The sequence below is a fragment of the Sagittula salina genome, from assembly GCF_017813235.1.
GTDB lineage: Bacteria > Pseudomonadota > Alphaproteobacteria > Rhodobacterales > Rhodobacteraceae > Sagittula > Sagittula salina.
On sequence record NZ_JAGISH010000004.1, the window covers coordinates 1 to 100736 of the forward strand.

Consider the following 100736-nt stretch of genomic DNA (forward strand, 5'->3'; position numbering starts at 1 on the left):
ATCATGCCCCCTGTGTTTGGGAGCTTGAATCATGCAGCCCGTGGAGCCTCAAGCACGTTTATGGGTCCTGACCCTAATGGACCAGAAACTGGCCGGCCTATAACGATGCGCCTAAGCGCCGTGGCTCGTGAACTGCAATCTGGTTTGACCCTGAGATGATCTGGGAGGCCGCGCCAACAGGTCGGCGTGGCCGCCAGCAGACCTACACCAACGCAGCCATCCAGACATGCCTTTCCATGAAATTGCTGTTCGGCATGGCATTGAGGCAGACGACGGGCTTCCTCGAAAGTTTACTGGGACTGGTTGGCCTGGTCTGGTCTGGACGGTGCCGGATTTCCGCACGCTGTCGCGCCGCCAGAAAACCCTCGTCGTGAACATACCCTATCGCGGCCAGGGTCCCCTGCACCTGTTGATCCCTTCCGTGACATCACTGCGTGATGCACTACCGGGCAGTGGACAGCACTGGCATCAAGGTCGAGGGTGAGGGCGAGTGGCACGCGCGCAAGCATGGCGGACCCAAACGGCGCGTCTGGCGCAAATCCATCTCGGGACAGACGAGCGAACGCTGGAAGTCCGAGCCATCGAAATCACCGGCAACCATATCGGCGACGGTGAGCGATGCAGCGCCACCGGTTCGAGCGCCTACGATACGCGCAAACGCCACGAGGCATTGTTGCGCAACTCACGCCTGAGGCATGATGGCCCCTTTCCCCGTCGGCGTCATGCCACGCGGACGATCTCGGCGGTGCCGAGCGCGTTGAAGCGATTGATAAGGGCGACCCGGATGTGGATTTCGGCGGTTTGGCGATCGGGATCCCGCGCGGAGATGCGCTCGCCGTAAGCCTTCAAGCAACGCATCTTGGCCTCCACGCGGCTGCGGGCGTGGTATCCGGTCCACCGCTTCCAAAATGCCCTGCCATAGTGTCGGGTAGCGCGCAGGGTTTCGTTTCGGGTGATTGCAGCTTGGCAGTCCGCTTTCCACAGGCGCCCATTCTTGCGGATCGGTATGATCGGATTGGCCCGGCGGTCAATAACGGCGGTGTAGCAACGGCGCGTGTCATAGGCGCCGTCAGCAGTCACGGTACTGATTTCCTCGCCGCCGGGGATCTGTTTGAGCAGATCCGGCAGCACGGGGCTGTCACCATCTTTGCTGGAGGTAAATTCCACAGCGCAGATGTCAGACGTGGCTGTGTCCATGGTTAAATGCACCTTACGCCACTGGCGTCGGCCTTGAATGCCATGCTTGCGCGCTTGCCATTCGCCGTCCCCGAGAAACTTGATCCCGGTGCAGTCCACTGCCCGGCAGTGATGTCACGAGAGGGGACGAGCAGGTTCAACGGCCCATGGGCGCGTCGGTAGGGGATCTGAACCGCCAGTTTTTTCTGCCGTCGGCACAGGGTCGTATAGTCCGGCACAGCCCAGTCCAGACCCGCCATCTTCAGCATGCTCGCCACCCTTCCTGTCGTCTGCCGGAGCGGCAACTTGAACAGAACCTTGATGGTCAGACAGAACTGGATCGCGGCATCCGAGAACAGCGCAAGACGACCGGGGCTGCCGTCATGCGGCGCGAGCCAAGTCATCTCCTTGTCCAACCAGATCAGCAGCGACCCGCGCTCGCGAAGCGCCGCTGTGTAGCTGGACCAGTTCGTAGTGCGGTAGCGGGCGGGTAATGGCTTTCTCATGCGGTCCGCCTAACCGCATCAATTCACGATGTGAATCCTCGATGGTCAGAGTTGTGTAACAACGCCACGCCACGACACCATCGCCGACCGAGGTGCGCATCTCGTCATCCCACCGTGCAAGAACACCAAGCCCTGGAAACAATCGACCGCGGGTGCAATTGCGCGCAACGTGGCGCTCCGCGCGTCGAAATACCTCGGTCCTGCCATCTGGCGAAACTGGAGCGGATACCACCGCCGAAGCCGCGTCGAGAGGAAGACGCATTGAATCCAAACTGCTGAACCAGCGCCTGATGGCGCGGGACATCGACCGACAGGTTGCAGAGGTTCAGGTCCGTATCGACGGCATGAACCGCTACTCCGCGCCTGGAATACCCGTCACAGAGGCCGTGGGATAAGACCGTCCGGGGAAAGGGGAAGTCCGCTCAGCAACGCCTTTGTGCAACAGGGTCCGGGCGATGGTCAGCTTGCACAGCAAATGGCGGCAGACCTGCCCGGTAAATGAAAACAATGGATCCTGTCCTAGGCGAAGTAATCGTAATTCAGCGCATTCAGCAGGAACTGTTCGTTGCCGTCGAGACCGTTGGCGGCTGAGTATTGCTGGTCCTGCCAGTCAAATCCGGCCGCAAGAACCGATCCTGTACCGTAATCCGCGCCGACGATCACAGTCTCTCCGGTGGGGCGTGTTGCCAGGATTTCGTAGCCGGCGTCGAGTCCTGAGAAGGTCTGGAAGAATTCCGTCGCCCCGCCCTGTGAGTAGCCCCCCCCGGCGATGCCATCGGACAGGCCCGCGTCGAGCCCCGCCTGCGTGAACACGATGGAGTCGGTGCCGACGTGATCGTAGACCGTGACCTCGCCCGTCAGCATGCCGGCCCCGGTATCGTCCGGACTGGAGGCACTCGCCCCCGGTGCGCCGCCGTCGAACACCCAGTCGGCCGCCGCCCACTCGGTGATCAGCAGCCCGCCGTCGGCGACCCAGTCCGTAAGCGCCTGATTGCCGTTGGCTCGGATCAGAATCGCGACATCAACCCCCTGAAGATCCGCCGCCGTAACGGACGCCGCTGCTGAGAGCCAGGTCGAGGAATGACCGTTGTCGTTGAGGAAGGTGTTGATCGCGCTGTTGTAGCCGATGGTGACGATATTGAAAGACGCCGGGCCGTCAGACACGCCCGCGATACCGACCTGCACCGTGCCGGTCTCCACCCCCCCGTTGCCGTCGGAGACGGTGTAGGTGAAGCTGTCGCTTGCCGCGTCGCCGGTGTCGAGTGCCTCGAACTGGCCCGAAGGATCGTAAGTCAGCGTACCGTCGCCGTTGTCCGTCACCGTGCCGAGGCTGCCGCTGTCGTCAAACCCCACGAAGCTGATCGTGTTGCCCTCCGCATCGGTGTCGTTGCCAAGAAGATCGGCGATCTGGATGACCACGGAGGTGTCCTCGTCGGTGGCCGCCAGGTCGGTCACGGCCACGGGGCCATCATTACGCCCGGTGACGGTGACGGTGATCGTCTCCACTCCGGAGACAGCGCCGTAGCGGTCGGTGGCTTGTACCGTGAGGGAGACCGCGCGGGTCTCGCCCGTGCCGAGATCCTGGAATCCGTTGCCCGGATCGAAGGTCAGCGTCGTGCCGGAAATCGATGCGGAGCCTTCGGCTGGTCCGGTGACGATGGTATAGCTGAGCGTGCTGCCGTCGTCGTCGCTGTCCACATCATCGCCGAGCGATGCAAGATCCAGCGTCCGCGCGCCATCGTCCTCTTCGGCTGCCAGTACTCCGGCACCGAGTGTCGGCGCGTCGTTTTCGCCGAACACGGTAATCGAAGCCGTGGCCGTGTCAGAGCCTCCATTGCCGTCCGTCACAACGAAGTCGAAGGTGTCGATCCGCTCTTCGCCCTCCGCCAGATCGTCATTGGCACCGCGCGCATCGTAGGTGACGTTGCCGTCCGCTTCGAGTGTCACAGCGGCCCCCTGAGTGCTGGTGGCGACGGAGAACAGGCTCGGCGCGCCGCCATCCACATCCGTCACTCCGGCGAGGAAGTCCGCCCCATCGAAAGTATAGACGGTTTCCTCGGAGAGACCGGCGCGTGTGATCCCGGCGTAGCCGATCTCCATCGTCGCGCCAATGTACCGCCCCCCGGAGGCGTCATAAGACCCGACCCGGAAATCGAGGGTAAACTCTCCCGCCTGGCCCAGCGCGACATCGACCTGCTGGGTGCCTGTCGCGCCGGTGAAGGGCGTCTGGTAATTGAACACAGTCTGGACGATCTGCCCCGTGCTCGCATCCCGGATATAGGCAGAACCGATCGCCTGATCGCCGCCGGACCTGAGGTTATAGGTGAAGCTGACCGTATCGCCCGCCGCGCCCGTGAAGGCGTCGCTGACAATCCGCGTGCCATAGCCCGTGCCGTAGGAACTGGTGTTGCCCGCCATCGTCAGCACCGCCACCGCATCGTCCCCGCCAAGGAGCCCACCGCTTCGGTCAATATACGCCGTTGCGCTTCCGGAGTAGTTTGTCAGGGTATTGTCCACCGTCCAGCCGGTGAAGTCCGGCGTCGCGTCGAAGCCGCCGTTGCCGAGGAAGTTGGCCTCGAGCGTGACGTCCTGTGCATCGGGCCCGTCGTTCGCCCCGTCGATGGTCAGCACCACCTCGGTGCTGCTTGCCTTGCCCAGCTGGTCGGTCGCCACCACCTGGAAGGTCTGGGTCAGCTCGGCGCCCGCCTGCAGGGCCTCGACCACCGCGGTCCCCTGGTTGAGCGTGTAGCTCCAGGCGCCCGTGGTCTCGTCCACGTCGAAGGTGCCGATGGCGTTCGACGCATCCCCCGAAAAGCTCACCACATCGCCGTCATCCACGTCGCTGGCGACGATCTGCCCCGAGGCGGTGGAAAGACCGGCGGTGGTGATGGCGCCCGAGGCCTCGGCGCCCTCTTCCTGAAGCGTGGCAGTGAGGTCGCTGCTGTCCCCGTCGATCACCGGGGCGTCGTTGGCGCCCTCGACCGTGACGGTGACCGTCGCCGGGTCCGAGACCGCGCCGTGGCGGTCCGTGGTGGTGTAGGTAAAGCTCACCTCTTCGGTCTCGCCCTCGGGCAGCGCGGCAAAGGCGCCGTCGGCGTCGAAGCTGAAGGTGCCGTCGCCATTGTTGGTGACCGTGCCTTTCGCCGGGCCGGTCACGATGGTGTAGGTCAGCGTGGTCGCGTCATCGTCGGAATCCACGTCGTCGCCGTCAAAGCTGCCCGTCACCTGTCCGCCGCTGCCGGCGCTTCCCTGGAACGTACTGTCGCCAAGGATTTCTACGTCCCAGGCATTGACGGGGCTGTCCGACAGGGGCCGCGAGACGAAGTCGACCGCTCCGTCGCCGTTCGTATCGCCGTCATTCAGATAGACCCGCGCCCCGGCAGAGTTGTTTCCGGCAACCACGACATCCACGTCGCCATCGAAATCGATGTCGCCGACCGCCAGGCCGTAACTGCTTGAACTCGAACCGTAGAGCTGTGGCGCGGCAAATTCGATCTGGCCGTCGCCGTTGGTATCGCCGAGCCCGCGGATCACGGCGAACCCGTTTTGGTTATCCACCGAGATGATGTCGAGGATGCCGTCCCCGTCGATGTCGGCCACTTCGCTTTCGAGGTTGTACCCGGAGGTTGGCAACTCCACGGTGGTGAAGACGGGGGCGCCGCTGCCGTCGTTACCCTGGTTGAGATAGACCACCTCGTTCTGGTTGTTCCAGCGGGACAGGACGAAATCCATGTCGCCATCCCCGTCGAGGTCGGCAGGAATGACACCGAGGCTGCTCTCGTCGTAGGCGTCTTCAAGCGCCACGTCGCGGAATTCCAGGACCCCGTCACCATTCGTATCGCCCAGGTTGAGAGAAATGACCGTCGGGCCGCTGCTCCAGCTTGCCCCGAGCACGTCGATCCGCCCGTCGCCGTTCATGTCGGCCATGGCGATGCCATAACTGGACCCGGTCGTGGCGCTGCTCCGGCTGTGTACGGAGAAATCATCCGCACGGCCGTTTCCGTTCAGGTCGCCCTGGTTGACGAACCAATGCATGGTCGCGCCCGAATAGGCCGCCGCATCGAGGTCGCCGTCGCCGTCGAGATCGCCGAGCGCCACGTCGTAGGTGCCAAAGCCGGACCCCAGGGCGGAGCCATGGAAATCGTCGTCTCCGTCGCCATCCGCGTCCCCCACGTTGGTCAGCACGTACAGGGGATAGCTGCCGTTCTGGAAAGCAAGGACGATGTCGATATCGCCGTCCCCGTCGATGTCACCGCTGTCGATCCCGTAGGAGGTTCCCGCCGGGGTCACCGGGGTGGAATTCGAGGCGCCGCTGTCGGCATAGCCATCACCGTCCGTATCGGCCGTGCCGAACAGGACCTTCATCGTCCCGCCATTGGCCGCGAAGGCCATCCCCATGACCGATCCGGTTCCGCCGCCCGTGGACCCGCCGAGCGAGGTCGTCACAGCCAGATCTCCAGCCGTCGGGTCATCGTTCTCGCCGGTCACCGTCACTTCCGCCGTGGCCGTGGCCGTTGCGCCCTGCGCGTCACTCACGGTGTAGCCGATGGTGGCGGTGGCTGTCTCGTCCAGCGCCAGCCCGTCAAAGTCCTGGCCCGGATCAAAAAAGACCTGTGCTCCGTCCGTCGTGACGCTGCCTCCGCCGCTCAGCGTGGCCCCGGTGACCGTCAGAGTGTCGCCTGTGTCCACGTCGGTATCGTTCGTCAGCACGTCGATCGCGATGGCGGCGTGTTCGGTCGTCGTCGCGACGTCCGCCTGGGCGACAGGCGTATCATTCGTGCCGGTCACGGTGATCGTCAGAGTGCTGGCAGCGCTAGCTCCCTTTTCGTCGGTGACCACGTAGGGGATCGTCAGAACCAGCGGTTCACCCTCGGCAAGCACGTCGTAAGACGGATGCGTCGGATCGAAGCTCCACCCGCCGTCGCTGGCAAAGCTGAATCCGTCAGGCGGCGTCCCGCCGGCGGCCAGAGCGAAGCTCAGCACCGCACCGGTGTCGGGATCGCTGTCATTGTCTCCGACATTTCCGAAAATTGTCGCGCCATCCTCGACGGCCGCCGCACTATCCGCCACTGCGGTGGGCGTGGTGTTGATGCCCACGATGGTCACGGTCAGCTGCTGAGCGACCACGGCACCATAGGCGTCGGCCACTTCCACCGTGAAGCTTTCGGAGATCTCGTCGCCAAGCGGCAGGCTGTAGACCGCCGCGAGCGACTGGTCCGCAATGTAGCTGTAGCTGCCATCCGCTGCCACCACGAGTTGCCCGAACTGGCCGGTCACCGGGTTCCCGGCGGGCATGCCTCCGGCACTGACCACCTGCAGCCCGTCATTGGCGTCGACATCGCTGTCATTGGCCAGGACGTTGCCGGTGATTGTGACGTCGGCGTTCTCCCGGCCCGAGTCGTCGGTCAGCTCCGGCGCATCATTGGTGCCGGTCAGGGTGAAGCTCACCACGTCCGAAGCGCTGGCGCCCTCCGGGTCGGTGGCGGTCACCGTGTAGGACCAGGTGATCGTCTCGCCCTCGGCCAGGAAGTCGAGGTCGAGGCCCGCAGTGGCATAGCTCCACGCAGTGTTGCCGGGCGCCGCCGCGCCGCTGGTGCCGGTCGCAAAGCCTGCCACGAGCGCCGCCGCGAGGCCCGCGGGCAGCGTGCCGCCAGACCAGGCGATGTCACCGTTCGCCGCGAAGCTCACGTCGAGCGTGTCGGTGGCGTCGAGGTCGTCGAAACTCACCACGCCGCTGTCCGACAAGTCCTGCGCCGAGGCATCCGCACCTTCGGTGAAGCCCGCCGCCGCCGTCGCCGCGACCGTCGGCGCGTCGTTGGTGCCATTGATCGTGATGGTTACATCCTGCGCCGCAAAGGCGCCTTCGTCGTCGGTCACGGTAATGGTGAACACCGCCGTGACCTGTTCGCCCGCCCCGAGGAAGTCGAGATCCGCCTCCGCGATGGCATAATCCCAGTTCACCACGCCGTCGTTGGTGTTGCCCGCCATGGCAGTGATCGAGAATGCGGCCTCGATTGCCGCCTGTCGCGCCGCCGTCATGGCAAGATTGCCGCCGCCCTGCGCCGTGGCCGTGACGGAAGCCACGGCGTGCGTCGCACTGGGACGGTCCGTCAGATCGAGGTCGGTGAAGGTGATGGTTCCGGCGTCGTTCAGCACGGCTCCCTCGGTGATATCACCCGCGACATCGACCGGTTGAACCGTCACGCCATCGTTGCTGCCAGTGACGCTCAGTGTAACAGTCGCGACGGCGCTGTCGAAGTCTGCGTCCGTGACGCGGTAGGTGAAAGCCTCGGTCGTGCTTTCCCCTGCGCCGAGGTAGTCGAAATCGCCGAGCGGATCGAAGCTGTACGTACCGTCCGCGTTGAAGGTCAGGCTACCCCGTGCCACGTCGTCCACGAGTTCGACGCTGCGGATCAGGTCAGGCACGCTGTCGTTGACGAGAACATCGCCGGAGGCGAAGCCGTTCTCGTCCAGCGTCGCGGCGTCATCGCCCAGCGTCACCGGCGCGTCGGCAGGGTCGATCGGCACGCCATCAAGGAGGACCGTCAACGCTTCGAAGCGTACCACCGTCAGGTCGAACGCGGTAAAGGCAAAGGGCGCGGGGTCGCCACTCGCCAGATGCGCGAGATAGGCGGCGATATCCGTCTGGACCTCGGGGCGGAACCAGTCATCCCGCGTCATGTCGAGCCGCAACGTATCGTGATCCGCGCCGCCGTCATAGAAGTCCTGCGCGCCGAGATTGGCCGTGGTCACGTAGATGCCCAGATCTTCTCCGGCACCGAGATCCAGCTGGTCGTTGCCCGTGTCACCTCTGACGCTGTCATCGCCACCCTGGCCAAAGATCGTGTCGTCACCCGCACCGCCGGTGATCGTGTCGCCCGCGCCGGTAACCTGGTCCACCATCGCGACGCCCGCGTCGAAGAGGATATCCGTCACCCAGATACCCGAGGAAGCCCACCCGTCCTGCGTGTGCTCCAGTTGAATTCGCGCAACGGGGCCCGCGATACGGACCTGCAGGTTGTATGTGTCAGACGAGGTTGCGCCGTACCCGCCTTGACTATCGGCCGTGTCGTCGATGCCGTCGCCAGTGCTATCGGAGATCGCCAGTCCACTGCCGCCCGTCAGCGCAGCCTCGACGGGATTTCCAGCAGCATCGAAAGCCAGCACACGGACCACGCCATCGCCATCTATGTCATTGACATTAAATGCGATATTGGAAACCTCCTCGGAGAAAGTCCAATCGAAGGTGCCTCGGCCACTTTGGCCGTTGGTTTCGGATTCCAGCGCCCCCTTGTCCTTTGCGGCGAGCGGGCCATCCGACAGACCGTCGGTGTTCAGCCGGGTGCGGCCATCCATGGACGATTTGTGACGTCCGTCATCGGCGGTGCGCGCATAGGTTACAGTTATCCCCTCGATCTCCTGCACCAGCGTGCCGTCCAAGTCGCGCGACGATAGGCCCTGCCAGCTGAACACCGCACTCTCGGGGGTGATGACCCCGGTGTCGCCGTAGATCAGGTCGTCGCCGTCCGCGCCATCGATGAGATCAGCGCCTGGCTCCAGTGGCACGCCAGCGTCGAAGGCGATGTCGGTTACCTTGATCTCGGAGTCGTGGCGTCCGTCCTGGGTATGAAGCAGCTCGATGCGCGCCACCGGGCCGTCGACCTGAACCTGCAGGTTATAGTCCCCCGAGGAGGGCGACGCGTAACCGCCCTGGCTGTCAGCGGTATCCGAAATGCCGTCGGCATCGCTGTCCGTCACGGTCAGCCGCGCGCCGCCGGTGAGCGTCACTTCAACCGGGTTGCCCGCCGCGTCATAGGCTCGCACCTCAACCACGCCGTCCCCGTCCAGATCATTCACGTTGAACTGGACCTTGGTGACCTCCTCGGAGAAGACCCATTCGAAGGCGCCGCGCCCGTCGCCCGCATAATTACGCGATTCCAGAGCGCCGCGGTTGTCCACATCGAGTCCGTCTGCGGAGATCCCGTCCAGATTGAGACGCGAATGGCGATCCATCGCGCTCGCGTGCCACCGGTTGTCCTCCGTACGGGCGTAAGTCACCGTCACGGACCCCGTGTCCTGCGTAAAGGTGCCATCCACATCCCGCGAGGAAGCGGCGTCCCAGCGAAATACTTCGCGCGGAACCGTCAGCCCGGCGCTGTCGCCCAGGATGACGTCGTCTCCGTCGGTGATCACGTCGCGCTGGCCATCCGTGTAGCCAAGCCCCATGACCTCGTCCCCGCCGAGCCCATCCACCACGCCATCGCGCTGGTCCGGTTCGTAACCGAAATCCAGATTCGTCACACGACTGCCCGGGGTTACGCTCAGCATCGCGCTCAGGCCGGTCGACTGATCCGCGTCGCTGTCAATGCGGTATCCGCCCTGGTCGCGCTCCACCAGCGGTCCAGTGTTCACGTCCGTCGGGACCTCTATGCGATAGTCGCCCGTGGGCAAGGTGAAACTATAGTTTCCCTGCGCGTCCGTGATCGTCTGAGCCACCACTGCCCCCGACAGATCGCGCGCGACGACAACCACGCCCTCGATCCCTTCCTCGAGACCAGGGCAATGCCCTCCCCCATCGCGCAGTTGCGTGGCGTCCCCATCGGAATCGACAAAGAGTGTGCCGGTAATCTCTCCTTCGTCCCTGACGAAATCGGTCTTGTACCGGCTGGCCTGCATCCCGCTCACGCTAGCGTCGCGTAGTTCAATCAGTTCGATCATCGCTATCGGCTTGGCTGCGAGCGCCACCTGATCGGTGTTATGGCGGGTTTCCGATGCGAGGTAGGTGTTGCCGTCAGTGTCCTGAAAAATGTTCGCGGAGTGCAATTCGGCGGTGGAGCCGTCCGTGTAAGTGATGGTTGCACGGTAGATGGCCACCGCATCGAAAACCTGTGGTGCACTCCCGTCTATGCTGAAGGCCTCTCGCTCGCGGCTCTGGTCATAGGAGTGGCCGACCCGGCCGACGGCAGACATTTCGGCGACGTCCTTCCAGAGGGGGACATCCAGACTTCCGAAGGTCAATCCGACTAATGCGTCGGCGTTTTCCGCAATTCTGTTCCCTTCAACGGAATCAATTACAGTTTGCGCACCAAGCGCAATGACAGAAAAATCTCTGGCCATATCGGCACCTCCGTTTGCGGAGAGCAGCCGAGCCCCAACCCTAAACTGACAGTCGATATTTGATTATCGGCTTTAATCCCACTCACGTCTCAAGCACGCAAATAGGTCAAAAAATAAATAGAGCTGAATCGTGCTACTCAATGTCCCAAGAAATACATTTGTATTGTCAACTACCACTAGGAAGCTAGCGAAGTGGATAGTCCATGTCACGAAGATTCTTAGGGTCAGGACTCATAGCCAGGAGATGACCGTGGCGGCGCGAGCGATAGCCGAGAGGAAGATCTTTGGGCATCTGTCGTATCGCATGGCTACCCGCCGCCGGTCCCAGAGTCTGCCGGGCAGTGCATTGCGAAGCCATGTGACGAAAGGGGCGGTTGCGCCGTTTTGGCGGCGCTTGTCATACTTCACCGGCGTCTTCCGCTGCTTCCGTCCCGGATGCAGGTCGGTCCGCCATTGCCGGCGCTCCTCGAAAGTCGCCGACCTCTCCAGCAACCACGAACATGCGCAGCGGCACCCCAGGCATTGCAGATCGCGTGGAGTTTTCGAAGGGCCTCCATCTGCCCGCACGGCCAGAACGGTCGCTCATAGCGCAAGTCTCCGCCGCGCCCGCATCACACATGTGCATAAAATGTTGAGAGATCCTGAGCCCAGCCGTGGCACAGCCCGCGCTGCCCCGCCCGCAAATAACGTCAACACCTTCCCCCTTGCGCCGACTCACCAAACCTGTCACACGGGGCAGGCTACAGTTACCCAGATCGTCTACCTGTCTCCCTTACCCGGCGACAGAGCATCGATTTTGCTCTGACCTACGCCGACCCGCAGCACTTCCGCGTGCGGACACACAAGGAGACACACGATGGCCACTGGCACCGTGAAATGGTTCAACACCACCAAAGGCTACGGCTTCATTCAACCCGACGCAGGCGGCAAGGACGTGTTCGTGCACATCTCTGCGGTCGAGCGCTCTGGCCTGACCGGTCTCGCAGACAACCAAAAGGTTGAGTACGAGATCCAGACCGGCCGTGACGGCAAGGAATCCGCAGGCAACATCGAGCTCGTCTGAGACTCTGTCGGGCGCACGCCCACCTCGCATTTTCGGGTGGTCCGATACGTCGGTCCACCCCTGCTCCCAAAGCGGAGCCAAGGCGCATCAGCGCCCGCGCACGTTCAAGACAACGTTAACGCAAACCATCTTGCTACGAATCAGCGAATTCGCGATAAGATGATCCTGCTAAAGTTACCACTATCGCCTTCCTGTCTGCCTACCCGGCGACGGAGCAACCGATACTGCTCTGACCTACGCCGGGCCGCTGCAATTCCGCGAGCGGCAAAAGACAGGAGCGCCCACGATGGCCACTGGCACCGTGAAATGGTTCAACACCACCAAAGGCTACGGCTTCATTCAACCCGACGCAGGCGGCAAGGACGTGTTCGTGCACATCTCTGCGGTCGAACGCTCTGGTTTGACCGGCCTGGCTGATAACCAGAAGGTCAGCTACGAACTACGCGAAGGTCGGGACGGCAAGCTGTCCGCCTCGGAACTCGAACTGCTCTAAACCGCAGATCACACCGGAAAATTCTGGACTGGGGCCCCTAAGGGCCCCTTTTTAATGCCTGGCCGTCAGAGGTTTCCAATCCGCCGACCCAGCGCCCAAACTGGGCAGGACACATCATGAGACATGGAAAATGCGGCCGCCGTCAGGGCACCCTGCGGAGGATTAGTGCTTGCCTCGCTTCCAGCCAGCGCGTTCAAATATATCCATGCTCAGAAACATTCCGCCGATCCTCTCGCCTGACATCCTTCACAGCCTGCGCGCCATGGGCCACGGCGACGTTATCGCCATCGTGGACGCAAATTTCCCCGCCTATTCCGTGGATTGCGCCCGCGTTCACCGGCTGGACGGCATCCCGGCGACCGCCGTGCTGGAGGCCGTCCTGACGCTCATGCCGCTCGATACATTCATCCCTGACCCCGCCTGCACCATGCAGGTGGTGGGCGATCCGCAAATCATTCCGAAGATTGTCGCAGAATTTCAATATGTTATTGACCGCATCAGCGACAACCCGGCAAAAATTACCAGTGAAGAAAGATTCGCTTTCTATGAACGGGCAAAAAGTAGCTTTGCCGTGATTCAAACCGGTGAAACAAGGCTTTACGGCAATATCCTGCTGACAAAGGGCATCATTCCGCCCGACTGAGGGCATTCGGGAATTCCCCACTGGCGGAACCATGGCGGCGAGCATTAGTTGACCTCATGAAGGAGGTGCCAGAATGGCTCGCAAAGCATCGAAACCCCGCCCGACACAACCCGGCGAAAAATCGACCAAAACATGGAAGTTTACGGATTGGGCCGCGCTCTAGAGACCGGCAAGATCCTGAATCACCGAGACAATGTCGTCCGCCCCCACGCCCTCTCGCAGTTTGGCGAAGAGGAAGGGACGCCCCCCACGCACCCGTGACGCGTCGCGCTCCATCACCTCGAGAGAGGCCCCGACGTGAGGGGCGAGATCGGTCTTGTTGATGACCAGCAGGTCCGACCGCCTGATCGCTGGCCCGCCCTTGCGGGGGATCTCCTCTCCGGCGGCAACATCAATGACATAAATCGTCAGATCAGCCAGTTCCGGAGAGAATGTCGCCGACAGGTTATCCCCGCCCGATTCGATCAGTACGACCTCCACCTCCGGGTGTCGCTCCACCATCTCCGCCACTGCTGCGAGGTTGATGGAGGCATCTTCCCGAATCGCGGTATGGGGGCAGCCGCCAGTTTCGACTCCAATAATCCGGTCCATCGGGAGAATTTGCATGCGCATCAACGCCTCGGCATCCTCCTGCGTGTAAATGTCGTTGGTAATGATCCCGATAGAATACCGGTCCTTCAGGCGCTCTGCGAGACGCGCGGTCAATGTCGTTTTCCCGGCGCCAACCGGCCCGCCGATTCCGATCCTGAGCGGTCCGTTCATTTTCGTCACGATTGAAACACCCTTGATTCCATTATCTCATGCCGCATTGCGGCGATATCCGACGCATAAGCGTTTGAGTAGACGTCCGTTTCGTCACACAATACGGCTCGCGCCGCGATCTCTGCACATAGTGGCGAGAGCCCCGCCACGATGGCTTGTGCAGCAGTTTGGCCCAACGGCATCAACCGTTGTCCGGCCGCCACAAGATTGGTGACCAGCCCCTGAAGGTAAAGCGCGATTACCGCCTCGACGTCCAGGGACAAAACCCTCGCGGCCTCCCCCAACGCCACCGGCAGCACGCATGCCTGCAGCTCCACTGTCCATATATCCGATGTGATCCGGGCAAAGGCTGCCCCCTGTTGCCGTGTCTCACGCAACCGCTCGGAAGACGCGGCAAAGGCCTCTGCCAAGGCCTCGACCTCCGTCAGCGGCCGCTCACCCCGCGCCGCGACTGCGATCCAGACCGCGTCGCCCCAGCCCGAACCTGTTTCCAGAACCGACCGGAGCCATGCCTCCAACCCTCGGGAATCGTGCACTTGCCCGTCGGCGCAGGCGGCTTCCAGTCCATGGGAAAAGGCAAAGGCCCCCAGGGGATAGGCGGGCGACAGCCATTGTGTGAGGATCAGCAGACGGAGATCAATGGGCATGCGCCGTCGCACCGTGTTCGTGGCTGTGCGTACGCCCGTGACCATAGGCCCCGCCCTCCGGTGTGAAGGGACGCTCCGATTCTGTGATCGCAGCGCCCAGGTGCTCCAACATGTGGCGAATAACCGGATCGCGACGGATCACGAGGTGGTCACCGCAGACCTGACAGGGTGTATGCCGATTGCCGATGTGCCACGCCAACCGTGGCAGGACGCCGCGCACTTCCAGCACCTCTTCAGGGGCCGCCCGGACTGCCACACGGCGCCCGTCGCCCAGCTCCAGCGCGTCACCGTCCTCTAGCGAGGTGGTCTTTTCCAGATCTACGACAAAGGCCAGCCCTGCCTTTGTCTCCAGCCGCTTGCGCCGCAGGAACCGCCCCTCGTAATCGAGCACCACCGCATCCATTTCCGCCTCGGCCCCGCCGGGCAGCAGCACCTGTGCCACCTCAAGATTACTCATTCCCATACCTCGATGTTGCCAAATCCATAGATGTTCGGCGCCTCCCGCCTTCTAGCCGCCGCCGGTGGGTCGACCGGGTTGACCACCAGACAACCCGATTCATGCCGCGAACGTGATCTTCCGAGCAGTATTCCCGCTCGACCTCCGTCCCAGCCAACTGGAAGCAATCACGCCCCGGTATGGGCAGAACCCGCCGCATAGCCATACCCGTCATTCCGTAACTTCATGTCCCCCGCTAGCCAGACGACGTCAGAACATGAAATAGCGCTGCGCCATGGGGAGTTCGTTGGCCGGTTCGCAGGTCAGCAATTCGCCGTCCGCCCGGACCTCGTAGGTTTCCGGGTTGACCTCGATCTGCGGCAGGGCGTCGTTCAGCCGGAGGTCGGCCTTGCCGATACCGCGGGTATTCTTCACCGCCACGGTTTGCTTCGCGAGGCCCAGCCGCGCGCGAACTCCCTCTGCCTGCGCCGCCTCCGAGACGAAAACCACGGCCGAGTTCTCCACACTGCGGCCATAGGCGCCGAACATCGGGCGCGAGTAGACCGGCTGTGGCGTCGGGATAGAGGCGTTGGGGTCACCCATCTGCGCCATGGCGATGGTGCCTGCAATCAGCACCATTTCCGGCTTAACGCCGAAGAACGCCGGGTTCCAAAGCACCAGATCGGCGCGCTTCCCCACCTCGATGGACCCGATTTCTTGCGAGAGCCCATGCGCAATGGCCGGGTTGATCGTGTATTTCGCGATGTAGCGTCGCACGCGGAAGTTGTCGTTGTCACCCACCTCCTCGGCCAGCCTGCCGCGCTGTTTCTTCATCTTGTCGGCGGTCTGCCAAGTGCGGATCAGAACCTCGCCTACGCGCCCCATCGCCTGACTGTCCGAGGCGATGATCGAAAACGCCCCCATGTCATGCAGGATATCCTCTGCGGCGATGGTCTCCCGCCGGATGCGGGATTCGGCAAAGGCCACGTCCTCGGGGATAGATTTATCAAGGTGATGGCAGACCATGAGCATGTCGAGATGCTCTTCGATGGTATTCACCGTGAAGGGCCGCGTCGGGTTGGTCGAGGACGGCAGGACAAAGCTTTCGCCGCAGATCTTGATGATGTCGGGGGCATGGCCGCCGCCCGCGCCCTCGGTGTGGAAGGCATGGATCGTCCGGCCCTTCATCGCCGCCACGGTGTTCTCGACAAAGCCGCTCTCGTTCAGCGTGTCGGTGTGGATCATCACCTGCACGTCCCAGGCATCCGCCACCGAAAGGCAGCAGTCGATGGCGGCGGGGGTGGTGCCCCAGTCTTCGTGCAGTTTCAGCGCACAGGCACCCGCCTTGATCTGTTCTTCCAGAGCCGCCGGCAGGGAGGCATTCCCCTTCCCCGCAAAGGCCAGATTCATCGGGAAGGCGTCCGCAGCCTGCAACATTCGCCCGATGTGCCAGGGGCCCGGCGTGCAGGTGGTGGCCAGTGTGCCATGTGCAGGCCCGGTGCCGCCGCCCAGCATGGTCGTCAGTCCGGAATGCAGCGCGTCCTCTATCTGCTGCGGGCAGATGAAGTGGATGTGGCTGTCGAAGCCCCCCGCCGTCAAGATGCGCCCCTCGCCCGCGATAGCCTCCGTCCCCGGCCCCACGACGATGTCGACGCCGGGCTGCGTGTCCGGGTTGCCCGCCTTGCCGATGGCCGCGATGCGCCCATCCCGCAGCCCCACGTCGGCCTTGTAAACGCCGGTCCAGTCGACAATCAGCGCGTTGGTGATCACCGTGTCGACGGCACCCTCGGCACGTGTGGCCTGGGCTTGCCCCATGCCGTCGCGGATCACCTTGCCGCCGCCGAACTTCACCTCCTCGCCGTAGCCGCCCGCCGCCTCTGCGGTCAGGTCGCGCTCGACCTCGATGATGAGGTCCGTGTCGGCCAGCCGCAGCCGGTCGCCGGTGGTGGGGCCGAACATGGCGGCATAATCGGAGCGCCGGATGCGTGCGGGCATGTGGGGGTCCTCTTCAGTGTTTCTTGAGCCCGCGGCTGGCCAGCCTGCGGGAATTGAATCGCGTGGCGCTGCGAAACGGCACCATGGCGGCCGAGGCGATGTCGGTCGGTGCCTTGCCGCGCAACATGGCCTCGGCGGCGTTGCCGTGCGCCCGCGTCATGGCGCGGCCTTTTTCGTCAACCATCTGCCATGCCTCTGTCGGCGGGATCGACCAGACCCCGGCGAACCCCATGAGCCGCATGGACATCACGCTCACCGCTTCCGCTGCCATGATCGCAACAGTTACGTTCAGGCTCACCAGTCCGGCCAGATAGTCCCAGTGGTTCACAGGTTTCACAGCGCACCCATGACCTTCTGGTTGAAGCCATAGACCTTTCGCGATCCGGACAGCGGGATCAGCGATACCTCACGCCGTTGCCCCGGTTCGAAGCGGACGGCCGTCCCGGCGGCGATATCAAGCCGCAGACCCCGCGCCGCCCCCCGGTCGAAATCCAGCGCCGGGTTTGTCTCTGCAAAATGGTAGTGGCTACCCACCTGCACCGGTCGGTCTCCGGTGTTGGCGACCATCAGCACGGTGATTTCGCGGCCCGGGTTCAGCTCCAGATCGCCCTCGGCCGGGATCAGTTCGCCGGGGATCATCGCTGTCTCCACGCGACCAGACCCGCCAGCGCCACCAGCACTCCGGCAAACGCCATCCAGCCCTCGGCACCATGGGGCTGCATATGCGCGCCCGCCTCGTGTGCCACGGCCTGCCCCGCGAGTGTCAGCCCGCCAAGGGCCAGAGTAACCGTCTTCATCGGGAAACCTTCCTGCTTCTTCTTGGTCCAAATACTCTCTGCGACGCCCGCAATGGGCGTCACCGGATGGGGTTGTGCACCGTCACAAGCTTCGTCCCGTCGGGAAAGGTCGCTTCTACCTGCACCTCGTGGATCATCTCCGAAATGCCTTCCATGCATTGCTCGCGCGTGACCACTTCGGCCCCCGCCATCATCAGGTCCGCCACGGAGCGCCCGTCACGCGCGCCCTCCACCACCGTGTCGGTAATCAGCGCGATTGCCTCCGGGTGGTTCAGCTTCACACCGCGCGCCAGCCGCTTGCGCGCGACCTCGGCGGCCATGGCCACCAGAAGCTTGTCCTTTTCGCGGGGGGTCAGGTTCATGTCTTACAGTCTCCAGGAAATCGGCAGCCCCTCGCCGGTCCGGTCTTCGCAAAGCCGGTCCAGCGCAGGCAAGAGGGTCTGGCGCAGGGCATAACCGTCACAGGCCAGCACCCGCGCCACCAGAACGTCCGGGCGCACCAGAGAAGCGCCCCCGGTCTCGGGCAGGAGCGCGCGCAGAGGGCGAAGCAGCCCCTCCGCCTCCGGTCCGACATACACGATGCAGGCCATCGCGCCCGCGCCCCCGCCCACCGCTGCCCGCGTCATCTGTGCCTGAAGGTCGCCCTCCATGCGCAGCGCGTCGAAATACAACGGAGCGCCGCCGCGCCAGATCTCGATCCGGTCGCGAAAACCGACGTCCCGCAGCACCTCGCCCATGGCGTGGCGACCGAAGATCACCGGCTCAACCAGCAGCATCCGCGCATCTGCCGCGAGGTCCGCGCGCAGCATGCGCTGCAAACGTGCGCCTTCGAACAGGATCAGTTCCTGCGGCAGCCAGTCGAACCGTGCGCCGGTCGCTGCCTCCAGCCGCGTTTCCACCCGCGCCCAACCGGACGCGGAGCGATAGGCGCGCTCGGCGGCCTGCGTGGTCAGCACCAGCCGCGACCCGGCCCCCGCCGTTCCGTGCAGCGATAACCTGTCGCCGCCGGTCAACCCGCCGGAAGTGTTGATGACAATGGCCTCCACGCCGTCGCGGCGGCGTGGGAACAGCGCCTTCATACAACCCTGCGTGCGAAACCCGTCGATCGCCGAGACCGTGCCGCGCGCCTTCGAGGAGAGCATCAGCGCCCCCATGGCACGCGGCTGGGCCGCGGCGGTCATCTCTGGTCTCTGGTGTAAAGTCACGCCTGTCCCCGTTGTCGTCCTGCCCAATTCCTAGACGTCCGTCGTCGGAGCGAACAACGATTCCCGGCAATTTCGGCCGAAATCGCGCTCAATTGCTCTTTAAATAGGCATATCGAGAAATTTACGCCCAATCTTTGGTCAAACACGGCAGGTGCGGGATTGCGCCCCTGCATCCGTTTGACCCGACGCCAGTCTCGGGACCGTGATGTGCCTGCCCGTCACGAAGCGTCGTCCGATGAACGACCCTCACGGGTGTGTGACGACCCCTCCGACCTCGACATCTTCGGGGCCGCCACACGGGATGCAACATAAGCTGCGGAGGAGGATCTATGCGCTTGTCAATTGTCTGGCAACAGCCCCTCCGCGAGGAGACAGCAATGACCCGATTCACCAAACTGCTCACCGGCGCTGCCACTGTCGCCCTTATGGCGGGCGCCGCGTCTGCCGAATGCGAGAAACCGATCAAGGTCGGCGTGCTGCACTCGCTGTCGGGCACCATGGCGATTTCCGAAACCACGCTGAAGGACACCATGGAAATGCTGGTGGCCGCGCAGAACGAAAAGGGCGGCCTGCTGGATTGCCAACTGGAGGCCGTCGTGGTCGACCCGGCCTCCGACTGGCCGCTGTTTGCAGAGAAGGCCCGCGAACTGCTGACCGTACATGAGGTCGACGTGATCTTTGGCAACTGGACATCGGTTTCACGCAAATCGGTTCTGCCGGTGATCGAGGAACTCAACGGCCTCCTGTTCTACCCCGTGCAGTACGAAGGCGAAGAGTCGTCGAAAAACGTCTTCTATACCGGCGCCGCGCCGAACCAGCAGGCGATCCCGGCGGTGGATTACTTCCTCGAAGAACTGGGCGTCGAAAAGTTCGCCCTGCTCGGCACCGACTATGTCTATCCGCGCACTACGAACAACATTCTGGAATCCTACCTGCAATCGAAGGGCATCGCGTCCGAGGACATCTTTGTGAACTACACGCCCTTTGGCCATTCCGACTGGGCGACCATCGTGTCGGACGTCGTGGCGCTGGGCGAAGACGGCAAGCAAGTCGGCGTGATCAGCACGATCAACGGCGACGCCAACATCGGGTTCTACAAGGAACTGGCGGCGGCCGGCGTTTCGGCTGACGACATTCCCGTCGTGGCCTTCTCGGTCGGCGAAGAAGAGCTGTCCGGCCTGGACACCTCGAACCTGGTCGGGCATCTGGCCGCGTGGAACTACTTCATGTCCGCCGACACCCCTGCCAACGCAGAGTTCATCGAACAGTGGCACGCCTTCATCGGTGACGACAAGCGCGTGACCAACGATCCCATGGAAGCGCATTACATCGGATTCAACATGTGGGTGAACGCCGTGACCGAGGCGGGCACCACCGATGTGGACGCCGTGCGCTCGGCGATGTGGGGTCAGGAATACCCGAACCTGACTGGCGGCACCGCCGTGATGGGTGTGAACCACCATCTGTCCAAGCCGGTCCTGATCGGTGAGATCCGCGCCGACGGGCAGTTCGACATCATCTCCTCGACCGATCCGGTTCCGGGCGATGCATGGACCGACTATCTGCCCGAATCCGCGGTGCTCGAGTCGGATTGGAAAGACCTGCAGTGCGGCATGTACAACACCGAGACCAAGAGCTGCGTGCAGATCAAGTCGAACTACTGACCCTTCCCGGCGGGCGGGGTTCGAGCCCTGTCCGCCGCGATGCCACCCTGCAGGGCGGGGCCGATGGCCCATCAGCACCGCATTCGCCCTGCCGGGTGATTGCCGACGCCTTACACCGCCCTGCACGCGACGACCTCTTTTCCACATACGGGCCCAGCCATGTTCCGAACCCTTCTCGCGGTTCTCCTTCTCTTTCTCGGATCGCCCTTCGCGGCCTCGGCCCAGAACAGCGCCGGGGGCGGTGACGGGAACGGTGACCTGCAAACGATCCTGCAGGCGCATCAATCCCTGATTGCCAAACCCTCCCGCTCCACTGTGGGGCCTGCGCTCGACGCGCTGAAAACCTCCGGCCTGCCCGGTGTGCCCGCCTTTCTGGAGGACTGGCAGGCCAAGAATGTCTGGTTCGATGACACGGGCCTGTTCTACGTGGTCCGGAATAAGCAGGTGACCGACGTCACCACCCGCGAACCGCTGGGCCTCGACCTCGCGGCGCTGTCGCAGGTGAAGCCCAACGGCGGCGTGCGCAAGGCCATCGCCGAGGCATTGGTGGACTTCCAGCTTTCCGATCCCGACATCGCCCGCCGCCGCGATGCCTTGAACGCCATCGCGCGCAATCTCGATCCATCGCAGGCTGGCCCGCTCGCGGCCTCCATTGACGGTGAACCCGATGCGGGCCTGAAGCTGCGCAAGGAACGCCTGCTGAACTACCTGACCGCCCGCTACGGTCAGTCCGAGAAGGACCGCGTCGCAGCCGTCCGCGACCTCGCGGGCGACCTTTCGGTCGATGGCCGCGCCGTGCTCAGCCAGATCCTCGCCACGAAAGCCCGCATTGCGCAGACCATCCCCGAGGATGCAAACCTCGCGCGGGTGCTGAAGCCCGGCACCGACCTCGCACCCGAAGCCGCCTATGCCATGATCGCCGAGGAAGCCGACCTGCCCCCGATCCTGACCCCCGCCGCGCTGAAGACCGCGCTGGAAACGCAGGTGCAGGACGGCAGGATCGCCGACGTGTCGATCAACGCGCTTGATACCGCTGAAATACGCGAGGCCACCTATGACCGCCTCGCCGCCGCCGGGCAGTTGCCGCCCCGCGCCACCCCCGGCGACATCGCGGCAACGCTCGCCGCCTACACCATCTTCGAAACCTACAACGAACCCTCCGCCGACATCACCGACGCCGCGCGCGCCACACAGGAGGCAGTGAATTCCCGCGTCGGCGCCAGCCAGGCCGCCGACCTCGCGCTCGATGCCATTTCACTGGCTTCCATCTACTTCCTCGCCGCCATCGGGCTTGCCATCACCTTTGGGGTGATGGGCGTGATCAACATGGCGCATGGCGAGTTCATCATGATGGGTGCCTATACCGGTTATGTCGTGCAGCAGGTGGTCCCGAATTACACCGTGTCGCTGATCGTCGCCCTTCCGCTGGCCTTTGCCGTCACCTTCGCCGCGGGCGTCGCGATGGAGCGCCTGGTCATCCGCCATCTCTACACCCGCCCGCTGGAAACGCTTCTGGCGACTTTCGGCATTTCCATTGCGCTGCAACAACTGGCCAAGAACATCTTCGGCACGCAGGCGCGTCCGCTGACGTCGCCGGGCTGGCTGGATGGCGCGTGGCAGATCAACGAGGTCATCGCCATCAGCTACATCCGCATTGCTATCTTTGTTCTGGCGCTCCTGTTTCTCGCGCTGCTGCTGTTCATCCTGAAACGCACACGTCTCGGGCTCGAAGTCCGCGCCGTGACGCAAAACCCCCGCATGGCGGCATCGATGGGGATCAACCCGGACAAGATCAAGATGATGACCTTCGGCCTCGGGTCCGGCATCGCGGGGATCGCGGGCGTGGCCATCGGGCTATATGCCAAGGTCACCTCCGAGATGGGCGCCGACTATATCGTGCAGAGCTTCATGACCGTGGTCGTGGGCGGTGTCGGCAACGTCTGGGGCACGCTGGCGGGCGCGACCATGATCGGCACCCTGCAAAAGGGCATCGAGTGGCTGAACCCCTCGAACACGCTGGCGGCGCAGACCTACATGATCCTCTTCATCATCCTGTTCATCCAGTTCCGGCCAAAGGGTATTGTCGCCCTCAAAGGCCGCGCAGCCGGAGACTGAGCCATGCATCTCGACATCATTCCCGCCCCCTTTCCCGCCTTCGAAGCATTGGTGGACACCCACGTGGCATTTTGTGACGGCACCGCGCCGGTCGAAAGCTGCCACCGCCTGCCGGTCTCTGCGCTGTTCGCGCCGGAGATCACCGTCTGGGGTGCCTTCGAAGACGGGGCGCTCATCGGCATTGGCGCGTTGAAGCAACTCTCCGCCGCCGACGGAGAGATCAAATCCATGCACACCCTGGCCACAGCGCGCGGCAAGGGTGCGGCAAGGGCGATCCTGTGCGCCATCATCGACACCGCCCGCCAGCGCGGCCTGACCGCGCTGTGGCTGGAAACCGGCGTCCACCCGGATTTCGCCGCCGCCCGCGCGCTCTACGCGGCGCATGAGTTTGTCGAGACCGTCCCCTTTGGCGATTACGTGCCAGACCCGCACAGCACCTTCATGACACTGGATCTGCGCGCCGCCGTCCCGGACGCCGAAACCGCCACGGAGACCCCGGCATGAACCGCTCCTTCCTCGCTCGCAACCCGTCGATCCTGTGGTTTCTCGCGCTCCTCGGTCTTTTCACCCTCGTCGTGACCGTATTGTCCGAAGGCCTCGGCGTCGGGATGATCTCCACCTCCTTCGTCAAGACTCTGGGCAAGACGCTGTGCCTTTGCCTGATCGCCGTCGCTATGGACGTGGTCTGGGGCTACTGCGGCATTCTCAGCCTTGGGCATTTCGCCTTCTTCGGGATCGGCGGATACGCCATCGGCATGTGGTTGATGTACGCCCGGACCGAAACCATTGTCGAACGCAGCCTGGCCAACCAGGTCATCCCCCCCACCCCGCAAGAAGTTTCCGACGCCATCGCATCGCAGATCTTCGGCGTGGTGGGGGCCTCCGAACTGCCGTCGCTCTGGGCCTTTGCCCACTCACTGCCGCTGCAACTCCTGATGGTCGTGCTGGTGCCCGGTCTGCTGGCGCTGGTCTTTGGCTGGCTGGCTTTCCGGTCGCGCGTCACCGGCGTCTATCTGTCGATCCTGACGCAGGCCATGACGCTGGCGCTCTCGCTCTACCTCTTCCAGAACGATAGCGGGCTGCGCGGCAACAACGGCTTGTCGGGCCTCCAGAACATCCCCGGCATGGGCGACGTTCCCCAAGGCGTGTTGTCCGTCTGGTTCCTCTGGGCCTCTGCGATGGCGCTTGCTGTGGGTTACGTGCTCTTCGCCTTCGTCACCTCCGGCAAGATGGGATCGGTGATCCGCGCGATCCGGGACGATGAAGCCCGCGTGCGTTTCCTCGGCTACCACGTCGAAAGCTACAAGCTCTTCGTCTTCACCCTCACAGCGATTGTCGCAGGAATCGCGGGCGCGCTCTACTACCCGCAGGCGGGCATCGTGAACCCGGCAGAAATCGCGCCGATCGCGTCGATCTACCTCGCTGTCTGGGTCGCAATCGGCGGGCGCGGGCGGCTCTACGGCGCGGTCATGGGCACCGTCTTCGTTACCCTGCTGTCGAGCTGGTTCACTGGCGGTGGCGCGCCCGATATCGACCTCGGTTTCTATCGCATCCAGTGGACCGACTGGTGGCTGGTGCTGCTGGGCCTGGCCTTTGTCGCGGTGACGCTTTTCGCCCCGCAGGGCCTCGGCGGGCTGGTCAACAAGCTGAAAGGCGCCCGTGCCAAGGAGGCAAAAGCATGAGCACCCTTCTCGAAATGTCTGGCGTTTCCGTTTCCTTCGACGGCTTCAAGGCGATCAACAACCTCTCGTTCCAGATCGGGGAGCCTGAGCTGCGCGCCATCATCGGGCCGAACGGCGCCGGGAAGACAACCTTCATGGACATCATCACCGGCAAGACGAAACCGGACGAAGGCCGCATCACATGGGGGGAGAAGAACATCTCCCTTCTTGGCAAATCCGAAAGCCAGATCGCCCGCGAAGGCATCGGCCGCAAGTTCCAGAAACCCACCGTCTTCGAGGCGCAGACCGTGCGCGAAAACCTCGCCATGGCGCTGAGGAACCCACGCGGTCCCTTCGACGTGCTCTTCTACAAGAAGACGCAGGAGGGCGCCGACCGCATCGAAGCCATAGCCGAACAGATCGGCCTGTCGGACGCCCTGCCTCGCCTCGCGGGCGAACTCAGCCACGGTCAGAAGCAATGGTTGGAAATCGGTATGCTGCTGGCGCAGGAACCGCGCCTGCTGCTGGTGGACGAACCCGCCGCCGGGATGACCCCTGCTGAGCGCGAAAAGACCACCGAGATGCTGGTGAACGCGGCAAAGACCCGCGCGGTCGTGGTCGTCGAGCATGACATGGAGTTCATCCGTCGCCTCGGCTGCCGCGTGACCGTGCTGTGCGAGGGCGCTGTGCTCGCCGAGGGCTCTATCGATCACGTGACCTCCGACCCGCAGGTGATCGACGTGTACCTCGGGCGCTGAAACCATGCCCCCCGTTTATCCGCCTTCCAAGTATTCAAAGGCCACGCCGCCCACGGGCGCGCGGCCAGACAGGACAGACCCATGCTCGCCATTCAGAACCTGACCCTGCACTACGGCCACAGCCAGATCCTGCACGACATCTCACTGACCGCGAAACCCGGGGCCGTGACCTGCCTGATGGGAACCAACGGCGTGGGCAAGACCTCCCTGCTGAAGGCGATTTCAGGAACGCATCCGCGTTCCGGCGGGACCATGCAGCTGGACGGCGCCGACGTGTCTGCCAACACGCCCGCACATGCGCGGGCTCGGGCGGGTGTCGGATATGTCCCGCAGGGTCGCGACATCTTTCCGTTGATGACCGTGCGAGAGAACCTTCAGACCGGCTATGCCTGCATACCGAAAGCGGACTGGACCATCCCCGACGAGGTCTTTGACCTGTTCCCGATCCTCAAGGACTTTTTGAACCGGCGCGGCGGTGACCTTTCGGGCGGCCAGCAACAGCAGCTTGCCATCGCGCGCGCCATGATCGCGCAACCGAAACTCCTGCTTCTCGACGAACCAACGGAGGGTATCCAGCCCAATATCATCAAGCAGATCGGCGAAGTCATTCGCTATCTGCGCTCGAAAGGCGACATGGCGATCATCCTCGTGGAGCAGTTCTTCGACTTCGCCTACGAACTGGGCGACCATTTCGTGGCACTCGAACGCGGCCGGGTCATCCACGACGCGCCAAAAGCACGGACCGCGCGCGAGGACCTGCTGGCCAAGGTGTCCGTCTGAGGGCCGCACCGGATCACGCCAGTCCCGGCAGAGGGGTCATTGGGGTAGCCAACTGCCGTAGAGCGGAAAGTCCGGCCCCAGAGGCAGGCTCACCGGCAGCGACGTCCGCGCCGACTGGTAGACCGCGCTGACGAATTCCAGCGACCGCCGGCCGTCGGCCAGGGTCACCGCGCGCGCGCCGTCGCCCGCCAGCGCCTCTGCCACTGCGCGAAAGAACCCGACAAACCCCACCTCCTCCGGGCCGACCGTTGCAAGGACGGCGTCCAGTTGGGCCTGTGTCGCCGGTGCCCGCGCGGTGAAGGTCCAGCCATGCGCGGCGGGCGCGTAGGGCGACAAACCCGTCTCCACGGTCACGCCCTCGAAGACCAGTCGCATCCGCGTCATGTCCGTGGCCCCACCCAGCGTCACCGAGGAGGTCAGCACCGCTCCGCTCTGCATCCGGAGCGAGAGCGCAGCGCAATCCTCCACATCGATATCGTTCACCCGCGTGGCCAGTTCAGCGTAGACCCGCGCCACCGGGCCAAGGAAGGCAGGCAGGTAGTCGTGGATGTGAATGGCATGGCCAAGGATCGCGCCGCCGCGCTCCCCCGCCCATGTACCGCGCCAGTCCACCGCGTAATAGGCCGCGTCACGGTTCCAGTGCGTCTCGATCGTACCGGCGTAAAGCTTGCCAACAAGGCCGGACTCCAGAACCGCCCGCAGCTGCGCCGTGCCGGGCCCGTAGCGGTACTGAAACACAGGGAAGACCCGCCGGCCCGATGCCTCTGCCGCCGCGATCAGCCGGTCCGCTTCTGCCAAGGAGGCCACCAGGGGCTTCTCGCAGATCACGTCCTTGCCCGCCGCCAGCGCCTTTTCACAGGCGGCCAGATGCAGGTGCGGCGGCAGGCAGATGTCGATCAGGTCGACATCGGAGGCCAGTACCGCGTCGAGACTCGAACAGACCGCCACGCCGCATGGCCCGGCCACAGCCTTCGCCCGCGCGACGTCGAGGTCGCAAAGGGTGACGACTTCGAACAACTCCGGCAACTGCTGGTAGGCGGCGAGGTGTTCGCGCCCGATGCCAGCCCCGATTATGGCGACCGTCGTCATTTCCCTTCCGCCTTCATCTGGGCGCGGATGGCGACGTCCATGGTGCGGAATGTGTGCTCTTGCGGCGCGGCCGTGTAGGTCCGGGCCTGAATGTCCTCTGTCAGCAAACGGAAATACGGCAGTTCGACGTTGCGGCAGTCGATGTAATCGTTCCGCAACCCATTGGTCAGGTACAGATTGTCCGTCCGGTGCGGCAGGCCGACATCGGTGTACTTGCGGCACTCGATGCTGCCCTCCGTGCCGAGGATGAACAGCCGCCCGTCGCCCCATGTGGGCAACCCGTCCGGCGTGAACCAGTCAAGCCGCAGGTAGCCATGCCCACAGTCGCCCACCAGCGTCATCTCCCCGAAATCCTGAAAACCCGGATTCTCGGGCATCGTCGTGTTTTCCACCAGAGCATGCGCCACCGTGACCTCTGTCGAGCCGGTGAAATGCAGGAACTGATCCACCTGATGCGATCCGATATCCGTGAGGATGCCGCCGTAGCGCTCGCGCCTGAAATACCAGTCGGGCCGGGTCTTCAGGTTCTGTTTGTGCGGCGCCAGCGTCACCACCTGCACCACGCGCCCCACCGCGCCATCGGCAACCAGCTGCGACGCCTTCACCGCCGAGCGGACCTCGAACCGTTCGGAGAAGTTCACAGACCAGATGCGTCCGGTACGCGTGACGCATTCCCGGACGGCGGCCAGCTGCTCCAGCGTGGTGCAGCCGGGCTTGTCCACCATGACGTCCTTGCCCGCCTCCATCGCCTCGATCGCCAGCGCGGCGCGGTCGGCGGGCACGGCGGAGATCAACACCATATCCGCATCCCCATCGAGGATCGCCCGGCGGTCCGGCACTTTGGTCACTTCGGGGAAGACGGAGTTGAACTTCTCCTCCGTGACGGCGGGGCCGTCCGTCCAGTACTGTGCGCAGGACGCGCCCTCGGCCTTCATACCCGCGAGCATCCCGAAGATATGCCCGTGGTCGATCCCGAGCACCGCCAGTTTCAAACTCATCTCATACGTCCTTCAGATCCACCGTCGTGCCCGATTGCCCCGACCGCTCCAGCGCCGCGATCAGGCGGTGCACCTCCAGCGCCGCGCGACCCGGCACCAGCGGCGCACGGTCGCCGCGCACCGCCTCCATGAAGTCTTCGATGACGAAGCGGTGCCAGTCGGAGGTGAAGGCCATCGGGTCCGCTCCCGCGCCGCTGGTCGCCGCCTGTCCGAATTCTTCGGCGCGCCCGTCCTGCCAGTGGACGCGCAGCACACCAGCCTCCAGGTGGGCGGAGCCTTCTGTGCAATGGAGCGTGATCGTCTCGCCCCGACCCGGAAAGCTCGCCGTGGTTGCAAAGAGCTGCCCCACCGCACCGCAGGCAAAACGCAGGCCGGCACAAACGAAATCCTCTGCCTCCATGTCGTGGAAGCCGGTGGTGGCCGTCATCGCGGTGACTGCGGCGACCGGCCCGCTGAGTGACAGCATCAGGTCCATGGTGTGGATCGCCTGAGAGATCATCACCCCGCCGCCATCACGCTGGTAACTGCCGCGTCCCGGTTCGTCGTAGTAGCCCTGGGAGCGCCACCAGGGCACGCTGACCTCCGCCGTCCTGAGCGGTCCGAGGCGATCGAGCACGCGGCGTAGCTCCGCCACCACCGGGCGCGCGCGGTGTTGCAGCATGATGCCCAGCGGCACCCCGGCCACCTCGCAGAGGTCCACCACCCCCGCCGCCGTCTCCAGCGTACGCTCCACCGGCTTTTCCATCAGGATCGGCTTGCCCGCGGCGGCCAGCGTTTCCACGATCTCGGCGCGGGCATTGGGCGGCGTCGTCAGGATGACGAAATCCACGTCCGACTGCGCGATTTCCTCCACCGAGGCCGCCGCGCTTGCGCCAAGGTCGGGCCAGTCGCGCAGGAACCCTGCCCGCGCGTCCTCGCTGCGGGCGTAGACAAGCGACAGCGTCAGGCCGTTACAGTTGCGGATCGCGTCGCCGTAGGTCTGCGACACCATGCCGAGGCCGATCAGGGCACATTTCATCGCGTTCTCTCCAGGGCTTTATCGTCCTCTCCGAAAAGGTGAAAGGCCTCGGTGGGGAAGCGCACACCCACCTCCTGCCCGCGCCTCAGGGGGATCTGGTGGGCGTGCTGCACGGTCAGTTTCTCGCCATTGGCAAAGGCGCCGTAGATGTAGGTCACGGCGCCCAGTTGTTCGTAGTTCTCCACCCGGATCACCTCGTCGCCATGCCCGACGTCGCCATGACCATGGAGGGAGACGCCCACCGCCTCTGGCCTTATGCCCAGCGTGACTTTTCCCGCGCCCGCGAAAGGCACATCGCGCACCAGCCCGCAGTCGGTGCGCAGCACGCCGTCGGCCAGCTGGCCGCGCAGGAAGTTCATCTGAGGCGCACCGATAAAGCCCGCGACGAACTTGTTGGCGGGATGGTTGTAGAGGTCGAGCGGCGCGCCGATCTGCTCGATCCGGCCACCCCTCAGAACCACTATACGGTCGGCCATGGTCATGGCTTCGATCTGGTCGTGGGTGACATAGATCATCGTGTTGCCGAGCTTGGCGTGGAGGTCGGAAATCTCCACCCGCATCTGCAACCGCAATTCGGCATCGAGGTTGGACAGGGGTTCATCGAACAGGAAGATCACCGGTTCTCGCACGATGGCGCGCCCGATTGCCACGCGCTGGCGCTGGCCGCCCGACAACTGGCCGGGACGGCGCGCCAGAAGGTGGTCTATCTGCAGCATCTTCGCCGCCGCCTCGATCCGCTGCGCGATCTCCGCCTTGGGCATGCGCAGGTTTTCCAGCCCGAAGGACAGGTTCTGCCGCACCGACATATGCGGATACAGGGCGTAGCTCTGGAACACCATGCTGAGGCCGCGCTCGGATGCGGGTACACCGTTCACCCGCCTGCCCTGCAGCAGGATGTCGCCGGAGGTTGGATCGTCGAGCCCCGCGATCAGTCGCAAAAGCGTGGATTTGCCGCAGCCCGATGGTCCGACGAAGACGACGAATTCGCCCTCTCCGATGGCGAGATCGATCCCGTGGATCACATCGACCGGGCCAAAGGATTTGCGGATCTGTCGAAGGTCGAGCGCATGGGTCATGTCAAATCAGTCATTTCAGGACGGTCATTTCAAACCTGTCGTGGCGATTCCGGTGGTGATGAAGCGTTGCAACCAGACGAAAACCAGCGTGATCGGGATCAGTGTAACCACCGTCATGGCGAGGATGTAGTGGAAGTCGGAATTGAACTCTCCGGCGAACTGGGTAAGCCCCAGTTGCAGTGTGTGCTTGCCCGGGTCGGAGATCAGCACGATCAACGGCCAGAGGAAATCGTTCCAGCGCCAGATCACCGACAGGATCGCCAGCACCGACAGCGCGGGCAGCGAGAGCGGGATGATGATGCGCCAGAAGATGCGCCATTCGCTGGCGGCATCCATGCGCGCGGCCTCCAGCAGTTCATCGGGGATTGTCAGCATGTATTGCCGGAGCAGAAAGACGCCGGTGGGCGTTGCGGCGGCGGGAATGATGACGCCCCAGAGCGACCCGAAGATGCCAAAGGACCAGACCACGAAGAACAGCGACACGAGGATGATGGAGGCTGGGATCAGCAGCGTTGCGACGATCAGCAGGGTAAAGGTCAGCCGTCCCCGGAAACGGTATTTCGACAGGGCAAAGGCCGCCATGGCGTTGATCAGCAGCGTGATCAGTGTGGCCGCCACCGTGACAAAGACGGAATTGCCGAGGTAGGTCAGGAAGTTGAAGGTCTCCTGCCCGTTCCGTTTCAGGATCGGGTCCAGATAGTTCTCTGTCGCTATGCGCAGTTCCTCGTGCGGGGCCAAAGCCTCTTTGGGCACCTGAAAGACTTGATCGGGAGCTTCCAGCGTGGCCACGTCGGTGATCTTGCGCGTGGGGCCCGCCTTGGTCACAAGGCGCTGCGTGCCATCTTCGGCGGTCCAGGACCACACGGGTTTTGACCGGCCATCGACCATCGTTTCCACCTGCGCGATGGGCAGCACGCGGGTGTCAAAGCTGTCCACCGCACGTTCGGACTTGATGGAGGAGAAGAGCGTCCAGAGCACAGGTACGAGGATGACCAGCACGCCCAGAACGAGGTAGCCGTAGGCCAGCACGTCCTGCAGGCCGATGCGCTCTGCCGTTTCGCGGTTGCCGCGGGTGCGGGAGAGGTAAGTGGCGAGACTCATTCCCGCCCCCCGGCGTGGCGGGGGCGGCATGGGTGAACGGCTCCGGCAGGGGTATCTCCGCCAAGTTGAAGCAGGGGCGCGGCACAAGGGGTCACAGGTCCGATTGCCTCCGTGTCAGCCAGAGTTGCAGGAAGGTGAAGACGGCGATGACCACCGCCATCAGGATCGACCCCGCCGCCGCCTGCCCGTAATCGGGCTTGTCGCTGGCAAAGGCGACCTCGTAGATGTTCTGCACCACCATAAAGGTTTCCCGCCCCGGGCCACCGCCGGTCAGCAGGTAAACCTCGTCGAATATCTGAAAGCTGCGGATCAGGCTGAGGACAACGACCACGGTCAGCGTCGGCATGACCAGCGGCAGCGTGATACGTCGGAAGGCCCGGAAAGGACTGGTGGCGTCCATTTTTGCCGCCTCATAGAGGTCTGCGGGGATCGCTTGCAGGCCCGCCAGCAAGATCAGCATGTAAAAGCCCATGTGCGACCAGCAGAAGACGAAGACCAGCCAGAAGAACGCCCAGCCGGTTTTCGGCGTCACCAGCCAGTTCACCGGGCGGTAGCGGTCAAAGGCAAACACGGCGTCGAACTGGATCGACAGCAGCAGGATGGCGGAAACGGCGGCGGCTGCATAGAGCGCGGGCCGCGCCGCGTGCCCCTGCGCCACGATCCAGAGGAGGAGAAGCCCCAGCCCCACCCCCAGCCAGCCGCTGCCGTCGCGGCCGATCAGGCTCAGCGGATTGGCCCAGGTGACAAGCGCCGCCAGCAGCGCGGCAAAGACAAAGCTCCATGCCAGCGGCGGCGCGTCAGGTCCAAGGCTGCGCAGGGTGACCACCATCAATACCACGGCAAGGATCACTGTCGCGGCGATGTCGAACCCGGCCAGTCCCGCAAGCGCCGTCATCGCCTCCGTCGTGTCGCCCAGGGCCGCGTTCAGTGCGCCCTTTCGGTGCAGCACCCAGTTCCAGATATTGGCGATCACCACCGGAGACAGCATCACCGGATAGAAGAACATCGCCCGCCAGAAGCCCCGCCCCCTGATGTTGCGGTTCACCACCAGCGCCGTCAGCAGCGCCGCGCCCACCATCACCGGGACCTGGATCGCCACGAACCACAGCGTATTGTACATGCCGGTCCAGAAATTGTACCCGGCATTGCTGCAGGTCTTTGGCACCAGCAGGTTTTCGCAATCGAACAGCCCGGCGTACTTGTCCCAGCCCACATAGGGCCGGTCGAAAAGCGCGATAGATGGCCCACCGGTCATCGAGACGTAGACGTTCAGGATCATCGGCGCAAAGGTGAACAGGCCGAAGATCAGCATATTGGGCAGCAAAAGCGCGTAGGGCACGCCACCGCGGCCAAAGACGCTCTGCGCCAGTTCCACCGGGAAACCCAGCAGGTCCATGAGAAATCGCGGCACCTGTGCCGCCGTGTAGCTGCGATGGCGCAGCAGCCAGACCGTGCCCCCCAGCCCCCACAGGAGCCCGAGCGCGGTCATGAGTATCCCGGCGGGTGTCATGCGCGTTCCTTCTCCGCTGGCGCGGGGCACAGGCCGGGCGTTCCCCGGACTGTGCCCGTGTGTGCCGTCAGCGGGCGTTGGTCTCCAGTTCTTCGCTGATCTTGTCCAGCGCCTCGTCCAGCGTCAATTCGTCGTTCATCGCGGCCGAAAGATACTGCACGGTGGCGTTGTACATGACGAAACCGAACTGCAACCCCTGCAAGTCATAGGCCTGTGGCGTCTGCTCGGCGGCGTCGGCTGCCATGGCGGTGAAAGCCTTCAGCGCCTCCGAGACCTGCGGCGCGGCGCCTGCCGTCTCGTAATCCAGCCCGTCCTTCTGCAGCGCGGCGTTGGCCGGGATGGCAAAGGTGCGGCTGTACCACTCGCGGGCCTGCTCCTCCTCGGCCATCCACGCGACAAAGCCCGCGGCCGCGGCCTCGGCTTCCGCGTCGCCCGACTTCAGCGCCACCAGCCCGGTGCCGCCCGGCATCACGCCGCAGCCCGCCGGGCCACAGGGCACCGGCACAACCGACCAGTCGAACTTGTCGCCGACATTGGCCTGCACGTTCGAGGTATTCCACGATCCGGACATGTAGAACGGCGTCTCCGAATTGAAGAACAGCTCGTTGCCATTCGCGTATTTCGACCCGGAAACTGCGGGCCAGATGTCCGGCGGCATCAGCCCGGAGTCGTGCCAGTCCAGCATCAACTGCGCAAAGGCCCGGTAGCCGTCATCGACCACCAAATGCCCTTCACCGTCAAAGTATTTCGCACCGTAGGACATGGCAGGCCCGGCAAAGCGGTGGCCGGAGCGGTCCATCACCATGCCGGCATAGGATCCGGTCGCTTCCATCACCGCGCGCGTGGCCTCTGCCCAGTCTTCCCATGTGGCGCCCGGTCCGGGCAGATCGACACCCGCCTCCTCGAACATGGTCAGGTTGACGTATGGGCCGGTAACGGTCATTTCCGTATGGAACCCGTAGATCCCCCCGTCGGTCCCCGCCCGATACCACGGCAGCACCGCGCCATAGGCGGCCTCCCAGGCGTCGGCATCCACCTGCGGCGTCAGGTCGACGTAATAGGGATGCATCCCTCCGAGGTTGGTGACAAAGGCGAGGTCTGGCCCGGTGCCCGCCTCCAGCTGCAGTGGCAACTGGTCGCGCAGCACGTCATAACCCACCGCGTTCAACGTGATGGTCACATCCGGGTGCTTTTCCTCGTAGCGCTCGGCGAACTCCTGAATGATGGCGGCCTTGCCATCCACGTCGGACAGCATCATGCCGAGATCGACAGCGCAGGCCGTCCCCCCGATCACCATCGTACCCATGGCCACCGTGGCCAGCAGCGCGGCCCTTGCGTTTGCACGCGTGCGAATCATGTATCTTCCTCCCGTTGCGCTGGGCCCGTACTCTTTGCGGACGGTGCCGGCAGCCTTTAGGCAAAGGCCGGAGCAGCGCCCATCCCTCACCAGGGTGAAGCGTATAGCTCCTCCCTCATTGATGCAACTTCCATACAAGTTGAGGCAGCGCGTTTCTTTCTCGGGGCGGTCCGCCCCCGGATCCGCCACATCCGGGTATGTCCGCGGAAAACCGCGAAAGGAAACGCTCCGTTTACCTGCATCGCGTAAGCCTCGGAGGCCACTCCAGGAATGCTCCATGAAACCCGGCCTGATTTCGAACAGCCTCGCGCATCTTTCCCTCGGCGACATGCTTGATAATGCCGCGCGCCTCGGGCTTCACGCGGTGGAACTGGTGGTCGGCGGGACGGGGCCAGTGCCGCATGTGGACCGGCAGAACCTGCTGGACGACCCCCGGTCCCGCGCGGACCTGTTGCGCAGCCTTGCAACGCGTGGCCTGACACTGGTCGCGCTGAATGCCATGGGCAACCCCCTGCACCCGCAGGAACGCCATCAGGGCGACGACCTCGTTGATGCGATTCGCCTGGCCGGTCTGCTTGGCGTGGAAACCGTGATAACCGCCTCCGGCCTGCCCGCCGGTAATCCCTCCGACACGACACCCAACTGGATCACCAACTCCTGGACGGTCGAACGTCAGCGCATCCTGCGTTACCAGTGGGAGGACGTGCTCCTGCCCTTCTGGACTGGCATCAGTGCCCTCGCGCGGGAAAATGGCGTCCGCGAGGTCTCGCTGACCCTTGGCGCCAACCAGAGTGTGCACAACGTCCCGACGCTCCTGCAATTGCGGGAGGCTGTCGGCCCAACCATCGGCGCCAACCTCGACACGTCGCAGCAGTTTCTCATGGGGGCCGACCCGATCCGGGTCGCCGCTGCGCTGGGTGACACCCTGCAGCATGTCCATGCAAAGGACGTGCTGCTGAACCCGCCCGTCCGCGACGTCGGATCGATCATCGATACCGGCGACCTCGCGGACATGGACGAACGCGCGTGGTCCTTCGTGACGCCCGGCTACGGCCACGACCGGGGCTGGTGGGCGCGGTTTTTCTATCAACTGGCCCTGCAGGGCTACGACGGGCCAATGGTTGTCGACCATCAGGACCTCGTGCTCGCGCCCCTCGACGCTCTGCGCAAGTCCGCCGCTCTGCTGCGTCATCACCTGCCCGCCGGGCCACAGGCCGACGTCACGACCCAAGCCCACGCCGCGCCCGGACTGTGACCCCCCGAACCATCCCACGGACGGGATGTGGTACCGCGACTATGGCAACCTCGGGGCCAGCCTGGCCTTTGGGCCAGCATCGGGCCAGCCTCGGGCCAGCATCGGGCCAGCCGCACAAATCGCCGGACGCCACGGAATTTTCTTGAACCTTCGCGCAGTGGCGTGCAACGCTTGGTATACCAGAACGCGGATGACACGCCCGGGCACGACCCGTTCAACTGGCGGCATCCAAGGGGAGGATCAATCGAACGCGGGCCGCGCACATGGCCCGGTCGGGTGTGGACTTACGCCCTGCGCCCTCTCCCCCTGATCGACGATTGCCCGGACCACGCCGCGTCCCTGCGGTGCCCCGGGTAGGGGAGGAACGACCATGAGCCTGCTCGACCTCAAGGGCATCACCAAAAGCTTCGGTGCGATCCACGCGCTCAACGGGGTCGACCTGAGCATCGCCCCGGGTGAGGCCGTCGGCCTGATGGGGGACAACGGCGCAGGGAAATCCACGCTGATGAAGATCATCGCCGGAAACTTCCCCCCGACGCGCGGCCAGATCCTTATCGAGGGCGAAGCCGTCCTGTTTCACAAGCCCATCGACGCCCGCAACAGCGGGATCGAAATCGTGTATCAGGACCTCGCACTCTGCGACAACCTGACGGCGGCGGCGAACGTCTTTCTCGGGCGAGAGGAACGCACCGGCATCTGGCCCTTCCGCAAGCTTGACCACGCGGCGATGACCAAACGCGCCGGCGAACTCTTCGCCGAGCTGAAGTCCGAAACCCGCCCCCGCGACCTCGTGCGGCAGATGTCCGGTGGCCAGCGGCAGGCGGTCGCCATTGCCCGCACCCGGCTGTCGGACCCGAAACTTGTCCTGATGGACGAACCCACCGCCGCGATCTCTGTCCGGCAGGTGGCCGAAGTTCTCAACCTAATCAAGCGCCTGAAGGACACCGGCCACGCCGTCATCCTCGTCAGCCACCGGATGCCGGACGTCTTCGACGTGTGCGACCGTGTGGCCGTCCTGCGGCGCGGCACCAAAGTGGCCGACAAGCCCATCACCCAGACCACCCCCGAAGAGGTCACCGGCCTCATCATCGGAGCGATCGAAGCAGCATGACCGACACCGCCCAGCAGCAAAGCCCCGCCCAGAAGGCCATGGACCACGCGGCCATCGACGACAGCATCACCTCCCGTCAGGAAATGACTGGCCTGGGTGCCATGTTGCGAACCCAGCCGTTCTGGGTCTTTGTGGCAATCCTCATGCTGGGGCTCGTCATGAGCTTCGTCTCCGACGCCTTCATGACCGAACGCAACATGTTCAACATTTCCCGCAACATGGCCTTCTTCGGCATCATGGCGCTGGGCATGTCGGCTGTGATCTGCACCGCCGGCATCGACCTGTCGGTTGGCTCGCTGCTGGGGCTTGCCGGCATCAACCTCGCGTTGGTGCTGCAGGCTGGCTGGAGCGTCGAGGTCGGTTTCCTCGCCTGCGTCGGTACGGCGATCATCGTCGGGCTCATCAACGGTATACTCATCGCATACCTGCGCCTCGCGCCATTCGTCGTGACGCTGGGGATGCTGGCCATGGCGCGCTCCATCGCCATGGTGATCTCCAACAACAAGATGGTCTACGAATTCGGCCCCGATCAGGACGTGTTCGAGAACATCGGCGGCGGCTCCATGATGGGCGTGCCGAACGTGGTCTGGGTGCTGACCGCCATGACGCTGATCTTCCTCTGGATCTGGCGCTATACCCAGTGGGGCCGCTGGGTCATCGCCATCGGTGGCAACCCGCAGGCGGCCAAACTGTCGGGCATTCCGGTCGAACGGGTCATCGTCTCCGTCTACGTTGTATGCTCCCTGTGTACAGGCATCGCCGCCTTCATGTTCATCGGCTACACGGGTTCCGCCACCAACGCGATGGGCGCCACCTACGAGTTGAACGTCATTTCTGCTACCGTCATCGGCGGGGCCAACCTGATGGGCGGCGTGGTCTATGCGCTGGGCGCGCCCATAGGCGCAGCACTGGTCGAGCTGATCCGCAATTCCCTGTTGCTCGCAGGGATTCCCGCGCTGTGGCAGCAATTCTTTGTCGGCCTGTTCCTCATCCTTGCGGTGCTTCTGGAACAGATCCGCAATCGGGGGGGCAAATAATCCCCCGAAAGACCCGAACTTCATGAACCATGGGAGGTAAAATCATGAAGAGACTGCTGACCACCGCCGCCATTCTGGGCGCGCTCACGACCCCGGCGCTGGCCGAGGACTACACCTTTGCCCTCGTGCCGAAGGCGATGAACAATCCCTTCTTCGACCTCGCCCGCGACGGGTGCAACAAGGCGCAGGAAGAGATCGACGGCGTGACCTGCGAATACATCGGCCCGGGCGAACACACCGAGCTTGAGCAGATCCAGATCGTGCAGGACCTGATTACCAAGGGCGTGGACGGAATCGCCGTGTCGCCCTCGAACGCGCCGGCCATGGCGAAGGTCCTGCGCGAGGCCGAAGCCGCGGGCATTCCCGTGCTGACCTGGGACGCCGATCTGCTGGACGAGGACAAGGGCCTGCGCGCGGCCTTTGTCGGCACCAACAACTACGACATCGGCGTGAACCTTGCCAAACTGGTGCAGGAGCGCAACCCCGATGGCGGAACCATCTGCCTGCAGACGGGCGGCGCCGCTGCGGCCAATCACAACGAGCGTCTGAAAGGTGCGCGTGATACGCTGGCCGGAAAGGACATGGGCACCGCGCCGGGCGATGCCCTGAACGGTGAAGGCGGTTGGACCGAGATCTCGGGCTGCCCGCTGATCACCAACGACGACGGCAACGTCGCCGTGCAGGGCATGACCGACATCCTCGCGGCGAACCCGGATCTCACCGCCTTCCTGTCCACCGGGGCCTTTACCCAGTGGTTCGACAACGCCTATCGTGGCGCCGCCGAACCCTACAAGGACAAGATGGCCGACGGTTCGCTGACCATCGTGGTGGCCGACACCCTGCCGATGCAGATCGCGCAGACGAAGGACGGTCTGGGCAACGGTCTGGTCGGCCAACGCCCCTTCGAAATGGGCTATCTCGCCATGAAGATGCTGAAGGATCTGAAGGACGGCGGTACTTTGCAGGACCCGACCTACACCGGTCTCGACGTCTGCTCGAACGACAACATCGACACCTGCGTCGAATAACCCCGCAGACATCACGGACGGCGGCGCATCAACGCGCCGCCGTTTCCTTTGAGGATACACAATGAGTACAGACGAAAGCCCGACAGTCGTGACGGTCGATTCCCACCAGCATTTCTGGCAGCCCGCCCGTGGCGACTATGGCTGGATGCCGCAGGACGATCCCGTCCTGTCCCGTCCCTACGGCCCCGCAGACCTGAAAGAAGCGTTGAACACATGCGGTATTCAACAGACCGTTCTGGTGCAGGCCGCACCCACGGTGGCCGAAACGGAGTACCTCCTCGGCATCGCCGACGCCACGCCGCATGTGGCCGGCGTCGTGGGCTGGATCGACTTCGAACAACCGTCGCAGCGTGCGATCCTCGAACGGCTCGCCCGGCACCCGAAGTTACTCGGCGTCCGTCCGATGATCCAGGACCTGCCCGACGACCGCTGGATGCTGCGGGACGACGTGCAATGGGCCTATCAGGCCTTGATCGACCTCGATCTGACCTTCGACTGCCTCGGTTTCCCGCGCCACATACCGCATTTCGCCACCCTGCTCGACCGTTACCCGCGCCTGCGCGCCGTGCTCGACCACTGCATGAAGCCGCAACTGCGCACGCCAGACAGCTTTGACGCGTGGCGCGACGGCATGGCCGAACTGGCGCAGACCCAGGCCTTCGTGAAGCTCTCCGGCCTGCTGACGGAGGCCGACACCGCCGTCGATGCCGATACCGTGCGCCGCTATGTCGACCACGTCATCGCGGCCTTCGGCCCCGAGCGCGTCATGTGGGGCTCGGACTGGCCCGTACTCCGCTTGCGCGCGGCATACGCCGACTGGCACGCCATGGCGCGCGCAATCACCGACCCACTGGACGCCGCCGACAAAGATGCCATCTTCGGCGAGACCGCGAAACGTTTCTACAGACTGGATTGACCATGGCCCTCTATTCCCTCGGCAACACCGACCTCGGCGTAACCGAACTCTGCTTCGGGGCCAGCGCCCTTGGCGACATGCCCGACACCTACGGCTACAGCGTCGACGAAGAGCGGGCGCGCGCCACCGTCCGCGCCATCTTCGACTCCGAGGTCAACTTTCTCGACACCTCGCGCAACTACGGCTTTGGCCGCTCTGAAGAACGCATTGGTCAGGTCATCGCGGAGCGCGGCGGCCTGCCGGAGGGCTTCGTGCTGTCGACCAAACTTGACCGCGACATGGAGACAGGCCGCTTCGACGCCGCCCGCGTACGTCAATCGGTCGAGGAAAGCCTGAAGGCCCTGAACCTCGACAGCATCCCGCTTCTGAACCTGCACGACCCGGAACATGCCCGCGACCTGTCGGAGATCACCGGCGAGGGCGGCGCGCTCGACGAACTCTTCAAGCTGAAGGAAGAGGGCATCGCTCAGGCCGTGGGTCTCGCCATGGGACGACTCGACATCATGGAGCCCATCGTACGCGACCGGCCCTTCGACGCGATCGTTTCGCACAACCGATACACATTGCTGAACCGCTCGGCCGATGCGCTTTTTGACTACTGCTACGACAGCGACATCGCCGTGCTGAACGCGGCCCCCTTTGCTGGCGGTGTGCTGGCAAAGGGCGCGGCTTCGATGAAGCAGATCACCTATCAGGAGGCCACCGATGAAGCGTTGGCCCCCGTCCGCGCCATCGAAGCCATCTGCGCCCGCTACGGCATAGCCCCCGGCGCCGCCGCGCTGGCCTTCTCGCTGCGCGACCCGCGCATCACCTCCACCGTGGTCGGCGTGTCAAAGCCGGAGCGCGTGCAGCAGACGCTCGACTGGGCCGCGACGACGATCCCGGCAGAGATGTGGGACGCACTCGGCGCGCTGCCCTTCGACACCGCCGACCCGGAGGCCAACCGCGACTACCGCCCCGGCTGATGCCCCCGGTTGACGCGGCGTTTGACAAGTTCCGCGAAGCCGTCAAAGCTTTGCCCGAGCCAACCCGGAGTCTGCCCATGAAACCCCTGCTGCCGATCGCTCTCGCACTCACCCTCGCCACCCCCGCCTTCGCACAGAATGAGTGCGCGGCGGGCAAGACCCTGCATGAGGGGCGCCTGACCATCGCCACCGGCAACCCGGCGTTTTACCCGTGGGTACTGGACGACAAACCTCAGTCGGGTCAGGGGTTCGAGGCCGCCGTGGCCTATGCGGTCGCCGCAAAGATGGGCTTCGAACCGGACACCGTGGACTGGACCCGCTCCAGCTTCGACCAGGCGATCCAGCCGGGGGAGAAGGACTTCGACTTCAACCTCCAGCAGTTCTCCATCACGCCGGAGCGGGAGGAGGTCGTGGATTTCTCGATCCCCTATTATTCCTCCGCCATGGCCGTGCTGACCACCAAAAGCGTCGTGGACGGGGGCGCCACGCCGACACTCGACAGCCTCAAGGGACTGATCTGGGGCGCCGATGCCAACACCACTGCGGTGAAAATGCTGGCCGACCTGATCGCCCCGGAAGCCGGGCCGATGCTGTATAACGACAACGTCGACGTGACGGCGGCGATGCAGGCGGGGCAGATCGACGCCGCGCTCTTTGACCTGCCGACAGCGCTGTACCTTTCGGCGGTGGTGGTGCCCGACGGCGCGATCCTCGGCCAGTTCCCCGCTGACCGGACAGAGACGCCGGACCAGTTCGGCCTGCTCATGGTGAACGACAGCCCGCTGAAGCCATGCGTCGACGCGGCCCTGCAGGAACTGATCGATGCGGGCACGCTCGCTGCGATCGAAAAGGAGTGGCTGGAGGAGGCAACCGGCGTTCCGGTCATCGAATGATGCACAGGGTATACCGGCGGGATGCCGCCTCAGGCCCCCCGGAGAAGCCGCGCGAGCCGCGCCATGCCTTCGTCGATCTGCGCCTCCGTTGCGCAGGAAAACGACAGGCGCAGCGTGTTGCGCCCCGATCCATCGGCAAAGAACGCGCTCCCCGGCACGAAAGCCACGCGCTCCGATTTCAGCGATTCTGCCAGCAGCGCCGCCGCGTCCACGCCGTCCGGGAGGTTCAACCAGACGAACATGCCGCCCTCGGGCTTCGTCCATGTCACCCCGTCCGGCATCTCCCGCGCCAGCGCCACGAGCATCCGGTCGCGTCGCGCGCCATAGACCGTTCGCAGCCCCGCCACATGCGCATCAAAGAGTCGCCGCGCCACGTGGTCGACCGCGATCTGGTTCAGCGTCGGCGAATGCAGGTCGGCGGCCTGCTTCAGCAGCACCAACCGCTCGATCACCGGCTTCGCCGCGCAAACCCAGCCGACACGCAGCCCCGGTGCCAGCGTCTTTGAGAACGAGCCACAGTAGATCACCCGCGCCGCGTCGATCCCGCCGCAGCGCGCCACATCAGTTGCCAGCATCGGCGGCACCTGTGCACCATCGTAGCGCAGCGCCTGGTAGGCGCCGTCCTCGATCACCGCAATACCCAGCGACTCCGCCATGTCCAGCAGCCGCATGCGCCCCGCGGCGTCCAGCGTTTCTCCGGTTGGGTTGGCGAAATCCGGCGACACGTACGCCATTTTCACCCGCCCGCCAGCCGCCTCCGCCTCTGCCTGCAAGGTGGCCGCATCGGCATTGCCCCATGGATCGAGGCGCGCGTATCGCGGTTCGCAGGCGTTGAACGCCCCCAGCGCGCCAAGATATGTGGGCCAGCCCACCAGTGCCGTATCTCCGGGCGTGATGAAGAGTTTCCCAAGGTAATCAAGCGCCTGCTGGGAACCGGAGGTGATGACGATGTTCTCGGCCGCGCAGGGCACGCCCAGGGTGCCCATGTGCCTGGAAAGCCATTGGCGCAGTGGCCCGTAGCCTTCGGAGACCGAATATTGCAGCGCTTGCCCCGCGCCGGGGCCGCTCATCGCCTCTGCCATCGCCTCGGCGAATTCCGCCTTGGGGAAAAGCGTCGGATCGGGGATTCCGCCGGCAAACGACAGGATGTCGGGCTGATCCAGCAGCTTCAGCAACTCGCGGATTTCCGAGGCCTTCATGCGCCCCATGCGCCGCGCCAGTACCGGGGTCCAGTCCATCCTCGTCCCTCCCTCTCCCTGACTTCAAGGGCTACGCGCGGCGAGAAAGGTCCGCAATTCTTACCTATCCTTTGTAACACGACGTGAAGCGTTTGACAGCGCCTCGATCGGCGGCGACAGTCGCGCGACGCAGACAGGTCAATGCACGCAATGCCCACCCGCCGAGAGCTTTATGACCGCGCCCAGCGCCGCCGCGCGAACCTGATCGCCACTCTGTCGACGGGCGCCGTGCTGCTGGCGCTGGTTCTTCTTGTGCCCCGTGCCCCCGGCTGGGAGGCGGTCCAGCGCGCGTTTTTCAACGCCGAGATCTTTGCCCGCACCTTCCCCGGTCTGCTGCAGGCCTTTGTGCTGGACGTCGCAATCTTTGCCTGGTGCGCGCCGTTGATCGCAGTGTTGTCGCTGGCGCTGGCCATCGCCCGTGACCTGCGCGCGCCCGCGTTCACGCCGCTGCGCCTTGCCGCCACCGCCTTTATCGACGTGTTCCGGGGGCTGCCGGTGATCCTCGTGATCTACCTCGTGGGCTTCGGCATTCCCGGCCTCGGCCTGCCGCGACCGTGGAACTCGCCCTACCTCTGGGGGTCACTCTCCCTGATCCTCGTCTACGCGGCCTATACAGCCGAAGTCATCCGCTCTGGCATCGACTCTATTCACACCAGCCAGCGCGCCGCAGCGCTCTCTCTGGGCCTGTCCGAGGCCGACACCATGCGCTACGTGATCCTGCCGCAGGCCATCCGCCGCGTGATCCCGGCCAACATGAACCTCTTCATCGCTCTGCAAAAGGACGTGGCCCTCCTGTCGTTCATCGGCCCGGTCGAAATCTTCCGTCAGGCGGGCGTCTACAAGTCGCTGATGGCAAACTTTACCCCCTATGTCGGGGCTGCGCTGATCTTCCTCGTCATCACCATCCCCGCCACCCGCTACGCCGACTATCTCATGGCCCGCCGGAAACATGACTGAAGCCCTGCTGGAAACGCGTGGATTGGTGAAACGCTATGGGCCGCACACCGTTCTGAACGGGATCGACCTGCATATCGCACCGGGCCAGATGACCTGCCTGGTCGGCGCGTCGGGATCCGGAAAATCGACGCTGCTGAAATGCCTCAACCTTCTGGAACCCATCGACGACGGGCAGATCCTGCTGGGCGAAGAGGACATTTCCGAACCCGGCCGCGATCCGCAGCCCCTGCGACAGCGCATCGGCATGGTCTTTCAGTCCTACAACCTCTTTCCCCATATGACCGCGCTGGAAAACGCCCTCCTCGCGCCGCGCCGCGTCCACCGCAAACCCCGCACGGAATTCCTGCCCGCGATCGAGGCGCTCTTTGAGCGTTTCGGGCTTTCTGCGCATATGCACCACTACCCTGACCAGCTTTCGGGCGGGCAGCAGCAGCGGGTGGCCATCGTGCGCGCGCTGGCGATGAAACCACAGGTCATGCTGTTTGATGAGATCACCTCCGCGCTCGACCCCGAACTGGTGGGCGAAGTCCTTGACGTGCTGCGCCAACTCCGCGCCGAGGGCATGACCATGATCCTCGCCACGCACGAAATGGCCTTTGCCCGCGAATTGGCGGATACGATCTGTTTCCTGGACGGTGGCCGCGTCATCGAACAGGCGCCGCCCGCCGCCTTCTTCACCGCCCCGGAACACGCGAGAACCCGCGCCTTCCTCGCCCGCGTGCTCTGACCATTTGCGACCGCCTGCCAGACACGCCCGACGCGGGTCTGCGGACAGCCTCAGCGGTGTGCCGTTAACGATTGTGCAACCAGTAGTTTGCGATCCGACTTGTTGACTAAACAATCCTTGAGGCCACAATCAAAGACATCTTGCCGCAAGGATGCAGACAATGAGCAGAATGGATCGCAGATTCGAAGACACCGGCATGGGATCACCGGGCCGCTTCCTGACCTTCCGCCTGGCGCGAGTGCAGGCAAAGCTTAACGCCCAGTCGAGCCGCATTCTGAGAGACCACGCCGGGATCACCCTGACGCAATGGCGCCTGCTGGCGCTGATCGGCAACGCGGGGCGCACCACCGCCGCCGTACTGTCGCGCGAAGTGGCCATGGACAAGGGCCTGATCTCCCGCAATATCAAGACGATGGTGAGCGACGGGTTGGTGCGCATCACGCTCGATCCTGACGACAACCGCGCCCAGCACCTCGAACTGAGCGAGGCCGGGAACAAGATGTTCACGGAAACCCTCCCTCGGATGCGGGCGCGGCAGGATGCGCTGCGGGCGCTGTTCGACATCGAGGAGGAAGAGGTCTTCAACCGCGTGCTCGACAAGCTCGACCGCATTGCCGATGACCGCGACCACGGTTGACGGATCGGGCCGGAAGCGGTCAGGTTTGAGATACCGACGGGACGGGGCACGACAGCCCCGTTGGCAATGTGTTCTGCGTCAGTCGAAGTAGAAGCCCAAGAGCAAAAGGACCCCCTCTCCGGCCCGCGTCTTGCACCGGACGGCTCACCCCTTGCAAGGCGGGGCCATTGCGATGCGAGTAACAAATCACGCGGGGCGGAAATCCTTGCAAAAACCATCACCATCCCGCATCACGATCTGACAGTACTCCCTGACAGGATCCGATGAGGCGCGCATGGCCGGTCGTCCCACCATCACCGATCTCGCGCGTGAGGCGCAGGTTTCTGTCGCGACCGTCGACCGGGTGCTGAACGGCCGCGCGCGCGTTCGCGAGGAAACCGCCCGCCGTGTCTACGAGGCCGCGCAGCGTATCGGCTATCATGCCGCCGCGCTGATCGGGCAGCGCATGATGGCCGACCTGCCGGAGATCCGCTTCGGCATCGTGTTTGCCAAGGAACGCCAACCCTTCTACCAGCACTTCCGCGAGGAGATGGAGGGCGCTATCGCCCGCGCCACCGGCATAAGGGGCCGGATGTTCGTGGAGTTCTCGCCCTCCCAGAGCCCCTCTGATTTCGCCGAACTGCTGGAAAAGGTCAGCCACCGCGCGGATGTGGTCGCCGCGACCGCCGTCAACCACATTCAGGTCACCGACACGGTGGCGCGCATTCAGGAACGCGGCGTGCCCTGCATGTCCCTGCTGAATGACTTTGCCCAGGGCGTGCGGAAGTCCTACATCGGAATCAATAACATGAAGGCAGGTCGCGTGGCCGCCCACATGCTGTCCAAGTCGATCCGCGAACCCGGCAAGATCGCCGTCTTTGTCGGCGGTTTCCGCTGGCACGGGCATGAGCTTCGCGAAACCGGCTTTCGGTCGTACTTTCGCGAATACGGCCCCGGCTACCGTATTCTGGACACGCTGGTGAACCTCGAAACCCGGCAGCTGACCTACGAGGCGACGCTGGAACTCCTGCAGCGGCATCCCGACTTGCGCGGTCTTTATTGCGCGGGCGGTGGCATGGAGGGCGCAATCGCCGCGCTCCGCGAGGCGCGCGCGCCCGGTGACGTCGCGCTGGTCGTGCACGAGTTCACCGCCGAGAGCCGTGCCGCCCTCGCTGACCGTTATGCGGAGATGGTGGTCGCCACGCCACTGCAACAACTTTGCGAGGCCTGCGTCGACCTCGCTACCAAAACGGTGCAGGGCGGCGCCCCGCTGACACCCGGCCAGCTATTCCTGCGGCCCGACCTGTACCTGCCCGAATCCGTCTGACAGCCGCCAAAGTCCTCATCTACGGCCCGGCCTGGCCTATCAGCCATGAGAGGAAACACTCTCACCCCGTTGACCGACGGCCCCGACCTCCGTCATTTCCGTCCGCGGAGGCGGTATCCGGGGGAGGGTGCCGCGGGAGATTCTTGCAAGGGCCTGACCATGACCAAACCCCTCGACGTCATCACGATCGGGCGCTCTTCGGTGGACCTTTACGGCGCGCAGGTGGGCGGCCGTCTCGAGGACATGGCGAGCTTCAACAAATACATCGGCGGATCGCCGACCAACATCGCGGCGGGCACCGCGCGGCTGGGGCTGAAATCCGCGCTCATCACCCGCGTCGGCGACGAACACATGGGCCGCTTCATCCGCGAGCAACTGGCCCGCGAGGGCGTCGACACGCGCGGCATCGTCACCGACAAGGAGCGCCTGACCGCGCTCGTCATCCTTGGCATCCGGGACCAGGAACAGTTCCCCCTGATCTTCTACCGAGAAAATTGCGCCGACATGGCGCTGGATGTCTCCGACATCGACGAGACCTTCATCACGCAGGCGCGCGCCGTTGTTGCCACCGGCACCCATCTCAGCCATCTCCGCACGGAGGCCGCCGTGCTGAAGGCGCTTGAAATCGCGCGCGCGGACGGGATGCAGACGGCGCTCGACATCGACTACCGGCCGAATCTCTGGGGGCTTTCGGGCCATGGCGATGGCGAAAACCGGTTTATCGCCTCCCAAAAGGTCACGGCTAAACTGCAGTCCACCCTGCACCTCTTCGATCTGATCGTCGGCACGGAAGAAGAATTCCACATCGCCGGTGGCACCACCGACACCATCGCCGCGCTGCGGGCGGTCCGCGCGGTATCGGACGCCACGCTGGTCTGCAAACGCGGTCCCATGGGCGCCGCAGCCTTCGAGGACGCGATCCCCGACAGCCTGGACGACGGTCAGACCGGGCCCGGCTTCCCCATCGAGGTCTTCAACGTGCTGGGCGCGGGCGACGGCTTCATGTCCGGGCTGCTGAAGGGCTGGCTTGACGGCGAGGACTGGCCCACCGCGCTGACCTACGCCAACGCCTGCGGCGCCTTCGCCGTCTCGCGCCACGGCTGCGCGCCCGCTTACCCGTCCTGGACAGAGTTGCAATTCTTTCTCGAACGCGGCGTGCAGGAGAAGGCCCTGCGCAAGGACCGTGCTCTGGAGCAGATCCACTGGTCGACCAACCGGCGCGGTGCCTGGCCGGACCTGCGCGTCTTTGCCTTCGACCACCGGATGCAGCTTGAGGAGCTCGAAGGCGCGACGCCGCAAAGGATCGATGCCTTCAAATCGCTTTGCCTCCAAGCCACCCAACAGGTCGCCGCCGGCCAGCCCGGCCATGGCATCCTCTGTGACGGGCGGCTTGGCCGTGACACGCTTTACAGGGCGGCAGGCACCGGCCTCTGGATCGGGCGCCCGGCGGAATGGCCCGGATCGCGCGCCCTGACGCTGGAACCGGAGATCGGCCCGGACTGCGGCGGGCTGGCCGAATGGCCGCTGGAGCACGTGGTGAAATGCCTGTGCTTCTACCATCCCGACGACACCGCAGAGATGAAGGCGCAGCAGGAGGAGACCGTTACCCGCCTCTTTCACGCGTGCCGCCGCAACACCCTTGAGTTTCTGCTTGAAGTCATCCCTTCGAAATGCGGTCCCGTGACCGACACGACCACGGCGGAGGTCATTCAGCGTTTCTACGACATCGGAGTCTATCCGGACTGGTGGAAGCTGGAACCGATGCAGAGCGTGGCCGGCTGGCAGGCCGCCTGCAACGCCATCGAGCGCAACGACATGTATACACGCGGCATCGTGGTGCTGGGGCTGGCCGCAAAAGAGGCCGCGCTGGCCCAAAGTTTCGCCGTGGCGGCCCGCTTCCCTCTGGTGAAGGGCTTTGCCGTGGGGCGCACGATCTTTGGCGCCGCCGCAAATGACTGGATGGCCGGCACGATGACCGACGCCGAGGCGGTCGCGCAAATGCGGGACACTTACGCCCGGCTGTGCAAGACATGGGATGAGGCACGGGCCGCCGCCACGCATGGCGCCAGGGCAACTGTGTGAGGGAGGACCCGATGGCAACGATCCGATTGACCGCCGCGCAGGCGATGGTGCGCTACCTGTCCAACCAGATGACCGAGGATCGCGGGCGTTTCCTCGAAGGCGCCTGGGCGATTTTCGGCCACGGCAACGTGGCGGGGCTGGGAGAGGCGCTGTATCACGCAGGCGACAGTTTCCCCACTTGGCGCGGCCACAACGAGCAGACCATGGCGCATACGGCCATCGCGTTTGCCAAGCAACTGCGGCGCAGGCGGGCGATGATGGTGACCTCCTCCATCGGGCCGGGCGCGCTGAACATGGTAACGGCCGCAGGGGTGGCGCATGTGAACCGCCTGCCGGTGCTGTTCGTGCCGGGCGATGTCTTTGCCAACCGTGGCCCCGACCCGGTCCTGCAACAGATCGAGGACTTCGAGGACGGCACGGTTTCGGTCAACGACTGCTTCCGGCCGGTCTCGCGCTACTTCGACCGCATTTCCCGCCCGGAACACCTGCTGACCGCTCTGCCCCGCGCCATGGCAACCCTGACCGATCCGGCGCAATGCGGACCCGTCACGCTGTCCTTCTGTCAGGACGTGCAGGCCGAAGCCTACGACTGGCCGGAGGCGTTCTTTGCGCCGAGGGTCTGGTATCAGCGCCGCATCCGCCCGGATCACGGCGAGTTGCATCGCGTGGCGCAGGCGATCAAGGCGGCCAAACACCCGCTGATCGTGGCCGGTGGCGGCGTGCATTACTCGGACGCCTGCGAAAACCTCCGCCACTTCGCCGAAGAGCACACCATCGCAGTGGTCGAAACGCAGGCCGGGAAATCCGCCCTGCCCTGGGATCACCCGCTGAACCTCGGCCCTGTCGGGGTGACGGGGGCGGAATGCGCCAATACCGCCTGCGCCGGGGCCGACCTCGTGTTGGGTGTCGGCACGCGGTTTCAGGATTTCACCACCGGTTCGTGGACCGTATTCAACAAGGATACGACGCTCGTCAGCCTCAATGTGAACGCCTACGATGCGGCAAAGCACGGCGCGCTGCCGCTGCAATCGGATGCCCGCTCCGGCCTGACCGAACTGGCGCTGGAGCTGTCCGGCTACGACGGCCACGCGCCGGACCCGGAGCTGAAAGCCGAATGGTTCGCCAAGGTCGACCCGCTGACAGATGCGCCATCGGACGGCAACGCCCTGCCGACCGATCAGCAGGTCATCGGGGCGGTGCAACGTGCCTCCGGTCCAGACACAGTGGTGATGTGCGCCGCAGGCACCATGCCCGGAGAGTTGCACAAGCTCTGGAAGGCCGCCCGCCCCGGCGCCTACCACATGGAATACGGTTTTTCCTGCATGGGCTACGAGATCGCCGGGGCCGTCGGCATCAAGATGGCCCAGCCCGACCGCGACGTGATCTGCATGCTGGGCGACGGGTCCTACATGATGGCCAATTCCGAGCTCGCCACGGCGGCGGCCATGGGCATCAGGATCACCCTCGTCATCACCGACAACCGTGGCTACGGCTGCATCAACCGGCTGCAAATGGGCTGCGGCGGGGCGGAGTTCAACAATCTGCTGGACCATTCGTCCGCGGCGGACACCAACATCGACTTCGCCGCGCACGCCGCCAGCATGGGCGCGGCGGCGGTGCACGTCGGCAGCATTGCCGAACTCGAGGACGCCCTGCACCGCGCCAAGGCGGCCACCGGCCCCTTTGTCGTGGTGATCGACACCGATCCCTACCCCAGCACCCCGCATGGCGGCCACTGGTGGGATGTTGCGGTGCCCGAAGTCGCCGAGCGCGCCGAAGTGAACGCGGCCCGCAAGGTTTATGAAACCGCGCTGGACCAGCGCAACCGAGGATCATGACGATGAGCGTCAAATTCGGCATTTCCCCCATCGCATGGCAGAACGACGACCTGCCCGACCTGACCGCCGCATTCAGCATGGAGCAATGCCTGCGCGAGGCGCGCGACATCGGCTACACCGGGATCGAGCGCGGCCGCCGGATGCCCGCCGACACCGAAGGTTTGAAAGCCTATCTGCGGAAATACGACATCGCGCTGTGTGGTGGCTGGTGTTCAGGCAACCTGCACGTCGCCTCCGTCAAGGACGAGATTGCCGCCATCACCCAGCAGGTCGACCAGTTCATCGCGCTGGACGCGCCCTGCCTTGTTTACGCGGAATGTTCGAACACCGTGCAGGGCATGGCCAATACGCCAGTGAATGACCGCCCGAAGCTTGGCCGCGACGCGGTGCTGGCCTACGCGCGCAAACTCTCCGAGGTCGCGCAGTGGATGCAGGATCGCGGGATGCAGATGGCCTATCACCATCACATGGGGTCGATGATCGAATCCGAGGATGACGTGAACTGGCTGATGGAGGGCTCGTCCGACGCTGTGAAACTTTGCTTCGACACCGGGCACCTGCTGTTTGGCGGCGGCGACGTGATGGCGACAATGGTTCGCTGGGCGCATCGGATTCACCACGTGCACTTCAAGGACATCCGCCCGGACGTTGTGCGGGACGTACGGGCGCATGATCGCTCTTTCCTCGATGCGGTGATCGCGGGCGCCTTCACCGTGCCAGGTGACGGCTGCATCGACTTCCAGGCCGTCACGGACAAGCTGAAGGCCATGGACTACGCCGGCTGGATCGTGGTCGAGGCCGAGCAGGACCCGGCCAAGGCCCCGCCCTACGCCTATAGCCAGAAGGGCTACCGCCATATTCTGGACGTCTGCGCGCAGGCCGGGCTGGCGGTGGACCACTGATGGCACGGCTGCTCGACGTTCAGCACCCGTGGTTCGTACCGCTCTGGCGGCGCATCGCAACCGTCGGCGCCTGCCTTGGCTGGGCCACTCTGGAGCTGTCACTCGGCAACAATGGCTGGGCTGCCATGCTGGGCCTGCTGGGGCTTTATTGCGCGCATCAGTTCTTTGTCGCCTTCGATCCGCCCCCGGATCAGCCCGAAGACCCGGAAGCCCCGCGAAACCATACCGAAAAGGACCCCGGATGACCCACCTTCTGCGCAAGCCCACCGGTACGACCGGACACGTGCACGCCATCACCGTCGACACCGCCAAAACCCCCGACAGCCCGGAGTGGGGCTACGTGGGCTTCGACCTCTGGCGGCTGGCTCCGGGAGAAGAGGCCTCCGGCACCACGGGCGACCGGGAGGTGATCCTAGTGCTGGTCGAGGGCAGGGCCCGGGTGGCGGGCGCGGACCGGGATTTCGGGGAGATGGGCGACCGTATGGACGTCTTCGAAAAGACCCCGCCGCACGCGGTCTACATTCCGCGCGGCGCGGCGTGGCACGCGGCGGCCACGACCGATTGTACACTGGCTGTATGCTCTGCCCCCGCCACCGCCGACTACCCGGCGACCAGGCTCGGCCCCGAGGGCATCGACATGGTGCAGCGCGGCAAGAATGCCAACACCCGCTACATCCACAATGTGGCGATGGAGGACCGGGATGTGGCCTCTTCCCTGCTGGTGACAGAAGTCTTCACCCCCGCCGGCAACTGGTCATCCTACCCGCCGCACCGTCATGACGAGAACGATTTTCCCGACATGACCTATCTCGAAGAGACCTATTACCACCGCCTGAACCCGGCACAGGGCTACGGGCACCAGCGGGTCTTTACCGAGGACGGATCGCTCGACGTGACCATGTCGGTATCCAGCCACGACGTGACGCTGGTGCCGAAGGGGCATCATCCCTGCGGCGCACCCTACGGATACGAGATGTATTACCTGAACGTCATGGCGGGTCCGATCCGCAAATGGCGGTTCCGCAACCACCCCGATCACGACTGGATCGCACAGCGCGACGCCTGAAACCTCGGGCCTGTGCACGCGGCGCACACCGGGGTCTGTCTGCCCCCGGACCCCCGAGAGGTATTTAAACCAGGAAGAAGCAGCAGCGTCAGGCGGGCGGTACCGTCTTGCCCGGGTTGAGGATGCCCTTCGGATCGAGCGCCTGCTTGATCGCGCGCATCATGTCGAGCGCGACCGGGTCCTTCCGGCGGGCCATGCTGGCCAGTTTCGAGGTGCCGATACCGTGTTCGGCGGAAAAGCTGCCGCCGAGCGTCAGCACGACGTCCTCCACCGCCTCCATCACCGGATCCCGCTGCGCGGAGTCTTCCAGCCAGACGACATAGTGCAGGTTGCCATCGCCAAGATGCGCCACGGTCATATCGCGGGCCTCGGCGGCGATGGCGCGGACACGGGCACCGGCCATGTCGAGAAAACGCGCCACACGGTCGAGCGGCACGGCCACGTCATTCACCACCGCCGGACGGTGCGAGAGAGAGATTTCTGCGGCGGCCTCGCGCCGGGCCCAGAAGGCGGCGCGCTGTGCGTCCGACCGGGCCACTGTGGCGTCGAGCACGAGGCCTTCTCCGTAGAGCTGCGCGAGTACGGCTTCGAGATAGCCGGTAAGCGGCACAGCCCCGTCTGGACCGGTGTCGGCATCGCGCGGCGCGGTGGCGGAAAGCTCAACCAGGATATTCACGTCGTACCCAGTGTCGAAGGGCGGGCGCGCGGCGGGGTCGAGCCGGGCGTGCGCCTCCATATAGGCGCGCGGCATGTACTCGAAGGCCTCCACCGCGCCGCCGGTCATCTGCTGCAGACGGTTCAGAAGCATGAGCGCACCGTCGAGCGTTTCGGTCGCCACCATCGCCGTGGCATGGGCGCGCGGCGCCGGCGTCAGTTTCAGCACCGCGCGGGTTATGACGGCCAGCGTCCCTTCGGAGCCGATCAACAGGTGGCGCAGGTCGTAACCGGTGTTGTTCTTGTGCAGTTCCGACATGAGGTCGACCACCCGCCCATCGGCCAGAACCGCCTCCAGCCCCAGTACGAGGTCGCGGGTATTGCCATACCGAAGCACGTTGGAGCCACCGGCATTGGTGGCAAGAAGGCCGCCGAGACGCGCGGAGCCCTTCGCCCCGAAGGTCATCGGGAAACACAGGTCGTACACAGCGGCGGCGGCGTGCAGGTCCGACAGGATCACACCGGCACCGACGCGGGCGACGCGGGCCTCGGGCCGGATCTCCTCGATCCTGTCGAGCCGGTCCAGCGAGAGCATCACCGCCCCCTCCCCCAGCGTGCCACCCGACAACCCGGTATGGCCGGAGACCGGCACCACCGGCACGCCTTCGGCATGGGCCAGCCGCATCACGGTGGAGACCGCGCCGGTGTCGCGCGGACGCACCACGCAGAGCGGGGTCCATTGGTACTGCCCCGTCCAGTCGCGCGACCAGGGAGCCATGTCCGCGCCGGTCAGAACCGCATTGCCCAGCGCGGCGCGCAGCGCCTCGATCACTGCGGCACCGCGAAGGTCAGCGATGCCCAGCGGCTGCTCCATGCCGGTCCGTCGCCCTGCACCGGCAATTCCAGCATGGTCACCGCGTCCAGCAGGTAGGCATGGCCCGGCGTCACGTCGACGACCGTCCGGCCCTCTGCGTCCGTGCGATAGAGGCGCACGTCGACCGTCCCATCGGGGGACTTGTCAAAGACCTCCACCTGCGCATCGCCGCGCGGGGCGCCCTCGTACAGCACCCGGATCGGAAAACCGTCCGAGAGGTCGTCGGTATAGGGGTTGGCCTCCGCGACGATCTCCGTCTCCAGCCCCACCTCCGCGTCCGATCCCCGTCCTTCGCCCAGCGCAACGAGGCTTTTGGCAAAGCGCGTGTACTGCTCGCGCACAATGTCGTGGTCCAGCCCGCGCCCGTCATGGGCCGCGCAGGCCCAGCCGATATCCTTGTGATCGCAGAACCGCTCGAACGTGGCGCGGTCCTTGTAGGTCAGCGTGTAATCCCGGGTCACATGCACCACCGTGGCAAGCCCCTCGCGGCCGACCACCATGTTCAGCGCGGGCATGTCGCCGGGGCGCCCCTGCACCGGGATCACCTCCCCTGCGACAATCACGTCGAAGCGGCGAAAGTTCGGTGGCACGTAGGCAGAGGATGCCCCCTTCAGCCGGTCGCCCACCTTCAGCCTCGCGACCACCGGCGTGTCGGGGGCAACGACATACGCCTCCGGCTCGATCCAGAATTCATGCGCCCGTACAGGCTGCAAACCCATCGCATAGAGCACAAGCGCCACCCAGCCCAACCGCATCGCGATCTCCCTCAACCGGTCTGAAGACGTTTTTCAAGGTCGCGGGCAAGGGTCTTCATCCGCTCCCGGAACCGGCGCTCCATCCCCCCCTTGGCAAGCTTCAGCGACTGCACCAGCAGCCGCGCCGAAAGCGTCGTCGGCACCATGTCCACCGTCACCCCGATCCGCGTGCGCGTCCGCGACAGAGCCACCACGTCGAGGATCATCCCCACCTGAAGCCCGCCGCTGGTGGAAGCAAAGACCATGCGGTCCGGCGGCTGGAACTCGGTCAGTTGGATATCCGCCTCGCGCGTCTTGCCGCGAAACCCGAAACTGGCGTGCCAGGTCATGCCTTCAGCCGCCCCCGTCGCCGGGCCGGAGGTCCGCTGCACGTCCGTCCCGCGGCGCAGCGCCTGCCGTTCGACGCTGTCGAAATCCGACAGCGCGGCGAACACCCGATCCAGCGGCGCCTCGACATCTTCGCGTGCGGTTAGTTGCATGGCCTGTTCCTTTTGTAGCCCTGCGGGGACTGCCCTTGTGAGAAGGACCATAGCCGAACGGCCCCGTCAATCCAACGGCTTAGGCAAGCCTGTCGGTCAGCCACGCATTCAGCAGGAAATGCGCGATGGCCCCCTTGCGCGCGGGCAGCACGTCCGTCCTCAGCCCGGCGGCGGAATCGGCGACCTCCTCGCGGGTCAGCCAGCGCGCATCCTCCAGTTCCGCCGGATCGATGCGGATCTCGTCGCTCTCCGCCGCGCCGTGGCAGCCGAACATCAGAGAAGACGGAAAGGCCCATGGCTGGCTGGCAAGATACCGCACGCGCCCCACCCGGATGCCGGATTCCTCCAGCACTTCGCGGCGCACGGCGGCCTCGATGGTCTCGCCCGGTTCGACAAAGCCCGCAAGACAGGAATACATGCCCTCCGGCCAGCCGGGAGAACGCCCCAGCAGGCAGCGGTTGCCATGGGTGATCAGCATGATGACCACCGGATCGGTACGCGGAAAATGCGGTGCACCGCAACGCGTGCAGTTCCGCTGCCAGCCGGATTGCGACACCTCCGAGGGCGCACCGCAGCGGGCACAGAAGCCATGCGTGGCGTGCCAGCCGTGGATTGCCTTCGCCGTCGCGGCCAGTTCCGCGTCCCGCGCGCCAAGCTGCGTCATGATCCGCCGCAGTTCCGCGAACCGCCCCTCCGGGCAATCCGGATGCACCTGTTCGGAGGCATCGACAAAGGACCCGAGCGAGGACAAGTCCTCCTCCGGCTGCCAGCCGATTTCCACCGCGAGCACCAGCCGCGCCGCCTCCCGTCCCAGCAGAACCGGCGAACGCACCGCACGCGCCAGCAAGGGATGGCCCAGCGGCAGCCGCATCAGGCCCGCATCCGATATCAGCACCTTGCCGCGCCAGAGCACCACCGCAACGCGGTCCTGTCCGCTCAGGTCTCTGCCCCGCAACTCGGCCGCGCGGTCAAGGCCCGAGCCGCCGAATGTCACCGTTTCCGCATGTCGCATCGCGCACCCTCCGTTCCCGGGCCGTTATCCGGCGCGCCCGGCGAAAAGGCAATCGCATCAGCCGACCCCCGCCTTCCGTGGCGGCAGTGCAAGATTTGTCACACAACCGTGTCCGAAGCATGCAAACTGCCGTCAAAACACCAGCAGGGGAATCCGATGACACAGACTTTCAACCGTCGCCAGTTCCTGGCCACAACCACCTCGGGCGCCGCGCTGATCGCGCTGCACCCCTATTCGGCGAACGCGCAGACCAACCAGGCGCACCTCCGCATCCTCGAAACCACAGACCTGCACGTGCACGTCTGGCCCTACGACTACTACTCGGACAAGCCGGTGGACACGGTGGGCCTGTCGCGCACCGCCTCGCTGATCGACGCCATCCGCGCCGAGGCCACCAACACGCTGACACTGGACAACGGCGATTTCCTGCAGGGCAACCCGATGGGCGATTACATCGCCTACGAACGCGGCATGAAGGAGGGCGACCTGCACCCGGTCATCACCGCGCTCAACACGCTGAAGATCGACGCGGGCACCATCGGCAACCACGAATTCAACTACGGGCTCGATTTCCTGATGAAATCCGCTGCCGGGGCCGACTACCCGCTGGTTCTGGCCAATATCGTGAAGGGCGAAGGCACAGATCCCACGAAGGACGAAACGCTCTTCAAGCCCTACGTCATCCTCGAACGCCAGCTGACCGATGGGGCGGGCAACAGCCACCCGATCAAGGTCGGCGTCATCGGCTTCACCCCGCCGCAGGTGATGAACTGGGACCGCAAGCACCTCGAGGGCAACGTGACCGCCCGCGACATCGTGGCGACCGCGCAGGCCTACGTGCCGCAGATGCGGGAGGAAGGCGCGGAGATCATCATCGCGCTGTCGCATTCGGGCATAGGGTCGGCGGATCACGTGGACGGGATGGAGAACGCCTCCGTACCGCTCGCCGCCGTCGACGGGGTGGACGCGCTGCTGACCGGGCATTCGCATCTCGTCTTCCCCTCGCCAACCTACGCCGATTACGCCGCCGTCGACGCGGAAAAGGGCACCATCCACGGGAAACCCGCCGTCATGGGCGGCTTCTGGGGCTCCCATATGGGCCTGATCGACCTGCTGTTGGAGCGCGACGGCAACAGCTGGACGGTTGTCTCCGCCACCACCGAGGCACGGCCGATCTCGCAGCGCAACGAGGACCGTTCCATCACGCCGCTGGTCGAGGATTACGCCCCCGTGCTGGAGGCCACGAAGGCCGAACACGAGGCAACGCTGGAATACGTCCGCCGCGCCGTGGGCAAGACCGACGCGCCGCTCTATTCCTACTTCGCCCTGGTCGCCGACGACCCCTCCGTGCAGATCGTTTCGAACGCGCAGGAGTGGTATATCAAGCAGATGCTGGAGGGCACGGAATACGAAGGCCTTCCCATCCTCTCCGCCGCCGCCCCCTTCAAGGCCGGCGGCCGCGGTGGCCCGGAGTACTACACAGACGTCGCAAAGGGCGACGTGGCGATCAAGAACGTGGCCGACCTCTACCTCTACCCCAACACAGTGCGCGCGGTAAAAATCACCGGGGCACAGGTGAAGGACTGGCTGGAACGCTCCGCGGGCATGTTCAATCAGGTGGAACCGGGCGCAGAGGATGCCGTGCTGCTGAACCCCGACTTCCCCAGCTACAACTTCGACGTGATGGACGGGGTCACCTACCAGATCGACCTCAGCCAGCCGTCGATGTTCGGCCCGAAGGGCGAACTGGAGAACCCCGAGGCCTCGCGTATCGTGAACCTGCAGTACGCGGGCAAGCCGATCGACCCGGCGCAGGAGTTCATCGTCGCGACGAACAATTACCGCGCGGGCGGCGGCGGCTCCTTCCCCGGCGCCATGGGCGATACCATCGTCTTCGAAGGACCCGACACCAACCGCGACGTCATCGTGCGCTACATCGTCGAACAGGGTACCATCAGCCCCTCGGCGGACGCGAACTGGTCGTTTGCGCCGATGGACAAGGACACCACGGTCCTGTTCGAGACCGGGCCCAAGGCGCGCGACTACATGGCCGATGTAAAGGGCGTCAGCATGGAGGATGCGGGCGAGGCCAGCGACGGCTTCGCCGCCTTCCGGATCAAACTCTGATCCCGGATCGGGGCGGCCCCGAGCCGCCCCCCTCTGGCGCAGCGCGGTTTTACCGGGAAGGTGCCTCCGACGGGGGTATTGTCACCAAGAAGAAGCTGATGCACGCGTCCTGCTTCTGTGGCCGAAATACTCAAAGACCCGCCTCTCGCCACCGCCCACCAGCGCCAAAAAAACGGGCAGACAGCAGGCGCGTGCCGCATCGCAGCAAAAATTTGCGCGAGGACGGAACCACTCCCCGACAATCTTTGTTACACTGAAAAGACGCGGGTTCCGCCGCATTCAGCGTCGCGGAGCCGCGCGCTCAGGCAGAACGACAGATGGAGCGCCCCTATCAAGGATACCGCCAGTCCCCCCGCCTCGCCCTATTCCCGTGTCGCCGTGCTCGGCGCCGGCAGCTGGGGCACCGCCCTCGCCACGGTAATCGCCCGCAACGGCCATGACGCCGCCCTCTGGGCCCGGCGCCCCGACCTCGCGGAGGCGATCAACCGGCACCGCGAAAACCCCGACTACCTCGACGGCTTCGCCCTGCCCGACCGCATCACCGCCACCGCCGATCTGGCCACCGCGCTCGACGGCGCCAAGGCGGCGCTGCTTGCAACCCCCTCCTCTACCCTGCGCGGCATGTGTCAGGCCATCGCCCCCTACATCCCCGAAGGCATCCCCATCGCGCTGGCCTGCAAGGGCGTGGAAAAGCGCACTGGCCTGTTGCTTTCGGAGGTTGTCAGCGAGGAGCTTCCCGGTCATCCGGTGGGCGCGGTCTCCGGCCCGACCTTCGCGCGCGAAACCGCGCTCGATCATCCGACGGCGGCCACCGTCGCCTTCCCCTTCAGCTACGCCGACCGCCTCGACCCCGGTCGCAGCCCCGCCGCGCGCATGGCGCTGACGCTTTCGGGCAGCGGGTTTCGGCCCTACGTCTCCGACGACCTCGTGGGCGTCGAGGTCGGCGGCGCGGTCAAGAATGTCATCGCCATCGCCTGCGGGATCATGTCCGGCGCGGGCTTTGCCGAAAACACCCGCGCGGCCCTCATTACCCGCGGCATCGACGAAATGAAGCTGCTCGCCACCGCCCTCGGCGGCCGCCGAGAAACAGTGACCGGCCTTTCCGGTGCGGGTGACCTGACGCTGACCTGTTCGTCCACCACCTCGCGCAACATGTCGCTGGGACACCAGTTGGGACAGGGCATCCCGCGCCCGAACTGTTTCGACGGGCGCCCTACAGTTGTCGAGGGCGAGGTCAACGCCATCTCTGTCACCGACCTCGCCCGCCGCGTCGGTGTGCCCATGCCGATCTGCGAAACGGTGAACGCCGTGCTGCACCAAGGCGCTGACATCCGGCAGGCCTTCTCCGCCCTCTGGGCCCGCCCGATCGAGGCAGAACCCTTCGCGCTCGACCTGTCCTTCGACCATCCCGCCCCCCAGACCTTGCAGATCGGAGGTTCGTCATGACCGTGCACGCTTCATCGGGAGGTGTCCCCCGCCCCGCCATGGCCAAGCGCCGCTTTACGCTGGCCACTGACCTCGACGGCACGTTTCTCGGGGGGACGCGCGAGGAACGCGAAACCCTCTATGGCTGGATCGAGGACAACCGTCATTCCATCGGCCTGATCTTTGTCACCGGGCGCGATCCGGAATTCATCATGCGGATGTGCCGCCGGAATGGCCTGCCCTGGCCGGAATACGTGGTGGGCGACGTGGGCACGACCATCGCGGAAGTCACGGCCGACGGCCATGTCACCCCCATCGCCGCGCTGGAAGAAGACATCGCCGCGCGCTGGGGCGACCGCGGCGACGTGGTGCGCGCCGCGCTGGACGATCACCCCGGCCTCAGCCTGCAACCGACGCCCTTCCGCTACCGCGTCTCCTACGACCTCGACGCCGCCCGCTTCGATCCGGGCGCCAAGGCGCGGGTGGAGGAGCTTGGCGCCGACTGGCTGATCTCCGACAACCGCTTCTTTGACGTGCTGCCAAAGGGGGTGTCGAAGGGCCCCTCGATCCGCCGCCTGATCGACCACCTGGACATCGCGGAGCACACCGTCCTTTGCGCCGGGGACACGCTCAACGACCTCTCCATGCTGATCTCCGGCCTGCCCGCCGTGGCGGTCGGCAATTCCGAACCCGATCTGGTCGCCCGGCTCGATGGCCACGAGACCTACCGCGCAAAGGCCCATGGCGCCGCCGGTATTCTCGAGGCCATCGCCGCGCTCGACCTTCACGACACGCCGAAAGGATAACCCATGCCGTCCGACACCCAAAGCCGCTCCGACCTTGTCATCGTCTACCACCGCCAGCCCTACGAGGAGGTCGAGGTCGACGGACAGATCGAGTATCGCGAAAACAAATCCCCCAACGGCATCGTCCCGACGCTCAAAAGCTTCTTTGGCCGCGTGGACAAGGGCGCGTGGATCGCGTGGAAGCACGCGCAGGACCCGTCGAACCCCGGTTTCGACCGCGTGGTGGAAATCGACGACCCACATGGAAAATACACCGTCTCGCGCCTGCCGCTGACGCCCGCGCAGGTCAATTCCTTCTACCACGTCTCGTCAAAGGAGGCCTTCTGGCCGATCCTGCACGGGTTCAAGGAACGCTACAATTACGACCCCGTCGACTGGTCGACCTTCCGGGAGGTGAACTGGGCCTTTGCCGAGGCCGCCGCCGCCGAGGCCGCCGAGGGCGCCACGGTCTGGGTACACGACTACAACCTCTGGCTGGTGCCGGGCTACCTGCGCACCCTGCGCCCCGACGTGAAGATCAGTTTCTTCCACCACACGCCCTTCCCGCCCGCCGATATCTTCAACGTGTTGCCGTGGCGTCGCGAGATCCTCGAAAGCCTGCTGGCCTGCGACGTGGTCGGCTTTCACATACCGCGGTACGTGAACAACTTCGTCACCGCCGCACGGTCCCTGCTCGAGGTCGACACCCAGAAGCGTGAAAAGGTGAAGGCGGAGCTGAACGCCCAGACCTCCGCCCTGTCGGAGCAATCCGTCATCACGGAGGTCGCCTACGAAGGCCGCACCGTACGGCTTCAGGCCAGCCCCGTCGGCGTCGACGTCGATTACATCGAAGGCCTTGCCACCTCGAAGGACACCGCCGCGCGGCTCGACCAGATCCGTACGGACCTGGGGGATCGCCGCCTGATCCTCTCGGTCGGGCGCACCGACTACACGAAGGGCGGGATCGAGCAGCTGGAATCCTACGAACGCCTGCTGGAATCGCGCCCCGACCTGCGCGGGCGTATCCAGCTGATGCACGTCTCCGTCATGGCGAACGAGAACATGACGGCCTACCGCCAGATCCAGGAGGATCTGGAACATATGGCGGGCCGGATCAACGGGCGGTACGGCAGCTTCGACTGGCAGCCGCTGCTGCTGATCTCGCGCCCGGTGGCCTTCACCGATCTGGTGGCCTACTACCGCGCCGCCGACATCGCGTGGATCACGCCGCTGGCCGACGGCATGAACCTCGTCTGCAAGGAATACTGCGCCGCGCGCACCGACGGCGACGGTATACTCGTGCTGTCGGAATTCGCGGGGGCGGCGGTTGAACTGGCCACCGCCGTGCCGACGAACCCCTTCAGCCACCGTTCCATGGACAGCGCGCTCAGTTACGCACTGGAAATGCCCGAAGAAGAGCGGCGCGGCCGGATGAAGCTCCTGCGCGAACTGGTGCGCAAGCAGGACATCCGTTTCTGGGCGGAGGACCAGATGCAGGCGCTGGAACCGAGGGCCAGTGGCGGCCTGACCACCGCCGCCTGACCAGAGCAGGGCTGAAAACGCAGGCCTGAAAACGCCCGGATCAGGGCCAGTCCGGCGGGTCGCAGCGCAGCGGTCCTGCCGGGAAGGCCCAGCGCGGCCCCCGCCCGCCCAGACGCCCCGGAAAGGCCACGCGCCGCGCCGGACCCCAGCCGGTCGCCTCGCTCTCCGGCGACAGGTCCTGTGGTCCTTCCTCCAGCGGTTCCCCCGTGAACGCCCGTGCCCCCGCGCCGGTCAGCAGCGCTGCACTGCGCGCCAGCGACAGCCGCGCGCTCAGGACGCGGCCCTCCTCCTGCCGCACCCGCAGGGCGCGCAGCACCGCCGCCGCCATCAGGTAGCCCGTCGCGTGATCCAGTGCCTGAACCGGCAGCGGCACGGGACGCGCCCCCGCTGCCGGCTCGCCCCCACGCCGCGCCATGCCCTCCGCCGCGATGCCGCAACTCATCTGCACGAGGCTGTCGAACCCCCGTCTACCGGCCCACGGCCCCGTCCAGCCATAGGCGTTCAGGCTCACGTCCACGCAGGCAGGCGCCAGCCGCTGCCGCACCTCTCCGCCGTAGCCCAGCCCCTCCAGCGCGCCGGGGCGGTAGCCGTGCACCAGCACATCACTCTCGCGCAACAGCGCCTCGAACCGCGCGCGATCCTCCGCCCGGCGCAGGTCCAGCCCGGCGCGGCGCTTGCCCAGCGTGACCTCCGGCTCCACCCCCGGTTCCGACCAGCCTGGCGGATCTATACGCAGCACACGCGCCCCGAACCCGGCAAGGAATCGTGTCGCCACCGGCCCGGCGAGCACCCGCGTCAGGTCAAGCACCCGGATCCCGTCCAAGCCACCCTGACCCCGCCCCTGCCCCGCGTCCTCCCACGCAATCAAAGGCTCCACCGCCACCGCGCGCCCCTGCGGATGCGCGGCCCAGCCGTCAAGAGAATGCATCGCCGCCGCCGCGCCGCCGGCACCCACCACCGCCGTCTCCAGCGCCTCGGCCTTCCAGTCCGTCACCGCCTCGGCCACCGCCGCGCTCTCCCCCGCGCAACCCAGCACCGACAGGGCCGCCGTCCGGTGATGCGGTGCGTTGGTGTGCAGCCGGATCCAGCCATCCGCAGCGCGATAATCCCCGGCCACCGAATCCCAGGCCGAGGGCAGATCCCACCCCTCCGGCCGCAACGTCCGAGAGAACCAGATCAAGGTTCGCCGCCGGTCGACCTCCGCCGCCTCTCCCGTCAACCGCGCCAGTTGCCCTGCGGCCGCCGCAACAGAGGCCACCGCCAGGTCCGAGGTTGCAAAACAGGACGGCAGTTCTCCCGCCCCACTCACCGCCACCGCGCCGCCGCCTTCCAGCGCCGCGCCGATCTGCTCGTCGAAGTACCCCGTCATGCCAGCCTCCATGGCAGTCCGCCTCTCAGTCCCCCCACCAGAGGGCCTGAGCGCGCAAGTGTAAATGCTCCTCGCCGCACTACCGCCTCCTGAAAAGCTTCTTGAAAAGCTTCCGGCAAAGCTGCCGGCAAAGCTTCCGGCATCCCCTCCCTCCGCGCGGCCGCCGTCCCCGTGCTTCGTCTCGGCTTGTGAAATTCGCGAGTCCGGGGCAGCGCCCCAGCCTTGACGCCGCCGTTTCGCCCGGCCCCTGTGCTTGCCTTGACCGGGCGCCGTCGCACCTGCGCCCCCGTTCACCACCCGAAGACGATCGCCATGGATGGTCGGCGGCTCGGGCCGGATTCTGCACGACCAGCGGCGCGGCATGATCGGTCAGCGCCCCATGGGCTCGCGCCCTGTCACCACGGGGATGCGCGGCTCGCCCGCGCCCTCCTGCACCCGCGCCGCCACCGCCACCATCAGTGCCTGTGCAAGACACATCGGCGCCGCCAGAGACCGCGAAAACGTGTAATCGTGCTCCGGCACGGCGAACAACACACGAGCCTTTGTCTTCAGCGGCGACAGGCTGCTGTCGGTGATGGCGATGACCGGCAGGCCCGCCTGCCCCGCCTCATCGACGATATTGACCACCTCCGTTGCGTAGAACCGGAAGGACACCGCGATCAGAACATCCCCCGCCCGCATGGTGCGCGCCATATGCGTGGCCAGCCCGCCGCCCGCGTCCAGCGTCACGCAGGGCCGCCCCAGCATGGTCAGGATGTAACGCAGCAGCACCGCCACCGGCTCTGACCGCAATTGCCCCGCGACATAGACCGTCCCCGCCGCCGCGATCATCTCGGCCGCGCGGTCAAGGTCCGCCGCATCGACCCGCTCCAGCAGATCCCGAAGCGACGCGATGTCCCGCACCACCAGATCGTGCAGGAACCCCATGTCCGATCGGTCCTCGCGTCCCGCCAGTTCGCCCTCAAGCGCGCGCTTGCGCGCCTCGAAACCCGGCGCCGCGGTCGACAGCCGCCGCCGGAACAGCGTCTGAAGGTCCCGAAAGCCGCTGTAGCCCAGCGCCTGCGCAAACCGCACAAAGCTTGACGCATGGATACCACACTGCTGGCCAATGGCGTTGACCGACTGCACGGCGACCGCGTTGGGGTTCTGGGTCAGATACTCCGCGATCCGCTGGTAGGTCGGGCTCATGGCGTCGAACCGGTCGTGGATAAGCCGGATCAGATCTTCGTAATCGCCGGGCGGCGTCGCCTGCGGGCCCATTTCGTCCTCCGGGTCTGGTGGCACAGGATAGGGCAGCCGGGATCGCCCCGCAATGATCGTTGCGACGAGGCCACCGCATCAATATACATTTCACAAAAGGGGGAATCCCCAAACGAGAATCCCCGTGGGAGAATCCCGCGAGCGTTTCCAAAGACGGGAGGACGGCCCATGTCCGACGCGATGATCCGCCTGACCATGGCGCAGGCCGTGGTGCGCTATCTCTGCGCCCAGTTCACCGAAATTGATGGCGACCGGGTGCCCCTGTTCGCCGGGGTCTTCGGCATCTTCGGGCATGGCAACGTCACCTGCCTCAGCGAGGCGCTGGAACAGGTGCAGGACCGCCTGCCCACATGGCGCGGCCAGAACGAACAGTCGATGGCGCTGGCGGCCACTGCCTTTGCCAAGGCGCGGCTGCGGCGGCAGATCATGATCGCCACCTCATCCGTCGGGCCCGGGGCGACCAACATGATCACCGCCGCCGGGACGGCGCACGCCAACCGCCTGCCGCTCCTGCTGCTGGCGGGGGATACCTTTGTCAATCGACTGCCGGACCCGGTGCTGCAACAGGTGGAGCATTTCGGCTCCCCCTCGACCACGGTCAACGACGGCTTCCGCGCGGTGTCGCGCTACTGGGATCGCATCGTGCATCCGGCGCAGATCCTGTCGTCCCTGCCCAACGCGCTGCGGGTGATGCTCGACCCCGCCGACTGCGGCCCGGCCTTCATCGGCCTGCCGCAGGACATTCAGGAAATCGCCTACGACTATCCGGCGGCGTTTTTCGCCGAACGGACATGGCGCATCCCGCGCCCCCGCCCCTCCCGCGACGAGGTGGCCGAGGCCGCAACGCTTCTGAAGACGGCCAGACGCCCGCTGCTGATTTCCGGCGGCGGTGTGCGATATTCCGGCGCAGGCGCGGCACTGGCGGATTTCGCCACCCGGCGGGGAATACCGTTCACCGAAACCATCGCCGGCAAGGGCGCCGTGGTGCATGACCACCCGGCCTATACCGGCGCCATGGGGATCGAGGGCACCGACGCGTCGAAGGCGCTGGCCGAGGAGGCGGATGTGGTTATTGCCGTGGGCACACGGTTGCAGGACTTCACCACCGGATCGTGGACCGCCTTCGCGCCCGGCGCCCGTTTCATCAACGTCAACGCCGCACGCTTCGACGCGGCAAAGCACTTTGCCCTGCCGGTGGTGGGCGACGCGCTGGAATGCCTGGCCGAGATCGACGCAGCGCTTGGCGACTGGACCTGCGATCCGGCGCGGATGCGGCGGGCGCAGGCGCTTTATACCGACTGGAACGCAGCGCTGGATGCGGTGCAGGCCCCGACCAACGCCCCTCTGCCCTCCTACGCGCAGGTCATCCGTGTGGTGAACGACCATGCCACCGTCCACGATACCATGGTGACGGCGGCGGGCGGCCTGCCCGGTGAAACGGCCAAGAACTGGCGCGTGAAAGCCCCCGACACCTACGACCTGGAATTCGGCTTTTCCTGCATGGGATACGAGATCGCGGGCGGCTGGGGCCACGCCATGGCGAAGACCGCCGCCGACGGCACGCAGACGGGCGTGCCCATCGTCATGGTCGGCGACGGGTCCTACCTGATGATGAACTCCGACATCTATTCGACGGTCCTGACGGGGCACAAGATGATCGTCGTGGTCTGCGACAATGGCGGCTTTGGCGTCATCAACCGGCTGCAGACCGGCATGGGGGTGCCCGGCTTCAACAACCTGCTCACGGATGCCCGCGTGAAGGACCGCGCCAACCCGCCGCACGTCGACTTTGCCGCCCACGCCCGCGCCATGGGCGCGGAGGCGCGGTCGTGCGCGGGCCTGTCCGAACTGGGAGAGGCCATGGTCTGGGCGCAGACCACCGACCGCACCACCGTTCTGGTGATCGAGACCGACGCCCACACCTGGACCGAGGGCGGCGCCGACTGGTACGTTGGCGTCCCCGAGATCAACGACCGCGACAGCATCCGCAAGGCCCGCGCGGGGCAGGAAAACCTGCGCGCGAAACAACGCCGTGGCGTCTGAGGAGACCGGCATGAACCGTATCGACGGCAAGACCGCCCTGATCACTGGCGGCACGCAGGGGCTGGGGGCCGCCATCGCATGGGCCTTTGCCAAAGCCGGCGCCAGCGCCATCGCCATTGTCGGCCGCGACGCGGCAAAGGGCCAGAAGGTCGCGCAGGCGATCCACGCCGCGCATGGCACCGACATGCGCGTGATCGCCGCCGACCTGGCCCGGATCGAGGAGGTTCAGGCCATCGTGCCGCAAGTCGAAGACGCCTTCGGCCGCCTCGACATCCTCGTGAACGCGGCCGGGATGACCGACCGGGGCAACCTGCTGAACACCACGCCCGACCTCTTTGACCGCATGTTCGCGGTCAACACCCGCGCGCCGTTCTTTCTCATGCAGGACGCGGTCAAGCTGATGGAACGCGCGGACAGCCGGGGCACCATCGTCAACATCGGTTCCACCTCAGAACACGCGGGACAGCCCTTCATCGCGCCCTACTGCGCGTCCAAGGCGGCGCTGGCCACCCTCACCCGCAATTCCGGCTTTGCCCTCATGCGCAACGGTATCCGGGTGAACCAGCTCGATATCGGGTGGATGAACTCCGATCACGAACGCGCCCTGCAGGAGGCCGAGTCGGGCGATCCGGCCCTCCTCGACCGGCAGGCCGCCACCCTGCCCTTCGGCCGCCTGCTGGAGCCCGCCGAGGTCGCAAAGGCCGTGCTCTGGATGGCGTCCGAAGACAGCGGCATGATGACCGGCGCGGTGATCCACTTCGACCAGTCGGTCTGGGGTGGCTACGACGGGCAGGCCCCGGCCCCCGCCGCGCCGCTTCGACCCTGACACCCTGCACCACCCGCAAAGGACACCGCCATGAAGATCACCCGCGCAGGCAGCACCTCCTCCGCCCCCGGCCCCGCTGACTGGTTCACCGGGCGTGTCCGCCTTGATCCGATGTTCCGGGCCGAGGACCCCGGCCGCGTTGCCGGGGCGCATGTGACCTTCGAACCCGGCGCGCGCACCAACTGGCACACCCACCCTGCGGGGCAGACGCTGATCGTCACTTTCGGGCGGGGCCGCGTGCAACGCGACGGCGGCCCGGTCGAGGAGATCCGGCAAGGCGACGTTGTCTGGTTCCCAGCGGGCGAACGCCACTGGCACGGCGCCGCCCCCGATACCGCCATGAGCCATATCGCCATTCAGGAGGCCATCAACGGCGAGACCGTCACATGGGCCGAAGCCGTGTCGGAGGCGGATTACAACGGCTGATCCCGGGGCCAATCGGGGGGGGCCAATCAGGGGGCCAATCCGGGGGGCCAATCCGGGGCCTCGATCCGGTCGTCAGCGCCAGCGCACCACCTCGTCGAGACTTGCGCGCTCCGTGCGGAATTTGTTCGCCGGGTGGTCACGGTCGCAATGCCCGATCGCCACGCCGCACAGCACGTCGCGGTCCTCCGCCACCTCGAACCAGTCCCGCATGAAGGGCGAAACCCCCGCGACGGAGGCCATCGCCACAGCCCCGAGCCCCCGTGCCTCCAACCCCAGCAGGAAGGCCGTGACAAAGGCGCCGCAATCCAGCACCCCATAGGCGCCCAGCGCCTTCGGCGTGGTGATGAGGGAAAAGGCCTGCGCGCCGAACAGGCGGAAATTCTCGCGCATCTGCCGGGCCGATCCTTCGCGGTCGCCCTTCTGCACGCCCACCGCCTCGTACAACTGCCAGCCACAGGTCCGCCGTCGCGCCTGCTGCGGTCCCTCCCAGGCCTTGGGAAAGGGAATGTCGGAGGCATGGCCGGAATTCTGCGTATGGTCAAAGAACGCCTGCGCCAGCGCCCGCGTCGCCCCCTGCCCGCAGGCGTGCACCTCCCAGGGCTGGGAATTGCACCAGCTGGGCACATGCTGCGCGTCGCTCAGCGCCGCGTCGATCAATGCCCGGTCGACCGGCGCGCCGGTAAAACTCCGGCAGGAAAACCGTGCCTTCAGGAGCGCCCCGAAACTCTTTGCCGCCTCGCTCACAGCAGACCCTCCTCTTGCAGTTCCGCGCGGATCGCCGCGCCATGTTCTCCACGCCCGGGGATACGCCCCGGCGGCGCAATGGTCCCGTCAAAGCGCGGAGCGGCGGCGGGCACCCCGCCCTGCCAGATGCCGCGCGCGGTCACATGGGGGTCGATCTGCGCCTCCGCCGGGCTCAGCACCGGCGCCACGCAGGCATCCGACCCATCGAAAAGCGCCTCCCAATGCGCCCGCGGCTGCGCGGCGAAAAGCGCGGCCAGCGCCTCCGTCTGCGCGGGCCATTGCGCGGGAACGTATTGCGCGGCGAAACGCGGGTCCTCCGTCAGCCCCATGCGGGCAAGGAATTCGGCATAGAACTGGGGCTCGAGGCATTGCACCGCCACATGGCCGCCATCGGCGCAGGCGTAACAGCGCGACCAATGCGGCCCGTCCAGCAGCGAGCGTCCGCGCGCACCCGTGTCGAACTGCGTGCCCATGGACAGAAGCAGGCTCATCATGTGGCTCGCCCCGTCGAGGATCGCCGCGTCGACCACGCAGCCCTTGCCGGTGGCGCGCGCATTGATGAGACCGGACAGGATGCCCACCACGAGGTAGAGCGCGCCCCCGCCGATATCGCCCAGCAGTGTCGGCGGCACGCCCGGCTCCGCGTCGGGCAGCCCCGCGTAGAACAGCGCGCCGCTGAGGCCCGCGTAATTCAGGTCGTGCCCTGCCTGGCTGGCGCGCGGGCCGTCCTGCCCCCAACCGGTCATGCGGCCATAAACCAGCGCCGGATTGAGCGCGCGCGCCTCCTCCGGCCCCAGCCCGAGGCGTTCCATCACGCCGGGACGGAAGCCCTCGATCAGCGCGTCGGAACGCGCGACCAGGGCGCGCGCCACGGCAAGGTCATCGGGGGTCTTCAGGTCCAGCGTGATCGCCCGCTTGCCCCGGTCGAGCAGAGCCGGCCCCTGCTTGGCCGGGTTGCCCGCGCCCGCGCGCTGGATCGCGGTGACCTCCGCGCCCAGTTGCGCCAGATGCATCGCGGCAAAGGGCGCAGGCCCCAGCGCTTCGAATTCGACGATCCTGACCCCGTTCAACATGGCCGCACCTGAGCGCATCCTGTGCGGCGGGGCAAGCCCTGCGGCGCCGGTTTTCGGCAGGCGTATCCCAAAGGGGTTTCGGCCCGGCTACGCCGGCCCGACCGGCGCGCCCGTTCCGGGCGCGACATCTTGTTTTCCGGGGAGCTCCGCCCCCAGCCGTTCTGATTTATGTGGTTTGCTGACATCTAATGTTGACACTGGAAGACCATAAGGCATTGATATGCCTTATGGCGACAAAAAAATGCCCTTAAAAACGCGGAGCTGCTCTCGAAGAATTCTTCGAGAGGAGTAATAACCCAGACGCTCGCCCCACGGACTGTGGGTGGTTTCTCAGTGAACGCATGTAGAAACGCTCTCTGTTCCTCCTTCTCATTGCCGCCGATTCTGCATTCGGTGAACGCGGATCAAGCACGAGGGCAAATCAAAGGTTCAAGCGAAAATCGATCCTACTACTGCAATGAGTGCGGGAAGGGTTCTCGGCTCAAATCCAATACTGCATTGGTAGAAGAATACGCACGCCTCAGGACGCCGAATAAAGGAACAAATAGAGAACGTTGCCCGAATGAGGCTTGTCTTTCACATGGCGTCCCTCAAAGTCTTATGCCTTCAGCCTATCGAGTGCACGGGAAAACTCCGAAAGGCGAGGGTATCATATGGTCGACCGGCAGGCACTGTCCGCATTGCGGCTCTGTGGCCTCGTCGGCGCTGCGCGGAAGGACCTGCCGACCCGCGCTCTACCAGTGCCGAGACTGCCGCCTCCAGTTCACGGTCACCACGCTTACCCCGATGCACGGCACCAAGTTCGACTTGCGTATCTGGATCTGCACGATGTTCTTGGTGCTCACATCGAGCAAGGGCGTCTCCTCGGTCGTGATGGCAAGGCTGCTCGGCGTTAACCAGAAGACCGCGTGGAAGATGGGGCACGCGATCCGGGAAATGATGGACGACCGGAATGCCGAGCTGCTGCCGCTGGAGGACATCGTCGAGGTGGATGAGGCCTATGTCGGCGGAGCCCCGAAATCCCTCTCGGGAGCCTACAATCCAAGGGGTAAGGGCACCGGAAAGCCGATGGTTTTTGTAGCGGCCTCACGAGACGGTCAGGCGCGCGCACGGGTCGTTTCCGATGACAAAAGGGCGACGCTTGAGCCGGTTCTCCTGGAGTGGATCGCCCCCGCGACGACGCGCCTGATGACAGACGGAAGCACGAGCTATCCCGGCCTGGGAAAGACCATGGCTGACCACCAGCGCGTGATCCACAGCAAGAAGGAATATGCCAACCCGGAGACTGGCGCCCACGTAAACACGGCCGAGGCAGTCATCTCCCAGGTCCAGCGCGCCTTGGTCGGGGTCTACCACAACCTCGGCCGACAGCACCTCCAGCGATACCTCGACGAGATCGTTTGGCGGTGGAACCATCGCGACCCCGTCCGGGAAGTGGTCAAGCAATGGACCACGAAAGCCGGTGTAGAGCGGGAGAAATCGACGACGATCTGGAAGCCGATCCCAGTGGTCGACCAGATGCGTGTCTTACTTCAGGGGGCTGTCGGCAAGCAGCTACGACGTTCAAAGGAATACGGCCTATGCTGGCCTTGAGAGATCAGCCTGCCCCGTGCTGCGCTGCAATGTTTCAACCATTTTTCGATAGGTCCCCACTGCGTCGGATGTATGTCCCTTCTCGGCCTGTTCGACTGCGCGTCTGATGTCCGTCCAAACCTGATCGGCTACCAGAGGGTTATCCAGGAGAGGCACCAAGCGCGGGGCGATATCGTAGTAGTCTTCCACCAAGCCGACGCCCTCGGGCGTTTTCATGAGGACCTCGTCCCGAAGGTGGCGGAGAACCTGGAGTTCGTAACAGTCGTCCGGCAAGCCGCGAAACTCGCACGCAGCTGTAGTCAAGAAGCATCCCTTCTTCCCACTGGATTTCCCGCCTTTGTCGCGAGATTTTCCTGAGTCACTGCGCTTGGACCGCCACTGACCGTCCTTATTGCGAGACCGGTTTTGGCCTCGAGTTGGCCCACTCTTCACGACTGGTCCCTTTGTATCCTTCGGCGACTTGCTCATCGAAGTCCTCCCATTGCCCAAAGATGATGGAAGATAAACTCAGGTCTGACAAGAAGTCCGTGTCGCCGGCGTTCAGCCGACGGCATCCATTATGCGGGTCGCATTCTTTGCTTTTTCTGGTGGATAAGCGGGAAAAGTTGATTGGCTTCGAATATCGGCAGTTGCTTCTTTGTGTGGATGGCGACAGCGGCCTCGCACATATAGCCAATATGCTATTTGCCAACGACGTGATCTCTGGGAAGACGCATGTTGCCGATGTTCGTTTCACGAAGGGACTGGGAAACAGGAAGCGTGTGACTCTGACCAATGAAGGAGAAGCGTTAAGACAATTAGATGTTTCTGCTCATCAAAAGCTGATGGATACTGCCGGATCAACCTACGGTCTGGAAACGGACATGACTCGCCTCGTAGCCGCTCGCCTGCTTGCAAAGTATGGCGCGTCCTATTCGACCAAAGAGGGCAAGACCTCGCAAACAATGGTTACGAGTGGAAATACCATCGGAAGGAGGAACCAGAACAGGTCGTCCGACTTCTGACGGATCGCGGGGATCTTTTTTTTGGCGATCTTGCCATCCTTCTTTCGAGATCATCAATGGCACCGGTTGATAAGTATTTTGCTCTGGTTCGCAGGCGCATCAAAGCGTTTGATCGAGGCGCGCGACCAACTTCTGGCGAAACAACTTGATATGTGAACGCCTTCTATGATCCGCGAATGATTGAAAAGGTCGCCACGATTTTTTCGATTTTATTATAACTATATGCTCCCAGAGTCGGCGGAGAGCGGGAAGCCGAAGGTCGGACGTCAAACGCCTGCAATGAAAATAGGGACAGCTAAGGGGTTGGTGTATGTTCGCGATGTGCTGTCTTTCTCGTAAATAGATCGTTCACCTTAACTCCAGAAAATTCACTATGTTTCCCCGATATGACATCTGAGAGAACCCATATTTTATCTATGACATGTTCTTCGGGTGCGACGCGAAACAACCAAGATAGTCGATATAGTCATACGAATTCAGGAAACCAGCCAGCCATGACACTTCGCGCGCCAAAATTGATGAATACCGCTATCATCTCAGATGATGCTTATTTGGCGGCTCAACTGACCTCTGCCGTTGCTGAGCGATTTCATTATCTGTCGGTTATGGACGGACCGAGGTTGACGCGTCCAGATGGTCAAGCCGAGATAGTGCGTCGGAACAACGCTCTCGCTGGGATCAATGCAAACGATGTAATCTTATCCGGTCTCTCGGACGATCAAGTTAAGGCCATGTCGGATAAGTTTCCAAATGGCATTGTTCATTTACGTGGGTATGCAGACGTTGAAGGTCTTGCGTCGGAGGCAGTTCTCAACAATGAGTGCCTCAAATGGGGGCGCGAAAACATTGGAGTTTGCCTCCTTAAAGCACTTTATGAAGGACGCCTTATCGACTTTGAAGATAATGGCCCGACAATGACTACAACCGGCGGCGAGAGCAAGCGCCACGTCGTGTGTGAAGCAGGTAATAAGACCTCGGAAATAATCGCCGCGAACTACGCTTATTCACTTGGAGCCTCGCTCACAATTATCCCCAAGGTCAATGCTGAGTTGACGGAGCAGATCCTTGAACAGCTTTATTCGTCTGAAAACGGGGAACAGCGCCTGAGCCTGCAAACTGACCTCTTTAATCTATGTGGCAGTGTCGAATTTCCCCACGGGACATCTCTAACATTTTTTACAAAAAAATTCCATTTGGCATAGGGTATCCTTCCCATCCTTCAACACACATTTTCAATTGCCCCGATTGCGGAGTTTCTGTCATGAATGGATTTGCGGCCGAACAGAGCGGCAGCAGAGGTGTAAATGTAGCAGTTTTGGTGGACCCTGAGAAAACTCCGGCGCCAGAGATTGATGCTGCCGCAAAGGTTTTGTCTAAGAAACGGGTTTTCGTCCGTGGATATCGTGGGAAGGGCGCAGAAGTCAACTCCATTTCAGATATGGTCGATCACTTTCCATATGACATGTTATTGTTCGCGACACACTGTGGCGATGCTGACGGCTGGCGCTGGACGTATGAGTTCACTGACAGTGAAGGTTTCGACCGCCGTCTAATAGTAGACATCGCAATCGGTATCGGGCGCACTGACGATAATAATCCGTTCAGAGTGATGCAGTTTAGTTATTTTCAGTCGCTTGATGGCGTCGATTGGAACGATCCCGTGGCTAAGGCTGATCTCTATGTCGGCAGCGCCATTAAGGATTATGTAGAGCGGTCCAACAGAGATGATTTTGAGGGCTATGTCTGAAAATCGTGTTGGTGTTGCTTCGCTTTTGCCGTAATCGGCCAAGATTGTCTCTCCGCGCACAGACGGAGATCCCACAGCATGCACTACACCCCTCGGTTCGTCATCGACGCCCTCTTGTCGTCGATCGCCAACTTGCCTCCCCGGAAGATCGCCGAGGCCGAAGTCGCATTGGCGACGGCACGAAGGCGCGCGGAAGCGGTGGTGGAGATCGACGCAGCCGCGGCGGAGCGCGCCTGCCCGCGCTGCGCCAGCTCCGAACGGTCATCGTGGGGGACGACACGCACCGGGGCGCGCCGCTAGCGCTGCAGGACTTGCCAGAAGACCTGGAGCGGGCGAACGGGCTCGCCCGTGGCGCACATTCACCGGCCTGGCCTGTTCATCGAACTGATGCGAAATATGCTCGACCCGAACGAGACGCCGCTCTCGTGCCGCAAGATGGCGCACCGCCTCGGACTGTCCAAGGACACGGTGTGGCGCTGGCGGATGGTCATCCTTGAACATCTGGCTTCTGTGCCACCGGAGGTGATGACGGGGATCGTGGAGACAGATGAGACATACCAGAGGGAGAGCCGGAAGGGGTCGCGCGAATGGGTCCGAAAGGCGGCAAACCCGAACGACCCCAGCATCCCGACACCACCTCGCCGACGCTGGAAAGATTATGGCCGCAAGGGGCCGCCGCAGGCGATCGTCCGGCAATGGCTCCTTCCGATTCTGGGAGTTGTCGATCGGACTGGCGCGGCGAGCTTCCAGCTCATCGCAGACACGAAGCAGCCGACAATCGACGCGGCTCTCGCGCCCCAAGTGGCAGGCGATGCGATGATGCTTTTTGACGGGGCTCCGCAGTATGAGGCGATCGCCCGAGCCCGCGGCCTCTCATACAAGGTTCTTATCGCCGGCAGGCGCAGCAGAACCACGCCGAAGGCGTTTCATCTGAACTCAGTGAATGGACTGCATGCTGAGTGGAAGAGCGACTTCCGCACACCATTCCGAGGTCCGGCGACGAAGTATCTCGCGGGCTATGCCCGATGGATGGTGGCGCGCCGCAAAGGCGATGCCGTAGAAGCATTCAGGGCGATACTGGCCTGAATTGATCCACCGCCAACACGATTTTCAGACATAGCCATTTTGAGCCAGTGCACAAAGAACCTCTGGATAGGGTTAAGTTATCGGCGGCAATGGCGATGTTCGACAATAATTTCATTCCGATGCCAACCTCACTTGCTGAAAACGGAACGCCGATTGTCATAAATAATGCGTGTGTATCCTGGCACGAACTTGCTGCACGTTTCACATTTGGAAATGCTCGCGCATATATTGGGACTCTTTTCCCGTCTTGCCGTTTTAAGCTGAGAGCATGGTGAATATTGTTCTCGACAAACACTGGGGTAAGCCACTTCCAGAGGCATTATGGTTGGCGCAGATTGAGACTTACGGAAAGTCAGATAAACGCAGACCTTATTGATGACCGGTGTCTACATACAGAAATTGCGATCTAAGAAAGAGGATGTGCCCCGGCATATCATGCAGGCTTGTCAGAAAGTGGTCGCCACTATGCCCAACGGGTTGCGCTTTCTAAGGGCGAGGAACAGAAGGATGCGGAACACGTTCATCGCTATTATCAAAATTAAGCAACTGCATTTTATAATAAATGGCTGAAGGATTAAGTCGCTCCAATAGCAGTTTCCTTCCCCCCCGCCTCTACCGGGGGATGATGATCAACATCAACCATACAAACCAGAACGGCTGGGGCTCCGCCCCCCCGCCTGCGGCGCCCCCCGCGGTATTTCCGAACCAAAGAAGCATATGGTGTGGCGAAACGGCTGCGGACCGAGATTTTCAGCAGATGCGCTGCCTTTTCGCAGGCATCGGCTCTGCCTCTGTTGCCCGGCCCGCTGGCGTCCTATCTCTGGCAGATGACCCGCTTGCCCGCCCCCCTTCAGGACTGGTTCGACGCCCGTGGCTGGCAGCTGCACCCGCACCAGCGCGCCATGCTGGAGCGCGCCGCCCTGCCCTCCCTGCTGCTGATCGCCCCGACCGGCGGCGGCAAGACGCTGTCCGGCTTCCTGCCCACGCTCGCCGAACTTGCCGCCGAGCCGCGCGACGGATTGCACACGCTCTATATCTCGCCGCTGAAGGCGCTTGCCGCCGACATCCGCCGCAACCTGTTGATCCCCATCGAGGAGGCGGGCCTGCCGATCACGGTGGAGGACCGAACCGGCGACACCAGCCACGCCAGGAAGCGCCGCCAGCGCGCGGCCCCGCCGAACATCCTGCTGACCACACCGGAGTCGCTTGCGCTGCTGACCTCCTACGAGGATGCCGCGCGGACGTTCGCAGGGGTCGAGCGCGTCGTGATAGACGAGATCCACGCGCTGGCGGAATCGAAGCGCGGCGACCAGCTCATGCTGGCGCTGGCGCGGTTGCAGACCCTCGCGCCCGGCCTCCGCCGCGTTGGCCTGTCCGCCACCGTCGAGGACCCCGCCGCCATCGCCCGGTTCATGTCCTGCGGCGAGACGGAAACCCAGATCCTGCAGGCCGACCCCGGCCCCGATCCGGACATTCGCATGTTGGCGACGGACACCCCGCCGCCATGGTCCGGCGGCGGCGCCGCCTACGCCATTCCCGCCGTGCTCGAACAGGTCCGGCAACACCGCACGACGCTGATCTTTCACAACACCCGCGCGCAGGCGGAAATCTTCTTTCACAACCTCTGGCTCGCCAACGAGGACGCCCTGCCCATCGGCATCCACCACGGCTCACTCGACCGGGGCCAGCGCCAGAAGGTCGAACAGGCCATGGTTGACGGCCGCCTGCGCGCCATTGTCTGTACCGGCTCGCTCGACCTCGGGATCGACTGGGGCGACGTCGACCTGGTGATCCAGGTCGGCGCCCCGAAGAACGTCAAGCGGCTGGTGCAGCGCATCGGCCGCGCCAACCACCGCTACAACGCGCCGTCAAAGGCGCTGCTGGTGCCCGCCAACCGCTTCGAGGTCGTCGAATGCGTCGCCGCGCTGGAGGCGGTGAAGGCGCACGCCCTCGACGGCGAGCCACGCGGGCCGGGGCCGCGCGACGTGCTCTGCCAGCACATCCTGATCGCCGCCGCCGCCGGGCCCTTCGACGCGAGCGACCTCTACGCCGAGATGTCCGCCGCCGGGTCCTATCGCGGGCTGACGCGGGCGGAGTTCGACGACTGCCTCGATTTCTGCGCCACCGGCGGCTATGCCCTGCGCGCCTACGACCAGTGGCGGCGCCTGATGCAGCGCCCGGACGGGTTGTGGCAGCTGCGCGACCCGCGCGGCACGCTCCGCATCCGTCAGAATATCGGCACGATCCAGGACACCGACACGCTGAAGGTACGTTGGAAGGGGCGCGGCGGCGCGCCGCTGGGCGAGATCGAGGAAGGCTTTGCCGCCTCCCTGACAAAGGGCGACACCTTCCTCATCGGCGGACAGATCGTGCGTTACGAGGGCCTGCGCGAACTCACCGTCGAAGTTTCCCGCGATGCGCATCGAAAACCGAAGATCGCCACCTTCATGGGGACGAAGTTCGCCACGTCGACGCAGTTGTCGGACCGCATCCTGCGGCTTTTCCAGCAGGAGACATGGCCCGGCCTGCCCGCCCACACCGCGCAATGGCTGGCCCTGCAGCGCGAGCGTTCACGCCTGCCCGAACCGGGCCGCCTGCTGGTGGAAAGCTTCCCGCATGACGGGCGGCAGCAATTCGTGGTCTACGGGTTCGCGGGCAGGAACGCGATGCAGACGCTCGGCCTGCTGCTGACCAAGCGGATGGAGGAGATGGGCCTCGCCCCCATGGGTTTTGTCGCTACCGATTACGCCACGCTGATCTGGGGGCTGGACGCGGTCACCGACCCGGTGCCGCTGTTCGACGTGCGCGCGCTGGAGAACGGCCTCGGCACATGGCTTGCGGGCAACGCCGTGATGAAGCGCACCTTCCGCGCCTGCGCCACAATCGCCGGGCTGATCGAACGCCAGCACGGCGGTCAGCGCAAGACCGGGCGGCAGGCCACCATGTCATCCGACATCCTCTACGATACATTGCTGAAATACGACCCCGACCACCTGATGCTGCGGATCACCCATGAGGAAGCCATGCGCGGGCTGGTAGACTTTTCCCGAATTCGGGAAATGTGCGCGAGAGTGGGAGGTCGCATCGATCACGTCCGCCTCGATCGGGTGACGCCGCTAGCCGCGCCGCTCTTCCTCGAACCGGGCCGGGTTCCGGTGAACGGTTCCGCCGAAGAGCGCCTGCTGGAAGAAGAGGTCACCCGCTTGTTGACCGAAAGCGGCCTCGCAGAGGTCACATCCCGACCGGAGCCGCGCTGATCGCCCGCGCCGCAGCGGTCCCGACACGGGGTACACACGGCCCCGGTCGGGCGGCAGTGCTCCCCGGTCGCTTCCTTCCATCCGATGGGGGCCGTCACTTCCCTCGATCCGAGGGGAGCGCCCGATGCCGCTGGTCCTGCCATCGGATGGGACCACCCGATGAGCCCGGCTGCCTGCTTCGATCCGATGGCCCTGCCCGACGGTCCCGGTCGTTTGCCTCGACCCTACGCCCCCGTTCCGCTGGGCAATCTCTGCTGCGGCAAGGTGACGCTGTCGCCCCGGTCAGCGAAGGTGCGCCTTCGCATTTCCCGGCGTGCCTCGGGGAACGGCTTGGGGTACGAGGCCGGGATTTTGGGCCGGGTCTGAACGAAGCGGCGGGATGAAGCTCCGCGATCAAGGAACCTGAATGCGCCGCCGGAAGTCGCACCAGAATTGACGGCAGAATCCTCAGCCGGGAACCTCAACCAAACCCGGCCGATATCACCGTCCGGGGCTGGGCCGCATGGCCACCCGCTCAGGCCGCATCCAGCAGCTTGAGCATCTCCTCCACGTCATGACCGCGCAGCGGTTTTTCGAAGTAGCCACGCACCAACGGCGTCTTCATTGCGCGCTGCCGGTCCATCGGCGCCCCGGACGACGAGACGATGACCACGACCACATCTTTGGGCCAGCCGTGTTCGACCAGTTTCTCGCGCAGCGCCTCCGCTGTCTCGAAACCATCCATCAGCGGCATCCTGATATCCATCAACACAAGCGGGCCCTTTTCGCCGTCCGTCCGTACCGCGCCATAGAGCTTGTCGAGGAAGTCCCGCCCGTCCTCGGCCTCATGCACCGCCGTAAAGCGCCCCGACTTCGCCAGACGCCGCCGCGCGGTGTAACGGTCGACCTCGCGATCATCAACGATATACGCTTGGGTCATTTCACTTGCTCCTGGTTGAGGGGCAGCGACACGGTGAACTCCGTGCCCTGCCCCAGTTCGCTGGATACGGCGATCTCGCCGCCCAGCCGTTCCACGTTCCGCCGCGCGAGGTTCAGCCCCACCCCGGAACCGCCCCGGTCCCCGCGCCGGGCGAAAAGATCGAAGATATGCGGCAGGAAGTCAGCCGGTATACCGATCCCGTTGTCGATGATCATCAGCTCCAGATGGTCGCCCGCCTCGCGTGCGCCGATGCGCACCTCCAGCTCCGGCTTGGACATGTCGCGGAACTGGATTGCATTCGACAGGAGGTTGCGCAGGATGCTGCGCAGTACGGGCGCCTCCGTCATCAGGGTCAGGTCGCTCGGCACCGTGGGCCGCAGCTGGACCCCGGACAGCCCCGCGGCCAGGTGTTCCCAGAGTTCCGCGACCATGTCCCGCAGCGCCACGCCCACCTGCGGCCCTTCTACCCCCGGAGCCAGCGTCAAGCGCAGGACCTCCTCGATCTCGGCGGCGCTGTTTTCCGCGATCTCCTTTGCGCGGGCCAGCGTCGCCGCCAGTTCGCCATGTTCGCCTGCTTCCAGATCCTCCACGCAGAGCGTCAGCAGCCCTGAAACGGAGACCAGCGGCGCCTTCAGGTCGTGGCTGATACTGCGCGAGAATTCCCACAGGTCGGCGTTCAGACGCTCCAGCTCCAGCGCGCGGGCGGACATGGCCTGCTCCGCCGCCACGCGTTCGGTCAGGTCGACCAGGGTCACCACCACGCGCGGCGCGCCGTCCACCTCCACCCGGTTCAGCACGCCCTCCACCGCGACCGCGTGGCCGTCCCGATGCAGCGCGGACACCATCCGCCCGCGCGCCATGGCCCGCCCCTCGCCTAGACTGGAGAAGCTGCGCCGGTAGACCCGGTGCGCGGTGCGCAGCTGTTCGGGGATCAACACCTCGACCGTCTGGCCCAGAAGGTCCTCCGGGCGATACCCGACCAGCGCCTCCACCGCCTGGTTCACAAACTCGATACGGCCTTCCTCGTCGACCACCAGCATGGTGCAGGAGGCCGCGTCCATGATCGCCCGGATGCGCGCCCGGTTGCGCAGTTGCGCCCGCGCGTCCACCGCCGTGACGATCGTCATGGAGGTCCCGTCCACCGTCACCGGTTCCAGCGCCAGTTCCAGCGGCAGGGCCTCCCCGGAGCGGGTCACGCCCGCCACCGTTCGCCCCGCGCCCATGCGCCGTTTCGCCGGAAGCACGGCAAAGGCCTCCCTCAGGCCGACGTGCGCCTCCTTCATGGCCCGGGGCAGGAGCACCTCCACCGGTTGCCCCACCAGCGCGCCCGCCTCGTAGCCGAACAGGCTGTCGAACTCGGCGTTGGTCAGCCGGACCAGCCCCTCGCCGTCCGCCAGCAGCATGGGCACCGGGGTCACGCCAAAGGCCAGCGCGACTGTGTCAAAGGTCATCATATGTGGATCATGGCCATGGCCGCTTCCCGCCTTTCGCAATCATCGCCGCCTCCCCGGTTGAACCGATAAGTCAGACGCTAGTTCTCGCCGGTAAAGAAATCCTTGCCACCGTCGCCGGACCGGACGAAGGAAACCGCGCCGACCGCGCATACAACCCTCTGAAAAATAGCAACAATTTTACTCAAGAACCCGTGATCCGCCCCCCCCTTGCCGGCCGCCCCGCCCGGTGTCAGAAACGAAGCATGAACACGCACGAATTTTCCTTTCACGGCATCGCGCTGCGGGCGCTTCCCTCGGGTGCGCTGTTCTGGCCGGAGGCGGGGCTGCTCACGGTCTCCGACCTGCACCTTGGCAAATCCGCCCGGCTATCGGCCCATGGCGGCGCGCAACTCCCCCCCTACGAAGTCCGCGCCACGCTGGAACGGCTCGACGCCGACCTCGGCTTTACCGGCGCGACGCATGTTGTCTGCCTCGGCGACAGCTTCGATTTCCCCGGCCTCGAGTCCTGCCTGCCCGAAGACGACCTGCTCTGGCTTACCCGCCTTCAGGCCGGGCTGCGCTGGACCTGGATCGAAGGCAACCACGACCCCGGCCCCCTGACCCTGGGCGGAGAGCACAGGGCAGAGATCACCCTCGGCCCACTCACCTTCCGGCACATCGCGACCGGCGCCGTGGCGGAGGTCTCGGGCCACTATCACCCAAAGGCCCGGCTGCGCACAAAGGGCACCACCCTGTCGCGGCCCTGTTTCCTCTATGATGCGGACCGGCTGATCCTGCCCGCCTACGGAACCTACACCGGGGGGCTGTCCTGCGACCGCGCGCCGCTCTCGGGGCTGATGGCGCGGGACGCGCGCGCCATTCTCACCGGCCCGCGGCCGATGGCGATCCCCATGCCCGGCGCGGCAGGCCCCCCCCGACCACGCGCCCGACGGCCCGCTTGACAAAGCCGCCGCACGCGGCTCCCTTGCGCGCCATGACACTCGACACCCGCATCCGCGACAGCTTCCTTGCGCAGGGTTTCCTGCAGACCATGGGCGCCACGCTCGACCATGTCGCCCCCGGCGCGGTGCATATCTCCGTGCCGCTCGGACCCGCGTTGACCCAGCAGCAGGGCTTTGCCCATGGTGGCGTTGGCTTCTCCATCGCCGACAGCGCGGCGGGCTTCTCCGCGCTGACACTGGTCGAGGCGCCCGACGACGTGGTGACTTCTGACATGACCATCCACTACCTCTCCCCCGCCATCGGAGATCGCCTGATCGCGCGCGGCACCGTCCTGCGCCCCGGCCGCCGGATGCTGGTCACGCAGGCCGATGTCTACGCCCTGCGCGACGGGCGCGAAGTCCACGCCGCACGCCTCACCGGCACCATGGTCCGCGTCACCCCGCGCTGAATGGCGCAGCAGCACGAAGCATCGAAAGCGAGGGCGTATGCCGTCGTAAAAATCCGGCTACGGTCGAGAGGCCATCCATCGGGGGAATATCTCAAGCATAGCACGCCAAAGCCGATATACGCCGACATACATGGCGCTGTCTCGGCGACGCAGAACCGTTTCCCTCGACCTGGGACTCTGCGCACAGGGTGGAGCGTTTTGAAACGGTATCGGCGGTCACGCACTGCTTCGGCTCGAAGCATGAGCGGCCCGTGCAGCATGTGCGGCATGTGCAGCATGTGCGGCATCGCCGACACATCCTGCGGCCAGAATGGCCTCCTGCAAGCGTCGAAGTGCACCACCCAATTGACCGAAACTTCTTAAAACTTTCCGAACGCCTCACAATAACTTGTTGAAATAAAAGTATTCTTAAAATGTCCCACGCTGGGACACGTCCCGAGGGGCCCCACCGGGCGCGGGGGCCGACCGGGCGGGGTCGGGCGGGCGGGGTCGGGCGGGCGGCTCCTCGGCCGCCCCCCGCCCTGCCTTCAATAGGGCATCGGATGCGCCTTGTGGGTCTCATCCAGCGCCGCGAGAAGCTCCTCCGAAAGGGTCATTTCCGCCGCCGGAAGGATCGTCTCGAGCTGCGCCAGCGAGGTCGCCCCGAAGATCGAGGAGGCCACGAAAGGCCGCCGCGCAGACCAGGCCACCGCCATCTGGACAGGATCGACGCCGAAGTCGCGCGCCACCGCGAGGTAGGCCTCCACCGCCTCGAAGACGCGGGGTGTGCGGCGACCGCCCATGGTCTCCACGATGGACATGCGCGATCCCTCCGGCACCGCGCCGCCCTGATACTTGCCGGTCAGGAACCCCGCCGCCAGCGGCGAGAACGGCAGCAGGCTCACGTCCTCGTAGGCCATCAGCTCCGCCAGGTCCGTGTCCGCGAGGCGGCACAGCAGCGAATATTCGTTCTGGATCGACGCCATGCGTGGCCCGCCGACACGCTCCGCCGCCTCGAGCCACATCCGCGCGCCCCAGGCGCTTTCGTTCGACATGCCGAAGGCGCGGATCGTGCCGCGCTCGACCTCGGCCTGAAGCGCGCCGAGGCAGTCCTCCATGTCCGCGATCACCTGCGCCTTCGTCCACCCCGACTGCGACGGGTCATACTGCCAGTTCTTGCGGAACATGTAACTGCCCCGGTTCGGCCAGTGGAACTGGTAGAGGTCGACATGATCCGTCTTCAACCGCTTCAGCGAAGCCTCCAGCACCGGGCGGATCGTCTTCGACGAGATCAGCTCTCCGCCACGCGCCACCGATCCCTCCCCCGAATGCTTCGTGGCGAGGATCCAGTCCTTGCGCCGCCCGGTCTTTTCGAACCAGTCCCCAAGGATCGTTTCCGTGTTGCCCACGGTCTCCGCCGCCACCGGGTTGACCGGGTACATCTCGGCGGTATCCATGAAGTTGATGCCAGCGTCATGCGCCCGCTCGATCTGGGCAAAGGCATCCTCCGGCGGTGTCTGGTTGCCGAAGGTCATCGTGCCGAGGCAAAGCTCCGACACCATCAGGCCCGTGCGGCCCAGTGGGTTCATCTTCATCTGTCATGTCCTGCAAGTTGCGTGCGTCGCGCAGACAATACGGCGTGGCCCGCAAATGGCAAGGAAGCCACCGGCGTGGTGTTACCGCCGGGCAACGTCATGACCCGCATCGCCCTTGAGAACAAAAGGCGAACATTCTACTGTCCGCGCATGAAGGACAACCCGCTTCCCACCCGCGCCCCGCATCGCTCGCCGCCCCGCATCGTCCTCGATCAGGGAATGCCGGACGAGCTTGCCTTTCGGCTCTCCCGCGTACATGAACTTTGCGGCTCCGCACGCCGCACGCTGGCGCTGCAGATCGCGGCGCGGATCGGCGGGCCGCTGGTCTGGATCGCCCCGGAACACACGACGGAACAGCTCTGCGCGCAGGCCCTGCTGCAGCTCGGCCCCGGCTACAAACCTGCCGCCGGGGCCGATCCGCAGCTCGACCCGGGCCGGCTGCTCTTCGTCACGCCCAGCCGCCGCACCGACCTGCTCTGGGCCATGGAGGAGGCACTGAAGGACGGCGCCGCCCTGCTCGTGGTGGCAGAGCTCGACGCCCCGCCGGGCATGACCCCGGTGCGCCGCCTGCACCTCGCTGCCGAAGCCGGGACTGCCGCCGGGACCACCCCGCCGCTGGGGCTGATCCTGACCCCGGGCGACGGCGGTGCCCCGGGGATCGAGACCCGCTGGCGCTGCACCCCCTGCCACGCGCCGGAGCGGCCCGGCTGGCGTCTCGACCGCCTGCGTGCCCGGATGATGCCGCCGCGCAGCTGGCACTGGAACGGCGCCCGCGCCGAAACCTTCCCCGACTGCGCGGACACCCCCGCCCGGCAGGCACCCCGCACGCCGCGCCCCCTCCCCACGACCTCAGCGCCCGCGTCGTCCCCTGCCACGACCGTCAGGGGTATTCAGTTCCCCTGACCCATCGGGCATCCGCGCCGCCGCCCGGTTCAACCCGCAGGCCACGCCCGGCTTTCAGCCCATGATCCAAACCACCCCAACCGGGAGAACCCGCAACCAAAAGGCGCCGGGCCGCCGCCGCAAAAAAACGCCCCCCGTTCCGAAACCCGAAGCTCCCGCTCCCTCCCGGCGCATCCACAGCCCCACCCGACACCGTCACGGCATCCGCTCCACCCAACCGGCACACCCAACCGCTGCCCGAAAACAGTCTCCGCCCCCCCCCCACGGAACTGGCGGGCCCGTGCTTCTTTGGTTTCCAAATACCGCGGGGTCCGGGGCAGCGCCCCGGGGCTTTGCATCACCCCGTCCGACTCAAGATTGGCAACCGTCAAACCACACCAGCCCCGGGTCCGCCCAGAGGCGAAGCCACACCCAGAAACGAACGCGCGAAAACGACGCCCGGGGTCGCCATTTCCCTCGCCCCGCCGCGCCCGGCGCGCTACGCCGGGGCCATGCGACTTGCCCTGACCTTCACCGCCCTGTTCCTCTCCGTCGTCCTCCTGCAGCTTTCCTCGGGCGGCATCGGTCCGCTCGACGCGCTGTCTGGCGTGGCGCTGGGGTTCTCCACGCAGGAAATCGGCCTGCTCGGCTCGGCGCATTTCGCGGGGTTCTTCATCGGCTGCTGGTGGGCGCCGCGTCTGATGGGCGAGGTCGGCCATGCCCGTGCCTTTGCCGTCTTCACCGCGCTTGGCACGCTGGGCATCCTCGGCCACGTACTGACAGAAAGCGCCGCCCTCTGGTCGCTCCTGCGGGTGGCACAGGGCCTGTGCATCGCAGGCGCCTACACGGTGATCGAGGCATGGCTGCAGGCCAAGGTAACCAACGAGACGCGCGGCCGCGCCATGGGGGCCTACCGGCTGACCGACCTCGGGTCCGCGCTCGCGGCGCAGCTGGTAATCTCTGTCCTGCCACCGGCGCATTACATCAGCTACACGCTGCTCGCCATGGTCTGCACCGCGGCGCTGCTGCCGCTGGCACTGACCCGCCTGCCGCAGCCGGTCATGGCCGCCGCCCCGCGCCTGCGGCCGGGGCTGGCCTGGGCCACCTCGCCGCTGGCCGTGGCGGGGGTGCTGGTCGCGGCGCTTTCGGGTGCATCCTTTCGAATGGTGGGTCCCCTCTATGGCGCCGAGGTCGGCCTGCCGCCCTCGCAGATCGCCTTTTTCCTCGCGGCCTTCGTGGCGGGCGGCGCGCTGGCGCAGCTGCCGGTGGGCTGGATCGCCGACCGATTTGACCGGCGCCACGTGCTGATCTGGCTTTCGGTCGCGGCCATCGCATCGTGCACCTTCACCGCGCTGGCCACCGGCCTGTCGCCGGCGGGGATCATGGCCTCGGCGGCGGTCTTCGGGCTGACCACCTACCCGATCTATTCCATCGCCGCCGCCCATGCCCACGACCACACGGAGGACGACCGGCGGGTAGAGCTCTCTGCCGCGCTGATGTTCTGGTACGCCACCGGGGCCATCGCCGCCCCCTGGCTGGCTTCTGTCCTGATCGGGACCTTCGGTCCTGCCGCCCTTTTCACCCTGATCGCCGCAGGTCACGCGGTGCTCGTGGTCTTCGGTGTCGTCCGCATGCGCGCCCGCCCCCCGGCCGAACACCGCACCCGCTACACCTACACGCCGCGCACCACCTTTGCCGTGGGCCGCCTGCTGAAGGGCTTCCGCACGCCGAAGGAGTGAGCCTTCCCCTGCGTCCAATCGCTGGTTATGCTCCGAACGAGCGCGCGAACGAAGATTGCAGAGAGGAAGGACCATCCCATGCAACTGACCTTCGACGAAAAGACCGCCATCGTGACGGGCGCCGGTTCCGGCATCGGGGCCGCGATCGCCCGCGAACTGGCGGTCTCCGGCGCCACTGTCGTCCTGGCGGACCACAACCTCGACGCCGCCCGCACCGAGGCCGAGGCAATCACCGCCGCGGGCGGCAAGGCTCTGACGGCGGAGGTCGACGTCGCCGATCAGGCCTCCGTCGCGGCGATGGTGGACTTCGCCGTCAGGGAAACCGGCGGACTGCACCTGCTGGTGAACAACGCGGGCATCGGCGGACCTCTGGTGCCCATCGGGGAATACCCGCTCGACGGCTGGAAGCAGGTCATCGACGTGAACCTGAACGGCGTCTTCTACGGCATCCGCCACGCCATCCCGGCGATGAAGGCGGCCGGAGGCGGGGCCATCGTCAACATCTCGTCGATCCTCGGCTCGGTCGGTTTCGCCAATGCCGCGGCCTACGTGACCGCAAAGCACGGACTGGTCGGCATGACAAAGACGGCGGCGCTGGACCATGCCGCCGACAATATCCGCGTCAACGCCGTCGGGCCGGGGTTCATCCATACGCCACTGGTTGACCAAAGCCTCGACGCAGACGCGCAGAAATTCCTCGAAGGCCAGCACGCCATGAACCGAATGGGCACACCGGAGGAGGTCGCCTCCCTCGTCGTCTACCTGTTGTCGGACGCGGCAAGCTTCATCACCGGGTCGTATCACCTGGTGGATGGCGGCTACACCGCGCACTGAGCGCACACCGGGAAAGGTCGGGATTAATCCCGACCTACCCACTGGCACCGCGCGCCCCGCTCGGCTATTCCCTCCGGCAAACCTTGCCCAAGATCCTGCGAAGGAACCCGCCATGGCCCGCCATCTCATCACCTCTGCCATCCCCTACATCAACGGCATCAAGCACCTGGGCAACCTCGTGGGTTCCCAGCTTCCGGCCGACCTCTATGCCCGCTACCTGCGCGCGCGCGGCCACGAGGTGCTGTATCTCTGCGCCACCGACGAACACGGCACCCCCGCCGAACTCGCCGCCGCCAAGGCGGGCAAGCCGGTGGCCGACTATTGCGCCGAGATGCACGAGGTCCAGGCCGAGATCGCAAAGGGCTTCCGCCTGTCGTTCGATCACTTCGGGCGGTCGTCCTCCGAGCAGAACAAACGCCTGACCCAGCATTTCGCCAAGGTGCTGGACGAGCGGGGACTGATCCGCGAAGTCTCTGAAACCCAGATGTATTCCAAGGCCGACGGACGCTTTCTGCCGGATCGCTACATCGAGGGCACCTGCCCCGCATGCGGTTTCGAGAGCGCGCGCGGCGACCAATGCGACAACTGCACGAAACAGCTCGATCCCGTCGACCTGATCAACCCGCATTCGACGATCTCCGGCTCCACCGATCTGGAGATGCGCGAGACAAAGCACCTGTACCTGCGTCAGTCCGCGATGAAGGACCAGATCGAGGAATGGATCGACACCCGAGAGGGCTGGCCGATCCTCACCACCTCCATCGCGAAGAAATGGCTGAACGACGGCGACGGCCTGCAGGATCGCGGCATCACCCGCGATCTCGACTGGGGCGTGCCGGTGCAGAAAGGCGACGACCCCTGGCCCGGGATGGAGGGCAAGGTCTTCTACGTCTGGTTCGACGCGCCGATCGAATACATCGCCTGCGGTCAGGAATGGGTCGACGCAGGCAAAGGGACCGATTGGGAACGCTGGTGGCGCACCGACAAGGGCGCTGACGACGTGCGCTACACCCAGTTCATGGGCAAGGACAACGTGCCCTTCCACACCCTGTCCTTCCCGGTCACGATCCTGGGCTCGGGCGAGCCGTGGAAACTGGTCGACTACATCAAGTCGTTCAACTACCTGAACTATGACGGCGGGCAATTCAGCACCTCGCGCGGGCGCGGCGTCTTCATGGATCAGGCGCTGGAGATCCTGCCCGCGGACTACTGGCGCTGGTGGCTGCTGGCCAATGTGCCGGAGACCTCCGACGCCGAATTCACATGGGAGAACTTCCAGCATGGCGTGAACAAGGACCTCGCCGACGTGCTGGGCAACTTCGCGTCCCGCGTGACAAAGTTCTGCCGCTCGAAGTTCTCCGAGGCGGTGCCCCAGGGCGGCGAACAGGGCCCGCGCGAACTGCAGCTGATCGCCGACCTGACCGCCAAGGTGCGCGAATACGAGGCCCACATGGAGGCCATCGAGATTCGCAAGGCCGCCGCCGCCCTGCGCGGCGCCTGGGTGCTGGGCAATGAATACCTGCAGGAGGTCGCACCATGGTCGACCCTCAAGGAAGACCCCGCGCAGGCCGCCATGCAGATCCGGCTCGCGCTGAACCTGATCCGGCTCTATGCCGTCATTTCCGCGCCCTTCATCCCCGATGCCTGCGCAGACCTGCTCAAAGCGATGCAAACGGAGGACGACAGCTGGCCCACCGATGTCGCCGCCGCATTGACGCTGTTGCCCGCCGGACACGCCTTTACGGTGCCTGATGTCACCTTCCGCAAGATCACGGATGACGAACGCGCGGAATGGCAGCAACGCTTCGCCGGCAAGCGAGACTGACAACGAGTCGCACAGCGAGCCAGACGGAGGACACCTTGCGCGTCACGACCCTCGAAGAGGCCCTGGACCTGATCCTGATCTGGGCGGGACGCGCCGATATCGTGCTGCCGCCGCGCCACGACGCCGAAGGCGTGCCGCCGGGACTGGGCCTCGTGGTCGCCGTCTCGGACCTCCTTGGCGACGGCGCCTTTACCCCCAATCGCGCGCCGCTGTTGACAACGCAGGATCGCATCCTGCGCCCCGAGGAGATGCGCCCGGATCGTGGCGATTACGTACCCTTCATCATCGAAGCGCATGGCCTCTACAGCCTCGGCTTCCGCCCCGGTCTGCCGCAACGCCTGTTCGTGTCCGGCGACTGGGTTCTGGCCTCCGACGAAACCGTGCCGCCGGGCTGGCGCACCCTGCCGATGACCCCCGAAGAGGCGCTGATCAACGCCGTTCTCACCAACGGGTTCTTCGGCCTGTCGGCGCGGCTCGCGGTGCGGGACGAGCCTGATTTCGACACCGTGCCAGCAGACTGCACAAAGCTCGTCTGGCGTCACGACGCCATGGGCAAGCAATGGCCCGGTTTCTGGACCGACGAGGCACGCACAAGGCTGCACTTCGGCGGTTTCGCCCAGACGCTTCTGCGCTGAGACAACCCGTTCTGGCGCCAGCCCTTTGCATTTCGCGTTGCAAGGAAGTGTTGCAGCGTTGCCAGGAAGAAATGCAAAAGCTCGGGTCGAAATGTCCGCTCTGAGCCCAAGTTGTCAAATGCTGCGTGATCCACAAACAAGCGCGAAGTGCGTTAAGCTGACTTTGTCACATGAGAGGACGGACCTTATCAGGCTTCATCGGGATCATGAATGCTGCGCAGTGGGTGTTTGACCGGACAAGAAATTGATGTATCTATGCACACTAGAGAACAGAGGAGGTGACCGTTTGATCTAGTTGGCTAGCTTCTCCAGTTTCAAATTTTTACATAAGCAGTTATTAATCAGGTGTGTTTCGCCATGCTGTCTAAGTCAAAAAAAAATATTACAACCATTTTGGAGCAAACCCGTGGGATCACATATCTATATCATCAGAACAAAGACCAGCGACAATCCGTCTGGTAAAGCGGCCCTGATCAAACTGAAGGGGACCCGGGCGGAATCGCATCCTGAAGGGACCGACGAATGGGGCTACACCCTCGACAACCGAGGGGAGTATGAAAAAAATGATTTTGAGAAATACGCCACCGATACGTTTCGAATCGAGAGCAACCAAGATCTTGGTGACATCTATGACATTCAACTGAAGCTATCAGTAAGCGGCGGCTGGTGGGGCTGTGAGTGGGTCGAGATTGAGCGCGAAGGTAGTAATCGCAATCTGCGCATTCCAGTGAATGCTACAATAAAACGTGAACCGGCAATTCATCGCTACATAGACTTGGATACTGAAGTCTCGCTGGACGGCAATCAAGAGTCCAAAATCGTATCGACTGAATGGCGCAAGTTTGATTTTATCAGTCATCCGGACATGGACAAAGATAAGACCATGTCACCTATCGTGGCTAAAGTGAGCTTCAAACGGATGTTTAGCAATGAAGTGACTTTTGATAGAACGTCGTCCCATACCTTGGAAAATGCTTGGATGTTTCAAGGTGGGTATACGGCAAGTAAAGAAGGTGGATGGGGTTTCACAACCGGGTTTTCGGGCAAGGTTGTCGATACCATTGAGAAGCAAACTGGAATCAAAGCGGTTCAGGCCTTTGAGGTCGTGGATGCTTATGACGAACCAGTGCCACCGGGCGTTTGTATGGTCGTTCAATGTGACTGGCTGGAAACCGGCCAGAAGGGAATTTTTAGATATTATGATGACCGCGTGCCGTTCGAACAGCTCAGCCGATTGACGCCCGAGCGCAAAGTTTTTACTTACACAAGTCATGATGACATGCCACAGAAGTTCAAAGACCTCACAAGTTCTTGGGAAAAATAGCAGCAAGACATCGAATGTTTGTGACACGGTTCTCATGTCTTGAAACTTCGTTTCTATAATTTGACATTGAAATAGGGGTCTGCTTGTTACCTCTATTTTCCGGCGATAAAATGTCGTAAATAACCACTGTTCCGTGCCATCTAACTCGATCGACGCCGGTCCGTTTTGCGCAGGCTAATTTCGTTGAAAAACTCTTCTTAGTTTAGGTGGCATTGGTTGACTCAATCTGGGCACCGAGATTGAGGGGATCGCTATGTGCGAACAGCTGTCGTTCGGAACAGATGCGGCGAAATGGCGCTTCGTCCCGCCAAGCTGCCGTTCGGGCAAACGACTCCCGAGGAAAACTTCGGCAGTTGTTTTGGGACATGACGGTATGGGCACAAGGAGTTCGACCTCAAGCAACACCACGAACTGCAATGGGCTGGAGTCTGGCGAGCGGTGTTCCGGCTCGCGCCCGAGTGATCCACGCCCGGATCCGCGCCGGCACCGATGCGCGTCGGCTGACCCATCGCGCCGGCTTGCTGGCGTCGGGCCTGCCGCGGCCAACCAAGGCCCGTGCCGCCGATTGACAGCCTGCCCGCGCCTTGCTACCCCCCGCGCCTTATCAAATCCGAAGGACCTCACATGGCACGCAAGCGCAAGGGCCGCGACATATCCGGCTGGCTGATCGTCGACAAACCGGCCGGCATGTCCTCGACCGCCGTCGTGAACAAGGTCCGCTGGGCGCTCGAGGCGAAGAAGGCCGGCCACGCCGGCACACTCGACCCGGAGGCGACGGGCCTGCTGGCGGTGGCCCTGGGCGAGGCGACCAAAACCGTGCCCTACATCACCGACGCGCTGAAGGCCTACGCCTTCACGATCCGTCTCGGGCAGGCAACAAATACTGACGATACCGAAGGCGAAGTCATAGCGGAATCCCCCCTGCGCCCCTCCGACGAGGAGATCAAGGAAGCGCTGCACGGCTTTGTGGGCGACATCATGCAGGTCCCGCCGCAGTTCTCGGCGGTGAAGGTGGACGGCGAACGCGCCTACAAACGTGCCCGCGACGGCGAGGAATTGGAGCTGAGCGCACGCCCGCTTTTCGTTGAGGAACTGTTGCTCAGCAGCCGCCCCGACGCCGACACCGCCACGCTGGAGATGACCTGCGGCAAGGGCGGCTACGTCCGCTCAATCGCACGCGACCTGGGTGACACGCTGGGCTGCGGCGCCCACGTCCTCTCCCTGCGCCGTATCTGGTCCGGGCCCTTCTCGCTGGAGGATGCGGTCACGGTGGAGCAGATCGACGCGCTGGCCCGGACCCCGGACCTCGACACGCATCTGAAACCGCTGGAACTGGGCCTCGCCGACCTGCCCGAACTGCGTGCCACGCCCGAGGGCGCCACCCGCCTGAAGAACGGCAACCCCGGAATGGTCATCGCTTCCGACGTGGAATACGGCGACGAGGCCTGGGCGACCCTTGACGGCAAGCCGATCGCCGTCGGTATCTACAAGGCTGGCGAGCTGCACCCCAGCCGGGTCTTCAACCTGGACTGACACCTTGCTGCCGCATGGGGGCAGCGCCCCCTAGCGAAGCATTTCCAGCCAGGCCCCCAGCGCGACGAGCGACTCCGGCTCGTCGAGAAAGGGGATATGCCCCCGCCCCGGCACTTCTGTCGCGACCGAGTCCGGGCGGCGGCGCACCATCTCCACAAAACACTCGGGGCTGAGCAGATCCGAGTTCGTCCCCCGGATCATGCAGAGCGGCAGGCCGTCCAGAGCATCGAAAAAGGGCCAGAGGTCCGGCGCCGGTTGCGCACCCGCACCCAGCACCGCGTCGCGCAGCTTCGGGTCGTAGGTCAGTTCAAGGCCATCCGGGGTTTCCATGAACAAACGCTCCGCCTCCTCGCGCCAGCGCATGTCGGGAAGGTCGAAGCCGGTCATTACCGCTTTGCGCCGCGCCGCCACCTCGTCCAGCGTCTTCAGCGCGGGCACCCTGCCAAGGTAGCCCTTGATGACCTCCAGCCCGTCTGCCGCGATTTCCGGCCCGATGTCGTTCAGCGCCACGCCCAGCAGGCGATCTTTTGCACCCGTGGCCAACCCCATGGCGATCAGCCCCCCGCGGGAGGTGCCGAGAACGGCGGCCTTTTCCAGCCCGAGGTGATCGAGGAGCTCCACCGCGTCGCGCCCTTCCACCGGGATGGTATAGGTCTCCCAAGGTGCCCTGTCGGACCGACCGCGCCCGCGGTAATCCAGCCGGATCAGCCGCACGCCCATTTCCAGCAGGTGCGGAGCGACGAAATCGAAATCCCGCCCGTCCCGTGTCAGCCCGGCGAGGCAGAGCAACGGCAGCCCTGCGCCCTCGTCGGCATAGAACAGCCGCACCCCGTCCGTTGTGGTGAATTCCGCCATCAAACCAGTTCCTCGATACCGTTCAGGTCGTCCACCACATAGGCGGGTTTCGCCATCAGCCGGTCGATCGGCAGCCCGGCCCGGTTCACCCAGGCCGTGCGGAATCCATAGGCCGAGGCCCCCGCCACGTCCCAGCCGTTCGAAGAGACAAAGAGCACATCCCCCTTCGGACACCCCATCCGCGTGCCGACCAGGTCGTAGACCGCTCTCGCGGGCTTGAAAATACCGACTTCCTCGACGGAGATCACCGCCTCCAGCATAGACCCCACGCCGGAGGAGTCGACCGCCCCCTCCAGCATGTCGCGGTTGCCGTTCGACAGGATGGCACAGCGCACCCCTGCCGCCTGCAGCCGCGCCAGGACAAAGGGCACCTCGCGGTAGGCGGGGAGTTCCCAGTACATCGCCAGCAGCCGCTCGCGCAGTTCCGGGTCGTCCAGCCGCGCGCGGTCCATCGCCCAGTCGAGCCCGTCCTTGGTCACTTCCCAAAAGGGCGCGTAGTCCCCGGTGATCGCGCGCAGCCAGGAATACTCAAGCTGCTTCGCGCGCCAGTCGGCGGCCAGTTGCGGCCAGACCGGGGCCAGCGCCCCGCGGCCCGGTTCATCCGCCACCACCCGCGCCGCCGCCGAGACGTCGAAGAGCGTTCCGTAGGCGTCGAAGACCGCGACCGTCATGCGTCCACCCACGCCTTGAAGGCGTCGTCGTACCCGCCGTGCCAGCGCGACAGCGGCGGCCGGTTCTCCGTGATGTCGCCCGCCGCCCAGGCGATGCGCTTTTCGTCGGTCCGGCGGTCCACGTCGCCATCCGGGCAGAGGATGTAGAAATCCTCGCGCTCCAGCGCCGCCATCAGGAAATCGACCACCTGCGCCGGCGTCCATGCGCCCTCGGGTTTCTCCGTCCGACCGCGCGCCGTCAGCGGCGTGTGCACCCAGCCCGGAATGAACAGCCGCGCCTCCGTCCGACAGCCCTTCGTGCCGCGCAGTTCGTGCTGCAAGGCCTCGGCAAAAGCCTTCACTCCCGCTTTCGACACGTTGTAGGCCGGGTCGCCCGGCGGCGTGGTGATGCCCTGCTTCGACCCGGTGATGACGATCAGCCCCTCACGCCCCGACGCTGCCATGTCGGGGGCAAAGACCTGCGCCCCGCGGACCACCCCCATCAGGTTCACCCCGAGGATCCGGTCCCAGTTGCCTTCCGCATCATAGATCGACGAACCCGGTTGGATCCCGGCATTCAGGAACAGGGCGCTCACCTTTCCCAGTTGCGTTTCGACCCGCTGCTTCACCCCGGCAAAGGCACCCGGCTCGGCCACGTCGCAAGGCACCACCGTGGCGCCGGCCTCCAGCAGGCCTTCCAGCTTCGGGCCGGGCAGATCGGCGACCGCCACCTGCATCCCCGCCTTCATCAGACGCGCCACGATCTCGCGCCCGATCCCGGACGCCCCCCCGGTCACCAGCGCCACCTTTCCCGATTGCAGTGCCTCGTGCATGGCTCATCCTCCTGTGTTTTCCGGAACCCTAGGCCGAAGCGGACGGAAAACGCCACCTCGTTTGCAATTCGCGGACAGAGCCCCTACCTTATGCGCGATCGCATGAGCACCCGGGCAGGACCCGGCCTCGCAAATCCCCTCCCAAACCACAGGATATCCCAATGACGCAGGTCAAGACCGGCGACACCGTACGCCTTCATTACACCGGCACCCTTTCCGACGGCTCCACCTTCGACAGTTCCGCAGGGCGCGACCCGCTGGAGTTCACCGTTGGCTCCGGCCAGATCATTCCCGGCCTCGACAATGCCATCCCCGGCATGACCGTGGGCGACACCAAGAAGGTCGAGATCCCCGCCGCCGAAGCCTATGGCGACCCCGACCCGCAGGCGCTGCAGACCGTGCCGCGCGCAGACATTCCGGCGGAAATCCCGCTCGAGATCGGCACCCAGTTGCAGGTCCAGACCCAGAACGGTCAGGTGATCCCCGTGAACGTGCAGGAAATCACCGAAGAGACCGTGACCCTTGACGCCAACCATCCGCTGGCGGGCAAGGACCTGACCTTCGACATCGAACTCGTCGCGATCGCCTGAACCAGCGCCTGAGCTGGCGCCTGTCACAGGTCCCCGCGAGGGGCACCCGCCTCCCGCCCATCGCCCCATCGGCGATGGGCCCAGGTCCACCCTCGACAAGAGCAGCACCCCGGCCGCGAAACCGCGCGGCGCCCCTGTTTTGTCTTGGCTGAAATACACCCGGGAAGCCTATGGCGGGGGGCGGCCCCCCAACTCCATCTCGCTCAGGCAGCCCGTCTGACCGCGCTGACGCGCGATGGTCGCCCTCGGTGCAAGGCGCGATGCGGCTTGCAACGGCCTCCATACTTCGTTTACCCGATTTCACAGACCCGTTAACGGAGGCACCCCCATGCAGATGGCACAGATCAACGGAACCCGACTGCACTACGCGCTGACCGGCCCCGAGGACGGCCCGCAGGTGGTCTTTGCCAACTCACTGGGCACCGATTTCCGCCTCTGGGACCAGATCCTGCCACTGCTGCCCGACGGGCTGCGCATCCTGCGCTACGACAAGCGCGGGCACGGGCTGTCCGACGTCCCCGAAGGCCCCTACGCCATGGGGGCGCTCATCACCGACATCGAAAAGCTCATGGATACCGTGGGCTTCCGCGACGCCATCTTTGTCGGGCTGTCCATCGGCGGCATGATCGCGCAGGGTCTCGCGGCCAAGCGGCTCGACCTCGTGCGAGCCATGGTCCTGTCCAACACCGGGGCCAAGATCGGCACCCGCGACATGTGGGCGGAGCGCATCAGGGCAGTTAACGAAGGCGGCCTGTCGGCCGTTGTCGGCGCCACCATGGATCGCTGGTTCTCGAAACCCTTCCATTCGAACGATGCCTTCCCGGCGTGGCGCAACATGTTCCTCAATACCCCGGCGACCGGCTGGACCGGCTGCGCCGCCGCCATTTCCGGCACCGATTTCATGAGTTCCACCAGCGGCCTGCGCCTGCCGACGCTGGCCATCGCGGGATCGGAGGACGGCTCCACCCCGCCGGATCTCGTGTTCGAGACGGCAGGTCTCATCCCCGGCGCGCAGACCCACCTGATCCGCAACGCAGGCCACTTGCCTTGCGTCGAAAAGCCCGAGGAATACGCCCGCGTCCTGAGCGATTTCCTGAAGGCGCAGGGCGTCTGATGGCGCACCTCCTGCTAATCCACGGCGCCGCGCACGGGGCGTGGTGCTGGCGCGCCGTGCTGCCCGCACTGGAGACGCTCGGCCACACAGCGGAGGCCATCGACCTGCCCGGCCACGGCGACGACACGGCGGATATCGAGGCGGTCACCCTGCACGAATTTGGCCAGCGCATCGCCGAACATCTGACCCGTCCGACCATCCTCGTCGGCCACTCCATGGGCGGCTATTCGATCACGCAGGCGGCCGAAATCGCCCCCGACAACATCTCCCGCCTCGTCTACCTCTGTGCCTATACGCCCTGGCCCGACCTGTCGCTGGCACAAATGCGGATGCAGGCGGACGAACAGCCGCTGGTGCCGCTGATCCGCCTGTCACCCACGCGCCGCAGCTTCACCTTCGATCTCTCGGGCGGCCCCTCCGGCGGCATCGGCAACTTCTACCACGACTGCCCCGAGGACGCCGTGGCCTTCGCCCGCGCCAACCTCTGCCCCGAGTCCACCGAAGCCTCCAACACCGCGCTCGACCTGACGGAGCGTTCGCAGTCCCTGCCCCGCAGCTATATCGTCTGCAACGAGGACCGCGCCATTCCGCCGGAGTTCCAGCGCAGGATGGCCGCGCGGTTCGATGCCCGCGACGTCCATGCGCTGGACAGTTCGCATTCGCCCTTCTTCTCCATGCCCGACCGTCTGGCCGCCTTGCTCGACCGGATCGCCCAACAGGACGCCTGACCCATGCCCGCGACGCCCTTCGACAGCGCCCATCTCTCCGGTCTCTTTGCCACCGGGGACACGGCGCGCCTGTTTTCCGACAGCGCCGAGATCCGCGCCATGATGCTGGTCGAGGGCGCACTGGCGCAGGTGCAGGGCGCGCATGGCGTCATTCCCGAAACCGCCGCCGCCGCGATCCAGCGCGCCGCTCTGGAATGCCAGGTGGACCCCGTGGGCCTGACAAGGGCGACGGCGCAGAACGGTGTCACCACCCCCGCCTTCGTCGCCGCCTTCCGCGAGGCGATGATGGCACCGGAGCACGCTGCCTACCTGCACTGGGGTGCGACCTCGCAGGACATCCAGGATACCGCCCTGATGCTGCGCCTGCGGCAGGCCATCACCCAGCAGGCGGACCGGCTGACGGCCACGCTCAATGCGCTGGCCCGGCTGGCGGAAGACCACGCCGAAACCCCCATGGCCGCCCGCACCTATGGCCAGCACGCCACGCCGACCGCCTTTGGCGCGCAGGTGGCGCAATGGGGCTGGCCGCTGGTTTCGCTGCTGCGGGGCGTCGATGCGGTGCGCAAGAACCTGAACGTTTCGCTTTCAGGCGCGGCGGGCACGGCCTCGGCGCTGGGTCCTGACCCGCTGGCCATCCGCCGTGACCTGGCCGCAAAGCTCAACCTCGAAGACCCGGGCCACAGCTGGCACGCCGACCGCTCCGCATTTCTGAACATCGCCGGCTGGTTCACCCGCACCGCGCTGGTGGCGGGCAAGATGGGCGAAGACCTCATCCTTGCCACCCAGTCCGGCATTGGCGAAGTCACCCTCGGCGGTTCCGGCGCCTCCTCCACCATGCCCCAGAAACAGAACCCCGTGGCGCCCTCGGCCATGGTGGCGCTGGCGCGTCACGCGCAGGGCTTGCACGCCACGCTCGAAGGCGCGGCTCTGCACCGTCAGCAACGCGACGGCGCGGCATGGTTCACCGAATGGCTGACCCTGCCGCAGCTGATCCTGTCCTCTGCCGCCGCCGCCACGCACATGCAACAGGTGGCCGAAACGCTGTGCCCCGACGTGGGCGGCATGCAGGCGACGCTCGATGCCACCGGCGGGCTGCTGCTGGCCGAGACGCTGTCGTTCGCGCTGACCGACCAGATGCCGCGTCCGCAGGCCGCCGCCGTGGTCAAGGATCTCTGCAAGGAGGCCCGCGCCACAGGCACGCCCCTCTCCACGCTGGCGCAGGAGCGGTTCCCGACGCTCCCCGCCACGCTCTTTGACGCGACCGCGAGCCTTGGCACCGCACCGGCCGAGGCGCGCGGCTTCGCCGAGGCCGCCCGCTCCGCCGTCGCGGATGCCGCCGCCTGATGCGCGTTTCGGACTTTCGCCTGCCCGTCGTCTTCCTGCTGGTGACGGTGGCCATCGACGCCCTCGGCATCGGGTTGATCCTGCCGGTCATGCCCGATCTGATCGGAGAGGTCTCCCACCGGGGCCTGTCGGGCGCGGCCATGTGGGGCGGGGTTCTGGCGACGGTCTACGCCGCGATGCAGTTCCTCTTTGCGCCACTCCTCGGCGCGCTCTCCGACGCGGTCGGACGCCGCCCCGTGCTGCTTTCGACGCTGGGCCTGATGGTCATCGATTACGTGGTGATGGCCTACACCCAAAGCTTGCCCGTCCTGCTCATCGCACGCACCATCGGCGGTTTCGCCGCGGCCACGCACTCCACCGCCTTCGCCGCCATGGCCGACCTCTCCCCGCCTGAAAAGCGCACGCAGAGCTTCGGCCTGATTGGCGCCGCCTTCGGACTGGGCTTTGTCCTCGGTCCCACCATCGGCGGCCTGCTGGGGGAATTCGGCACCCGCGCGCCCTTCTGGCTGGCGGCAGCGCTGGCCGGGGCGAACACCGTGCTCGGGTTCTGGGCCTTCCCCGAAACCAACCCCCACCACAACCGCCGCCGCTTTCGCGCGCGCGAGGCCAACCCCTTCGGCGCCTTCCGCGCGCTGTCAAAGATGCCCGGCATCCGGCGCGGGCTGACCATCCTGTTCCTCTACCACGTCGCTTTTGCCGTCTATCCGGCGGTCTGGGCCTTCTTCGGGCATGCGCGCTTTGGCTGGGGGGCATCCGTCATCGGCATCTCGCTGGGGATATTCGGAATCTCCTACGCCGCCGTGCAGGCCGGCATCATCCGCCTGCTTCTGCGCCGGTTCGGGGAAAGCGGCACCGCCCTCTTCGGTCTGATCTGCGCCGGGGTGGCCTTTGCCCTGATCCCCTTCATCGAGGACGGCAGGCTGGTGCTGGCCCTGACGCCTGTCGCGGCCCTCGGCGGCACGCTCGGCCCGGCCGTCCAGGGCATGATGAGCCAGAGCCTCACCCCCGACCGGCAGGGCGCGCTTCAGGGCGTGCTGACCTCCACCGCGGCGCTGGCCTCGGTTGTTTCGCCGCTGATCATGACCTCGGTCTTCGCCGCCTTCACCGCGCCGGGACGCGATGCCTTCCCCGGCGCGCCCTTCCTCGTGTCGCTGGCACTGATCTTCGCCGCCACGGCACTGCTTCTCCTCGGCCGCAGCCTGCGCCCTTCCCCTGCGTGACGCCGCAGCGTCATCCGCTCACGGCCCACGGGATTCCTCCTTGATCCCGCGCGCGCGGCGGTCAACCCTGCGACCCAAAGACAGGGAGCCCCACATGACCCGCATTCGCGCCGCCGTCTGCACCGCCTTCAACGCGCCGCTGGCAATCGAGGACCTCGACCTCGCGCCCCCCGGCCCAGGCGAAATCGAGGTGAAGCTCGAAGCCGTCGCCATCTGCCACTCCGACATCTCCTTTGCCGAAGGCATCTGGGGCGGCGACCTGCCCGCCGTCTACGGACACGAGGCCGCGGGCCGTATCACGGCGCTGGGTCAGGGCGTCACCGGCCTGACCGAAGGCAGCCGCGTCGTCGTCACCCTGATCCGCGCCTGCGGCCGATGCCCGAACTGCGCCGCCGGCAAACCCACGATCTGCGAAAGCCAGTCGGGACGTCCCTCGCCGATCACCCGCCCCGACGGCTCGGAAGTGGTGCAGGCGATGAACTGCGGCGCCTTCGCCTCTCACGTGGTCGTGCATCAAAGCCAGGTCGTCGCCCTGCCCGACACCATGCCCCCCGAAAGCGTCGCCCTGCTGGCCTGCGGCGTCATCACCGGCATCGGCGCGGTAGTCAATGCAGGCCGCCTGCGCGCGGGCGAGGACGTGGTGGTGATCGGCGCGGGCGGTGTCGGGCTGAACGCCATTCAGGGCGCACGTATCGCCGGTGCCCGTCGCATCGTCGCCGTGGACATGTCCGGGGAAAAGCTCGGGATCGCAAAGGACTTTGGCGCCACCCACGGCGTGCTCGCCACGGACAGGGCACCGTGGAAACAGGCCATGAAGGCGCTCGGCAAGGGCGCCGACGTGGTCGCCGTCACCGTGGGCGCCATCCCCGCCTACGAACAGGCCACCCGCTACCTCGGCTGGGGCGGGCGCATGGTCATGGTCGGGATGCCGGCCTCCGGCGCCATGGCGCAATACGAACCGGTGGTGCCCGCCTTCATGGGGCAGCATATGATCGGATCGAAAATGGGCGACGTGGTGATTTCGCGCGACATTCCATGGATGGCCGACCTCTATGCCCAGGGCCGCCTGAAACTCGACGAACTGGTTTCCGGCCGCTGGTCGCTCGACCAGATCAACGAGGCCATTGCCGACACGAAGACCGGCGGCGCCCGCCGCAACGTCATCCTCTTCGACACCTGAAGCCACCGCAAACCGACACCAGCCGCGCCCCCTGCTTCTTTGGTTTCCCCAATACCGCGATGGGGGTCCGGGGGAAGCAGCGCTTCCCCCGGCCGGGGGGGGGGGGG

At 65.0% G+C, this 100736-nt stretch carries 88 protein-coding genes and 4 pseudogenes; 57 read left to right on the plus strand and 35 right to left on the minus strand.

Annotated elements, in window-relative coordinates; genetic code table 11:
* Positions 1 to 137 precede the first annotated feature (137 nt).
* Both J5474_RS23250 and J5474_RS23255 read left to right on the plus strand, forming a co-directional pair.
* Positions 138 to 374, plus strand: coding sequence for a transposase (locus tag J5474_RS23250; protein ID WP_425342877.1), 237 nt, complete (start codon positions 138 to 140; stop codon positions 372 to 374).
* On the plus strand, positions 314 to 484 hold the full coding sequence (locus J5474_RS23255) for a transposase (protein WP_425342878.1): 171 nt from the start codon (positions 314 to 316) through the stop codon (positions 482 to 484). Before J5474_RS23250 ends, J5474_RS23255 begins: the two co-directional genes overlap by 61 nt.
* A 236-nt stretch (positions 485 to 720) precedes the next feature.
* Here the strand turns inward: J5474_RS23255 and J5474_RS08285 are convergent.
* A pseudogene (locus J5474_RS08285) lies at positions 721 to 1682 on the minus strand (IS5 family transposase).
* Positions 1683 to 1752: 70 nt separating this feature from the next.
* On the opposite strand from J5474_RS08285, the pseudogene J5474_RS08290 reads away from it, so the two are divergent.
* A pseudogene (locus tag J5474_RS08290) lies at positions 1753 to 2077 on the plus strand (transposase); the annotation flags it as partial.
* A 124-nt stretch (positions 2078 to 2201) separates the two neighbouring features.
* On the opposite strand, the gene J5474_RS08295 reads toward J5474_RS08290, so the two are convergent.
* Both J5474_RS08295 and J5474_RS08300 read right to left on the minus strand, forming a co-directional pair.
* Positions 2202 to 10652 (minus strand): VCBS domain-containing protein, encoded by an 8451-nt coding sequence (locus tag J5474_RS08295; protein ID WP_209360371.1) that lies wholly within the window; start codon positions 10650 to 10652, stop codon positions 2202 to 2204.
* Positions 10653 to 11030: 378 nt separating this feature from the next.
* A pseudogene (locus J5474_RS08300) lies at positions 11031 to 11341 on the minus strand (transposase family protein); the annotation flags it as partial.
* A 314-nt stretch (positions 11342 to 11655) separates the two neighbouring features.
* Here J5474_RS08300 and J5474_RS08305 point away from each other — a divergent pair.
* From J5474_RS08305 to J5474_RS08315, 3 genes are all read left to right on the plus strand, one after another.
* Positions 11656 to 11862: a cold-shock protein gene (locus tag J5474_RS08305; RefSeq protein ID WP_209360372.1), complete on the plus strand. Its 207-nt coding sequence runs from the start codon at positions 11656 to 11658 to the stop codon at positions 11860 to 11862.
* A gap of 286 nt (positions 11863 to 12148) precedes the next feature.
* Positions 12149 to 12355: a cold-shock protein gene (locus J5474_RS08310; RefSeq protein ID WP_209360374.1), complete on the plus strand. Its 207-nt coding sequence runs from the start codon at positions 12149 to 12151 to the stop codon at positions 12353 to 12355.
* A gap of 205 nt (positions 12356 to 12560) precedes the next feature.
* The gene (locus J5474_RS08315) at positions 12561 to 12998 is read left to right on the plus strand and encodes an RbsD/FucU family protein (protein WP_209360376.1); all 438 of its coding nucleotides are present in this window, start codon (positions 12561 to 12563) and stop codon (positions 12996 to 12998) included.
* 159 nt (positions 12999 to 13157) lie between these two features.
* Here the strand turns inward: J5474_RS08315 and ureG are convergent, their stop codons facing one another.
* The 9 genes from ureG to J5474_RS08360 form a co-directional block, all read right to left on the minus strand.
* Positions 13158 to 13760 (minus strand): urease accessory protein UreG, encoded by a 603-nt coding sequence (gene ureG, locus J5474_RS08320; protein WP_209360717.1) that lies wholly within the window; start codon positions 13758 to 13760, stop codon positions 13158 to 13160.
* 5 nt (positions 13761 to 13765) lie between these two features.
* Positions 13766 to 14407 (minus strand): urease accessory protein UreF, encoded by a 642-nt coding sequence (locus J5474_RS08325; protein ID WP_209360378.1) that lies wholly within the window; start codon positions 14405 to 14407, stop codon positions 13766 to 13768.
* Positions 14397 to 14864, minus strand: a complete 468-nt coding sequence (locus tag J5474_RS08330; RefSeq protein ID WP_209360380.1) for an urease accessory protein UreE — start codon at positions 14862 to 14864, stop codon at positions 14397 to 14399. The genes J5474_RS08325 and J5474_RS08330 overlap by 11 nt, the downstream gene beginning before the upstream one ends.
* A 249-nt stretch (positions 14865 to 15113) precedes the next feature.
* Positions 15114 to 16838, minus strand: a complete 1725-nt coding sequence (gene ureC, locus J5474_RS08335) for an urease subunit alpha (protein WP_209360382.1) — start codon at positions 16836 to 16838, stop codon at positions 15114 to 15116.
* 13 nt (positions 16839 to 16851) lie between these two features.
* The gene (locus J5474_RS08340; RefSeq protein WP_209360383.1) at positions 16852 to 17175 is read right to left on the minus strand and encodes an antifreeze protein; all 324 of its coding nucleotides are present in this window, start codon (positions 17173 to 17175) and stop codon (positions 16852 to 16854) included.
* Positions 17172 to 17477: an urease subunit beta gene (locus J5474_RS08345; RefSeq protein WP_209360385.1), complete on the minus strand. Its 306-nt coding sequence runs from the start codon at positions 17475 to 17477 to the stop codon at positions 17172 to 17174. The genes J5474_RS08340 and J5474_RS08345 overlap by 4 nt, the downstream gene beginning before the upstream one ends.
* Positions 17474 to 17635: a hypothetical protein gene (locus J5474_RS08350; protein ID WP_209360387.1), complete on the minus strand. Its 162-nt coding sequence runs from the start codon at positions 17633 to 17635 to the stop codon at positions 17474 to 17476. Before J5474_RS08350 ends, J5474_RS08345 begins: the two co-directional genes overlap by 4 nt.
* Positions 17636 to 17694: 59 nt before the next feature.
* Positions 17695 to 17997, minus strand: coding sequence for an urease subunit gamma (locus J5474_RS08355; protein WP_209360389.1), 303 nt, complete (start codon positions 17995 to 17997; stop codon positions 17695 to 17697).
* A gap of 3 nt (positions 17998 to 18000) precedes the next feature.
* Complete coding sequence (locus J5474_RS08360; protein ID WP_245216352.1) at positions 18001 to 18816, minus strand: urease accessory protein UreD; 816 nt, start codon at positions 18814 to 18816, stop codon at positions 18001 to 18003.
* A gap of 401 nt (positions 18817 to 19217) precedes the next feature.
* Between J5474_RS08360 and urtA the strand changes: the two genes are divergently transcribed.
* The 6 genes from urtA to urtE all read left to right on the plus strand — a co-directional run bounded on the left by urtA (position 19218) and on the right by urtE (position 25818).
* Positions 19218 to 20504: an urea ABC transporter substrate-binding protein gene (gene urtA, locus J5474_RS08365; protein ID WP_209360391.1), complete on the plus strand. Its 1287-nt coding sequence runs from the start codon at positions 19218 to 19220 to the stop codon at positions 20502 to 20504.
* A 159-nt stretch (positions 20505 to 20663) separates the two neighbouring features.
* On the plus strand, positions 20664 to 22619 hold the full coding sequence (urtB, locus tag J5474_RS08370; protein ID WP_209360392.1) for an urea ABC transporter permease subunit UrtB: 1956 nt from the start codon (positions 20664 to 20666) through the stop codon (positions 22617 to 22619).
* A gap of 3 nt (positions 22620 to 22622) precedes the next feature.
* Entirely contained in the window at positions 22623 to 23123 is a 501-nt protein-coding gene (locus tag J5474_RS08375; RefSeq protein ID WP_209360394.1) for a GNAT family N-acetyltransferase, read from the plus strand.
* Positions 23120 to 24301 carry an urea ABC transporter permease subunit UrtC gene (gene urtC, locus J5474_RS08380; RefSeq protein ID WP_209360395.1) on the plus strand — a complete coding sequence of 394 codons (1182 nt, stop codon included), beginning with the start codon at positions 23120 to 23122 and terminating at the stop codon, positions 24299 to 24301. The genes J5474_RS08375 and urtC overlap by 4 nt, the downstream gene beginning before the upstream one ends.
* Complete coding sequence (gene urtD / locus J5474_RS08385; protein ID WP_209360397.1) at positions 24298 to 25038, plus strand: urea ABC transporter ATP-binding protein UrtD; 741 nt, start codon at positions 24298 to 24300, stop codon at positions 25036 to 25038. Before urtC ends, urtD begins: the two co-directional genes overlap by 4 nt.
* A gap of 81 nt (positions 25039 to 25119) precedes the next feature.
* On the plus strand, positions 25120 to 25818 hold the full coding sequence (urtE, locus tag J5474_RS08390; RefSeq protein ID WP_209360398.1) for an urea ABC transporter ATP-binding subunit UrtE: 699 nt from the start codon (positions 25120 to 25122) through the stop codon (positions 25816 to 25818).
* A 36-nt stretch (positions 25819 to 25854) separates the two neighbouring features.
* Here urtE and J5474_RS08395 read toward each other — a convergent pair whose 3' ends face one another.
* From J5474_RS08395 to J5474_RS08425, 7 genes are all read right to left on the minus strand, one after another.
* Positions 25855 to 26907: a Gfo/Idh/MocA family protein gene (locus tag J5474_RS08395; protein ID WP_209360399.1), complete on the minus strand. Its 1053-nt coding sequence runs from the start codon at positions 26905 to 26907 to the stop codon at positions 25855 to 25857.
* Entirely contained in the window at positions 26904 to 27905 is a 1002-nt protein-coding gene (locus tag J5474_RS08400) for a Gfo/Idh/MocA family protein (protein ID WP_209360401.1), read from the minus strand. Before J5474_RS08400 ends, J5474_RS08395 begins: the two co-directional genes overlap by 4 nt.
* Position 27906: 1 nt before the next feature.
* Complete coding sequence (locus tag J5474_RS08405; protein WP_209360402.1) at positions 27907 to 28923, minus strand: Gfo/Idh/MocA family protein; 1017 nt, start codon at positions 28921 to 28923, stop codon at positions 27907 to 27909.
* Entirely contained in the window at positions 28920 to 29999 is a 1080-nt protein-coding gene (locus tag J5474_RS08410) for an ABC transporter ATP-binding protein (protein ID WP_209360404.1), read from the minus strand. The genes J5474_RS08405 and J5474_RS08410 overlap by 4 nt, the downstream gene beginning before the upstream one ends.
* A 24-nt stretch (positions 30000 to 30023) precedes the next feature.
* Complete coding sequence (locus tag J5474_RS08415; RefSeq protein WP_209360405.1) at positions 30024 to 31100, minus strand: carbohydrate ABC transporter permease; 1077 nt, start codon at positions 31098 to 31100, stop codon at positions 30024 to 30026.
* A gap of 91 nt (positions 31101 to 31191) precedes the next feature.
* Positions 31192 to 32610, minus strand: a complete 1419-nt coding sequence (locus J5474_RS08420) for a carbohydrate ABC transporter permease (protein WP_245216353.1) — start codon at positions 32608 to 32610, stop codon at positions 31192 to 31194.
* 67 nt (positions 32611 to 32677) lie between these two features.
* The gene (locus J5474_RS08425) at positions 32678 to 33967 is read right to left on the minus strand and encodes an ABC transporter substrate-binding protein (RefSeq protein WP_209360407.1); all 1290 of its coding nucleotides are present in this window, start codon (positions 33965 to 33967) and stop codon (positions 32678 to 32680) included.
* A gap of 277 nt (positions 33968 to 34244) precedes the next feature.
* On the opposite strand from J5474_RS08425, the gene J5474_RS08430 reads away from it, so the two are divergent.
* The 7 genes from J5474_RS08430 (at position 34245) to J5474_RS08460 (ending at position 41172) form a co-directional block, all read left to right on the plus strand.
* Positions 34245 to 35222 carry a sugar phosphate isomerase/epimerase family protein gene (locus J5474_RS08430; protein WP_209360408.1) on the plus strand — a complete coding sequence of 326 codons (978 nt, stop codon included), beginning with the start codon at positions 34245 to 34247 and terminating at the stop codon, positions 35220 to 35222.
* 370 nt (positions 35223 to 35592) lie between these two features.
* On the plus strand, positions 35593 to 36333 hold the full coding sequence (locus J5474_RS08435) for an ATP-binding cassette domain-containing protein (protein ID WP_209360410.1): 741 nt from the start codon (positions 35593 to 35595) through the stop codon (positions 36331 to 36333).
* Entirely contained in the window at positions 36330 to 37370 is a 1041-nt protein-coding gene (locus J5474_RS08440; RefSeq protein ID WP_209360411.1) for an ABC transporter permease, read from the plus strand. The genes J5474_RS08435 and J5474_RS08440 overlap by 4 nt, the downstream gene beginning before the upstream one ends.
* A 44-nt stretch (positions 37371 to 37414) precedes the next feature.
* Positions 37415 to 38398, plus strand: a complete 984-nt coding sequence (locus J5474_RS08445) for a sugar-binding protein (protein WP_209360413.1) — start codon at positions 37415 to 37417, stop codon at positions 38396 to 38398.
* Positions 38399 to 38459: 61 nt separating this feature from the next.
* Complete coding sequence (locus tag J5474_RS08450) at positions 38460 to 39314, plus strand: amidohydrolase family protein (RefSeq protein WP_209360414.1); 855 nt, start codon at positions 38460 to 38462, stop codon at positions 39312 to 39314.
* A 2-nt stretch (positions 39315 to 39316) separates the two neighbouring features.
* On the plus strand, positions 39317 to 40279 hold the full coding sequence (locus J5474_RS08455) for an aldo/keto reductase (RefSeq protein ID WP_209360416.1): 963 nt from the start codon (positions 39317 to 39319) through the stop codon (positions 40277 to 40279).
* Positions 40280 to 40356: 77 nt separating this feature from the next.
* Positions 40357 to 41172, plus strand: coding sequence for an ABC transporter substrate-binding protein (locus J5474_RS08460; RefSeq protein WP_209360418.1), 816 nt, complete (start codon positions 40357 to 40359; stop codon positions 41170 to 41172).
* Positions 41173 to 41201: 29 nt separating this feature from the next.
* Here J5474_RS08460 and J5474_RS08465 read toward each other — a convergent pair whose 3' ends face one another.
* On the minus strand, positions 41202 to 42410 hold the full coding sequence (locus J5474_RS08465) for an aminotransferase-like domain-containing protein (RefSeq protein ID WP_245216354.1): 1209 nt from the start codon (positions 42408 to 42410) through the stop codon (positions 41202 to 41204).
* A 150-nt stretch (positions 42411 to 42560) separates the two neighbouring features.
* On the opposite strand from J5474_RS08465, the gene J5474_RS08470 reads away from it, so the two are divergent.
* The 9 genes from J5474_RS08470 to iolB all read left to right on the plus strand — a co-directional run bounded on the left by J5474_RS08470 (position 42561) and on the right by iolB (position 51925).
* Positions 42561 to 43367: an amino acid ABC transporter permease gene (locus J5474_RS08470; protein ID WP_209360721.1), complete on the plus strand. Its 807-nt coding sequence runs from the start codon at positions 42561 to 42563 to the stop codon at positions 43365 to 43367.
* A complete protein-coding gene (locus tag J5474_RS08475; RefSeq protein WP_209360420.1) occupies positions 43360 to 44094 on the plus strand; it encodes an amino acid ABC transporter ATP-binding protein in 735 nt (244 codons plus the stop codon). Before J5474_RS08470 ends, J5474_RS08475 begins: the two co-directional genes overlap by 8 nt.
* A 160-nt stretch (positions 44095 to 44254) precedes the next feature.
* Entirely contained in the window at positions 44255 to 44731 is a 477-nt protein-coding gene (locus J5474_RS08480; RefSeq protein WP_209360422.1) for a MarR family winged helix-turn-helix transcriptional regulator, read from the plus strand.
* Positions 44732 to 45005: 274 nt separating this feature from the next.
* Entirely contained in the window at positions 45006 to 46037 is a 1032-nt protein-coding gene (locus tag J5474_RS08485) for a LacI family DNA-binding transcriptional regulator (protein ID WP_209360424.1), read from the plus strand.
* A 159-nt stretch (positions 46038 to 46196) separates the two neighbouring features.
* Positions 46197 to 48119: a bifunctional 5-dehydro-2-deoxygluconokinase/5-dehydro-2-deoxyphosphogluconate aldolase gene (locus tag J5474_RS08490; RefSeq protein WP_209360425.1), complete on the plus strand. Its 1923-nt coding sequence runs from the start codon at positions 46197 to 46199 to the stop codon at positions 48117 to 48119.
* A gap of 11 nt (positions 48120 to 48130) precedes the next feature.
* On the plus strand, positions 48131 to 49957 hold the full coding sequence (gene iolD / locus J5474_RS08495; protein ID WP_209360426.1) for a 3D-(3,5/4)-trihydroxycyclohexane-1,2-dione acylhydrolase (decyclizing): 1827 nt from the start codon (positions 48131 to 48133) through the stop codon (positions 49955 to 49957).
* Positions 49958 to 49959: 2 nt separating this feature from the next.
* Complete coding sequence (gene iolE / locus J5474_RS08500) at positions 49960 to 50859, plus strand: myo-inosose-2 dehydratase (protein WP_209360428.1); 900 nt, start codon at positions 49960 to 49962, stop codon at positions 50857 to 50859.
* Positions 50859 to 51104 carry a hypothetical protein gene (locus J5474_RS08505; protein WP_209360429.1) on the plus strand — a complete coding sequence of 82 codons (246 nt, stop codon included), beginning with the start codon at positions 50859 to 50861 and terminating at the stop codon, positions 51102 to 51104. The genes iolE and J5474_RS08505 overlap by 1 nt, the downstream gene beginning before the upstream one ends.
* Positions 51101 to 51925: a 5-deoxy-glucuronate isomerase gene (iolB, locus tag J5474_RS08510; RefSeq protein WP_209360431.1), complete on the plus strand. Its 825-nt coding sequence runs from the start codon at positions 51101 to 51103 to the stop codon at positions 51923 to 51925. Before J5474_RS08505 ends, iolB begins: the two co-directional genes overlap by 4 nt.
* Positions 51926 to 52013: 88 nt before the next feature.
* Here the strand turns inward: iolB and J5474_RS08515 are convergent, their stop codons facing one another.
* From J5474_RS08515 to nudC, 4 genes are all read right to left on the minus strand, one after another.
* Entirely contained in the window at positions 52014 to 53453 is a 1440-nt protein-coding gene (locus J5474_RS08515) for an FAD-binding oxidoreductase (RefSeq protein WP_209360433.1), read from the minus strand.
* Entirely contained in the window at positions 53408 to 54208 is an 801-nt protein-coding gene (locus J5474_RS08520; protein WP_209360435.1) for a DUF4198 domain-containing protein, read from the minus strand. The genes J5474_RS08515 and J5474_RS08520 overlap by 46 nt, the downstream gene beginning before the upstream one ends.
* Positions 54209 to 54219: 11 nt before the next feature.
* The gene (locus tag J5474_RS08525; protein ID WP_209360437.1) at positions 54220 to 54687 is read right to left on the minus strand and encodes an SRPBCC family protein; all 468 of its coding nucleotides are present in this window, start codon (positions 54685 to 54687) and stop codon (positions 54220 to 54222) included.
* Positions 54688 to 54766: 79 nt separating this feature from the next.
* Complete coding sequence (nudC, locus tag J5474_RS08530; protein WP_209360439.1) at positions 54767 to 55699, minus strand: NAD(+) diphosphatase; 933 nt, start codon at positions 55697 to 55699, stop codon at positions 54767 to 54769.
* Between the two features lie 156 nt (positions 55700 to 55855).
* Here nudC and J5474_RS08535 point away from each other — a divergent pair, with 156 nt between their 5' ends.
* From J5474_RS08535 to ggpS, 4 genes are all read left to right on the plus strand, one after another.
* The gene (locus tag J5474_RS08535) at positions 55856 to 57826 is read left to right on the plus strand and encodes a bifunctional 2',3'-cyclic-nucleotide 2'-phosphodiesterase/3'-nucleotidase (RefSeq protein ID WP_209360440.1); all 1971 of its coding nucleotides are present in this window, start codon (positions 55856 to 55858) and stop codon (positions 57824 to 57826) included.
* 378 nt (positions 57827 to 58204) lie between these two features.
* Positions 58205 to 59272, plus strand: coding sequence for an NAD(P)H-dependent glycerol-3-phosphate dehydrogenase (locus J5474_RS08540; protein WP_209360442.1), 1068 nt, complete (start codon positions 58205 to 58207; stop codon positions 59270 to 59272).
* Entirely contained in the window at positions 59269 to 60057 is a 789-nt protein-coding gene (locus tag J5474_RS08545) for an HAD-IIB family hydrolase (RefSeq protein ID WP_209360444.1), read from the plus strand. The genes J5474_RS08540 and J5474_RS08545 overlap by 4 nt, the downstream gene beginning before the upstream one ends.
* Before the next feature lie 3 nt (positions 60058 to 60060).
* Entirely contained in the window at positions 60061 to 61578 is a 1518-nt protein-coding gene (gene ggpS, locus J5474_RS08550; RefSeq protein ID WP_209360446.1) for a glucosylglycerol-phosphate synthase, read from the plus strand.
* Positions 61579 to 61618: 40 nt separating this feature from the next.
* Here ggpS and J5474_RS08555 read toward each other — a convergent pair whose 3' ends face one another.
* Both J5474_RS08555 and J5474_RS08560 read right to left on the minus strand, forming a co-directional pair.
* Positions 61619 to 62947, minus strand: a complete 1329-nt coding sequence (locus tag J5474_RS08555; RefSeq protein ID WP_209360448.1) for a CoA transferase — start codon at positions 62945 to 62947, stop codon at positions 61619 to 61621.
* Between the two features lie 369 nt (positions 62948 to 63316).
* Positions 63317 to 64207 (minus strand): MurR/RpiR family transcriptional regulator, encoded by an 891-nt coding sequence (locus J5474_RS08560; RefSeq protein WP_209360450.1) that lies wholly within the window; start codon positions 64205 to 64207, stop codon positions 63317 to 63319.
* A gap of 168 nt (positions 64208 to 64375) precedes the next feature.
* Between J5474_RS08560 and iolD (J5474_RS08565) the strand changes: the two genes are divergently transcribed.
* From iolD (J5474_RS08565) to J5474_RS08575, 3 genes are read left to right on the plus strand one after another with little or no spacing between them, the layout of a single operon-like run.
* Positions 64376 to 66250 carry a 3D-(3,5/4)-trihydroxycyclohexane-1,2-dione acylhydrolase (decyclizing) gene (gene iolD, locus J5474_RS08565; RefSeq protein ID WP_209360451.1) on the plus strand — a complete coding sequence of 625 codons (1875 nt, stop codon included), beginning with the start codon at positions 64376 to 64378 and terminating at the stop codon, positions 66248 to 66250.
* A 10-nt stretch (positions 66251 to 66260) separates the two neighbouring features.
* Entirely contained in the window at positions 66261 to 67076 is an 816-nt protein-coding gene (locus tag J5474_RS08570) for an SDR family oxidoreductase (RefSeq protein WP_209360453.1), read from the plus strand.
* Between the two features lie 30 nt (positions 67077 to 67106).
* Positions 67107 to 67502, plus strand: a complete 396-nt coding sequence (locus J5474_RS08575) for a (R)-mandelonitrile lyase (RefSeq protein WP_209360455.1) — start codon at positions 67107 to 67109, stop codon at positions 67500 to 67502.
* A 72-nt stretch (positions 67503 to 67574) separates the two neighbouring features.
* On the opposite strand, the gene J5474_RS08580 is transcribed toward J5474_RS08575, so the two are convergent.
* On the minus strand, positions 67575 to 68246 hold the full coding sequence (locus tag J5474_RS08580) for a nitroreductase family protein (RefSeq protein ID WP_209360456.1): 672 nt from the start codon (positions 68244 to 68246) through the stop codon (positions 67575 to 67577).
* On the minus strand, positions 68243 to 69319 hold the full coding sequence (locus J5474_RS08585) for a CaiB/BaiF CoA transferase family protein (RefSeq protein WP_209360458.1): 1077 nt from the start codon (positions 69317 to 69319) through the stop codon (positions 68243 to 68245). Before J5474_RS08585 ends, J5474_RS08580 begins: the two co-directional genes overlap by 4 nt.
* A 642-nt stretch (positions 69320 to 69961) precedes the next feature.
* Here J5474_RS08585 and J5474_RS08590 point away from each other — a divergent pair.
* Positions 69962 to 70912, plus strand: a pseudogene (locus J5474_RS08590) (IS1595 family transposase); the annotation flags it as partial.
* Here J5474_RS08590 and J5474_RS23260 read toward each other — a convergent pair.
* Positions 70898 to 71380: a CFI-box-CTERM domain-containing protein gene (locus J5474_RS23260; protein WP_425342872.1), complete on the minus strand. Its 483-nt coding sequence runs from the start codon at positions 71378 to 71380 to the stop codon at positions 70898 to 70900. The pseudogene J5474_RS08590 and the gene J5474_RS23260 overlap by 15 nt on opposite strands.
* A 26-nt stretch (positions 71381 to 71406) precedes the next feature.
* Here J5474_RS23260 and J5474_RS08595 point away from each other — a divergent pair, with 26 nt between their 5' ends.
* The 6 genes from J5474_RS08595 to J5474_RS08620 all read left to right on the plus strand — a co-directional run bounded on the left by J5474_RS08595 (position 71407) and on the right by J5474_RS08620 (position 78006).
* Complete coding sequence (locus tag J5474_RS08595; RefSeq protein WP_209360462.1) at positions 71407 to 71916, plus strand: hypothetical protein; 510 nt, start codon at positions 71407 to 71409, stop codon at positions 71914 to 71916.
* A 494-nt stretch (positions 71917 to 72410) separates the two neighbouring features.
* Positions 72411 to 73118: a hypothetical protein gene (locus tag J5474_RS08600; RefSeq protein ID WP_209360464.1), complete on the plus strand. Its 708-nt coding sequence runs from the start codon at positions 72411 to 72413 to the stop codon at positions 73116 to 73118.
* Between the two features lie 59 nt (positions 73119 to 73177).
* The gene (locus tag J5474_RS08605) at positions 73178 to 73663 is read left to right on the plus strand and encodes a hypothetical protein (RefSeq protein ID WP_209360466.1); all 486 of its coding nucleotides are present in this window, start codon (positions 73178 to 73180) and stop codon (positions 73661 to 73663) included.
* 78 nt (positions 73664 to 73741) lie between these two features.
* The gene (locus tag J5474_RS08610; protein WP_209360467.1) at positions 73742 to 73963 is read left to right on the plus strand and encodes a hypothetical protein; all 222 of its coding nucleotides are present in this window, start codon (positions 73742 to 73744) and stop codon (positions 73961 to 73963) included.
* 48 nt (positions 73964 to 74011) lie between these two features.
* Positions 74012 to 74749, plus strand: coding sequence for an IS1595 family transposase (locus J5474_RS08615; RefSeq protein ID WP_209360469.1), 738 nt, complete (start codon positions 74012 to 74014; stop codon positions 74747 to 74749).
* Positions 74750 to 75576: 827 nt separating this feature from the next.
* Positions 75577 to 78006: a ligase-associated DNA damage response DEXH box helicase gene (locus J5474_RS08620; RefSeq protein WP_209360722.1), complete on the plus strand. Its 2430-nt coding sequence runs from the start codon at positions 75577 to 75579 to the stop codon at positions 78004 to 78006.
* 514 nt (positions 78007 to 78520) lie between these two features.
* Here J5474_RS08620 and J5474_RS08625 read toward each other — a convergent pair.
* Positions 78521 to 78925 carry a response regulator transcription factor gene (locus J5474_RS08625; RefSeq protein ID WP_209360470.1) on the minus strand — a complete coding sequence of 135 codons (405 nt, stop codon included), beginning with the start codon at positions 78923 to 78925 and terminating at the stop codon, positions 78521 to 78523.
* Entirely contained in the window at positions 78922 to 80379 is a 1458-nt protein-coding gene (locus tag J5474_RS08630) for a sensor histidine kinase (protein WP_209360472.1), read from the minus strand. The genes J5474_RS08625 and J5474_RS08630 overlap by 4 nt, the downstream gene beginning before the upstream one ends.
* Before the next feature lie 242 nt (positions 80380 to 80621).
* Here J5474_RS08630 and pdeM point away from each other — a divergent pair, with 242 nt between their 5' ends.
* Positions 80622 to 81320, plus strand: coding sequence for a ligase-associated DNA damage response endonuclease PdeM (pdeM, locus tag J5474_RS08635; protein ID WP_209360474.1), 699 nt, complete (start codon positions 80622 to 80624; stop codon positions 81318 to 81320).
* The gene (locus J5474_RS08640) at positions 81317 to 81769 is read left to right on the plus strand and encodes a PaaI family thioesterase (RefSeq protein ID WP_342454017.1); all 453 of its coding nucleotides are present in this window, start codon (positions 81317 to 81319) and stop codon (positions 81767 to 81769) included. Before pdeM ends, J5474_RS08640 begins: the two co-directional genes overlap by 4 nt.
* 527 nt (positions 81770 to 82296) lie before the next feature.
* Here J5474_RS08640 and J5474_RS08645 read toward each other — a convergent pair.
* Positions 82297 to 83343 carry an aldo/keto reductase gene (locus tag J5474_RS08645; RefSeq protein ID WP_209360475.1) on the minus strand — a complete coding sequence of 349 codons (1047 nt, stop codon included), beginning with the start codon at positions 83341 to 83343 and terminating at the stop codon, positions 82297 to 82299.
* A gap of 99 nt (positions 83344 to 83442) precedes the next feature.
* Here J5474_RS08645 and J5474_RS08650 point away from each other — a divergent pair, with 99 nt between their 5' ends.
* The 7 genes from J5474_RS08650 to truB all read left to right on the plus strand — a co-directional run bounded on the left by J5474_RS08650 (position 83443) and on the right by truB (position 92115).
* Positions 83443 to 84246 carry an ImuA family protein gene (locus J5474_RS08650; RefSeq protein WP_209360477.1) on the plus strand — a complete coding sequence of 268 codons (804 nt, stop codon included), beginning with the start codon at positions 83443 to 83445 and terminating at the stop codon, positions 84244 to 84246.
* 491 nt (positions 84247 to 84737) lie between these two features.
* Complete coding sequence (locus J5474_RS08655) at positions 84738 to 85964, plus strand: MFS transporter (protein WP_209360479.1); 1227 nt, start codon at positions 84738 to 84740, stop codon at positions 85962 to 85964.
* Positions 85965 to 86042: 78 nt separating this feature from the next.
* Positions 86043 to 86798, plus strand: coding sequence for an SDR family NAD(P)-dependent oxidoreductase (locus tag J5474_RS08660; RefSeq protein ID WP_209360480.1), 756 nt, complete (start codon positions 86043 to 86045; stop codon positions 86796 to 86798).
* A 112-nt stretch (positions 86799 to 86910) separates the two neighbouring features.
* Positions 86911 to 88623: a methionine--tRNA ligase gene (gene metG / locus J5474_RS08665; RefSeq protein ID WP_209360482.1), complete on the plus strand. Its 1713-nt coding sequence runs from the start codon at positions 86911 to 86913 to the stop codon at positions 88621 to 88623.
* Positions 88624 to 88658: 35 nt separating this feature from the next.
* Positions 88659 to 89258: a hypothetical protein gene (locus J5474_RS08670; RefSeq protein WP_209360483.1), complete on the plus strand. Its 600-nt coding sequence runs from the start codon at positions 88659 to 88661 to the stop codon at positions 89256 to 89258.
* 406 nt (positions 89259 to 89664) lie between these two features.
* The gene (locus tag J5474_RS08675) at positions 89665 to 90582 is read left to right on the plus strand and encodes a PLAT/LH2 domain-containing protein (RefSeq protein ID WP_209360485.1); all 918 of its coding nucleotides are present in this window, start codon (positions 89665 to 89667) and stop codon (positions 90580 to 90582) included.
* Between the two features lie 624 nt (positions 90583 to 91206).
* Entirely contained in the window at positions 91207 to 92115 is a 909-nt protein-coding gene (gene truB, locus J5474_RS08680) for a tRNA pseudouridine(55) synthase TruB (protein WP_209360487.1), read from the plus strand.
* A 30-nt stretch (positions 92116 to 92145) separates the two neighbouring features.
* On the opposite strand, the gene J5474_RS08685 is transcribed toward truB, so the two are convergent.
* The 3 genes from J5474_RS08685 to J5474_RS08695 are packed head-to-tail and all read right to left on the minus strand — an operon-like array spanning position 92146 to position 94453.
* Positions 92146 to 92970: an alpha/beta fold hydrolase gene (locus tag J5474_RS08685; protein WP_209360489.1), complete on the minus strand. Its 825-nt coding sequence runs from the start codon at positions 92968 to 92970 to the stop codon at positions 92146 to 92148.
* Positions 92970 to 93641: a haloacid dehalogenase type II gene (locus J5474_RS08690; protein ID WP_209360491.1), complete on the minus strand. Its 672-nt coding sequence runs from the start codon at positions 93639 to 93641 to the stop codon at positions 92970 to 92972. Before J5474_RS08690 ends, J5474_RS08685 begins: the two co-directional genes overlap by 1 nt.
* Positions 93638 to 94453 carry an SDR family NAD(P)-dependent oxidoreductase gene (locus J5474_RS08695; protein ID WP_209360493.1) on the minus strand — a complete coding sequence of 272 codons (816 nt, stop codon included), beginning with the start codon at positions 94451 to 94453 and terminating at the stop codon, positions 93638 to 93640. Before J5474_RS08695 ends, J5474_RS08690 begins: the two co-directional genes overlap by 4 nt.
* Before the next feature lie 161 nt (positions 94454 to 94614).
* Here J5474_RS08695 and J5474_RS08700 point away from each other — a divergent pair, with 161 nt between their 5' ends.
* From J5474_RS08700 to J5474_RS08725, 6 genes are all read left to right on the plus strand, one after another.
* Positions 94615 to 95043: an FKBP-type peptidyl-prolyl cis-trans isomerase gene (locus tag J5474_RS08700; protein WP_209360494.1), complete on the plus strand. Its 429-nt coding sequence runs from the start codon at positions 94615 to 94617 to the stop codon at positions 95041 to 95043.
* 328 nt (positions 95044 to 95371) lie between these two features.
* The gene (pcaD, locus tag J5474_RS08705; RefSeq protein WP_209360496.1) at positions 95372 to 96157 is read left to right on the plus strand and encodes a 3-oxoadipate enol-lactonase; all 786 of its coding nucleotides are present in this window, start codon (positions 95372 to 95374) and stop codon (positions 96155 to 96157) included.
* Positions 96157 to 96885, plus strand: a complete 729-nt coding sequence (locus tag J5474_RS08710; protein WP_209360498.1) for an alpha/beta fold hydrolase — start codon at positions 96157 to 96159, stop codon at positions 96883 to 96885. The genes pcaD and J5474_RS08710 overlap by 1 nt, the downstream gene beginning before the upstream one ends.
* Before the next feature lie 3 nt (positions 96886 to 96888).
* Positions 96889 to 98229 (plus strand): lyase family protein, encoded by a 1341-nt coding sequence (locus J5474_RS08715; protein WP_209360500.1) that lies wholly within the window; start codon positions 96889 to 96891, stop codon positions 98227 to 98229.
* The gene (locus J5474_RS08720; protein ID WP_209360501.1) at positions 98229 to 99449 is read left to right on the plus strand and encodes a TCR/Tet family MFS transporter; all 1221 of its coding nucleotides are present in this window, start codon (positions 98229 to 98231) and stop codon (positions 99447 to 99449) included. The genes J5474_RS08715 and J5474_RS08720 overlap by 1 nt, the downstream gene beginning before the upstream one ends.
* Positions 99450 to 99543: 94 nt before the next feature.
* Positions 99544 to 100629 carry an alcohol dehydrogenase catalytic domain-containing protein gene (locus J5474_RS08725; RefSeq protein ID WP_209360503.1) on the plus strand — a complete coding sequence of 362 codons (1086 nt, stop codon included), beginning with the start codon at positions 99544 to 99546 and terminating at the stop codon, positions 100627 to 100629.
* Positions 100630 to 100736: the final 107 nt, after the last annotated feature.

Bases quoted from the DNA above. Each gene is read 5' to 3' on its own strand.
- J5474_RS08295 (WP_209360371.1), bottom strand. From the start codon at position 10,652: ATGTCTGCCGTCGGCCGGGTCGGCCACTCCTATGACCAGAGCCGCGAG.
- J5474_RS08305 (WP_209360372.1), top strand. From the start codon at position 11,656: ATGGCCACTGGCACCGTGAAATGGTTCAACACCACCAAAGGCTACGGC.
- J5474_RS08310 (WP_209360374.1), top strand. From the start codon at position 12,149: ATGGCCACTGGCACCGTGAAATGGTTCAACACCACCAAAGGCTACGGC.
- J5474_RS08315 (WP_209360376.1), top strand. From the start codon at position 12,561: ATGCTCAGAAACATTCCGCCGATCCTCTCGCCTGACATCCTTCACAGC.
- ureG (WP_209360717.1), bottom strand. From the start codon at position 13,760: ATGAACGGACCGCTCAGGATCGGAATCGGCGGGCCGGTTGGCGCCGGG.
- J5474_RS08325 (WP_209360378.1), bottom strand. From the start codon at position 14,407: ATGCCCATTGATCTCCGTCTGCTGATCCTCACACAATGGCTGTCGCCC.
- J5474_RS08330 (WP_209360380.1), bottom strand. From the start codon at position 14,864: ATGAGTAATCTTGAGGTGGCACAGGTGCTGCTGCCCGGCGGGGCCGAG.
- ureC (WP_209360382.1), bottom strand. From the start codon at position 16,838: ATGCCCGCACGCATCCGGCGCTCCGATTATGCCGCCATGTTCGGCCCC.
- J5474_RS08345 (WP_209360385.1), bottom strand. From the start codon at position 17,477: ATGATCCCCGGCGAACTGATCCCGGCCGAGGGCGATCTGGAGCTGAAC.
- J5474_RS08350 (WP_209360387.1), bottom strand. From the start codon at position 17,635: ATGAAGACGGTTACTCTGGCCCTTGGCGGGCTGACACTCGCGGGGCAG.
- J5474_RS08355 (WP_209360389.1), bottom strand. From the start codon at position 17,997: ATGAACCTGACCCCCCGCGAAAAGGACAAGCTTCTGGTGGCCATGGCC.
- J5474_RS08360 (WP_245216352.1), bottom strand. From the start codon at position 18,816: ATGACCGCCGCGGCCCAGCCGCGTGCCATGGGGGCGCTGATGCTCTCC.
- urtA (WP_209360391.1), top strand. From the start codon at position 19,218: ATGACCCGATTCACCAAACTGCTCACCGGCGCTGCCACTGTCGCCCTT.
- urtB (WP_209360392.1), top strand. From the start codon at position 20,664: ATGTTCCGAACCCTTCTCGCGGTTCTCCTTCTCTTTCTCGGATCGCCC.
- J5474_RS08375 (WP_209360394.1), top strand. From the start codon at position 22,623: ATGCATCTCGACATCATTCCCGCCCCCTTTCCCGCCTTCGAAGCATTG.
- urtC (WP_209360395.1), top strand. From the start codon at position 23,120: ATGAACCGCTCCTTCCTCGCTCGCAACCCGTCGATCCTGTGGTTTCTC.
- urtD (WP_209360397.1), top strand. From the start codon at position 24,298: ATGAGCACCCTTCTCGAAATGTCTGGCGTTTCCGTTTCCTTCGACGGC.
- urtE (WP_209360398.1), top strand. From the start codon at position 25,120: ATGCTCGCCATTCAGAACCTGACCCTGCACTACGGCCACAGCCAGATC.
- J5474_RS08395 (WP_209360399.1), bottom strand. From the start codon at position 26,907: ATGACGACGGTCGCCATAATCGGGGCTGGCATCGGGCGCGAACACCTC.
- J5474_RS08400 (WP_209360401.1), bottom strand. From the start codon at position 27,905: ATGAGTTTGAAACTGGCGGTGCTCGGGATCGACCACGGGCATATCTTC.
- J5474_RS08405 (WP_209360402.1), bottom strand. From the start codon at position 28,923: ATGAAATGTGCCCTGATCGGCCTCGGCATGGTGTCGCAGACCTACGGC.
- J5474_RS08410 (WP_209360404.1), bottom strand. From the start codon at position 29,999: ATGACCCATGCGCTCGACCTTCGACAGATCCGCAAATCCTTTGGCCCG.
- J5474_RS08415 (WP_209360405.1), bottom strand. From the start codon at position 31,100: ATGAGTCTCGCCACTTACCTCTCCCGCACCCGCGGCAACCGCGAAACG.
- J5474_RS08420 (WP_245216353.1), bottom strand. From the start codon at position 32,610: ATGACACCCGCCGGGATACTCATGACCGCGCTCGGGCTCCTGTGGGGG.
- J5474_RS08425 (WP_209360407.1), bottom strand. From the start codon at position 33,967: ATGATTCGCACGCGTGCAAACGCAAGGGCCGCGCTGCTGGCCACGGTG.
- J5474_RS08430 (WP_209360408.1), top strand. From the start codon at position 34,245: ATGAAACCCGGCCTGATTTCGAACAGCCTCGCGCATCTTTCCCTCGGC.
- J5474_RS08435 (WP_209360410.1), top strand. From the start codon at position 35,593: ATGAGCCTGCTCGACCTCAAGGGCATCACCAAAAGCTTCGGTGCGATC.
- J5474_RS08440 (WP_209360411.1), top strand. From the start codon at position 36,330: ATGACCGACACCGCCCAGCAGCAAAGCCCCGCCCAGAAGGCCATGGAC.
- J5474_RS08445 (WP_209360413.1), top strand. From the start codon at position 37,415: ATGAAGAGACTGCTGACCACCGCCGCCATTCTGGGCGCGCTCACGACC.
- J5474_RS08450 (WP_209360414.1), top strand. From the start codon at position 38,460: ATGAGTACAGACGAAAGCCCGACAGTCGTGACGGTCGATTCCCACCAG.
- J5474_RS08455 (WP_209360416.1), top strand. From the start codon at position 39,317: ATGGCCCTCTATTCCCTCGGCAACACCGACCTCGGCGTAACCGAACTC.
- J5474_RS08460 (WP_209360418.1), top strand. From the start codon at position 40,357: ATGAAACCCCTGCTGCCGATCGCTCTCGCACTCACCCTCGCCACCCCC.
- J5474_RS08465 (WP_245216354.1), bottom strand. From the start codon at position 42,410: ATGGACTGGACCCCGGTACTGGCGCGGCGCATGGGGCGCATGAAGGCC.
- J5474_RS08470 (WP_209360721.1), top strand. From the start codon at position 42,561: ATGCCCACCCGCCGAGAGCTTTATGACCGCGCCCAGCGCCGCCGCGCG.
- J5474_RS08475 (WP_209360420.1), top strand. From the start codon at position 43,360: ATGACTGAAGCCCTGCTGGAAACGCGTGGATTGGTGAAACGCTATGGG.
- J5474_RS08480 (WP_209360422.1), top strand. From the start codon at position 44,255: ATGAGCAGAATGGATCGCAGATTCGAAGACACCGGCATGGGATCACCG.
- J5474_RS08485 (WP_209360424.1), top strand. From the start codon at position 45,006: ATGGCCGGTCGTCCCACCATCACCGATCTCGCGCGTGAGGCGCAGGTT.
- J5474_RS08490 (WP_209360425.1), top strand. From the start codon at position 46,197: ATGACCAAACCCCTCGACGTCATCACGATCGGGCGCTCTTCGGTGGAC.
- iolD (WP_209360426.1), top strand. From the start codon at position 48,131: ATGGCAACGATCCGATTGACCGCCGCGCAGGCGATGGTGCGCTACCTG.
- iolE (WP_209360428.1), top strand. From the start codon at position 49,960: ATGAGCGTCAAATTCGGCATTTCCCCCATCGCATGGCAGAACGACGAC.
- J5474_RS08505 (WP_209360429.1), top strand. From the start codon at position 50,859: ATGGCACGGCTGCTCGACGTTCAGCACCCGTGGTTCGTACCGCTCTGG.
- iolB (WP_209360431.1), top strand. From the start codon at position 51,101: ATGACCCACCTTCTGCGCAAGCCCACCGGTACGACCGGACACGTGCAC.
- J5474_RS08515 (WP_209360433.1), bottom strand. From the start codon at position 53,453: ATGGAGCAGCCGCTGGGCATCGCTGACCTTCGCGGTGCCGCAGTGATC.
- J5474_RS08520 (WP_209360435.1), bottom strand. From the start codon at position 54,208: ATGCGGTTGGGCTGGGTGGCGCTTGTGCTCTATGCGATGGGTTTGCAG.
- J5474_RS08525 (WP_209360437.1), bottom strand. From the start codon at position 54,687: ATGCAACTAACCGCACGCGAAGATGTCGAGGCGCCGCTGGATCGGGTG.
- nudC (WP_209360439.1), bottom strand. From the start codon at position 55,699: ATGCGACATGCGGAAACGGTGACATTCGGCGGCTCGGGCCTTGACCGC.
- J5474_RS08535 (WP_209360440.1), top strand. From the start codon at position 55,856: ATGACACAGACTTTCAACCGTCGCCAGTTCCTGGCCACAACCACCTCG.
- J5474_RS08545 (WP_209360444.1), top strand. From the start codon at position 59,269: ATGACCGTGCACGCTTCATCGGGAGGTGTCCCCCGCCCCGCCATGGCC.
- ggpS (WP_209360446.1), top strand. From the start codon at position 60,061: ATGCCGTCCGACACCCAAAGCCGCTCCGACCTTGTCATCGTCTACCAC.
- J5474_RS08555 (WP_209360448.1), bottom strand. From the start codon at position 62,947: ATGACGGGGTACTTCGACGAGCAGATCGGCGCGGCGCTGGAAGGCGGC.
- J5474_RS08560 (WP_209360450.1), bottom strand. From the start codon at position 64,207: ATGGGCCCGCAGGCGACGCCGCCCGGCGATTACGAAGATCTGATCCGG.
- iolD (WP_209360451.1), top strand. From the start codon at position 64,376: ATGTCCGACGCGATGATCCGCCTGACCATGGCGCAGGCCGTGGTGCGC.
- J5474_RS08570 (WP_209360453.1), top strand. From the start codon at position 66,261: ATGAACCGTATCGACGGCAAGACCGCCCTGATCACTGGCGGCACGCAG.
- J5474_RS08575 (WP_209360455.1), top strand. From the start codon at position 67,107: ATGAAGATCACCCGCGCAGGCAGCACCTCCTCCGCCCCCGGCCCCGCT.
- J5474_RS08585 (WP_209360458.1), bottom strand. From the start codon at position 69,319: ATGTTGAACGGGGTCAGGATCGTCGAATTCGAAGCGCTGGGGCCTGCG.
- J5474_RS23260 (WP_425342872.1), bottom strand. From the start codon at position 71,380: ATGAGCAAGTCGCCGAAGGATACAAAGGGACCAGTCGTGAAGAGTGGG.
- J5474_RS08595 (WP_209360462.1), top strand. From the start codon at position 71,407: ATGGAAGATAAACTCAGGTCTGACAAGAAGTCCGTGTCGCCGGCGTTC.
- J5474_RS08600 (WP_209360464.1), top strand. From the start codon at position 72,411: ATGACACTTCGCGCGCCAAAATTGATGAATACCGCTATCATCTCAGAT.
- J5474_RS08605 (WP_209360466.1), top strand. From the start codon at position 73,178: ATGAATGGATTTGCGGCCGAACAGAGCGGCAGCAGAGGTGTAAATGTA.
- J5474_RS08610 (WP_209360467.1), top strand. From the start codon at position 73,742: ATGCACTACACCCCTCGGTTCGTCATCGACGCCCTCTTGTCGTCGATC.
- J5474_RS08620 (WP_209360722.1), top strand. From the start codon at position 75,577: ATGACCCGCTTGCCCGCCCCCCTTCAGGACTGGTTCGACGCCCGTGGC.
- J5474_RS08625 (WP_209360470.1), bottom strand. From the start codon at position 78,925: ATGACCCAAGCGTATATCGTTGATGATCGCGAGGTCGACCGTTACACC.
- J5474_RS08630 (WP_209360472.1), bottom strand. From the start codon at position 80,379: ATGATGACCTTTGACACAGTCGCGCTGGCCTTTGGCGTGACCCCGGTG.
- pdeM (WP_209360474.1), top strand. From the start codon at position 80,622: ATGAACACGCACGAATTTTCCTTTCACGGCATCGCGCTGCGGGCGCTT.
- J5474_RS08645 (WP_209360475.1), bottom strand. From the start codon at position 83,343: ATGAAGATGAACCCACTGGGCCGCACGGGCCTGATGGTGTCGGAGCTT.
- J5474_RS08650 (WP_209360477.1), top strand. From the start codon at position 83,443: ATGACCCGCATCGCCCTTGAGAACAAAAGGCGAACATTCTACTGTCCG.
- J5474_RS08655 (WP_209360479.1), top strand. From the start codon at position 84,738: ATGCGACTTGCCCTGACCTTCACCGCCCTGTTCCTCTCCGTCGTCCTC.
- J5474_RS08660 (WP_209360480.1), top strand. From the start codon at position 86,043: ATGCAACTGACCTTCGACGAAAAGACCGCCATCGTGACGGGCGCCGGT.
- metG (WP_209360482.1), top strand. From the start codon at position 86,911: ATGGCCCGCCATCTCATCACCTCTGCCATCCCCTACATCAACGGCATC.
- truB (WP_209360487.1), top strand. From the start codon at position 91,207: ATGGCACGCAAGCGCAAGGGCCGCGACATATCCGGCTGGCTGATCGTC.
- J5474_RS08685 (WP_209360489.1), bottom strand. From the start codon at position 92,970: ATGGCGGAATTCACCACAACGGACGGGGTGCGGCTGTTCTATGCCGAC.
- J5474_RS08690 (WP_209360491.1), bottom strand. From the start codon at position 93,641: ATGACGGTCGCGGTCTTCGACGCCTACGGAACGCTCTTCGACGTCTCG.
- J5474_RS08695 (WP_209360493.1), bottom strand. From the start codon at position 94,453: ATGCACGAGGCACTGCAATCGGGAAAGGTGGCGCTGGTGACCGGGGGG.
- J5474_RS08700 (WP_209360494.1), top strand. From the start codon at position 94,615: ATGACGCAGGTCAAGACCGGCGACACCGTACGCCTTCATTACACCGGC.
- pcaD (WP_209360496.1), top strand. From the start codon at position 95,372: ATGCAGATGGCACAGATCAACGGAACCCGACTGCACTACGCGCTGACC.
- J5474_RS08710 (WP_209360498.1), top strand. From the start codon at position 96,157: ATGGCGCACCTCCTGCTAATCCACGGCGCCGCGCACGGGGCGTGGTGC.
- J5474_RS08715 (WP_209360500.1), top strand. From the start codon at position 96,889: ATGCCCGCGACGCCCTTCGACAGCGCCCATCTCTCCGGTCTCTTTGCC.
- J5474_RS08720 (WP_209360501.1), top strand. From the start codon at position 98,229: ATGCGCGTTTCGGACTTTCGCCTGCCCGTCGTCTTCCTGCTGGTGACG.
- J5474_RS08725 (WP_209360503.1), top strand. From the start codon at position 99,544: ATGACCCGCATTCGCGCCGCCGTCTGCACCGCCTTCAACGCGCCGCTG.